Raw genomic sequence first — 115,343 nt, forward strand, 5'->3', positions numbered from 1 at the left:
CCCGGCGTCCGGCGGGAGCGATCACGGTTCCGACGCGACGCCGGCTCACGACGATCCGTCCGGCCTCCAGCTCGCGGTAGGCGCGCTGCACCGTGCCGACCGCGATCCCGAGGTCGCGCGCGAGGTCCCGCGAGGCCGGCAGCCGGTCCCCCGCGCCGAGTGCCCCGACGGCGACCAGGCCCACGACCTGGGAGCGAATCTGCTCGTAGACCGGGACCGGGGAGGACAGGTCGACCCGGAGCTCGGTCGGTCCCGGAACGGCGGCCCGCGGGCCGTGCCGTTCGGACCCGGCGGGCCGTGGCACGGCCGGGTCCGCCAGTTTCGGGGCCGGCCGCTGGGGAGCCGGCCGCTCCGGGTCCGGCGCCGTCACGCCCGGACGCCCCGATCGAGGCGGACGGCCGGAGCGCTCGCGCTCGCGTTCGCCGGGCGTGACGGCATCGCGGTGAGGAGCCCGCAGATCCCCGAGGCGACACCGATCACGACCCCGGCGACCATGAGGACGACTCCGACACCCGGCAACCACGCCCCCGCCGCCCCGGCGGGCAGCTCACCGCCGGGCCGGAGCGCGCTTCCGGCGGTCCACAGCGTCATGCCGAGCGTCCCGCCGACGAGGAGCTGCACGCCACCCAGCAGACGCGCTGCGCTGGTGGCCCGGACGGCCGCGTCGTGCTCGCCGGCGACGCCCGCCAGTGGTGACCGGCGCGCGATGAGCCGAAGCGTCGTGACGGTGGCGAGTACCGCGGCCACGAGTCCGGCGAGCAGCGGCACGCCGTAGGGCCAGCCGGGGAACGGTCCCCGGGACGACTCCGACACGCTGCCGTCGGGCCAGATGACCGGCGGATGGTCGAACTGGCGGCCGCCCTCCCCGGCGACGAGCCCGAACACGACGAGCGCGAACGCCAGCGCCAGCACCGTCACGAGGAGCCAGCGAAGCCGGGCCCCACCGAGGGACCGGACGGTGCGCCGCACGAGGGGCGCGGTCCGCACGATCCCGGAGGGGCGCGGCCACGTGAGCTCACCGGCCGCGCGCACGGCGCAGAACACGACGACGGCGGCGAACGGCCCGAGCGCCTGAGCGATCCCGGGAACCTCGGGAAGCACGGCGAGCGCGCCCGTCCCCGCCACCGGAAGGCTCAGCACGACCCCGGCACACACCACGGCCCCCATCGCCGACGCCGACGCGATGAGCAGTTCGTGCCGGCGCGCACGGACGGTCGGGCCCGGTGACTCCCATCCCGCCGTGTCGTCGCCTCCGAGCCGCTGCGCGAGCGCGACGGCGAGCATCGTGACGAGCACGGGCAGCACGACGAGCCCCAGAACGACGAACAGGCCGAGACCAAGAGCCACGAGAACCTCCAATGAATCAATGAGCTGACGCATTGAACCAGAACCCGACACCACCGCGCAACACCCCCGGATCGACGCCCCCCGACCCACCCGACCACCGGATGCGGCCGGCCCGCCCCAGGGCCGGCCGGCCGCCGAGCAGTCGGCCCATTGTCGAGCACCCCGCCAGCCGATGCGGTCGGCTGGTTGTCGAGCGGTCGGTCCGATGTCAATGCGGTCGGTCGCCCAAGGGACCGACCGCTCGACATCGGACCGACCCCGGCCGACAACCGGCCGACCGCATCGCCTCGCCGCGCGAGTTCCGGCTCGCCGCGTCAGGGACGAGAGCGCGCCGGCGGTTCCAGGGGGACATCACGACCGCCGCCTCCGCGCACGCCCTCACCCAGCTTTTCCAGGAGTTCGCCGAGCACCCGCCGCTCCCCCGGTGCGAGGTTCGCCACCAGCGTCTCCTCGTGGGCGAGCAGGCCCCGCACCGCCCGCCGGACCACCTCGTGCCCCCGGTCGGTCAGCATCACGGAGACCGCGCGCCGGGACGCCGTCGACGGCGACCGCGTCACCAGCCCCTCCCGCTCGGCCCGCGCCACGCGCTGCGAGATCGCACCCGCCGTGACGAGGCAGCGCTCGGCGAGCTCACGAGTGGTCAACGTCCACGGCTCGCCGGCGCGGCGCAGGGTGCTGAGCAGATCGAGCGTGGCGGGGTCGATCCCGAGACGCCGGAGGGTGCGGCGACGCTCGTCGGCGAGGGCCTTCGCCACCCGCCACAGCGGCGTGATGACGCCGATCGACGACGTCGGCACGCCCGGCAGCTCGCGATCCCACGCCGCGGCGATCTCGGCTGCGGGGACGGCTCCCGTGCCGTCCAGCGGGTATTCCGTCATGGCGGCCTCCTGTAAGGTCTATGTTTAGACCTAAACATACAGGAGGGATCATCCCATGCCCCGACTCGTGCTCGTCACCGGCGGCTCGGGTGGCATCGGCAGCGCCGTCGCCGCCAGGTTCGTCGCAGCAGGAGACGACGTCGTCATCACCGGCCGCGACGCCGGCCGGCTGGCACGCGCCGCCGAGGCCACCGGGGCCCGGCCGGTGCGCTGCGACATGGCCCTGCCCGACGACGTCGCCGGCCTCGTCGCCGGCCTCGACCGCCCGGTCGACGTCGTCGTCGGCATGGCGGGCGGCAACACGGACTTCGACCGCTCCGCCGGCCGCACCGCGGACAGCGCCTCCACCCGGACCACCACCGGCAGTACCGCGGACTCCGGTACGACCGCTGCCGGCGACACGGAGCCCGCCCACGTCGCGCGACGGCTCGCCGACACCGCCGACGCCTGGCGCGCCAATCTCGACGCCAACCTCATCGGCACCGTGCTCACGGTCGAGGCGGCGCTGCCGGCGATGCCCGACGGCGGCTCGATCATCACGGTCGGGTCGATCGGCGCGGAGTACGCGGGGTCCTCCTACGGCGTCGCGAAGGCCGCGGTGCAGGCATGGACGGCCGGGCTGTCCGCGCGCGTCGGGCCGCGCGGCATCACCGCCAACTGCATCGCGCCCGGCTTCGTCGACGAGACCGACTACTTCCGCGGCCGGCTCTCCGACGAGCGCCGCGAGCGCCTGATCGCGGCCACCCACGACAAGCGGGCCGGTGTGCCCGCCGACGTCGCGGGTCTGGCCTGGTTCCTCGCCTCGCCGGGCGCCCGCCACGTCACGGGCCAGACCCTGCACGTGAACGGCGGGGCCCACACGACGCGCTGATACGCCGGCCCGGAAAACCTGCCGCCCCACCCCGGCCGCGCCCACCCCGGCCGCGCCCACCCCGGCCGCGCCCGCCTGGGCGTCGACCACCGCGACGGCGCTCAGGGGCCGCGCTCCCACGAGCGAGGCGGCATGGTCGCGCGCGGACGATCCTTCAGGTGTCGTCCCCGGCGGCGCGGCCGGCGGCCGCACGGAGGCGGGCCGCCATGACCTCGCAGCGCTCGGCGAGGCCCGGGGGTTCCAGGACCTCGAACTCGTGCCCGAGCAGCGTGACGTGCAGGAGCAGCAGGTCCAGGTCGTGCCCGCCGGCGCGGATCTCGCACGTCGTCTCGTCCCGGGGGACGACGACGGCGGCCGAGGGCGGCACCTGCGCCCCGACGACGTCCGCCGGCGCGCGCACCAGGAATCGCGCGTGCCGCGGATACACCCGGTCGGCGACGGATGCCTGGACGTAGGCGGCTGCCCCCGCCGGTATGGGCCGCGGGGTGAACCGCCAGGTGCGCGCGCGGACCTGGGACATGCGGTCCACCCGGAAGGTACGCCAGTCGTCCCGGTCACGGTCGAAGGCGAGCAGGTACCAGCGCCGCTCGGAGGCGACGAGGCGGTAGGGCTCGACCCGGCGCCGCCTCGCGGCGCCCTCCCGGGTGCGGTAGTCGAAGCCGAGCTCGACGCCGTCGCGGCAGGACCGGGCGACCTCCATCAGCACGTCCGGGTCCGCCGGCAGCCGCCCCCGTCCGAACGACTCGACCGACGCCGCCAGCGCACGCACGTCGCCGCGCAGCCGCGCCGGCAGCACCTGGTCGAGCTTGGTGAGGGTCCGCAGCGCCGCCTCTCCCCCGGTACCCGCGTCGCCGGCGCCGGCCAGCAGCGCGGCGACGACGGCGATGACCTCCTCGTCGTCGAGCAGCAGCGGCGGGAGCGTCTGCCCGGCGCCGAGCTGGTACCCGCCGCCGGCGCCGTGGTTGGAGTGCACGGGATACCCGAGGGCGCGCAGCCGGTCGACGTCACGGCGGACCGTCCTGGTGGTCACCCGCATCCGCGCCGCGAGTTCCGGACCGGTCCAGACGCGCCGCTGCTGGAGCAGTCCGAGCAGCGCCAGGACGCGTTCCGTCGTGCCCCGGCCGTCGTCGTGCCCGGTCTCGCGTCCGGCGTCGTCCGTGACCGGGAAGGGCTCCTCGGGTGCGTCGTCCACGTCGGCAGTCTCGCAGACGCTGCGGACAGATCCTGTCCGCACGGGATGTCAGCCTGGCTCCATGAACGACGACGACCCCACCGCCCCGGGCCCCGGCCGCACCATGTCGCGGATGCTGTGCGACCAGCTGGACTGGCACTGGCGGCACCATCTGCGCCCACGGTTCCGTGGACTGCCCGGCCACCACGAGCCGCTCACCGACGCCGAGTACCTCTGGGAGCCGGTTCCCGACACCTGGAGCGTCCGTCCGCGCGGCACCTCCACCGCGCCGGTCCAGGCCGGGTCCGGGGACTTCACCATCGACTTCGCGTTCCCCGAGCCCACGCCGGCGCCGCTGACGACCATCGCGTGGCGGCTCGGGCACGTGATCGTCGGCTGCCTCGCCGTCCGGAACGCCGCCCACTTCGGCGCGCCCGCGGCGTCGTACGAGTCCTGGGAGTACGCCGGGGACGCCGCCAGTGCGCTCGACCAGCTCGACGAACAGATCGCCGTCTGGCTCGCCGGGGTCCGGGGGCTCGACGACGATGGGCTGGCACGCCCCGTCGGCCCGGCCGAGCCGTTCCCCGACGCGCCCATGACCGAACTCGTCCTGCACATCAACCGTGAGCTGATCCACCACCTGTCCGAGGTCTGCCTGCTGCGCGACCTCCACCGGCACACCCACTCGCCGTCGCACCCGGGCCCGCTCCTCGGCTCGGACGCCGGCCCCGCCGTCCCCGACCCGACCACCCCCGCGACCACGACCACGGAAGGAGTGCAGCGATGAGCCGCACCGTCCAGATCACCTTCGACGCCCACGACCCGAAAGCCCTGTCGACGTTCTGGCGGGACGTGCTCGGCTACGTCCACCCGTTCCCGCCCGGCGTCGAGCCGGAGCCCGGGGCGGACCCGCTCGCCGCGTGGGACGACTTCCTGGAACGCACCGGCGTCCCCGTGGAGCAGCGCAACAGCGCCTCCGCCCTCGAGGACCCCGACGGGAAGGGGCCGCGCCTGTACTTCCAGCAGGTCCCCGAGGACAAGGTCGCCAAGAACCGCGTCCACCTCGACGTGCGCACGGCGTCGGACCTCCGCGGCGACGAACGCATGGCCGCGCTGGAGAAGGAGTGCGACCGCCTGGTCGACCTGGGCGCGACCCGCCTGAAGCGCTTCGAGCCGGACGCACCGATGAGTATCGGGTTCATCGTGATGCAGGATCCGGAGGGCAACGAGTTCTGTCTCGACTGAGTCCTGCGGGACGGATGCGACCGGGCGCCCGGAGCCGGCCGCCGTCGGCCGGCCGCAGGTGCCGTCCCACACGGCAGGGAAGCTTCCGCCCTGTGTTCAAGGAGCCTCGCCGCGCGACGTCGTCGTCAGGAGTTCGCAGCCGTCCTCCGTGACGAGCACGGTGTCGCACACCACGTGGTCGCCGACCTGTTGCTTGATCACCCAGGACTGGATGTAGAAGGTCATGCCCGGCCGAAGGACCGTCGTGTTGCCAGGGCGGAGACCGAGCACGGCGTTCCCTCCCACCCAGGAGGGAGGGAAGCCGATGCCGATGAGGTAGCCGCAGTGGTGGCGGTCGTTGGGCGCGCCGAGGTCCGCGTCGACGGTGTCCCGCCATGCCCGGTAGATGTCCTCGGCAGTGCGTCCCGGCCGGATCGCCGCGCGGATGGCGGCGTGTCCGACGAGGGCGATCTCGGCGGCCGCCGGGCTGCGGGGAGGTCCTGCGACGGCGACGGTGCGGGTCAGCGGTGCGTGGTAGCGGGCGACGGCCGCGGACAGCTCGAGGAACACGGTGTCGGTGTCGCGCAGCCGGCGCGTGGACCAGGCGAGGTGTTCCTGGTCAACCCGGTCCATGGTGCGCACGAGCGGCACGAAGCCCGGATAGTCGCTGCCGGAGCGGATCATCGCGTGCAGACCGGCGGCTGCCACCTCGGCCTCCGGGACACCGGCTCCGACGGCGTCGAGCGCCGCCTGCATGCCCAGGTCGGAGAGCCGTGCCGCCGCCTCGATGCAGGCCAGCTCCCGGTCCGAGTGCACCGCGCGCAGGCCGACCAGCAGGTCCGTGCAGTCGATCCAAGCCTGTGCGGGCACGCTGTCGCGAACCCGGTTCCACACGGCGATCGGGAACGTCATCGAGTGCCCCTGGTACCCGACCGCTTCCTGAGGGCCGCCGGCCTGCTTGATCGTGGAGGAGAGGACCGCCGCCGGGTCGGCGTCGTCGCCGTAACCGTCGAACGCGCAGTCCGGCACCTGGGCTGCCGCCGTGGGCGCCTCCATGGCGCGGGCGACGAGCACCGGCTCACCGTCTGCGGCCACGACGAGCGCGGTGAAGGCGAAGTGGCCCTGGTTGTTGTAGCCGGTCAGGTAGTAGATGTCCTCCGGAGCGGTGACCACGAGCACGGGGAGCTCACGCTCGGCCATGGCGGCCAGGAGATTCCGCCTGCGCTGCCGAAACTCCTCCGGTGGGAATGCCGGTCCGGTGAGGGACACGTCGTCGGACATGTGGGGTGACACCTCCCCTTCGTCGCACCCACCCACCACGCTATGGGACGGACCGCCCACTGGCCCGTCCGCCCTCGCGGCCGGCCGTCGTGCCATCTCTACGGATCACGTCGCCGCGCCGTCGCGAAAAAGCCGTGGCGTTCCCGGGCTCCAGTGCGTACGGTCGGGACCGCCATGAGTATGAACGCGATGATCAGGCTCCGTTCCGCCCGCTAGCGGCGCGGAACGCAGACCACCACCCAGTGCGTGCTCCGCGCCGCCGGCTTCCGCCGGGCGGCGCGCTCTGTGCTGCCCGGATTCCAGGTCCGAACGACTCTTCCGGAGCACGCCATGCCGCGCAACCATCCCTCTCGTCACCCCGCACGCCCGACCGCCGCACGGGACCCACGTCATCCCGGCGGCGCCCACGAACTGGGCCAGAACCTTCTCGTCGACTCCCGCGTCATCGACCGCGTCGTCGGCCTCGTCCGTGACGCCGACCGGCCCCTGGTCGAGTGGGCCGCCGGGCGCGGGGCGTTGACCCTGCCGATGGCACGCCTGGGCCGCCCGGTCGAGGCCGTCGAGATCGACCCGCGCTCGGTCGACCACCTGGTCCGTATCGCGCCGGGAAACGTCACCGTGACGCGGGGCGACATCCTGCGCCACACCCCGCCGTCGGCCAGCCACGACCTCGTGTGCAACGTGCCGTTCCACCTGACGACCCCCGTCCTGCGGCGCGTCGTCACCCTCGGCGGCTGGCGGCGTGCCGTGCTGCTGACGCAGTGGGAGGTCGCGCGCAAACGCGCCGCCGTCGGCGGCACCACCCTGCTGACCGCCCAGTGGTGGCCCTGGTACACGTTCCGGCTGGACCGACGCGTGCCCGCGGCCGCCTTCCGGCCCCGGCCGAGCGTGGACGCGGGGATCCTGGTGATCGACCGCCGTCCGCAGCCCCTCCTCCCCGTGACCGACGCCGACCGCTACCAGCGATTCACCGCGGCCGTCTTCCACGGTCCCGGCCGCGGCGTGCGGGACGTCCTCGCACGGCAAGGTCTGCCCCGGGGCGAGGTCCGACGGTGGGCACGGCAGCATCACGTCGGACCCGGCACGCTACCCCGCGACCTGAGTGCCGGTGCGTGGGCGGAGGCGTTCGCCATCGGCCGCTGAGGACTCCGGATACGGCCGCGCGACATCGTGCGGCCGTACCCTCCGCGACACCACAAGGACGCCCCCACCACGGAAGGTGCAGTGTTCCGGCTTCTCCGACCGTCGGCTAGTTGACATATCTCCTATGCGACTTGTCTACTAGTCTCGTGATCCTCGCGCGCATCATCCTCGGGCTGCTCGACCTCGCCCCCATGTCCGGGTACGACCTCAAGCGCCATTTCGACACGACGATCAACCACTTCTGGTCGGCCGACCGGGCGCAGATCTACCGGACGCTCGCACGGCTCGTCGACGACGGGCTCGCGACCGTGGAGACCGTCGCGGGCGCGAAGGCTCCCGACCGCCACGAGCACCGCATCACGGAGCGGGGCCGCGCGGCGTTGCGGGAGTGGCTCACCTCCGAGCTCGACCGGCAGCCCGAGCGGGACGCGTTCCTCGCGCGGCTGTTCTTCGCGGGGAGCCTGGACGACGCCGAGCTCGCCGGTCTTCTGGCCAGGCACCGGGCGGCGGCGCGGGAACAACTCGACGCGCTCGAGGCGATCCGTGCCTCGACTCCCCCGCCGGCCGACCGGCGCGCCCGGCTCCGGATCACCACTCTCAACTGCGGGCTGGCCCGCGCCCGCGCCGAGCTCGACTGGCTCGACGAGATCACCGAGGAGCTCACGTGACCGACTATCCCGAACTGCATCACGAGCAGGCCGGGTCCGCGCACCCACCGCTGCTCTTCCTGCACGGCGGCACCGTCGCCGGCTGGTCGTGGCAGGAGCAGGTCGACGCCTTCACCGACCGGCAGGTGGTGACGCCCGACCTGCCGGGCTTCGGCCGGCGTGCCCGCGACGACTGGCCCGGACTCCACGGCACCGCCGACGCCGTCGCGGAGCAGCTCGCCGCGCTCGGCGTCGGGGGCCCGGTCGACGTGGTCGGGCTGTCGTTCGGCGGGATCGTCGGACTCCACGTCGCGGCACGGCATCCCGGCCTCGTGCGCACGCTCCTGGTCAGCGGGCCGATGCTGGTGCCCGCCGGGATCGCCCTGCGGACCGCGGGCAGGCTGCAGCTGAGCGCGTGGAACGCACCCTGGTTCTGGAAGGCGCAGGCGGCGGCCATGGGCCTACCGGCTGACGCCCGCGACGTGTTCGTCCGACACGGCCTGACGATCCGCCGCGACACCATGCAGCGGATCACCTCCGAGATCTACCCGCGTGGCGCTCTCCCGGCGGACATCTCGCGCTACACCGGCCCTCTGCTCGGTCTTGCCGGCGAGCGCGAGTCCGCCTACTTCCGCCGCTCGCTCGAGGCGCTGCGGCGGGCCGTCCCCCGGGCCGAGATCCGCCTCGCGCCCGGGATGCACCACATGTGGAGCATCGAGGACACGGGCCTCTTCAACGACGTCACAGCCTCGTGGCTGGCGGGCCGGGTCGACCCGCGCCTGCTGCCGGTCTGACGACGGCGCCCGGCCCAGAACATCACGCCGGACGGATCGAACGGGTCGGAGCCGTCATCGCCGGGCCCGGAAGGCCAGACCGGCCGCCACCGCGAAGGTCACGCCGAGCACCAGGCACCAGACGACGGCGAGCGCCGCCGCACCACCCGGGTCGGCAGCCGGCACGACGTCGCCGGCCAGAAGCCCGCGCACGGTCTCGATCACGGGCGTGACGGGCTGATGCTCGGCGAACCCGCGCATCCAGCTCGGCAGGGTGTCGACGGGCACGAACGCGCTCGACACGTAGGGCAGGAACATCACGACGAACGAGAATCCCCCGGCGGCGTCGGGCGACCGGACCAGGACGCCCACGAGGGCCGCGAGCCAGGTGATCCAGCCGACGAAGAGCAGGATCATGCCGACCACGGCGAGCCATTCCAGGGCCGTCGCGTCGGGCCGGAATCCCATGAGGATCGACACCCCGAACACGATGGCGGTCGTGACCAGGTTCTTCACCAGGCTCGCCGCCACATGTCCCGACAGCACGGTCCATGCGGTGACGGGCATCGAGCGAAGTCGCTCGACCATGCCGCTCGACATGTCGTGCTCCACGGCCAGCGCGGTGTTCGCCGCGCCGAACCCGGCCGCCAGGAGGATCACGCCCGGTGTCACGTAGTTGATGTAGTCGGTCCCCACGTCGAGGGCGCCGCCGAACACGAGCACGAACATCAGCAGGATGACCACGGGCAGCAGCACGGCGGTGATCACGGCGTCCACGTCTCGCGAGACGAGGCGCAGGCCGCGCACCGTCATGGTCGAGACGTCCCTGAACAGGGAGGTCATGCCGCCACCTCCGCCGTCCGGGCCGTACGGGTCTGACCGACGTGCCCGGTCAGGGTCAGGAAGACGTCGTCGAGGGTGGGCGTGCGCATCTCCCAGTGCTCGGGCGTGACCCCCACGGCCTCGACCGTGGAGAGCACGGACCGGACGTGCGCGACCGACCCGTCGGTCGGCACACGCACCCGGGCGCCGTCGACCGTCGCGGCGTCCAGCGCCGGAGCGAGCCGGGCGGCGTCGGACGGGGAGGGGAGCGTGAGCTCCACGCCTGCCTCTCCCACCTGGCTCTTGAGCTGCGCGGGTGTGCCCTCGGCGACCACACGGCCGCCGTCCACGAGCGCGACCCGCCGGGCCAGCCGGTCGGCCTCCTCCAGGTACTGGGTGGTGAGGAAGACGCTGGTACCTTGCTCGACCACGTCGCGGACGACATCCCACAGCGCTTGCCGGGAGCGGGGGTCGAGGCCGGTGGTGGGCTCGTCGAGGAACATGATCCGAGGCCGGGTCAGGAGGCCCGCCGCCAGGTCGAGGCGACGACGCATGCCGCCCGAGTACGTGTCGACGCGTCGGCTCGCGGCGTCGCCGAGGTCGAACGCCGTGAGCAGCTCGGCCACGCGGTCGGGCACCACCCGGCGCGGGAGGTGCGCGAGGTGGCCCATCATCGTGAGGTTCTCGGCACCCGTCTGCCTGGCGTCGACGGCGACCTGCTGCCCCGTGAGGCTGATGATCTCGCGGACCCGGCGCGCGTCGCGCACGACGTCGAGCCCTGCCACCGTCGCGCGTCCCGCGTCGGGCCGCAGCAGCGTGGCCAGGATGCGGACGGTGGTCGTCTTGCCCGCACCGTTGGGGCCGAGCAGCGCGAGGACCGATCCCTCCTCGAGCTCCAGGTCCAGCCCGTCCAGCACGGGCGGGCTGGTGGCCCCTCGTTTCGCGAAGGACTTGCGCAGCCCTTCGGCGGTGACTATCGCGCCCATGGTCTTCCTCTCTCGAACACTTACTGTGTACTCCCTACACGAAACAGTGTGTACCGTAAACAGTATGCGGTCAAGACAGTTTTCGGCCACGGTGCCCGGGCCGGCAAGGCAGGATGGGACCGATGAGCACCGACACGACGCCCGAGCCCACCGGACAGCCGCAGGACCCGGCCGAGCAGCCGTGGGACGGCGCGGTGGCCGGTGAACCGCCGGCCACCCTGCAACGGCTGTGGGGCACCACCGCACCGCGACGCCGCGGCCCCAAGCCGGCGCTGTCCGTCGGACGGATCGTGCGGGCCGCGATGGAGCTGGCCGACGCCGAGGGCCTCGCCGCCGTCTCGATGGCCCGCATCGCGGAGGCGGTCGGGTACACGCCGATGGCCCTGTACCGGTACGTGGCCGGCAAGGAGGAGCTACTGGTCCTGATGGCGGACGCCGTGGCCGCCGACCTGCCCGACCTTCCCGCCGACACCGGCTGGCGCGCGGGCCTGGAGGCCTGGACGCGAGCCCAGATCGACATGGGGCTGGCCCGCCCGTGGTTCCTGGACCTGCCGCTGTCCGCCGCGGTGCCGGGGCCCCACCGCGTACGCTGGCTCGACCAGGCTTTCGGGATCCTGCGCGAGGTCGACCTGCCGGCCGACGAGAAGCTGGCCCTCGTCGGTCTGCTCGCCCAGCACGTCCTGGGCGAGACCCGCGTGCAGGTCGAGTCCCGCCGCGCGGCGGTCGAGCGGGTGCGTCGCGAGGCCGGGCTGCCCGACGGGACGCCCGAGGCCGAGCTCGACCCCGCCGCGATCGACGCGGCCCACCCCTACGCCGGCTTCGAGGCCATGCTCGGCCGGTATGCCTCGCCGGCCACCTACCCGCATCTGTTCGAGGCGTTCGCGGCATGGGACGGGACGACGACGGACGCGCCGCCCGAGGACGACATCGGCTTCGGGATCACGATCGTGCTCGACGGCGTCGAGGCCTACCTCCGGCGCCGCGGCGCCCTGCCCGCCGGCGAGGGGTAGGTCCGCGTCGCCGAGGGCGACCGCGAGCCCGGTCGCCGACGCGGAACCGGTGAGGTTGCCGGTACGTTGGTACCGGCGGTACCCGTGGCGGGTGCCGCCTTTGGCCATCCGATCCCCGAGGTCGCTCGGGTTCGGCGACCTCCCGGAAGGACCATGGACGACAGTCGAAGTACGAGGACCCAGGCACGCGCGCGACTCTTCGGGAGGTGCGCCCGATGACCTGGGTGCTCTCCCTCCTTCTCGGAGTTGTCGTCATCCTCGCGATCACCGCGCTCACCGGCTACTTCGTGGCCCAGGAGTTCGCCTACATGGCGGTGGACCGTTCCCGCCTGGCGGCCCGCGCCGAGGCCGGTGACGCCGCCGCCCGTCGCGCCCTGTCCGTCACGCACCGCACCTCCTTCATGCTCTCGGGCGCCCAGCTCGGCATCACCGTGACCGGTCTCCTGGTCGGATACGTCGCCGAACCCCTGGTCGGCGCCGCGCTGGGTGATGGTCTGGACGACCTCGGGGTACCCACCGCGACGGGGATCGGGATCGGTACGGTCGCGGCACTCGCGCTGTCGACGGTGGTGCAGATGGTGTTCGGCGAGTTGTTCCCGAAGAACCTCGCCATCGCCCGCCCCGAGGGCGTGTCGTTGTGGCTGGCGCGGTCCACCACCGTGTACCTGGCCGCGTTCGGCTGGCTGGTGCGGGTCTTCGACGCCGCGTCCAACGGCCTGCTGCGGCTCCTGCGTATCGAACCGGTGCACGACGTCGAGCACTCGGCGACCGCACGAGACCTGGAGCACATCGTGGCCGACTCGCGCGAGAGCGGCGACCTGCCGCCCGACCTGTCGAACCTGCTGGACCGCATCCTGGACTTCCCGCGCCAGGACGTGGGACACGCCATGGTCCCCCGCTCCCGGGTGGACACCGTGCCACCGGATCTGACGGTCGGCGAGGTCAAGGCGCTGATGGCGCGCAGCCACTCCCGCTTCCCCGTCGTGACGCGGGACGAGGCGGTCGGCGTCGTCCACCTGACCGACCTGCTCTCGGGTGACGCACCGAACGACGCCCTCGTGACGGGCGTCGCACGCCCGCCGCTGGTGCTCCCGACCGCGATGGCGCTGCCCGACGCCCTGCGGGAGCTGTCCACGAGCCGCAACGAGATGGCGTGCGTGATCGACGAGTACGGCGGTTTCGCCGGCGTCCTGACACTGGAGGACCTGGCCGAGGAGCTCGTCGGCGAGATCACCGACGAGCACGACGAACCGGTGGACCAGCCGTTGGTGACCGATTCCGACGGCGTGTGGGTGATGGCCGGCGACGTGCATCTGGACGAGGTGGAGCGCGCCATCGGGTACGACCTGCCCGCCACGGAGCACGAGACCATCGCCGGTCTGGCGGTCGCCACCCACGGGTCGTTGCTGGACGCCGGGGAATCGGTGGACATCGATCTGCCCGACGACCCTGCCGACCTGGCCACCCTGGAACCACCACCGGACCGGGTGCTGCACGTGCGGGTCCTGGAGGTCTCGCGGCACGTGCCCGCCCAGGTCCGGGTCTCCGTGGAGGAACGTCCACGCCGTGCGCGCCGGGGCCACATCCACGAGGAACACCCGGCACCCGAGGAGGCGGCCCGATGAGCGACCCCGTGATGGTGGCCGTTGCCACCGTCCTGATCATCACCGCCAGCGCGTTCTTCGTCGCGATCGAGTTCGCCGTCCTGGCGGCGAAGCGGCATCGTCTCGAGGACGTCGCGGTGTCCAGCCGGTCGGCGCGCGCGGCGCTGCGCTCCTCGAACGAACTCACGGTACTGCTGGCCGGGTCCCAGCTCGGCATCACCATCGCCACCCTGGCCCTGGGCGCCATCACCAAGCCGGCCGTGCACCACTGGATCACACCGCTCCTGGAGACGTGGGGTTCGCCCCGCTGGGTCGCCGACGTCGCCGGGTTCGTCCTGGCACTGATCCTGGTCACGTTCCTGCACCTGGTGGTCGGCGAGATGGCGCCGAAGTCGTGGGCGATCGCCCACCCCGAGACGTCGGCGACCCTCCTGGCACTACCGATGCGCGCGTTCATGTGGCTGACACGTCCCGCGCTGACGGCGCTGAACGAGGCCGCGAACTGGTGCCTGCGCAAGGTCGGCGTGGAGCCCACCGGTCAGGTGGCCTCGGGCCGCAGCCCGGAAGACCTGCGACACCTGGTGGAGCACTCGGCCAACGTGGGCGCGCTGGATGCCGTCTACTCCGACCAGCTCGCCGGCGCCCTGGACCTGCGTCGCCTGACGGTGGCAGACCTCGTCGCCGGCCACGCCCCGCTCGTCGCGGTCCCCGACACCGCCACGGCCGGCGACGTGCGTGCCGCCGCCGACCGGTCCGGCCACCTGCGCATCCTGATCCAGGACGGCGACGGCAACCCGACGCGCGTCGTGCACGTGCGCGACGTGCTGCTCGAACCGGACGACCGGACGGTCACCGACGTGGCACGGCCCGCCTACACGCTGGACCCGGCCACGCCGCTGCACACCGCCCTCGCATCGATGCGTGAGACGCGCAACCACCTCGCCGTCGTGTCGACCGGGGACGGCCACGGCGTGGTCACCCTGGCGGACGTGCTCGCCCGGATCTTCCCGCGCACCGTCGCCGCCACCTGAGGCGTTCGCGCAAGTACGCCTACGGCCGGTGCGCCTGCCCGAGTGCCGCGAACACCGCGCGGTTCAGACGGAAGGCGCGCCGCGCCTCGGCCAGCGCCGCGGCGGCCTCCGCCTCGTCGAGCAGGAGCGCGTCGAGGCGCTCCCGGTAGGCGTCCTTGAAGACCTTGGCCCGGGGGATCTCGGGGAACGCGTAGAAGGCCAGTCCGGCACCGTCGAGACCGTAGTGGCGCTCCATCATGCGCCGGACGATCTGGCCGCCCGACAGATCCCCGAGGTATCTCGTGTACGCGTGCGCCGCGTAGTGCGGCACGCTCGGTGCGGTCTCACGGATCCGTGCGGCGTACTCGCGTGCGGCGGGCAGGATCCGTATCCGGTCGCGCCAGTCCTCGCCGTACAGGAACGCCAGGTCCCGTTCGATCGCCGGGACGCGGGTCAGCTCGTCGAACACGAGCGGTCCCCCGCGCGCGTCGTCGCGCATCGCCGCGCCGACCTCCTCGAGCGCCTGGTAGACCACGAGTTGCTGGGCCGCGAGGTCCGCGTAGGCGGACCGGTCCAGGGCGCCCGACATCAGGTGCTCGACGAACGGCTCGGTCTCGGCGGCCGTGTGGTCGGCCCGGGTGCCTTCACGAAGCAGGGCGGACAGAGCGGGCGCGGGGTCGGCGGGAAGGGCACTCATGAGGTCTCCGATGGTGCGGGGCGCCGCCGGGCGGCGGCACGGGGCCAGCATGATGACAACATGTCATCACGTTGCCGCATCCTAGCAACCATGGTTAGGTAAACCTACCCTTATCCCGGAACGGGTCGGCGAGCGCCCGTGAAACTCCGCGCTCGTGCCGCGGAGCATGTAGCCGGGATGTAGGTCCCGCGTAGCCGCCCCGGGCATCCTCGCTCGTGACAGTCCCCACGAACGAGGAGTCAGCCATGGAACTGACGAGAAGCCGTGCCGGCAAGGCCTTCGTGATGGTCCTGGCGCTGCTCGGCAGCCTGCTGGTCACCACCATCAGCGCACCGGCAGCCCAGGCCGCGACCGCCCGCAACGGCGTCTGCGAGAGCGGTGAGATCTGCTTCTACTACAACAGCAACAACGCCGGGTCCATCTCGGACCACGCCGCCACGGACCTCGGCAACTACGGCACGGATCCCGCCAGCTGCTACGTGTTCCGCACGGCCGGCCGCAACGGCTACAACCAGTGCATCAAGAACAACGTGGCCTCGGTCTGGAACCGCACCGGCAAGACCGTGCGGGTCCACTACAACTCCTACTACGGGGGCAGGTACGACGCCGTGGCCGCCGGCGCGAAGCGGAACCTGTCCGCCGCGCTGAAGAACGAGAACGCCTCGCACGACGTCAAGCCGTTCCGCTCGTCGGCCGGCTGCAAGAACAGCTTCGGCAACCCGCGCACGTGTGCCGGCGCGGTCTCCTGGGCGAAGGGCAAGATCGGCGCGACCGGCTGGGGCGGACTGTGCGACCGGTTCGTGGCGAACGCCTACGGATGGTCCAACAGCGGCTCGCACACGGCCTACATCCACTGGACCCAGATCCCCTCCACCCACAAGCACGGCGGCGACCGGTCCGTCCCGGCCGGCGGCCTGGCCTTCTTCAGCGGGGGCAGCAGCGGCGCCGGGCACGTGATGATCTCCATCGGCGGCGGCGAGTTCGTCTCGAACGACATCGACGGATACAACCGCATCTCCAAGGCGACCATCGCCGAGGTCGAGAGCGAGTGGGGCCAGCGCTACCTCGGCTGGGCACAGCCCTGGTTCAAGGTCAACCACTGAGGTCGACGAGGGCTGCCCGGCGGGCAGCCGCCCGCCGGGCAGCCCTCACGTGACCATGTGCGGGTGCGGCGACGGCGACCGGCCGGCCGGCAGGGTCGCGAGGAGGTCGCGGCATCGGGTCTCCCCGTCCCAGCGGCCGATCGCGTGGAAGATCGCCGCGGCTTCCGTGAGGGCGGCGCGGGCCCGGCCGATGTCGCCGGACTCGCGCAGGACCGGGCCCGACCGCAGCAACGCCATGGCCGTGCAGTGCTCGTCGCGCAGGCCGCGGAACAGGCCGAGCGCCCGTTCGAGGTGCTCCGTCGCCGGGCGCAGCCGCCCACGTGCGTGCTCCAGCAGCCCGAGGTCCCGCAGCGTGACCGCCTCGCGGTGCCGGTCACCGCTGCCCCGGGCCAGCCGAAGCGCGTCGTCGTACCACGGGCGCGCCTGGGCGGGGCGGCCGCGGGCGACCAGCACCCGTCCGACGGAACCGCGCAGCAACGCCTCGCGCGGCGCGTCGCCCGCCTCCACCACCGGGCCCAGCGCGCGCAACAGGCACTCCTCCGCCTCCGCGTACCGACCGCGGAAGCGGTGCACGGTGGCCAGCCCGGCCAGCGCCATCGCCGCGCCGAGGCGGTGCCCCCGCGACTCGTACACCGAGCGGGAGGCACGCAGTCGCGCGGTGGCCTCCTCGAACTCGTTGGCGTAGATCAGGACCTGGCCCAGACCGCGTAGGAGCGCGGCCCGGGCCAGCGGATCCGGGCCGGGCAGGGCCAGCATCAACTCCGCCCCGGTCCGCCAGTCGTCGTGGAGCGCCTTCTGGTCGTACAAGGGCGCGAGGGAGTCGACGAGCCGCGGCCCGCAGACCACGAGCTCCCACGTGCGAGCCAGCCGCACGGCACCGAGCAGTGCATGCCGCTCGGCGGCGAGCCACGCGGGGGCGTCGCGGACCACGGGCTCCGCCGATCGCACGACGGCACCGAGGGCGCCGTCGGCCGGATCGGCGGGCGGACCGCCGAGCGGGTCGAACAGGCTCGGCGGCCGTCCGCTCCGGGTGCGGTCCGCCAGGAGGCCCCAGGCACGCACCACCCGCTCGGCGGCCGCGCGGCAGACCGCCGCACCGCGCCGCAGCGCGCGTTCACGGGCGTGCACGCGGATCAGGTCGTGCATGCGGTAGCGGGCCTGGCCCACGGCGTCGTGGCGCACCAGCTGGACCAGTCCGGCGTCGAGAAGATGGTCCATGACGGGTTCGTGATCGTCCCGGTCCGTCAGGGCGCCGAGCACCCATCCCGGCTGGTCGTCCGGCCCCAGCAGACCGAGCAGGTCGAAGGCCAGGGCCGCCTCGCCCGGCAGCGACCGGGTCGAGAGGTCCACGCTGGCCCGCACGTCGAGGTCGCCGAGGCTCAGTTCGGCCAGGCGACGCGACTCGTCGGTGAGCCGGTCCAGCATCTCCCGCAGCGGCCAGGACGGCCGCCCCAGGAGCTTCCCTCCGGCGATGCGGACGGACAACGGCAGGTAGCCGCACAGCCGCACGATCCCACGGGCCTCGGCGGGCTCCCGCGCCACACGTTCCGGACCGACGATCCTCGCCAGGAGCGCCTCGGCGTCGTCCGGCCGCAGCGCACCGAGCTGGAGATGGCGGGCGCCCGGCAGGTCGGTGAGACCGTTCCGGCTCGTGACGACGACGGCCGAGTCCCCGTTCGGCGGCAGGAGGGCACGCACCTGGCCGGCATGGGCGGCGTCGTCCAGCACCAGCAGAGTCCGCCGATCGGCGACCATCGAGCGGAACAGCGCGGCACGGGCCTCGGCGGACTCGGGCAGGGGATGCCCGAACCTGCCCAGCCCGTGCAGCAGGGTGGCGAGCAGCTCTCCGGGCTCCCTCGGGGACGGCGACGTGCCCCCCAGATCGAGATGGAGCTGGGCGTCCGGGTAGCGGTCGCCGACCAGCCGGGCGAGGCGCAGCACCAGTGTCGACTTCCCGGTCCCCGGCGCCCCGCTCACGACCACGACGGCCGGGGCGTCGGCGCAGTCGTGCTCCCGGACGTAGGACTCGAGGACCGCGAGCTCGCCGGCCCGCCCCGCGAAGTCCGGGACGCCCGGGGGCAGCTGGCGCACCGGGCGCACGGGGACCCGCTGCGGCTCCTCGGCGACCCTCCGCACCCGGGGCAGGGTCCGGTGCAGGATCTGTTCGTAGACGGCACGTGTCTCCTGGCTCGGGTCCGTACCCAGCTCGTCGGCCAGCGTCTGGCGCAGCCGGTCGTACTCCAGCAGCGCCTCGGCCTCACGGCCGCTGCGGTACAGCGCGACCAGGAGCTGACGGCGCAACTGCTCACGGAAGGGGTGCCGGCGAGCCTGGTCCTGCAACTCGTCGACGACCGCTTCGTGCTCGCCGCGCTCGATCCGTGCCTGCAACAGGTGCTCGACGGCGGTCATCCGCAGGTTCTCGAGACGGACGGCCAACGTCTGGGCGGCGGGCCCCGGCGACGACCCGTCGAACGGGTCACCTCGCCACAGGGCCAGGGCGCCGCTCAGCACCTCGCGCGCCTCCGTCAGCCCGCCGGCACGGAACGTCTCCAGGCCCGACCGGACCCCGGCCTCGAACCGCAGGGCGTCCACACCGGCGTCCTGCGCCGACAACAGGTAGCCGGGGCCACGTCGCCGGATGACGTCCGCACCGGAACCGCCGAGCAGGCGGCGCAGCTTGCTGACGTAGCCGTAGACCTGGGTGGTCGCGGAGTCCGGTGCCTCGTGCGACCAGACGTCGTCGATGATCTCGCCCACGGTCGCCGGGTGCGGCGCGTGCGCCACGAGGCTGCCCAGCACCGACCGGGCCTTGCCCGTCACCGGATGCCAGGCCTGACCGTCGCTGATCTCCGGGGATCCGAGGATCCTGACCCGTATCGTGAGCATCGACGCGCCCCCTAGCCCGGGGCCGGCCCCCGGCACGACGTGATGGCGAAAGCACTCGACCCTGGTCCGGGCCGACACACACAGTGGCCACCGCGCAATCCGAAGTCAAGGGGAGTTCTCCCCCGCACCGCCCGTCGGAGCGGTGCGGCCCGGCGCCTGGTCTCAGCCGACCCCGCCGGTCGCGTCGATCGTGCCGGTGACGAGCAGCACGGCGACGACGGCCGCGAGCGCGAAGCGGTAGTAGACGAACGGCGCGAAGGAGTAGCGCTTGACGATCCGGAGGAACGCCACGATCACGAAGTAGCCGACGACGCCCGCCACGACCGTCGCGATGAGCGTCGCGCTCCAGCCCGGAGCACCGTCGGGAATCGGCTCGCCGACGGTCTTCAGCAGCTGGTAGAAGCCCGACCCGAACACGGCGGGAAGTGCCAGCAGGAACGAGTAGTCGGCGGCGGCGCCGCGCTTGAAGCCCATGAAGAGTCCTGCGGCGATGGTGCCACCGGAGCGCGACACCCCCGGGACGAGCGCGAGGGACTGCGCGATCCCGTAGGTGATCGCGCTGCGCGGGGTGAGCGTGTCGAGCTCCCGCTCCTGGCGCGCCGTCCGGTCGGCCCACAGGATGACGGCCCCGAACCCGGCGAGCATGGCCACGGTCAGCCACAGGTTGCGCAGGCTGGTCTCGATGTAGTCCTCGAACAGGAGGCCGAGCACGACGATCGGGATCGAGCCGAGGATGATGTACCAGCCCATCGCGGCGTCCGGGTCCGCGACGCTGATCCCGGGCCGGGCGTGGCGCACGTCGACCGACCCGGCGGCGGGGCCCAGGCCGAGGCGCGATCGCCAGTCCGGGCCGTTCGCCCCCGTCAGGGCGCGGAACCACGCGACGAGGATCTGGCCGATCTTCCTGCGGTAGTAGATGACGACGGCCGTCTCCGTGCCGAGCTGGGTGATCGCGGTGAACGCCGCCCCGGCGTCACCGGCACCGATCAGCTCGCTGGTGATACGCAGGTGCGCGCTCGAGGAGATCGGGAGGAACTCGGTCAGACCCTGGATCAGGCCCAGGAAGATGGCTTGCCACGACGTCACGGGCGGTAACCCTACCCGCTGCCGGGTAGCCTGCGAGCATGGAACACCGCAGGGTGGGGGCCTCCGGGCTGCGCGTCTCGGAGCTCGGGCTGGGGACGATGACCTGGGGCCGGGACACCGACGAGCTCGACGCCGCCGAGCAGGTGCGCGATTTCCTCGATGCCGGGGGCACCCTGATCGACACCGCGGCCGCCTACGGCGAGGGCGAGGCCGAGACCGTCATCGGCACGCTCCTGTCCGGCAAGGTGGCGCGGGACGACGTCGTGCTGGCGACCAAGGCCGGGACCCGCCGTGACGCGTCGCGCGGGGCGCTCCTGGACTCCCTGGACGCCTCGTTGCGCCGGATGGGTACCGACCATGTCGACCTGTTCCTCGTGGCGTGCCCGGACGGTGCCACGCCGCTGACGGAGACCTGCTCGGCGCTGCGGCTCGCCGTCACGTCCGGCCGCGCCCGCTACGCCGGGTTGTGCAACCACCCGGGCTGGGCGACCGCCAGGGCCGCCTCGCTCCTGAGCGACGACATCGGCCTGCCCGCCGTGTCCCTCGAGTACTCCCTGGTGCAGCGGGGCGCCGAGCGGGAGGCGCTGCCCGCCGCCGACGCGCTCGGCATGGGGCTGCTCGCCTGGTCGCCGCTGGGCCGCGGGGTGCTCACCGGCAAGTACCGTCACGGTGTCCCCGCCGACTCGCGAGCGGCGTCGAACCATCTGGCCGGCTTCGTCGCGCCCTACCTGGAGGGCGAGGCCACGTCGGTGGTCGACGCCGTCGGCATCGCCGCGGACGGCCTGGGCCGGGCACCCGCCGAGGTCGCGCTGTCGTGGCTGCTGGAGCGGCCGCGGCTCGCATCGGCGATCGTGGGAGCACGCACCCCCGCCCAGCTGCGCACGAGTCTCGGTGCCACGGACCTCCGGCTCCCGGCGGAGGTGCTGTCCGCGCTCGACGACGTGTCCGCGCCGCCGGTCGGCTACCCGGAACGCTGGTAGGCGGGCCTCAGCGCGCCGGTTCGCCGGCCGGCGCCGCCGCGTCGTCGACGTCCGCGAGTTCGTCCTCGAAGTCGTAGTCGAGGTCGTCATCGTCGTCGTCGCTGCCGTCGTCGTCCTCGTCGTCGTCGAGGTCCTCGGCCAGGTAGAACGGAGTGACCTCGCCGAAGCGCGTGGCCAGGGCGTCCTCGTACACCTCGTAGGCGTCGGCGAGGACGTCGTAGGCGTCGTCGACGGCGGGGTCGTCGTCGCTCCGTCTCGTGGCGACCGCGTTGTAGTGGGCCTCGAGTGCGGCCACGAGGCGGTCGAGTGCGGCGCGCGGGTCAACGGTCATGCATCGAACTCTACTGCCGCGCGCTGGCCTGCGGTATCGGTCAGCGCTATCCGTGTCCGCCGACACGGGCCCGAACCCTTGATCCCGGCAACGGATGAGCCACAATGGACGGACGAATTGTCGTCTGTGACGGGGACGGTGACACATGGCGGGTAACGGCTCCACGTGGCGCAAGCACGGCCAGTACGAGTACCGGGTCGTGACCATCGACAGATCCACGAGCGTGCCCGACGCTCGCAAACTGCTCACCGACGAGGCCGAGTACGGACGCTGGGAGCTGGCCCGCACGCGGCTCTACCTGGGCGGCGAGCGCCGGGTGTGGCTCCGGCGCAAGATCATCCGCGTCCAGCCGACGCTGTGAACCCGTCCGGTGCGCCTGCCTCCGGTGACGGGGGCGGGCGCACCGGGCGGTGTGACCTGCGCCCGGAACGGCGCCCGGGGCCCGGACGTGCCGGAGGGACCGTCTAGGCTGTGCGCGTGCATTCCTGGCCCGTTCCGCAGATCCCCGCGATCCCTGGCAGCTCCGACAAGATCCAGGTGCACGACACCTCGACCGGTGGCCTGGTGGAGGCCGCGCCCGGCGCCACGGCCGGCCTGTACGTCTGCGGCATCACGCCGTACGACGCCACGCACATCGGCCATGCGAACACGTATGTGACGTTCGATCTGCTGGTTCGCGCTCTGCGTGACGCCGGCAAGCAGGTCACGTACGTGTCCAACGTGACCGACGTCGACGACCCGCTGCTGGAGCGCGCGGCCGCGACGGGCGTGGACTGGGCCCAGCTCGCCCGGGACCAGGTCGCCTTGTTCGCCGAGGACATGACGGCCCTCGGCGTGGTCCCGCCGGACGTCTACTGCGGCGTCGTGGAGTCCGTGCCGGACGTGGCCGCGGCCGTGACCGCGATGCTGGAGGCCGGGACGGCCTACCGTGTGCCGTCGTCCGAGGACGGCGGGACCGGTGACGACGTCTACGCCGACCTGTCGGCGGACGCCGGGTTCGGCAGCGTGTCGCTCCTCGACCGGGCCGCGATGGGTGCCGTGTTCGCCGAGCGCGGCGGCGATCCCGGCCGGCCCGGCAAGCGCGACCCGCTCGACCCCCTGCTGTGGCGGGCCGAACGTCCCGGCGAGCCCGCGTGGGACGGCGGGACGCTGGGGCGCGGACGGCCGGGCTGGCACATCGAGTGCGCGGTGATCGCCCGCGCGGGACTCGGGCTGTCCCGAGGGGGTACGTTCGACGTCCAGGGCGGAGGCGCCGATCTGGTGTTCCCGCACCACGAGATGTCGATCTCCCATCTGCGCGCGCTCGGTGCCGAGCCGGCCGCCACGCACGTGCACGCCGCCCTCATCGCCTATCAGGGCGAGAAGATGAGCAAGTCTCGCGGGAACCTCGTGCTGGTCTCCCGGCTTCGCGCCGACGGCGCCGACCCGATGGCGATCCGCCTCGCGCTGCTCGCCCACCACTACCGCACCGCGTGGGAATGGTCGGACGCCGACCTGGCCGCCGGCACGGCACGTCTGGAGCACTGGCGGGCAGCGCTCTCGGGCAACGGCGGTCCGCCCGCCGACGACGCCCTCGCCGCTCTCCGCACGGCGCTGGCCCGGGATCTCGACGCGCCCGCTGCGCTCGCCGCGGTGGACGCCTGGGCGGACGAGGCGCTGGACCCGTCGCGCGACACGGCCACCGACGAGGAGGGCGCCCCGGGTGTCCTGTCGCGCGCGGTCAACGCCCTCCTGGGCGTCCGTCTCTGACGCGCGCGGTGCCCGGGAACCTCGGCGTGCACGCGGGCTCCGCCGTGCGCGGGAACGCCGCACCACCTGGTCCGACAGGGACACGTCCTGCGACCGCGGCGGGACGGATCGCGGAGATCGACGGTCTGCGCGGGGTGGCTCTGGCCCTGGTCGTGCTGTTCCACGTGTTCGGTGCCGGGCGCGTGTCGGGCGGGGTCGACGTGTTCCTGGTGATCTCCGGGTTCCTCACCACGCGTGCCGTGCTGCGCCGGGCGACCACGGGGCGTCTCACCGCACCCGAGGCCTGGTCCCGTGACCTCCTCCGGCTCGCGCCGACCGCGCTCGTCGTGCTGCTCGCCGTGGTCGGCGGCACGCTGGCGATCCTGCCCGCCGGGCGGTGGGAGGGGGTGCTACGCGAGGTCGCGGCGTCGACCACGAGCTGGGAGAACTGGCGTCTCATCGGTGCCGAGCTGGCCTACGGCGCGGCCGGTCCGGCCGCGAGTCCGCTGCAGCACTTCTGGTCGCTCGCGGTCCAGGTGCAGTACCTCGCGGCGCTGCCGGTGGTCGCGCTCGGCTGCGTGATGCTCGCGGCACGGGTCCGCCGGTTCCGGGGCCGCCGGATCACGGCGGAACGCCTGTTCGCCGCCCTGCTCGGCACGGTGACGGTGGCGTCCTTCGGGTACGCGATCTGGCTCACGACCACCGCCCAGCAGGTCGCCTACTTCCACACCTTCGCGCGGATCTGGGAGATCGGGGCGGGTGGTCTGCTGGCGCTCGCCGTGCGCCGGGTGTGCCTGTCCGCCGTGCTGCGTGGCGTGGCCGGATGGGCCGGGCTGCTCGCGGTCGTGAGCTGCGGGTTCCTGTTCGACGGCGGCCGGCTCTTCCCGGGGCCCGCGACGCTCTTCCCGGTGGTGGGTGCCCTGCTGGTCCTCCTGGCCGCCGATGCGGGGGCGCCGCGCGCCGCCGACCACGCCGAACCGGCCGGCGGCGCGCGGGCCCGCCTGTTCACGCGTGTCCTGGCGGGCCCCCTCCCGCGCCGGCTGGCGACGATCTCGTACGCGCTCTACCTGTGGCACTGGCCGCTCCTGATCGCGTGGCTCGCCGTCTCCGGGCGGTCCCGGACGGGCGTCCTTGACGGTGCCGCCGTCGTCGCCGTCTCCGTGGCACTGGCCTGGGCGACCGTGCGCTGGATCGCGGGCCCGGTGGAACGGTGGACCGCACGGCCCCGGTCCCGCCACCGGCTCCCCGTCCGGGCCGGCGCGCTCCTCGGTGCCGTCTGCGTGGTGGTCGCCGGCGGTGCGTGGGCCGCCGCGGACGGTCTCCAGCGCGGACGAGTCGCGCAGCTCGCGGCGCTCACGGAGCCGTCGGCCGCCCATCCGGGCGCCGCGGTGCTGCGTCCCGGCTGGCCGGGTGACGCCGGCCTCGCGGAGGAGGTCCCGTTCCGGCCGTCCACGACGATCGCCGGCAGCGACGGACGCCACCTGACCGACTGCGCCAACAGCGACAAGAAGTCCGGCGAGGTGGTCACCTGTGTGATCGCCGCACCCGAATCGGGTGAACCGACCCGGCGGGTCTACCTGGTCGGCGGATCCCACACCCAGCACTGGGAGGATGCCTGGGTGCAGGTCGCGGACGACGCCGGCTGGGAGGTGACGGCGGTCATCAAGCACGGTTGCCGTCTGACGGTCGGTCCGCAGGCCTCGCACCGGTACTGCGTGGAGTGGTCGGCCGGCGCGCTCGACCGGGTGCTGGCCGACCGGCCCGACGTCGTGGTGGTGGAGAGCACGAAGACCTCCACCGAGGGCAGGGACGTCGTCGTCCCCGAGCAGGCCGCGGCCTGGACGCAGATCGCGGACGCCGGCATCCAGGTGATCGGCGTGCGGGACACGCCGCGCTTCACCGAGCGCGTGCCCGCCTGCCTCGAGCGCCACGAGGCCCTGCCCCGCGAGGAGGCCTCGGCCGCCTGCTCGGCGCCCCGGGACGACCTGTTCGGCGGCACGTTCCCCGCCGCGGCGGCGGCCGGCGACCCGACCGGGGCCGGGATCGTGCACCTGGACCTCACCGACGCGGTCTGCGGGCCGGAGACGTGCGACGTGGTGGTGGGCAACGTGGTGGTCTACCGGGACGCCGACCATCTGACCGGTACGTACGCCGAGACGCTCGGCCCGGACCTGGACGCCGCCGTACGCGCCGCCGCACCGTGGCTGTTCGAGGACGCGCCCGCCCGGACCGGCGCCGGGGCGCCGCGGCCGTGACCGCTCACAAGGATCCGGTGCCGCCCGGGTCCTTGCCGTCCTTGCCGCCGCCGTCGCGGCGGCGCAGGTAGCGCTCGAACTCTCGCGCGATCGCGTCACCGGACGCCTCGGGCAGTTCGGCGGTGTCCTTCGCCTCCTCCAGCTGGGCCACGTACTCGGAGATCTCGGAGTCCTCGCTCGCGAGCTCGTCGACGCCCTGCTGCCAGGCCGCCGCGTCGTCGGGCAGGTCGCCCATGTCGATGGACTCGCCGAGCAGTTCCTCGATGCGCGTCAGGATCGCGAGCGCCGCCTTGGGCGAGGGCGGGTTCGCGACGTAGTGCGGCACCGCGGCCCACAGGGACACCGACTGCAGTCCGCGGGCGGCGGCCTCGTGCTGCATCACTCCGACGATCCCGGTCGGCCCGGTGTACGTGTTGGGCTCGATGTCCAGGACGGCCTGCACGCCGACGCTGTCGGACGTCGCCGTCATGGGGATGGGCCGGGTGTGCGGCACGTCGGCCAGGAGTGCGCCGAGGGTCACGAACGTCTCGACGCCGAGGTCGCCGGCCAGGCCGAGCAGTTCGGCGCAGTACTTGCGCCAGCGCATCGACGGCTCGATGCCGTGGACCAGCACGACCGTGCGCTCCGGCAGGTGGGCCACCCAGACCGACGTCGTCGGCCAGGTGATGTGCTGCTTGCCGTCGTCGTCGAACGCGACGGTGGGGCGGTTCACCTGGAAGTCGTGGTACTCGTCGGGGTCGAGCTCGGCCACCTTCTCCGCGCCCCACACCTCGCACAGGTGCGTGAGCGCGCTGGTCGCCGCGCCCCCGGCGTCGTTCCAGCCTTCGAAGGCAGCCAGGAGCACGGTCTTGCGGACCGTGCGGGGGGTCGGGGCCTGCTCGTTCGGCTCGGACTGGGCGTCGGTCATCCTCCCACCCTATGGGGTATGCCTGGCGGTCCGGGGTGCGTTCGCCCGTGGCGTGGCGCGGTGTGTCCGGGCTCGTCAGGGGCGTGTCAGGAATATCCGTGCAGCTGGGTGGTTGGCATCACCATGACAGAACTCGAGGGCGAATACGTGCCGAGCACCGCCGGATGGGTGCGCGACCAGGTGGAGGCGTTCGAGGCGTCGGGGGGCAGGGAGGCTAACACCCTCCGAGGCGGCGACGACCCGATCGTCGTGATCACCAACCGGGGCGCGAAGACCGGCAAGATCCGCAAGACCCCGTTGATGCGCGTCGAGAGGGACGGCCGGTACCTGGCGGTGGGATCGCGCGGCGGGGCACCGACGAACCCGGTCTGGGTCCACAACTTCCGCGCCAACCCTCGCGTCGAGCTCCAGGACGGCCCGGTGAAGAAGGCGTACGTGGCGCGGGAGCTGTCGGGCGACGAGCGGGCCGAGTGGTGGCAGTACGCGGTGGCCACGTGGTCGACGTACGGCGAGTACCAGAAGAAGACGGACCGGCAGATCCCGCTGTTCCTCCTGGAGCCGGTGGACTGAGACGCCCCCTGTCAGCAGGTGGCCAGGAGCCGGTCGAGGACGCGGGTGCCGAACTTGAGGGCATCGGTCGGCACGCGCTCGTCCACGCCGTGGAACATTCCGGCGAAGTCGAGGTCGGCGGGCAGCCGCAGCGGCGCGAAGCCGTAGCCGGTGATGCCGAGCCGGGACATCCACTTGTTGTCCGTACCGCCCGAGAGTGTGTACGGCAGCACGCTGGCGCCCGGGTCCTCGGCGGAGATCGCGTCGACCATCGCGTCCACGAGGGAGCCGGTGAACGGCACCTCGAGGGACACGTCCTGATGGATCGGCTCGACGCGCACGCCGGGCCCGGCCAGTTCCTTGAGCGTCTCGACGCCCTCGGCCTCGTGACCCGGTAGGAGCCGCACGTCGACGGCCGCCGAGGCCGAGCCCGGGATGACGTTCGCCTTGTAGCCGGCCTCCAGCTGGGTGGGGTTGGAGGTGTTGCGCACGGTGGCGCCGACGAACTTGGCCGCGGGCCCGAGCGCGGCGACCAGGTCGTCGACCATGCCCGGGTCCTCCGTGAAGCGGGCGGCGTCGTAGGGCAGGCCGGTCAGGTCGGCGACTCCGCGCAACAGCGCGTCCACCGTGGGCGTGGGCGTGTACGGCCACGCGTACCGCCCGATGCGGGCCACGGCCTCGGCGAGCGCCGTGACCGCGTTGTCGTGGTTGACCTGGGAGCCGTGGCCCGCCCGGCCGTCGGCGACCAGCCGCATCCAGGACAGGCTCTTCTCCGCGGTCTGCAGCAGGTAGGCACGGTGACCACCGACGTCCACGGAGAACCCACCGACCTCGCTGACGGCCTCGGTCGCACCCTCGAAGAGCTCCGCGTGCTCACCGGTCATGTGGCCCGCGCCGAGCCGTCCGCCGTTCTCCTCGTCGGCGAAGAACGCGACGACGACGTCGCGCGCGGGCTTGCGGCCCTCGCGCGCCATCTGCCGCACGACGGACAGGATCATGGCGTCCATGTCCTTCATGTCCACGGCGCCGCGGCCCCAGATGAGACCTTCCGTCTCCTCGGCGGCGAACGGGTCCACGCTCCAGTCGCCGGCCGCTGCCGGTACGACGTCGAGGTGGCCGTGCAGCACGAGGGCGGGCCGCGACGGGTCCCTTCCCTCCAGCCGTACGACGACGGACGCCCGGCCGGGTTCGGACTCGAAGATCTCGGGCGCGAGGCCGACCTCGGTCAGCAGTTCCATGACGTACTCGGCGGCGGCCCGCTCCCCCGGCCCGTCGCCGGTGCCGTAGTTCGAGGTGTCGAACCGGATGAGGTCGCGGCAGATGCCGACCACCTCGTCCTCGGCGGCGGGGACGGGTGAAGCGGGGGAAGCGGGTCGCGCAGTCTCGGTCACGTCGGACACGGTACCCGCTCCGTCCGCGCGGCCGCGTGGACGGAGCGGGTCTGCCGGTGGCCTTCTCAGAAGCCCGCCGTGATCCTAGTGAACTCCAGGTCACCCTGGGCGATACCGCTGCAGTTGCTGGTGACGCCGCCGCCCGGGCACGGGCGGTCCCGGTTGACGGACCAGAACGCGAACCGTCCCACGCCCTGGGCGCGCGCCCAGTCGCGGATCGCCGTCCACTGCGCGGGGGTGGTGGTCTCGCCCTGGTCGGAGAGCCCGTTCATGCCGGAGATCCCGACGTGGGCGTACGCCTCGGCCTCGGACCAGCCGTGCGCCGCCATGAGCTGGTCCTTCAGGCCCTGCGCGGCGCTGATCGTGTCGGCCCGCATGTCCCCGCCGCCGAAGTTGAAGGGCATGATCGTGTAGTTGTCGATCGGCGTGCCGAACTCGGCGGCCCGGTTGATCAGGCGCGTCCCCCACCAGGTGGGGCCGTTCACGCCGGTACCGAAGGTGACCACGATCTTCGTGTTCGGGTTGTTCTGCTTGACGATGGCCAGCCCGCGCAGGATGCGGTCCTGGACCACCTCGTTCTCGAACTCGTCGGAGTTCTCGATGTCGAAGTCGACGACGTGGGGGTGGTGCGCGTCGATCACCCGCTGCACCGCGCCGGCGAAGGCCTCCGGCGTCGCGCAGTTCGGGCCGAGCTTGTTCCCGGACCAGCCGCCGAACGAGATCTGCACCTGTCCGCCCGCCGCCTTGATCGCGTTGATGGTCTGCTCGTCGACGCCGCCCGTCAGCGGGCGCTGGCCGTCCCAGGCGGGATTGCAGCCGCCCGACGAGAGCATGAACGCCATGGTGAACCCGCGAACGCCGGTCTGGTTCATGACGTCGACGGCGTTCTGCGGGTTGCCCCAGCCGAGATACAGGTAGGGCGCTCCGGCCATGCGGCCGGGCAGCGGGTCGCCACCCCCGCCGCCCGTCGGCAGCGTCCACTGCTGGTTGGCGCCGCCGTGGCAGTCCCAGATGATCAGCGGTGTCCGGTCGGCGCTGTTCCAGCCGTCGACGTCGAGGCACTTGCCCAGCGCCCGCAGCGTGCCGTCCGCGTGGTGCGTCCACTGCTGTGCGGCGTTGCCGTTGCAGCCGACGATCTGCACCCTGGTGCCGTTCGTCGGGTCCGCCCAGGCGACGTCGAGGCACTTGCCGAGCGCGCGGATCGTTCCGTCGGAGCGGACGTCCCAGGTCTGCGCGGCCGTGCCGTTGCACGTGTACAGCTGCACCGGGGTGCCGTCCGCACTGTTCGCGCCGTCGACGTCGACGCATTTGTCGGCGAAGCCGACGATGGCACCGGTGGCGGCCTGGGCCGGCACGATCCCGCCGAGCCCGGCGACGGCGACGAGTGCGACGAACAACGAGGTGATGGCGGCGCTGGTGCGCCGCCGGAGCCGTGTGCGCATGGTCTTCTCCCACCATCCAACGAGTTAGTAAGGAGACCGTACGACCGGGGGCTCCGGCGACACATCAGTGCTTTCCCGTACCCGCGCCGCGCGGCTCCCGTCAGTCGCCGAGTCCGAGGCGGGCCAGCAGCGGGGCGATCTCCGGGTCGCGCCCGCGCAGGTCCCGGAAGGACTGCGACGGGTCCTGCGATCCGCCGCGCGCCAGGAGCCGCCGCCGGAACGCCTCACCGTTCTCCCGGGTCAGGCCTCCGCTCTCGCGGTACCACTCGACGGTGTCGGCGTCGAGGACCTGGGACCAGATGTACGAGTAGTACGCGGCCGAGTAGCCGCCGCCGAAGATGTGGTTGAAGTAGGTGGTGCGGTAGCGCGGCGGAACGGGCCCGAAGTCGGCGCCCGCCGCGGCGAGCGCCGCCCGCTCGAACCCGGCGACGTCGCCGGGCGTGGCCGGCACGTCCTCCGGGGCGAGCTGGTGCCACGCCTGGTCCAGCAGGGCGGCACCGAGGTACTCGGTGGTGGAGAAGCCCTCGCCGTACTGGCGGGAGGCGAGCATCGTGTCGATCCACTCGCGCGGCATCGGCTCGCCGGTCTCGTGGTGCACGGCGAAGTGGCCGAGGATCTCAGGCTCCCACGCCCACATCTCGTTGACCTGGGACGGGTACTCGACGAAGTCGCGCGGGACGCTGGTGCCGGACTGCGACGGGTAGCGCACGTCGGACAACAGGCCGTGCAGCGCGTGACCGAACTCGTGGAACATCGTGGTGACCTCGTCCCAGGAGAGCAGGGTGGGCTCACCGGCGGGCGCGCGGACGATGTTGAGGTTGTTCACGACGACGGCCCGCTGGCCCAGCAGGCGGTTCTGGTCCACGAGATTGCTCATCCAAGCACCTCCGCGCTTCGCTTCACGGGTGAACCAGTCGGCGACGAACAGGCCCAGACCCTGGTTCCGCTCCCCCGGCTCCGGCTGGTCGAACACCTCGAAGATCCGCACGTCGGGGTGGTAGCCGGTCAGGTCGTGGCGCTCGGTGAAGGACAGGCCGAACAGCAGGTTCGCGGCCCGGAACACGCCGTCGTGCGCGACGCGCTCCAGCTCCAGGTAGGGACGCAGCAGCGCGTCGTCGAGGGAGAACCGCTCCTTGCGTACGGCCTCCGCGTGGTAGGACCAGTCCGCCGCCGTGACGGGAGCGCCCGCGAGCGCCTCCAGGTCCGCGTGCTCGGCGCGGGCGTTGGCGACGGCGGGCGGGGTGAGACGGGCGAGCATCGCGTCGACGGCCTGGGTCGTGCCGGCGCACGCGTCCTCGGCGACGTAGGCCGCGTGGTGGTCGTAGCCGAGCAGGCGGGCGCGCTCGGCGCGCAGGCGGGCCATCTCGAGGAGGGTCGTGCGGGTGTCGTGCGCGGAACCGTCGCGGCCACGGTTCTCGGAGGCGGTCTGGACGCGCGCGCGGACGTCGGCGCGCGTGAGAGAGGCGAGGACGTGCTGGTGGCTGAAGAGCTGCATCTCGAGCAGCCAGCCCTCGCGGCCGCGGGACTCGGCGGCCGCCCGCGCACCGGCGCGGGCGGCGTCGGACAGGCCGTCGAGCTCTGCCTCGTCCGTGATCAGGACGCTCGCGGCGTTGGCGCCCGCCAGGAGTTTGCGGCCGAACTCGGCCTGCAGTGTGGTGAGCCGCGCGTTGAGGCCCCGGAGGGTGTCCTGGTCGGCGCCGGACAGCTCGATGCCGGAGCGGCGGATGCGGACCAGGAGCTTCTCGAGCAGGTAGGCGGTGTCGGGTTCCAGGGCGAGCGTGCCGGCGTCGGCCTGTTCCTGGAGGACCAGGGCCCGCTGATAGAGGCGGGCGTCCAGGTAGATGGCGTCCTCGTGCGCGGCCAGCTGCGGGGCGACGCGCGCCTCGATGTCCTCGAGCCCGGGCGTGGCGTCCGCGGCCAGCTGGTTCCAGAACACCCGCAGCGCCCGGCCGAGGAGTGCGCCGGACCGTTCGAGCGCCTCGAGGGTGTTCTCCACGGTGGGCGGCGCGGGGTTGGTGACGACGTCCTCGATCTCGGCGCGCTGGGCGGCCATCCCGGCCATGATCGCGGGCTCGTGGTGCTCCTCGCGGATCGCCGTGTGGTCGGGCAGCTCGTACGGGAGGGTGGACGGCGCGGCGTACGGGTTCGCGGGGTCGAGGGTGGCCGCGGTGGCGGCGTCGGGGATCGTCATGGCCTCATTCTCGCCCGGTCGTCGTCCGGCGGGGACGGCCTCTCCAGGTGGGCGAGGTGGGTGAGGAACCAGTCGAGCCGGCGCAGCCGAGACAACGCCATCCCGCCCGGCACCCGGGCACGACCTCTACGCTGGGCCCGTGGATCCGTCACGACTCCTCGGCACCTGGGACTTCCACCGCGAGGTCCGTGACCACCGCGACGGCACGGAATACGACGCCTCCGGCAAGGCCATGTTCACGCCGGAGGGGGACGGCCGGATCCGGTGGGCGGAGGAGGGCACACTGCGCTGGGCGGACCGGAGCACGCCCGTGAACCGCACGCTGTTCCTGGTGCGGGGCCCCTCCGCCGCCGCCGCACCCCCGAGCGGCTGGCGGGTGACCTTCGAGGACGGCCGGGACTTCCACCCCTGGACGGCCCGGCCCGTCGAGCACGCGTGCGGACGTGACCTCTACGAAGGCATGGTCGCGCCCGGCTCCGGGTCCATCTGGACGATCCGCTGGCAGGTCACCGGCCCCGCCAAGGACTACACGATGGTGACGCGGTACTCGCGCGCCGAGTAGTCACCGGCCGGCCTCCTCCCTGCGGCTACGCCTCCGTCAGCACGCCCCCGCGATCCAGGCGGAGCTCGCGGTCCGGGCCCAGGCGTTCCAGGAACGGCCGGTCGTGGCTCACCAGCAAGAGCGCTCCCCGGTACGACGCCAGCGCCTCCACGAGACGGTCGGTGCTCTCGATGTCGAGGCTGTTGGTCGGCTCGTCCAGGATCAGGAGCTGCGCCGGCGGATCCGCCAGCAGCAGCCGCGCGAGCGCCACCCGGAACCGCTCCCCGCCCGACAGCGTCCCCACCGGCTGATGCACCGCGGCACCGCGCACCAGGAACCGCGCCAGCCGGTTGCGCAGCTGCCCCGGTGGCACCTGCGGCGCCCCGGCCCGGACTGCGTCGAGCACCGTGGCCGCGTCGTCCAGGACGTCGATCCGCTGCGGCAGGTACCCCACGCGATCCGTCAACAGCCTGCCCGACGCCGCGACCGGCGTCGCGTCCGAGCCGTCGCACGCCCCGGCGCCACCGCTGCGGCCGCCCGTACCAGCGGCGTCCGCACCTGCCGCCCGCCCCGGCAACAGACGCTCCAGCAGCGTCGTCTTCCCCACCCCGTTCGGCCCGGTCAGCGCGACGCGCTCCGGGCCCTGGAGCACGTGCTCACGGCCGTCCGCGCCGGTCAGCACCGCGATCCGGCGACCGGCCGGAACATCCGGATCCGGCAGGTCCACGACGATCCGGTCGCCGTCGCGAACCGCCCGCTCCGCGGCGTCCACCGCCGCCCGCGCCTCGGCCACCCGATCATCCGCCAGGCCACGCCGTGTGCCCTGTGACCGCTCCGCCTTGTTCTTCCGCTCCCGGATCACCGCCGGGACGTACCGGCGGTTCGCCCGATCCTTCCGCGCCTGCCGCTCGCTGTGCGCGACCTTCTCCTCCAGCGCGATCCGCTGGCGCCGCTCCCGGCGCAACGTGTGCTCCGCCGTCCGCAACGCCTGCTCGGCAGCCTCCTGCTGCACGTCCAGCCAGGCGCGATACTCGCTGTACGGCCCGCCGAACGTCGTCAGCGACCCGGCCCGCAGCTCCGCCGTCTCGTCCATCAGCTCCAGCAGGGCCCGGTCGTGCGACACCACGACCAGCGCCCCGCGCCAGCCGCGCACCAGGTCGTAGAGGCGCTCGCGGGCGTCGCCGTCGAGGTTGTTCGTGGGCTCGTCGAGCAGCGCGACGTCTGCCCCGCGCAGCCGCAGCCCGACGACGGCCGTCAGCATCGCCTCACCGCCGGACAGCGTGCCGACGGTCCGGTCGAGATCGGCGGGAAGACCGGCTGCCGACAGCGCGGCGACCGACCGTTCGGCGACGTCCCAGTCGTCGCCGACGACGTCGAACAGTTCGGCGCGCACGTCGCCGCCGACGATGGCGCGGACGGCGTCCACGACGGGACGGACTCCGAGGAGGTCGGCCACGGTCGCACCGACGTCGAGCGTGAGCCGCTGCGGCAGGTGGTCCGCCGTGCCCGAGACGACAACGGATCCCGACGACGGGCGCAGACCGCCGGCGATCAGCCGGAGCAGGGTGGACTTCCCCGCTCCGTTGAGCCCGGTCAGCCCGGTGCGGCCACGACCGAACGCACCGGAGACGCCCTGGAGCGCGGCGCTTCCGTCGGGCCAGGCGAAGGACAGGTGATGGAGAACGACAGCAGGATCTGAGGCAAAAGAGGGCAAGGTGAGAACTCCCGGGTTGGCGTGACACGCCGGCACCGGTGCCCCCGTGCCCGCTCCGTCCGGCCGTCAGCGGCCGGTGGTTGCGGACAGGGAAAGAGACGGCGTCAGCGCAGGTGGGCAACTACCGGAAAAGTCCTCATTCTCGATCCTTCTGCTCGCCCCGCCTCACACGCGGACCTGCCCGCCGGGACGGCCGCACCTTCCCACAGCCACGGGAGCGCCACAAGCCTTTTTCCTCCCCGGCGGTCCGGCGGGTGAAATCGAGGGGAATCCGGCGGGCACGATGTGCCGGAAAGCCGGCCGTCGTCGACCAGGACGTTGCCCGGCCACAGGTCGAAGTGGACCAGCACCGGCGTCGTCACCTGGTCGAGCGCGGGGACGTGCGCCGCGAACAGGGAGCGCAGACGCGGCACCGGGCCCGCACCGTGGCCGTCCCGCGTCCGTCCGGAGTCACGCCGCCCAGGCGATGTACCCGTCGGGCCGGACAAGGACGGTGGTCGGCTCGCCGTCGGCACGCCGCACCTCGACGGCGCCCTCCGCCCACCTCGCGTACTGGCTTCGCGCCGGCGGGTCCACGGGGGCGGCACCCGCGCCGGCCCCGCCGTCGTCCGCGCCGCGGACGACGACGAAACCGCCCGACCGCAGCGCCTCGTAGAGGCGCGTCGTGCCGCCGGACTCCTCCGGGACGAGCGGGAGGTCCGGTGCCCGGCGGCCGACCAGCCGGTGCGCGCCGCGGGGACGCTCGTACGAGATCCCGACGCCGGAGATCATGCCCATCGCGCGCCGCCGGGCCGGTGGAAGATTCCCGATCACGCCCACGACGAGGACGCCCAGCGCGCGCGAGACGACACCCTTGCCGCGCGCGGCCCGGACGAGCGCACCGCTCGCACGCAGCACCATCGTGCCCACGGGATGGCGCTCGGACTCGTAGGAGTCGAGGAGCGCTTCGGCGGCCTCGCCGCTCACCTGCCCCGACACCGCCTGCGCGAGCTTCCACGACAGGTTCGCAGCGTCCTGCAGGCCCGTGTTCATGCCCTGACCCCCGGCGGGCGAGTGCACGTGGGCGGCATCACCGGCGACGAACACCCGGCCCACGCGGTAGTGCGGCGCCTGCCGCTCGTCCGAGTGGAAGCGCGACGTCCAGCGGGCGTCGATCATGCCGAAGTCGGTGCCGAAGGCCGCACGCATGGTCTCGCGCACCTCGTCCAGGTCGAGCGGCGTGTCCTCGGGGACGTCACGGCCGTACCGCCAGCCGATGACACGGTGGTAGCCGTCACCGAACGGTGCGATGAAGCAGAACGACTCGTCCCGGACGGCGACCGTGAGGACGTCCGACGGCGGCTCCGCCAGCCGGACGTCGGCCAGGAGCATCGACCTGATCACGGCTTTGCCGGGGAACGGCAGCCCGACGGCGTCACGGACGGCGGAACGATGCCCGTCACAGCCCACGACGTAGCCGGCGCGCAGCCTCCCGTCGCCGTCCGGTCCGGTGACGCGCACGGTGACGCCGTCGGCGTCCTGGGCGATGCCGACGAACTCGGTGTCGTGGACGAACCGGACGCCCGCGCCCTCGGCGCGCTCCAGGAGCACCCTCTCCACCTCGTACTGCGGCACGACCACGACCTGCGGGAAGCGGCTGGGCAGGACGCTCAGGTCGAGCGCGAACCGGTTCAGCAGCCGCAGGTCCTGGATCACCTGGCCCGCGGCGACGACCGGTTCGGCGATCGCGCGTGCGTCGAACTGCTCCAGGGCGCGCGCATGCACGGCGAAAGCCCTCGACAGGTTGCTGATCCGCCGGGGTCGCCGCTCGACGAGCACGGTACGCACCCCGGCGGCGGCGAGATCTCCCGCCAGCAGGAGCCCGGTCGGCCCCGCCCCGACGACGACGACGTCCGCATCAGTGGTCATGACGACATCGTGCCTGGTTACGGGCGGCAGCGAAAGGGCTCGAACTCACCGGCCGGCCGTACGGCGGTGCCGGACGCCCGGCCGGGGACGGAGCCGGACCACCCCGCCTCGACGTCGACATCGCGGCGCCGTCCTGGCCTCAGTACGAGTAGGACGAGGAGGAGTCGAACCCGCCGCTGACGCCGATCACGATGATGATCGTGTAGAAGACGACGACGAGGATGCTGATCGCCGTACCGATCCAGCCGGTGATGATGCCGGCGAGCGCCATGCCGTCGTTGTCCGCCTCGCCGTTGCGGACGGCCTGGCGCGCCTTGTTGCCGACGATGATCGCGGGGATGCCGGCGAAGAACCCGCACATCACGATGCTGACGATGCCGAGGACGAGCGACCACACGCCCAGATCGTTCTTGGGGAACGGCTGGCCCCCGTACTGTGCGGGGTAGCCGGGAGCGGCGGGGTACGGCGTCGCACCCGGCTGCTGCCCGTAGGGTGACTGCTGGTAGGGGGACGCCGGCTGCGGCGTCTGCCCCGGCTGCTGGTAGGGCGACGCCGGCTGCTGAGGTGCGCGGCCGGGCTCGTACGGCGACGGCTGCTGCCCGCTCCCCGACGGGTCGTACGGGGACGGCGGGCCGTCGGGGGTGTTCGTCGACATCGTTGCGGTGCTCTCTTTCAGAGTCAGAAGTATCCGTGTGAAGCAGTCTGAACCCTACCGAACTGGACCGGACGCGGTCGAAGTTTTCGGGGCACCGACGCGACCTCGGCGTCGGGCGCAGCCCGACGCGTCCGGGTGCTGCGGGTCAGTAGTCGGAGTTCATCGTGGACCAGCTGGACGGGTCGTTGAGGAAGTCCTGGAAGGCCGGGTCGTTCATCGCGGCACCGAACGCCACGACGAAGATGATGATGGCGGCGACCGAGAGGATCAGCGAGGCCCAGCCCAGGATGAGGCCTGCGAGTCCGAGGCCGCCGTTGTCCGCCTGCCCCTCGCGTGCCGCACGCCGTGACATGTGTCCCGTGACGATCGCGGCGATGCTCGCGATGATCGGGCAGAGGAAGAAGCTGAGGATGCCGAGGACGAGCGACCACACGCCCAGGCCGTTCTTCGGGTACGGCTGTCCCGGGTACTGCATCCCGGGCGCCGGCGGCGGATACGCCGACGACGGCACTCCGCCCGAGGCGTACGGCGACGGCTGCTCCGGCCCCGGGGACGGCGACGACCCCTGTCGGTGGGTGGCGCCTCCGGTATCTTCCGGCGGCGGCGACCCGCCCGGCCGCCCTCGCGACGGGTCCGGCTCGTTGCCGCCGGACGGCGGGTCGTACGGGTTCTGTGCTCCCGGTTCGTTGGTCGACATGCGCGACAGCCTCTCGCTCGCAGTGTTCCGGCACTGACGACACTAATCACGAGCAGGGCACTCTGCCCGGCGGGGCATCCGGCGTTTCGCCGGGCGCCCCTCAGGGGCGCGGCACCGACGACGACCGGCCTCGGGCCCGGTCCCGGGCCGGCGCCCGGGCGGAGTCAGGACCCGACGTGCCAGGTCAGGACCCCGCGCCGCGCCGCCAGGTCTCGACCCGGTGGATCACGCGGAACCCCAGCCGCTCGTACACGGTGCGGGCTGCTGCGTTGTCGGCATACATGCCGAGCGTGGTGAGACCGTGCTCGGCGATGCCGTCGGCCGTGAGCCGGGCGGTCACGGCCGTGGCGAGGCCCCGGCCGCGCCGTGCGGGCCGGGTCGCGATGCCGCCGAGGTGGGCGAAGGACCCGTCGGGCCCCGTGCGGAGCAGGGACGCACCGACCGCGGAGAGTGTGCCGTCGGCGTCGCGAACCCCGTACCACGTGTGCCCTGGTTGGTCGGCGCCGTGCTCCGTGGTGGGACTCGCGACGGCGAGCAGGTCCGCGATGTCGTCGCGGTCGCGGCTCGGGTCGAGACGTTCGACGAGCGCTCCGGGAGGGAGGTGCGGCGCCTGGGTGGTCGCCAGGCGATCCCACTCGCTGACCTTCACGAGCCCTCGGGCGTCGAGCGTCCGGCGGACGCAGTCACCGGTCCCCCGGGTGACCGTGACGGCGTGGGGAGCACCGGCCAGGTCGTCGAGCGCGAGCCGGAGGACCACCGCCAGCCGGGCGGGCTCACCCACCGCGGCCAGGACGGAGCCGCCGGAGGGCCCGCCCAGCTCGAGCACCGCGGGCGTCCCGGGGTCGCCCCGGTGGCCGTCCGTCCCGTCGCGGGAAGCGGTGGCCTCGGTCCGGGGGCCGACGGCGTGCTCCAGCCCGTCGCCCGGGAACGGCACCCGTCCCGCCTCGGTCCAGCACCCCACCACGGGCAGGCCACTGTCGAGCGACCGCAGGAAGGGGTGCGCGAGGCCGTCACCCAGGAGGCGGTCGTGGTGGAGTCGTTCGGCTCCGCCACGACCACCGCCGGACGGCGTCGTCACCTGACGGTGGCGACCGGCTGCGCCGTGGCTCCCTCACGGGGCTCGGGCACGGCGTCCACGCCGGCTTCCTTGCGCTGCTCGGGCGTGATCGGCGCGGGCGCGTCGGTCAGCGGGTCGTAGCCGCCGCCCGACTTCGGGAACGCGATGACGTCGCGGATCGACGGGACGCCCGCCAGCAGGCCGGCGATTCGGTCCCAGCCGAACGCGATGCCACCGTGCGGCGGGGCGCCGAACTTGAACGCCTCCAGCAGGAAGCCGAACTTCTCCTGGGCCTCCTCCGGGCCGATGCCCATGACGTCGAACACGCGCTCCTGCACGTCGCGACGGTGGATACGGATCGACCCGCCACCGATCTCGTTGCCGTTGCACACGATGTCGTACGCGTAGGCGAGCGCGCCGCCCGGGTCCTGCTCGAACCGGTCGAGCCACTCCGGCTTGGGCGACGTGAACGCGTGGTGCACGGCGGTCCAGGCGGAGTGGCCGACGTCGATGTCGTCGTCCTCGCCGGCCGGCTTGAACAGCGGCGCGTCGACCACCCACACGAACGACCACGCGTTCTCGTCCAGCTCGCCCGTCTTCTTCGCGATCTCCAGGCGGGCCGCGCCCAGCAGCCCGCGGGAGGCGGCGGTCTTGCCCGCCGCGAAGAACACGGCGTCGCCCGGCTCGGCGCCGGTGACCTTCGCGAGGTGCTCGCGCTCCGTGTCCGACAGGTTCTTCGCGACGGGCCCCCCAAGCTCCCCCTCGTCGCTGAACGTCACGTACGCCAGGCCCTTGGCGCCGCGCTGCTTGGCCCACTCCTGCCAGGCGTCGAACTGTCGGCGCGGCTGGCCCGCTCCGCCCTTCATGACGACGGCGCCCACGTACTCGGCCTGGAAGACCCGGAACGGCGTGGCCCGGAAGTAGTCGGTGAGCTCCACGATCGGGTTGGCGAACCGCAGGTCCGGCTTGTCCGTGCCGTACAGGCGCATGGCCTCGGCGTAGGTGATGCGCTCGATCGGGCGCGGCACCTCGACGTCGACGAGCTTCCAGATCTCCGCGAGGAGCTCCTCGGTCAGCGCGATGACGTCGTCCTGGTCCACGAAGCTCATCTCGACGTCGAGCTGCGTGAACTCCGGCTGCCGGTCGGCACGGAAGTCCTCGTCGCGGTAGCAGCGCGCGATCTGGTAGTACCGCTCCAGCCCGCCGACCATGAGGAGCTGCTTGAACAGCTGCGGCGACTGCGGCAGCGCGTACCAGGAGCCGGGCGCCAGGCGCGCGGGGACGAGGAAGTCGCGCGCGCCCTCCGGCGTGGACCGCGTCAGGGTCGGGGTCTCGACCTCGGTGAAGTCGTGGGCCTCCAGCACACGGCGCGCGGCGCGGCTGAGCTCGGAGCGCAGCTTCAGGGCGTGCGCCTGCGCCGGGCGGCGCATGTCGAGGTAGCGGTGCCTGAGACGCGCCTCCTCGCCGATCTGCTCCGAGTCCGCGATCGCCGTCGAGACCTGGAAGGGCAGCGGCGCCGACTCGTTGAGGGTGACGACCTCGCTCGCGATCACCTCGATCTCACCGGTGGCGAGGTTCGGGTTCGTGTTGCCCTCCGGGCGCTGCGCGACCTCGCCGGTCACCTGCAGCACGTACTCGGAGCGGAGCGGGTGCGCCACCTCCTCGTCGCGGATGACGACCTGGGCGATGCCGGACGCGTCCCGCAGGTCGATGAAGGCCACTCCCCCGTGATCACGACGGCGATCGACCCAGCCCGTGAGGGTGACGGTCGATGCGATGTGCTCGGCCCGCAGTGAGCCGGCCGTGTGAGTGCGGAGCACGGAGGAAGTCCTTTCGTCCAGGAGATGTATGGCGTCGACGCCCCGGTACTGCACGGCGTCCGACGGCGGCCCGGGCGTACTCGCGCCCACGCGAAGGCGAGTCTAGTCGCTGCGGACGACACGGAGCCTCTCGTTTTGCCCGGGCGCACCGGTGTCCCGGCGGTGACCGGCCGACACCCGGCGCCGGCGGGTCCCGCGACGGGCCGAGCGACGTTCGGTCGGACACACCCGCGACGTACGCTGCACCCATGCCTCGCACCATCGCCACGAACACCAGGGTCAGCCGTGAGGAGCTCCTCGAGGTGCTCCGCGCCCGGCACAACGGCGTCCTCGTCACCACTCGCGCCGACGGCCGGCCCCAGCTGTCGCCCGTCACGTTCGGAGTGGACGGTGAGGGACGCGTCGTCGTCTCCACCTACCCCGACCGGGCCAAGGTGGCGAACCTGCGGCGACGGCCCGAGGCATCCTTCCTCGCCCTCGGCGACGACTTCGGCGACGCCTGGGTACAGGTGGACGGCACCGCCGAGGTGCTGGACGTCCCCGAGTCCGTGGAGCCGCTCGTCGAGTACTTCCGCGTCGCGGCCGGCAAGGAGCACCCGGACTGGGACGAGTACCGCGACGCCATGGTGAAGCAGGGCAAGTCCCTCGTCCGCCTCACCATCGACCGCTGGGGCCCGGTCGCCACCGGGGGCTTCCCGGCCCGCCTCGCGGACGTCTGACACGGCAGCCGGCTGTCGCGACAGGAGGCCGGGAGGCGCGGGTGGACCGCAGCGACCTCGGCGGCGCGCCCTCGCCACGCGCTGAGGACCCGCGGCACGGCGTTAGGCTGCACGAACACCGCCATCGGCGCCCGAGCACCACGAGACAGCGACCATTCGCACCGGCCGAGCCGTAGGAGACCGCATTGGATCTGTACGCCGACGTCGCCGCCCAGTACACCGAGTTCGCCGAGTACGCCGCCGCCTCCGCGTCCCCCTGCTTCGAGCAGTGGGCGTACGCCGTGGCCGCGGACGAGGAGGTCCTCGCCTGGATCTCGGCCCTGCCCGGAATCAAGAAGCAGCCCAACCTGGTGTTCGCGGCCGCCCGCTTCCACGGCGTCACGGCGCCGGGCCCGTACGAGGCGCTGCGCTCGGCGCTGCTCGACGACGACGGCACGATCCGCGCCACGATCCTGGAGCGCTCGACCCAGACCAACGAGGCCGGCAGGCTCGCGACCCTCACCCCCGTCTTCGCCCGGCTGGCGATCGAGGCCGGGCGCCGGCCGCTCGCGCTCGTCGAGGCGGGAGCGAGTGCGGGACTGTGCCTCTACCCGGACCGCTGGGGGTACGACTGGACGGCCCCCGGCACGCGGACGGCACGGACCACCCGCGCCGCGGTCCTCGGCCCGGAACCCCGGCTCGCGTGCCCGGTCACCGGGGACCTCGCACTCCCGACCGCCCTGCCGGAGATCACCTGGCGCGGCGGGCTCGACCTGAACCCGCTGGACGTACGCGACAAGGACCAGATGGCCTGGCTGGAGATCCTCGTCTGGCCCGAGCACGACGACCGCCGCGACCGCCTGCGTCACGCGATCGAGATCGCCCGGGCCGAACCACCGCACCTGGAGCAGGGTGACATCCTCGCGGACCTGCCCCTCATGGTCGCCGACGCGTCCCGGCACGGCGAGGTCGTGGTGTTCCACAGCGCCGTCGTCGCGTATCTGCCGGCAGAGGACCGCGCGCGCTTCGACACGATGATGCGCCGCCTGGTCGCCGACGGCGCCTGCCGCTGGGTGAGCAACGAGGGCCTGAACGTCGTCCCCAGCGTGCTCGACGGCGCGCCCGAGCCGCCGGACACCAAGACCCTTGCCCTCGCGGTGGACGGGCGCGCCGTCGCCTGGTCGCATCCCCACGGCCGCTCGATGCGCTGGTTCGGCTGAACCCGGCGGGCGCCGCCTGGTACGAGCCGTTCATGCCGGCCGAGCACGTGGGCGGGAGCGACCCACCGCCGAGGACGGTCCCGGATCGCCCCCGGCGGCTCGGGGCAGCACGATCAGCCCACGACCGTGAACCTCGCCGAGAGCTGGTCCTCGCGCCTGGACGAGCGGCCGACGCGCAGCTCGAAGTCGCCCGGCTCGACGACGCGCGCTCCCGCCGCGTCGACGATCGTGCAGTCCGCCGCCGCCAACTCCAGGTCCACGACGGTCTCCTCGCCCGGAGCCACCGTCACCTGACGGAACGCCTTGAGCTCCTGGTCCGCCCAGCTCGCCGACGTGACGAGGTCGCTGACGTACACCTGGACGGTCTCGAGCGCCGGTCGCGGGCCGGTGTTCCGGACCGTCACCGTCGCCCGCACCACGCCGTCCGCCCTCACCCGGGGCTCGGCCACGCGCAGACCGTCGTACTCGGTCGTGGTGTAGCCGAGCCCCTCGCCGAACGCGTACGCGGGCCGCTGCGTGAGGTCCGCGTACCGGTCGCCGTGCTGGCCCCGTACCTGGTTGTAGTACGTGGGCTGCTGCCCGACGTGCCGGGCGAACGAGATGGGCAGCCGCCCGGACGGCTCGATCTCGCCGAGCAGCAGCTCCGCGAGCGCCTGCCCGCCCCGCATGCCGGGATTCGCCGCCCAGACCAGCGCGGCGGCCTCGTCGACCACGGGCGGCAGCACCTGCGGCTTGGACGCCAGGAGCACCACGATCAGCGGCGTGCCGGTCGCGGCGACCGCTTCGAGCAGGGCACGCTGACCCCCCAGCAGTTCGAGGGTGGCGGTGGACCGGCCCTCGCCGATGAGTTCGATGTGATCGCCCACGACGGCGACCACGTAGTCCGCGTCGCGCGCGGCGGCGACCGCCTCGGCGAGCTGCGCCTCGTCCACGGGCGCGGGCGTGACGACCGGCGGGCGCGGCTGACCGTCGGGGAACGTGTCGCCCTCGGGGTCGGGGGCGAGTTCGAGGATCTCCGCGCCCCGTGCGTACGTGACCTCCCAGTCGTCGGGCGTCTCCGACCGGAGCCCGTCCAGCACCGTGCTGATGAGGTGGCGCGGGTGCCCGTCGGGGATCCAGCCGGCCTGCCCGGAGTTGCCGGCCCAGTCGCCGAGCTGGCCCTGGGCGTCGTCCGCGAGGGGGCCGACGACGGCGATGCGGCGCGCGGGAGCGTTCCCACCGGCCGTCTCCCGGGTGGGAGTGTCCGCCGTCGTCGTGCCCGTCGGCAGCGGCAGGGTGCCGTCGTTGCGCAGCAGCACGAGTGACCGGCGGGCGACCTCCAGGTTCAGGGCGGTGTGCTCGGCGGCTCCCACGACGGCCTCGATGCGCTCGGGCGCGGGCCGGCGCCGGTCCTCGAACAGGCCCAGCTCGAACTTCAGGGTGAGGATGCGCCGGACGGCCTCGTCGAGGTCCGCCGGCATCAGGTGGCCCTCCTCGATGGCGGCGAGCGCGCCCTCGAAGAACCCGGGCGTGGTCATCACCATGTCGTTCCCGGCGCGGACGGCGGCCGTGGCCGCGGCGGTGAGGTCGGGCTGCACCTTCTGCTCCCAGACCATGCGGCCCACGTTGTCCCAGTCGGTGACGAGGGTGCCGGTGTAGCCCCACTCGCCGCGCAGGACGTCGGACAGCAACCAGTCGTTGACCGTGATGGGCACGCCGTCGATGGTCTGGTACCCGAGCATGAAGGTGCGGCAGCCCTCACGGGCGACGCGCTCGAACGGCGGCAGGTGCCAGGCGCGCAGCTTCCGCCGCGAGAGGTCGGCCTCCGACGCGTCCCGGCCGCCCTGCGTCTCGGAGTATCCGGCGAAGTGCTTGGCCGCGGCGAGGATCGCCGTCGGATCGGTCAGGCCGTCGCCCTGGTAGCCCCGTACCGCCGCCGAGGCCAGCTCGCCGATCAGGTGCGGGTCCTCGCCGAACGTCTCGTTCACGCGTCCCCAGCGCAGGTCACGGGCGATGCACAGCACCGGCGAGAAGGTCCAGTGGATGCCGGTGGCGCTCACCTCCACGGCGGTGACCCGTGCCACCCGCTCGACGAGCCCGGGGTCCCAGGTGGCGGCCATGCCGAGCTGGGTGGGGAAGATCGTGGCCCCCTCGAAGAAGGAGTGGCCGTGGATGCAGTCCTCGGCGACCAGGAGCGGGATCCGCAGCCGCGTACGGTCGGTCAGCTCGTGCGCCGCACGGACCCGTTCGGGCGAGGCGTGCAGGATGGAGCCGGCCTGCCGCCGCAGCACATGGTCGGCGAGGTCGTCCCGCGCGTCGAGCTGCAGCATCTGCCCGACCTTCTCCTCGGGCGTCATGCGGGCGATCAGGTCCTCGACCCGCTCGGCGACGGTCAGGGCGGTGTCGAGATAGGGCAGGTCGATGACGCTGGTCACGCAGGACTCCTCTTCGTTCGCTTCTTCTGCAGCCGCTTCCTGGAGCGGGCACGTTCGCCGGCCGAGCGCAGGCGAGGGTTGACGTACTCGTCGATGCCGAAGCTGATCAGGCTGAGCGCGGCTCCGAGCAGCGCGATCGCGAGGCCCGCGGGGACGTACCACCACCAGAAGTCGGGGAACGCGCCGTTCTGCTGGGCCCAGTAGAGGATCGTGCCCCAGTTCAGGTTGGTGATCGGGATGACGCCGATGAACGCGAGCGTGGTCAGGCCCAGCACCGCGGCGGTGACCGTACCGACGAAGCTGGAGGCGATCACCGCGGTCAGGTTGGGCAGCATCTCCACGGTGATGATCCGCCACAGCGGCTCACCGTTGGCGCGGGCCGCCTGCACGAAGTCCCTGCTCCGCAGGGACATCGTCTGCGCGCGGAGCACGCGCGCGCCCCACGCCCAGCCGGTGATCGCCAGAACGGCGGCCACGAGGAACAGGCTCGGGTCGTCGTACTGCGAGGCGACGATGATCATCAGCGGCAGCGCGGGCAGCACGAGGAACACGTTGGACAGGGCCGACAGGGACTCGCCGCGCCAGCCGCCGAGGAACCCGGCGCTCACGCCGACGACCACCGCGACCACGGTGGCGAGCACGCCGGCGGTCAGGCCGACGAGCAGCACGCCGCGGGTGCCGTAGGCGATCTGGCTGAAGATGTCCTCGCCCAGGTGGGTGGTCCCGAGCCAGTGGGTGGCCGACGGCGGCTGTTTGAGCGCCGTGTAGTCCTTCTCCAGGGGGCCGTACGGTGCGACGACGTCGGCCAGCGCGGCCAGCAGCGCGAACAGGCCCAGGACGACGAGGCCCGTGACGGACTTGCGGTTGGTCAGCATGTCAGGACTCCCCCTGCCGGGTGCGCGGGTCGAGCGCGGCGTAGGCGACGTCGGCGCACAGGTTGGCGACGAGCACCGTCAACGTGATGACCAGGAACAGCCCTTGCATCAGCGGGTAGTCCTTGGCCGTGGTGGCGTCGAGCAGCAGCTTGCCCACGCCGGGATAGGAGAACACGAGCTCCATGACGAGCGTGCCGCCCACGATGAAGCCGAGGGCGAGGGCGAAGCTCGACAGCTGCGGCAGCACCGCGTTCCGGGCCGCGTAGGCGAACACGACGCGGCGCCGGCTCAGCCCCTTGGCCTGGGCCACCGTCACGTAGTCCTCGTCGAGGACGGTGATCATCATGTTCCGCATGCCCAGCACCCAGCCGCCGAGCGAGGCGAGCACGACGGTGAGGGCCGGGAGGGTGCCGTGCGCGATCACCTCGCCGATGAACTGCGCGCTCAGCTCGGGGCTGGTGCCCTTCCCGTAGGCGTGCGACGCCGGGAACCACCCGAGACCGGTGGCGAACACCGCGATGGCGATGAGGCCCATCCAGAAGTACGGGACGGCGGAGAAGAACGTGGCGACGGGCACGATGACGTCGCCACGGCCCCCGCGGAACCAGCCGACCAGCGTGCCCAGCGTGGTACCGAGCAGAAAGCTGAGCACGGTCGCGATACCGACGAGCCCGACCGTCCAGGGCAGGGCGGCGCCGATGACCTCGGTGACCGGGGCGAGGCCGTGGGAGAACGAGCGGCCCAGGTCGCCGCTGAACAGCAGGGCCCAGTAGTCCACGTACTGCTCGGCGAGCGACTTGCCGGTGTCGAGGCCGAACAGGGTGCGCAGTGCGTCGGCCGCCTCGGGGCTGATGCGCCCCTGGTTCTTCTGCAGGTAGGCGCTCACGGGGTCGCCCTTGAGCATCCGGGGCAGGAAGAAGTTGATGGTGATCGCGGCCCAGGCGGTGAACAGGTAGAACGCCGCGCGGCGCAGGAGGAGTCTCATGAGCGGCTCCCGGTGGTCTCGGGTTCGCGGCCGCCGCCGAAGTGCCGCTCCGGGTCCGGCGAGGCGTCCCGGAGTGCGCGCGTGTACTCGTGCTGCGGGGTGAGGATGACGTCGTCGGCCGGGCCGCGTTCCACCACCCGTCCGTGGTGCAGCACGACGATCTCGTCGCTGAAGTGGCGGGCGGTGGCCAGGTCGTGGGTGATGTACAGGACGCCGAGCCCGTCGGCCTCCTGGAGCTCGGCCAGCAGGTTGAGCACACCGAGGCGGATCGACACGTCGAGCATCGAGACGGGCTCGTCGGCCACCAGCAGCGCGGGCCGGGAGGCGAGCGCCCGCGCGATGGCGATGCGCTGGCGCTGCCCGCCGGACAGCTCGTGCGGCCGGCGGGAGGCGAGTTCGGGATCCAGCCGGACGCGGTCCAGGAGTCGTGCGACCTCGGCGTCGACCTGGTCGCGGGGCACCACGCGGTCGAGCAGCAGGGGCCTGGCGATGTGGTGGTGCACCGTGTGGTACGGGTTCAGGGAGGCGAACGGGTCCTGGAAGACCATCCGCACCTGCTGGCGGTAGGAGCGCAGCGCCTTGCCGCGGCGCGGGATCGGGACGCCGTCCAGCAGCACCTGGCCCGAGGTCTCCCGTTCCAGCTGCGTGATGATCCTCGCGATGGTGGACTTTCCGCTGCCGCTCTGGCCGACGAGGGCGACGGTCCGGCCGGACGTGATCGACAGGTCGACGTCGTCGAGGGCGAGCATGTGGCCGGCTCCGCGCACGCGGTAGCGCTTGGTGAGTCCGGCCAGTTCGAGGGTGGTCATACCGTCACCCCTCCCTTCCGGACGAAGTCGCCGCGCTCACCCGTCAGGCTCGGGAACGAGCCCAGCAGACGCTTCGTGTACTCGTGCTGCGGGTGGCGGTAGAGGTCCGCCGCCGGGGCGGTCTCGACCACCCGGCCCGCGCGCATGACCGCGATGCGGTCGCTGATCTCGAGCAGGAGCGGCAGGTCGTGCGTGATGAACACGACGGAGAACCCGAGCTCCTCGCGCAGGCGCGAGATCTCCTGCAGGATCTCCCGCTGTACCAGCACGTCGAGCGCCGTCGTGGGCTCGTCCATGATGAGCAGGCGCGGACGCAGCGCGAGCGCCATCGCGATCATGACGCGCTGCCGCATGCCGCCGGAGAGCTCGTGGGGGTAGGACCGCAGCCGGTTCGCGCCGACCCCGACCATCTCGAGCAGCGCGCCGCACGTCTCGGTCCGTTCCGCGCGGCGCATGGCGGGCCGGTGCCTCGTGAACACGTCCGCGAGCTGGTCTCCCACGGAGAGCACGGGGTTGAGCGAGTTCATCGCGCCCTGGAACACCATGGCGATCTGGTCCCAGCGCAGCCGGTCCATCTCGGCCGCGGGGAGCACGGTGAGGTCGACGTCGGAGCCGCCGACGTCGTGCAGGACGACCTCGCCCCCGGTGATCTCGGCCGGGGGCCGCAGCAGCCGCTGCACGGCGTACGCGAGGGTGGACTTGCCGCAGCCCGACTCGCCCGCGAGACCGAGCACCTCGCCCTGGCCGACGGTCAGGGAGACGTCGCGCACGGCCTCGACCGGCGGGTCGACGTCGTAGGTCACGCTGAGCCCGGACACGCTCAGCACGGGATCACGGTTCACGCACTTTCTCCTGTCTGCGTCCGCGACGCCCTGGCGTCGTGGGCGGTACCGCTGTCTCGGCAGCGCCCACGACGCCGGGCGGGATCGGGATGAGGGTCAGCTCCTGGCCTCGAGCGAGGTCAGGATCAGCACTGCCGAGGGCTGCGTCGGGTCGGGGCTGGTGTAGGGGTCGTCCTCACCGGGCCAGCCGACGTAGCTGCGCGTGTTGTACTCCCCGATGAACGGGCGGTTGCCGACCGGCATGATCGGGACCTCCTCGACGAAGATCTCCTGGACCTGTGCCAGCGCCTCGGCACGGGCGGTGTCGTCCGTAGCGGTCAGGTAGGCGTCGAGCGCGTCGGTGGCCTCCGGGCTGTCGAAGCGGCCGAAGTTGTAGTCCGCGGCCTCACCGACCGGCTTCAGCCAGCGGCCGTCCATGGCGTCGCTGTACAGGTCGTAGGGCGTGGCGCCCGTGTCGGTCCAGTGCAGGATGGCCTGGAAGTCGCCCTCAGTCTTCGCCGCCCACCAGGAGTCGGCGTCGGGGGTGTCCAGGGTGGTGGTGACGCCGAGCTCCTTCGCGGCGTCGGAGATCAGGCTGATGCCGGTGACGTAGTCGCTCCAGCCCTGCGGGACGCTGAGCTCGAACTCGACGGGCTCGCCGTCGGGGTCGACCAGTGCGTCCCCCACGCCCGTGTAGCCGGCCTCCTCGAGGACCGCCTTCGCGGCCTCGACGTCGACCTCGTAGGTCTGGCCCGCGTACTGCGGGGCCACGAACTCGTCGCCGGCCGGGCTCGGGAGACCGGTCACGGACGTGAGGGCCGGCACGCCGCCCTCGCGCGCGATCTCGGCGTGCTTGTCGCGGTCGATCACCATGTTCATCGCCTGGCGGAAGGCGACGTCGTCGAACGGCTTCTCGGTGGTGTTGACGAACATCGCGTCGATGCCGAGGCCCGTGGCCGCCCAGTAGACGTTGTCCTCGTCCTTGTCGACGTAGGCCGACTGCACGTTGGGGATGAAGGCCTGTGCCCAGTCCGCCTCGCCGTTGGCCAGGGCTGTGGTCAGGGCGGTGTTGTCGTTGTACGACACGTAGTAGAGCGTCGGCACGGCCGGTGCGCCGCCCCAGTAGTCGTCCCGGGCCGACAGCTCGACCGACTGCGTGGTGAACTCGGTCAGCGTGTAGGGGCCGGTGCCGACCGGCTCGGGGTTCTCGTAGGTGGTCGGGTCCTCGACGTCGGCCCACACGTGCTCCGGGACGATGTGCCGGTGCAGGACCTTGTCCTGCTTGGCGTACATCGAACCGGCGAACGTGATCGTCACCTGGTCGCCGTCCGTGGTGACCTCCTCGATGCCGAGCGCGGCGGTGTCCAGCTCGGGCTTCTCCTTGAGCAGACCGAACGTGAAGGCGATGTCGTCCGCACCGAACTCCTCGCCGTCGTTCCACGTCACGCCGTCGCGCGCGGTGACGGTCAGGGCGGTGTAGTCCTCGTTCCACTCGAGCTCGGAGGCGAGCCAGGGACGGACCTCGTCGGACGGGTTCACCATGTTGACGAACGCGAGGGGCTCGAGGATCGCGTTGACGTACCCGAGCGTGAGCGCCGACGAGTCGCCCACCCAGGGATTGTTGGATTCTGTCGTGATCGCGCCGTCGGGCTTCGCGATCGTGAGCGAGCCGTCACCGGGGGCGACGGACTCGTCGTCCCCGCCGGTGCCGCCCGCGCAAGCGCTGAGCAGGAGTGTTGCGGCCAGTGTCGCGGCTGCTACCGCGACGGAGCGTGAGGCGCTGCGCCTCGCACGGGACGTCGGTGTCACCTTCGTACTCCTCGTCATCGAGTTGCTGTCGGCGCTTAACTTACTACGCTGTAAGTAACATTGTGAAATGCTGGGGTCACGGTGTCGTCACGATCGCCGGGACCGGTGCACCGCTTACACTCGACGCACCACGACGCCGCAGGACAGACAGCCCAGGACAAAGGTGTGAACGACCCGCGATGAACTCCACGACGCGACAGCCCCGACGCTCACGGCCGGAGACCCTCGCCCGGCGAGAGCGGATCCTCGAGGCGGCCATGACGACCTTCGGCGCACGCGGGTACAACAAGGGCCCGCTGACCGAGATCGCGGACCAGGTCGGAATGACCCACGCCGGCGTCCTGCACCACTTCGGGTCCAAGGACCAGCTCCTGCTCGAGGTGCTGCGCTACCGCGACGAGAGTGACGTCAAGGACCTGGAGGGCCAGCACATCCCCGGCGGCGTCGACCTGTTCCGGCACCTCGTCCGGACCGCCCTGCTCAACGCCCGCCGTGCCGGGCTCGTGCAGGCGTACGTCGTGCTCTCGGCGGAGTCGGTCACGGAGGGGCACCCGGCCAGGGACTGGTTCGTGGAGCGCTACCGCACGCTGCGCCGCGAGGTCGGTGAGGCGTTCCGCGCCGTCTGCGCCGAACGGGGCATCGACGAGCCCGCCACCGTCGACCGGGCGGCCGCCTCGATCCTCGCCGTGATGGACGGCCTCCAGGTCCAGTGGCTCCTGGATCCGGAACAGGTCGATCTCGCCGAGTCGAGCGCCTTCGCGATCGAGGCGATCGTGGCCCAGGTCCTGGACCCCCGCGAGGCCCTCTGAGCCGGGCACGACGCGCGCCGAGCACGTCCCGACGCCGACACGACCGTGAGGCCGGGCCGACCACCGTCCCGCCCCGCGGCGGCACGGACACGGCAGGTCCAGCCGCCGGAGGCCGGACCTGCCGTGTCACGCCCGCCGGTCCGTCACGGACGGACCGGACCGGGTCAGGTCACGGATCGATCAGTTCGTAGTCCTCGTCCATGACCGCGCCCCGGTGCGGCTTGTACAGGTCGTAGCCCCGCGGGTCGCACTGGAGTCCACCGTTGATGCAGTGCTCCACCAGGCGGCGCAGCACCTCCGGGTCCCAGGCGTTCACGAAGTCGTAGTGCCACGACTGGTCGGACCCGCTGACCAGCGCCACGTCGGTCAGATCACCGTCCACGGGCCACGCGATCTTGAACTCCAGCATCGGCACCGCCACCGGGTGGCTCATCGGGCACTGACCGGCCACCGGGTACGCCATGTGAGCCGAACCGTCCGCGTAGAGGCGCTCGCCGTCCCAGCAGCTCGGCGCCTGGTACCGGATGTTCAGCTCGGTGCCCGGGGCGCAGTGGTCGGGGATCGACCAGTTGTGGGCGCTGTCGCCGCACTCCCAGCCCTCGACCGCGCCGGGAGCGTCCCGGAACTCGTCCGGCGTCGCCATCATGTCGCCGGCCACGAACCGCAGCCCCTCGGGGAACGGCACCACCCGCGTGTAGTCGTCGATCCCCGACTTGTAGTACACCGTCATCGGGATGTCCGGTGCGACGGGCTCACCGCCCTCGGTGAGGGCCGGGTACCAGTACGCCGACCGGTCGTGCGGCACCGTGCACGACGTGGCCGGGTTCGCGTCCAGGCTGTCCGGCGTCGTGAACGCGTCCGTGGAGCGGTTGCCGATGAACGTGTGCAGGTGGGACGCGCCGGGCTGTCCGGGGAAGACGATCGGGTCGTCCGCGCCGAAGTGCGAGAAGGTGCAGTTCGCCTGGAACTCGTGGTGGGTGACCTCGTCGTCGGGGTACTCCGGCGGGTCGCCGGGGTCGGCCGGCTCGCCGTCGCCGAAGACCTGGAACTCCCACAGCGAGTAGCCGTAGTGCGTCGCGCGCTCGCTCGCGACGAGCTGGACGTAGCGGCCCGTGGCGGTGACGGGGAACGACTGGTCGCCGCCGGCACCGTCCGTGACGTCGGCGACCGTCGTCCAGGTGGTGCCGTCCTGGGAGACCTGCAGCGTGAAGTCCGTCGCGTACGCGGCCTCCCAGTCCAGGTCGATCCGGTCCAGCGCGTACGACGCGCCGAGGTCGACCCTCAGCCACTCGTCGTCGGACGGCTCACTGGCCCAGCGCGTGGCGGGGTCGCCGTCGACGGCGAAGCGCGGCCCCAGGTTGGCGGCCTCCGAGCTGGACGCGGCGGTGAGGCCGCCCTGCGAGAGCAGGGTGCCCGGCTCCGCGGACGCACCGGTGCCGGCCGCCGCGACGGCGGCGCCCGCGATCAGGGAGCCGACGGCGGCCCCGGCGAGGGTTCTTCTGACACGTGATCTCATGGTTTCTCCTCCGTGCGTCGTTGCGATGGAGTGGTGGATGGAGCAGTGCTTCGTACGGCCCCGGGTAGGGCCCGGTCGGTCCGGGCGGGTCCCGGTCCCGTTCCGGACCCAGCGGCGCTCAGTTCTGGTAGACGCCCAGCTCGTAGAGGGAGTAGCCCCACTCGGTGCCGCGCTCGGTGAGGTTCAGGCGCACGTACCGGCCCGTGCCGGAGACGTCGAGGTCGTCCACTCCCCCGTCGCCTCCGGTCACCGAACGGATCGTGGTCCAGGAGGCACCGTCGTCGGACACCTGCACGTCGTAGGCCGCGCCGTAGGCCGTCTCCCAGACGAGCTGGAGGTGCTGGAACGACCGCACCGATCCCAGGTCCACCTGGAACCAGGCCGACGGGCCCCACTCGCTCGCCCAGCGCGTCGTCGTGTCGCCGTCGACGGCCTGACCGGGCGTGAAGTTCCCGTTGTACGGGTCGAACGACGACGCCGACGCCTCCGCGCCCAGCGCGATGTTCTCGCCGTCGACGTGCGGCGCCACCACGCGGAACGACCGCGTCTCCACGCCGACGTTGCCCTGGCCATCCTCGGCGAACACGTAGACCTTCCAGACGCCGAGCGTGTCCGGTGCCGTCACCCGGTAGGTGCCCGGGGAGGTCTCGGTGAACTCCGCGGCCGCGATCCCGCCCGCGCCGTTGACGTACTTGCTGTTCAGCATGACCACCGGCGTGATGTCGTCCCCGTCGGGATCGGTCATGTCGACGGACACCGTGAACTGGTCGCCCGCCTCGACGGACCCGGCATCCGCCACGTCCATGGCGGTGATCTCGGGCGGGGTGTTCCGGGCCGAGACGTCCACGCCCCAGGTGCGCGCGATCGAGTAGTAGCCCAGCCGCCTGTTGTCCCCCGGGATGACGTTGAACCAGACGCCGCCGAAGTCGCCCTCGATACCGAAGTGGAAGAACGTGGCCCCGAGGGCGACACCGTCGTGCTCGCGCAGGCACTGCCAGGAGTTCACGTAGGCGTCCGCCTTCTCCAGGTCCGAGGGTTCGGCAGGCACGCCGTTGGCGTCGTCGGGCACCTCCCACTCACCGGCCGCGCCGCCCTCGGTCAGCAGGTAGGGGCGGTCGTAGCCGCCGGATTCCCAGGCGGCGCGGATGTTGCACACGTCGCCGTAGGAGTTCACCGAGAGCAGGTCCAGGTCGGGTGCGCTCTCGGCGATGTAGGCCCACGCCCCGGTCCAGGCGTCCGTGTTCGTCGTGGGGTGGTGCGGGTCCGCGGCGTGGACGGCGACGCTGACCTCGTTCACGAAGGCCGCGTACGCATGCCGGACCTCCTCCAGGTCGGCACCCGAGAAGCAGTCCTGCAGCCCGAGGATCGACTCGTTGCCGATGTTCCACATCAGCACGGCCGGGTGCTCCTTGTAGACGTCGACCCAGTGCAGGATGTCGGCCTTCGCCTCGGACTTGTAGGCGTCGTCGGACCGGTAGTCGATGCAGCCACCGGAGCCCGGGCCGCCGCCGGGCAGCAGCCAGAAGCCCATCACGACCCGCACGTCGTGCGCCGCCGCGGAGTCCAGCAGCGCGCGCGTGTCCTCGCCCGTGCCCCAGGTCCGCACGGTGTTGGCGTTCGTGGCCGTGAGCATCGGCAGGTAGTGGTCCGCCGTGTCGAACGACGGGCCCCAGGTGAAGCCGCGCACCGTGTACGGCCGGCCGTCCACGGTCAGGTCCCAGTCGCCGTTCCCGCCGGTCACCTCGACGTGGCTCGGACCGGAGCCCGGAACCGGGACGTTCGGATGTCCCGGGTCGACGAAGTCCGGGTCGCCCGGGTCTCCCGGATCACCCGGGTCGCCTGGGCCTCCCGGGTCGCTCCCGGCCACGCCGAAGACCCGCATCTCCCACAGCGAGACGCCGTAGCCGCTGTTCCGCGCGGTCGAGTGCAGCCGCACGTAGCGCCCGGTTCCCTCCACCTCGACCACGTCGTCGCCGCCGTCGCCCGCATCGGTCGACGCGAGGGTGCGCCAGTCCGCGCCGTCGTCGGAGACCTGGATGGAGTACGACGTCGAGTACGCCGACTCCCAGTCGAGCTCGACCCGGTCCAGGGTCGCGGTCCGCCCCAGATCGACCCTCAGCCACTGCGGGTCGCTGAACTCGCTCGACCAGCGGGTGGCCGCGTCGCCGTCGACGGCGGCGCCCGCAGGCGTGTAGTCCGGGTTCTCCTCCGAGGACGCGAGGGCCGGGCGCCCCTCGGAAAGCAGTTCGGGTGCGGCCTGGGCAGGACCGGCCGGCACGAGGAACGCCGCCGCGACGAGGGTCGCCAGCACCGCCGCCGGCCGGCCGGCTCGTGCCCGGGGTCCGCCGGCGCGAGTGCCGGCGCGTTGGATGGTCATGGTTGCTCCATCTCCTTCGGCCCGCGGCGTGCACGGGCTCTGGTTCGTCGTTGAGCCGTCGCCCGGCCGCATCGACACGGCCGGAACAGAGTGGGAGAGCGCTCTTACCGCCGTCGAGTCTGGCCGGGGACGGGGCCGGCGTCAAGGGCCCACGGGTCCGGACAGCATCTTGTCTTGTTGTCGGTTGCAGCCGTTGAATGCCTTTACATCGTCGGCGGTGACGCCGCTCGATCGTGTGGCAGGCTCGCGGAACCGTCCTCGCTCGCTCCTTGGGCAAACGCTCTCACCCTGTTATCGTCGGGCCGTGACCGAGGACCTACGGCAACCCGTACCCACGCTCGAGGACGTCGCCCGGGTGGCGGGCGTCTCCCGCGCCACGGTCTCACGCGTCATCAACGGCAAACGCAAGGTCGCCGCGGCCGTCCAGGAGACGGTGCTGGCAGCGGTCGCGGAGACGGGCTACGTCCCCAATCGCGCGGCGCGTTCGCTCGTGACCCGGCGTACCGGGATGGCGGCGGTCGTCGTGTCCGGCTCCGCCGCCGGGCCGGGCGAGGAGGCCGACCCGTCGCGCGCCCTGTCGGACCCGTTCTTCGGCCGGGTGGTGGGTGGTTTCGTCCGGGCGCTGCGGCGCCACGACGTGCATCCCGTCCTGCTGTTCGCCGACACCCCCGAGGCCGAGGACCAGGCCGTGAACTACCTGCGTCTCGGCAACGTCGACGGCACGCTGCTCGTGTCCACGCACGGCGACGACCCCCTGCCCGGCCGCCTGGTCGAGGCGGGCCGGCCCGTCGTGATGTTCTCGCGCCCGGCACGGCCAGTGCCCGTGAGCTATGTCGATCTCGCGAACTCCGACGGCGGTCGCCTGGCGGCCGAACACCTCGTCGCACGGGGCTGCACGTCGCTGGGGCTCGTGAGCGGGCCGCTCGACGTCCCCGCCGCACGTGACCGCGCCGACGGCTTCCGCGACCGCGCCGCGCGGCACGGCCACGCGTACGTGCCGGGTGCCGCCGACGACTTCACCTTCGCCGGCGGGGAGGCCGCGACCGAGCGGCTTCTGGCCGAGGTGCCCGGGATCGACGGCGTCTTCGCCGGGAACGACCTCATGGCGCAGGGAGCACTCCACGCGCTGCGCACGCACGGCCGACGAGTGCCCGACGACGTCGCCGTGGTCGGCTTCGACGACAGCCCGGTCGCCACGCAGACGAGACCACACCTGACCACGGTGCGCCAGCCTGCCGAGGAGATGGCCGCCACCATGGCGGACCTGCTCGTCGAGCGGATCGAGGACCCGGGGCTTCCGCCCCGCTCGGTCGTCTTCGATCCCGAACTGGTGCTCCGCGACTCGGCCTGAGACGCCACCGCGCCGCGGGCGGGCCCCCGCACCACCGGGCCGGGCCGCAGGACCCCGGGCCCGCTCCCACGGGGCGGGTCACGCCGAGTCGCGGACCACGAGCTCCGGGGCGAAGGTGACCACGCCGCCCGGGCCCACGGCGTCGTCCGACGGGTCGGCTCCGGGGTCCCTGTCGGGCGCCGGCGCCCCCATGCCCTCCAGGAGGAGCTCGGCCATCCGCCGTGCCATGTTCTCGACCGGCTGGCGCACGGTGGTCAGTGGTGGATGCGCCTGTGCCGCGGCGCTCGAGTCGTCGAAGCCGACCACGGCGACGTCGCCGGGCACCCGGCGGCCCGCCGACTGGAGCGCCGTGCTGACGCCGTCGGCCATGAGGTCGTTCCCCGCGAAGACGCCGTCGATGCCGGGTATCTCGGCCAGGAGCTGTCGTGCAGCGGCCTCGCCGCCGGGCCGGGTGAAGTCGGCGTCGGCCACGGCCGGCCGGTCGAGTCCGGCGGCGACGACGGTGTCGAGGAACGCGTCGAGCCGGGCCCGCATGAAGGGGGCGTCCGTCGGCCCGGTCACCACGGCGAGCCTCCGGCGGCCGGTCGCCAGCAGGTGTTCGGCCGCCAGCCGCCCGCCGGCCGCCTGGTCGAGGTCGACGGCGGGAACGCCGTCGGGCATCGCCCCGCCCGCGATCCGCGCCGACAGCACCACGGGCGTCCCGAGGCCCACCAGGCGCGCGGGTAGCGGGTCGTCCGCACTGGAGGTGATGAGCAGCACACCGTCCACGTGCCCCTGCCGGACGTACCGCACCACCTGGTCGTGCGCGGGCGGGTCGGCGGGCATGATCGCCAGGTGGACGTCGCGTGGCCGCAATGCCTCCTGGGCCCCCGCGGTGACACGCCCCAGGTACGGATCGGTGAAGATGCGCTCCAGGAACGGCAGCGGTGAGCGGTGTCCCGGCGGCTCGGACACGACGAGCGCGACCGAGCCGGTGCGTCGTGTCACGAGCGAGCGTGCCGCCAGGTTGGGGACGTATCCCGTCTGCTCGATGGCCCGGCGCACGACATGGGCGATCGCCGGGTCGACCGTCGGCACGCCGTTGATCACGCGGGACACCGTCGCCCGGGACACGCCGGCCACGGACGCGACGGCCTCGAGCGTGGGCCGGCCGGAACTCGCTGACGCCATGCGCCAGTTATACCGGCCGGCTCACACCGAGGTGCGACGACGTCGCCCCGCGGGACCGGTGGACGGTCGTCCGCCCGTCCCGCGGATGACGGCTACTGGTAGACGCGGACGTAGTCGATCACGTACCGCGACGGGAACGGCGTCGTACCGTCGGGCGGCCCGGGCCAGTCCCCGCCCACGGCGAGGTTGAGGATCATGTAGAACTCGTGATCGTAGATCCACGGGCCGCGGGTTGCCTCCACCGTCTCCTTGTCCGCGTAGAAGACCTCCTCGTCGTCGAGGAAGTACCGGATCCCCTGGCTGTCCCACTCGGCCGCGAACGTGTGGAACCCGTCGGAGATCTTCCCGCCGCCGGGCAGGCCGTAGCTGCCGCCGTACCCTCCGGCACCGTTGTAGGCGGGCGCGTGCAGGGTGGAGTGCGCCTCGTGCGGCTCCTGGCCGATGAACTCCATGATGTCCACCTCGCCGTTGTACGGCCAGGGACGGCCCTCCAGGAAGTCGGTGCCCATCATCCAGAACGCCGGCCACAGCCCGCGCCCCTCGGGGACCTGGACCCGCGCCTCGAACCGCCCGTACTGCGCGTGGAACCTGTTCGAGGTGTTCATGCGGTGGGACGTGTACTCGCGGCCTTCGTAGGCCTCGCGGCGCGCCTCGATGACGAAGTTGCCCTGACCGTCGTGGAAGCCGTTGCCCTCGGGGGTGTAGTACTGCTGCTCGTTGTTGTTGGGCAGGCCGGGATCGATCGTCCACCTCGACGGGTCGGCCGGTGTTCCGGCGGCGCCGTCGAACTCGTCGTTCCACACGAGCTCGAGGTCGTCGAAATCAGGGTCGGCGGGCTCGGCGGGCGGCGCCTGCGGCGCCCCGCCGGTGCCGTACACCTGGAACTCCCAGAGCGAGTAGCCGTACGGACCGCTGCGGTCGGTCATGTGGACGCGCACGTGCCGGCCGTCGGCGTCGAGCGGAATCGTCTCCTTGAAGCCGGAACCGCTCGTGGTGGAATGCACCGTGGTCCAGGTTGTTCCGTCCGCGGACACGTCGATGCTGTACGACGTCGCGAACGCCGGGTCCCATTGCAGGACGACGCTCGTGACGTGCGCCGGGGCTCCGAGGTCGACGGCGATCCAGCCCTCGTCCGTCCAGCCCGTGTCCGTCGCCGTGGCCCACCGGCTGGCGGGGTCCAGGTCGAAGGCCTTGTCCGGCGAGCACTCCCAGCAGTTGGCGTCGTGCTGCTGGGACGAGGCGGAGCCGGTCCTGCCGTACGACAACAGGGACTCGTCGGACGGGTCCGGCGTGGTTCCGTCATCCGGGCCGAAGACCTGGAACTCCCACAGTGACACGCCGTAGACGGTGGCGCGCTCGGTCACGAACAGCCGGACGAAGCGGCCGCTTCCGGTGACGGCGAGGGTCTCGTCGCCACCGGTCGAGTCGTCGGTCGAGTAGATCGAGGACCAGCCGGCACCGTCGTCGGACACCTCGATCCGGTAGCCGGAGGCGTAGGCGGCTTCCCAGTCGAGGGCGACGCCGTCGATCTCCTGGACGCTCCCGAGGTCGACGCTGATCCACTGGTCATCCGACCAGGCGCTGGACCAGCGTGTGCCGGGGTCGCCGTCGACGGCCTCGTCCCCGGTGCTCCAGTCGAACTCGGTGCTGGAGGTGGTCACCGGTTGCCCCTGGGAAAGGGGCTCGGGCGCTGCCAGGGCTGGGGTCACGGTGATCGCTCCCGTGACGAGGGTCGCGGCCGCTGCTACGGCTGCGAGCAGGCGTGATGTTCGCCGCATGACGTGCTCCTTCGAACGTCGGACTGGTGCGGTGACGAGAGAGCGCCATGAGAGAGCGCTCTCTCGGCATCCACCCTTGCGGACGGAAGTGGCGGGCGTCAAGGCTTGGCCGAAAACTCACTGACAGTTCAGTGAGTTTTCCGGCGGTCGCCGTCGGACGGCTCGTGCTCGGCTGAGCTGGGTGAACGGCATGGTCGGCGTCGAGCCCGGAGTTCTTGCCCGATCCGGTCCGTCCTGGCCTCCTCAGAAGAGGGCGTCCTGAGCGATGGCCTCGCTCGCGGCCCTTGCGCCCTGGGCGGGCTCGCTCGGTGCGGGTATCGCCCCCTCGGGGTAGGCGCCCTCCTCGTCGCGGCCGGAGCCGGAGCCGCCCGCCTCGGAGGACAGGGACGCCCCGGTGCCGCTGTCGACGTCGCCGGCGCCGTCCGCGCCGCCGTCGAACCGCAAGGCCGCGCGCCCCAGGCCGCGCTCCGCGAGCAGCGGTTCCGCCCGGGCCCACAGCCACTCCTGGTAACGGCGGTCGCTGTACGCGCGGTCCCCGAAGACGCGGTGGTATCCGGCCACGTGCTGGGGGAACTCACGGCGCAGCCACTCCAGGTACCACTCGCGGGCACCGGGGCGCAGATGCAGCGGAAGCACGGTCGCCCCGGTGGCTCCCGCCTCCGCCACGGCATCGAGCAGGCGGGCGAGGTGGTCGCGCGAGTCGGTGAGCCAGGGCAGCACGGGAGCGACCATGACGCCGCACGGCAGGCCGGCCTCGCGGATCGCGCGGATCAGCGCGAGCCGGGCGCGCGGCGTCGGCGTGCCGGGCTCGGCCCGCTGTTGCAGTTCCTCGTCGAGAAAGGCGAGGGAGACGCCCAGCCCGACCTCGACCCGCTCCGCCGCCTCCGTGAGCAGTGGCAGGTCGCGGCGCAGCAGGGTGCCCTTGGTGAGGATCGAGAACGGGGTGCCGGAACCAGCCAGCGCCGAGATGATGCCGGGCATCAGCCGGTACCGCCCTTCCACGCGCTGGTACGGGTCGGTGTTGGTGCCGAGCGCGACGGACTCACGGCCCCACGAGGGCCTCGCCAGTTCCGCACGGAGGACCTCGTCCACGTTGACCTTGGCCACCACCTGCGAGTCGAAGTCGGCTCCGGCGTCGAGGTCGAGGTAGGTGTGGCTGCCCCGCGCGTAGCAGTTGTGGCTGATCACACCGTCGGCGACGAAGTCTCCCGTGCCCGTGGTGATGTCCACCATGCCGGTCTCATGACCCAGGTCCTCGATCGACACCACCCTCCGACCGGGCGAGGTCCGCACGAGCCGGCCGACGACGTCGGCGCGGGACGCGACGCCGGCGGAAGACACGACGCCGGAGGACGGGCCATCGGTGCCCGGCGAGCCGGGCGCCGCGACGGGGCCGATCCCGGCGAGTCCGTCCCCGGGGCGCAGGACCGGCCGCGAGGCGCTTCCGATGCCCGGACCGGCCGGCGCGCGGCCGGAAGGGGCGGGGCCGGACGGGGCAGGGCCGCCGAACGGAGCGGGGCCGGACACCGTGCGTCCGCCGGACGCCTCACCCTCGGCCGAGGCACTCGCCACGTACCGCCAGCCGTCGCCGGTGAGGAAGCGATGGTCGCCGCTGGCGACGAGCGTGGTGCCGTCGGCCGTCGTCACCCGGTACGCACGCTTGACGGTGCGCCAGGAGTCCCGGACGTCGGTCTCCACCAGAATGCGCCGGCCGTCGTCGGGCAGCGTGCCGATGACGCGGTCCCCCGGCACGAGATCGCCGATGGCGCGCCACGTACCGTCGCCGAGGAGTACCGGCGTCTCCGGTGCCAGGCAGTAACGGCAGGCATGACTGCAGCCACGGTACGGATTGACGGTCCACCGGAACGGCATCCGGGACGCGGCAGGAACCTTCGACAGCGCACTCCTGGCCATGACCTCGTGAACGGTGACACCGTCGAACTCGGGACTCCGGACCGTACGGAGCAGCCCGGCCGTCCGCAGCGCGGGTAGTTCGAGTCCCGGCAGCGCACCGTCATCGCTCGTGAGTTCCTGGCTTGCCCATCGCACACAGAGATTCGAACACACGTTCCCATCGTTCGCAACTCTTCGGCCGTGATAGCGCGATCTACGCGAAGATGAGGGCAGGACGACGGCGCGGAACCTCGTGAGGCTCCGCGCCGTCGCGTGCAGAAGTGCGGATGCGGCGCAGCCGTCGGCTCTCGGGCACCGGATGAACCGGCCGGTGCCCGGGAGCCGCGGTGTGATCCGCGGGATCTTGCCCCGCAGGTCGCGGGCACCGGGTGAACCAGCCGGCACGCCGGCGGGCGCGTCGTCGGGCGTCGTCGGGCGTCGTCGGGCGTCGCTCTTGCCGCTCGGTCCGGACGAACGCCGGCGAACGTCGGCTACTGTCCCGTCCCGCTCCCGGGTACGACGCGCGGGTGCAGGTCCTCGGCGGGCGGCTCCCACGTCGTCGCGTCGGCATCGAGCTGCTCACCCGAGCGGATGTCCTTGACGGAGCCCACGAGGGCGGTCCCGCTCGTGGCGGGCGCGTCGGCGGGCCCGTGGCCGGGCTCGCCCGGGAACCAGACGAACGGGATGCCACGGCGGTCGGCGTACTTGATCTGCTTGCCGAATTTCGCGGGCGCCGGTGCCACCTCGCACGGGATACCACGTCCACGCAGCGCCTCGGCGACGGCATCGGACACGGGGCGGGTCTCCTCCGTGGCGACGGCGACGAGCACGGCGGTCGGCACGCCTCGTGTCGCGGTGACGAGACCACCGGACAGGAGCCGTGACACGAGCCGGCTGACGCCGACGGACAGGCCGACGCCCGGGTACGTGTTCTTGCCGTCCGACGCCAGCGTGTCGTAGCGGCCGCCGGAGCAGACCGATCCGAGCTGCTCGTGCCCCACGAGCACCGTCTCGTAGACGGAGCCGGTGTAGTAGTCCAGACCGCGAGCGATCTTCAGGTCCGCGACGACGACACCCGGCGCTCTGCGGCCCGCCGCCACCATGAGCGCCTCCAGCTCGGCGAGCCCGGTGGTGAGGAGCTCCGTCAGCGCACCGTAGGACTCGGCGAGCGCGCGCACCTCCGCGATCACGGACGTGTCGGATCCGCTGATGCCCGCGAGCGCCAGGCAGGCCTTGGCCTGGTCCTCGCTCGCCCCGCACTGGTCGACCAGGAGCGTGGCGACCTGCTCGTGGCCGATCTTGTCGAGTTTGTCGATCTGCCGCAGCACACCTTCGACGTCGGACAGGCCGATACCGCGGTAGAAACCCTCGGCCACCTTGCGGTTGTTGACCAGGATCCGGACCGGCGGCAGGCCGATCTCCCGCAGGGCGCCGAACGCCTCGGCCATGACGAGCGGGACCTCGACCTCGTAGTGGTACGGGAGGTCGCCGGAGCCGACGACGTCGATGTCGGCCTGCGTGAACTCGCGGAACCTGCCCTCCTGCGGACGCTCACCGCGCCATACCTTCTGGATCTGGTACCGCTTGAAGGGAAAGGCGAGCTTGCCGGCGTTCTCGAGGACGTATCGCGCGAAGGGCACGGTGAGGTCGAAGTGAAGGCCGAGCTGCTTCTCGCCGCGGTCGCGCTGCCCGGCCGGGTCGGCGTCCTGGAGCCGGGAGAGCACGTAGACCTCCTTGGAGGTCTCGCCCTTGCGCAGCAACTGGTCGAGCGGTTCGACGGCCCGGGTCTCGATGCCGGCGAACCCGTGCAGCTCGAAGGTGTGACGCAGCACGTCGAGCACGTGCTGCTCGACGACACGACCTTGCGGGAGCCATTCGGGGAAACCGGAGAGTGGTGCGATACGGGCCATGCGTCAGATCTTCCCACGGCGGCGGAAGATCCGGCCCGGGCTTTCCACAGGGCAACGGCCGGTCACGGCGCGGAGAAGGGCAGTTCACCCCTGTCCGGCGCGGCACAGGCAGAATGCCCTGGCCCGCGATGCCTACACTGTCCCCGCACGGACTGCAACGGCCCAGGGTCCCACGGGGCCTGCCCCACCGCGGGACCGTGCCCCTGGACGAGCAGTGAGCGGAGAGGAGCCCGGCGACGGTGTCGACCAGCAAGCAGCGTCAGCGTGCCCAGCAGGCCAGGAAGCAGCAGGCGAGGCAGCAGGAGCGCCAGGCCGCCCGGAGAGCGCGCCGGCGTCGCCTGACGGCGCTGGTCGCGGGTGTGGCGGCACTGGCCCTGGTAGCGACGTTCGTGGTCGCGGCGCTCGTGAACACCGGCCCGGCCGAGGCCGGGCAGTGCGAGCCGGGGACGACGGACGCCCGCGAGGGCCACGAGCTGCCCGGCCCCGAGGTCGCCGAGGGCCGCACCTGGACCGTCACGCTGCACGCCTGCGCCGGCGGTACGGACCAGGACATCACGCTCGAACTCGATGGCGAGGCCGCGCCTCAGGCCGTCGCCAGCTTCGTCACGCTCGCCCAAGCCGGCTACTTCGACGGCACCGGCTGCCACCGGCTCACCACGGCCGGGATCTACGTGCTGCAGTGCGGTGACCCGACGTTCACCGGCGCGGGCGGGCCGGGATACGAGTTCGGACCCGTCGAGAACGCCCCCGAGGACGACGTCTACCCCGCCGGCACCGTCGCGATGGCGCGGCAAGGCGGCAATGGCGAGTCCATGGGCTCCCAGTTCTTCCTCGTGTACGAGGACTCCCAGATCCCATCTGACGAAGCCGGCGGATACACCGTCTTCGGGGAGATCACATCCGGCCTGGACGTCGTCCGGGCAGTCGCGGACGAGGGCGTGGTCAACAGTGCCACGGACGGCGAACCTGCCGGCCCCGTCACCATCGAAGGAGTTGAGACCCAGTGAGCGAGAGCACCGAGCAGGGACGCGGACCCGTCGAGGACGTGGCCGCCACCGAGCCCGTGGCCGAAACTCCCGAGACGTCCGCGGCCGAGGAGACCTCGCCCTCGGAATCGGCACCTGAGGCCACGACGGCGGAGGAGACGACGGCGGAAGAGACGACGGCGGAGCAGGCCTCCGGGCACGCGGCGGTCACCGAGGACGCGGCGGACGACGGGTCCGCCACGGCAGACGGCGCTGTCGCATCCGGCGACGCTGCCGCGGAGCCCGCGCCTCAGGACACGACGGCCCAGGCCGTGGCGGAGCAGGGAGCCGACGCATCGGCGGGACCGGAGGCGCAGCCGGCCTCCGAAGCGGCGGACGAGGCGCAGCCCGCTGCCGACGCAGCGCCCGACGCGCAGCCGGCCACCGAAGCAGCCGACGACGAGCAGCCGGCCACCGAGGCAGCCGACGAGCCGGAGGGTACGAATCAGCAGCCGGAGGCGAAGCCGGCCGCTTCCTCTCCCGCGCCGTCGGCCAAGCCTGGCGTCCCGAAGCCCTCGGCGATCCCTTCGCCTGCCGCGCTGGCCAGGCCCCGTCCCCCGAGGCCCGGTGGCCCGAACCCGGCGGCTCCGGCCGGGCGGCCCGCGGCGGCCGCGCAGTCCGCGCCCTCCGCCCCGCCGGTGCCCGTGGTCCCCGTGGTGGATGACGTCGCCGCGACCGCCGAGGCCGAGAAGCACGGCCGCGTGGCCGAGGACGGCACCGTGTACGTCATCGAGCGGTCCGGCGAGCGAGCCGTCGGCCAGTTCCCCGGGGTCGGCACGTCCGAGGCGCTGAGCCTCTACGTGCGGCGCTATCTCGACCTCGTCGCGAAGGTGTCGCTCTTCGAGACCCGGCTCGACAGCGCCGACCTGTCGGTCAAGGAGATCGACCAGACCCTCGCCAAGCTCGCCGAGGAGACCGCCGAGCCGGCCGCCGTCGGCGACCTGGACGGCCTGCGGTCCCGGGTGGAGGGCCTGAAGGGCCGAGCCGCGGAACGCCGGGCCGCCCTGGAGAGCGAGCGCGCCGCCGCCAAGGCGGAGGCCGTCAAGGCGCGGGAGGCGATCGTCGAGGCCGCCGAGAAGATCGCCGGCACCGATCCGAACAAGATGCAGTGGCGACCCGCCGGGGAGGAACTGCGCGCGCTCCTGGACCGCTGGAAGGCCGCACAGCGCGGTGGTCCGCGTATCGACCGGGGCACGGAGGAGTCTCTCTGGAAGCGGTTCAGCCACGCCCGGACCGCGTTCGACCGCGAACGACGCCACTTCTTCGCCGACCTGGAGCAGCGGAACAAGGAGGCCAAGGCCACCAAGGAACTGCTCGTCTCGGAGGCCGAGGCACTGTCCGACAGCACCGACTGGGGCTACACCGCGGGTGCCTACCGCGACCTCATGTCCCGGTGGAAGGCGGCCGGCCGGGCTTCGCGCAAGGACGACGACGCGCTGTGGGCGCGGTTCCGCGCGGCGCAGGACAAGTTCTTCCAGGCGCGGGACGCCGCCAACGCGGCGATCGACGCCGAGTACGGGGAGAACCTCAAGGTGAAGGAGCAGCTTCTCCTCGAGGCCGAGAAGCTGGTCCCGGTCAAGGACCTCACGTCCGCCAAGCGGGCGCTCCGCGGAATCCAGGATCGCTGGGACGAGGCGGGCAAGGTGCCCCGTCGCGACATCCAGCGTGTGGAGAACCGGATGCGCGCCGTGGAGAACGCGATCCGCGACGCGGAGCAGGACCAGTGGCGTCGCAGCAATCCCGAGACGAAGGCCCGCGCGGAGGGCGCGGCCGCGCAGCTGGAGTCCGCGATCGCCGACCTCGAGTCCGACCTGGAGTCCGCGCGCGCCAAGGGGGACGACCGGAAGGTCTCGGAGCTGGAGTCCTCGCTCGCGGCGCGACGGTCCTGGCTCGAGCAGGTCGTGCGGGCCGCAGAGGACAGCACCGCCTGATCCGGCGACGCCGGCCGGCCTCGGACGGCCGGCGCACGGGTCACGGCCCCGGCACCCTGTGGACAGCGGGTGCCGGGGCCGTGCCGTCCTAGGCTGGAACGGTGCGACTGGCCAGACTTCTCGACCCACGCCCGGCACCCCTGCCGCTGGTGGTGACACCGGAACAGGTGGGTGGCCCGGTGGCGTGGCAGGACCTGATGCGGTGTGGAGCGCTCACCGCCGTCCGGGACGCGTCCCTCGACACCACCGGCGCCGTGGCGGTGCCCGCCTCCGCCCACGTCACACCCGCTCATCGTGCCCTGGCCCTGATCGCCTCGACGGGGGCCGGCGCGCTTCCCGCGCGCGCCGTCCTGGCCGGCGTGTCCGCGGCGTGGATCCACACAGGTCTGCGCGACGGCCGACCCGCACCACGGCTTCCCGTCGGGGACAGTCGCCTCGAGGTGGCCCACGACGCCACGGTCCGCCGCCCGGACGTCTCCACCGGGACGATCGTGCGCTGCTCCCCCGGCCTGGCGAGCGACACCATGGCACTCGCCGGCGTTCCTGTCACGACGCCCGTACGCACCGCCGCGGACGTCGCCTGCCGGCTCCCGTTCGACCACGCGGTGCCCGTCCTGACCGCGCTGGCGGCGGGAAGCGCCGACCTGGCCGCGGTGGACCTGCGCGTCGTGGAGCGCCTCCTGGAGGCACGTCGCCGTGTCGTCGGCCGGCCCGCCGCCCGCCGTGCCCTCGCCGCGGCGCGTGCTCACGCGAACGGGACCGGCGCGTCAGGGCGCTGACTCCTCACGACGGACGGCGCCTCGTCTCCGGTTTCGCCGTGTGCACCGGTTCGGCCGCGAGCTCAGCGCGCGCGATCCCTGTCGCGGCTCGGCTGAACCCGCTTCGGCTCCCCGGGCTGCTTGGGATACTCGGGCGGGTAGGGCAGGTCGCCGAGTCCGTCCGCCTCGTCCCGGTCGGCGAGGTCGAGCGCGGGACGCAGGTCGCAGTCGAGGCCGGGGTCCCGATCGGCACGCAGTGGCGCGAAGAGGTCGCCCACCTCGGCGAGCCGGCGCGGGGCCGTGCGCACGTCGAAGTCGTCAGGATGCACCTCACCTACCTCGTCCCAGTTCAGCGGCATGGAAACGGTGGCACGCGCGTTGGCGCGGATCGACCACGCGGACGCGATGGTTCGGTCCCGCGCCATCTGGTTGTAGTCCACGAAGACCTTCTGTCCGCGTTCCTCCTTCCACCACTTCGTGGTGACCCGGTCCGGGAGGCGCCGCTCCAGCTCCCGCCCCACGGCGATCGTGGCACGACGAGCCTGGGTGAACGTCCACTCCGGCGCGAGCGGCACGAACACGTGCAGCCCGCGTCCGCCGGAGGTCTTCGGGTATCCGGTCATCCCGAGCTCGTCCAGGAGTTCACGCAGGTGCGGCGCGACGGCCGCGGCGTCCTCGTAGTCGGTGCCGGGCTGCGGGTCGAGATCGATGCGGAGCTGGTCGACCCGCTCGGTCGCGTCGTCTCCGGGCCCTCGCCGGACGGGCCACGGATGGAACGTGAGGGTGCCGATCTGTGCCGCCCACACCGCGACGGCGGGCTCGGTCGGGCAGACCTCGTCGGCAGTGCGACCGGACGGGAAGGCGATCCGCGCGGTCTCGACCCAGTCCGGTGCGCCCTTGGGAATGCGCTTCTGGTAGAACGCGTCCCCGTGGCCGTCGGCCCGCGTCGCCATGACCGCGTCCGGTGACCAGCCCTTCGGCCAGCGTTCCAGCGTGGTGGGGCGGTGGAGCAGAGCGCCGGTGATGCCGTCCGCGACCTCGGCGAAGTACCGCACGACGTCGAGCTTGGTCAGCTCACCACCGGCGTCCGACGCGGGGAACACGACCCGGTCCGGCGACGAGACGCGCACGGTGCGCCCTGCGACCTCGACCTCGGCGGCCTGGGACTTCTTCGCTGGAGCCATGGGCCCAACGTACGCCGGGTGGCCGACATCGACGAGGCGGACGCCACCGCGCGCCTCCGGAACCCACCGCCGCCGACGGGGCAGGACCGAGCGGGACGCGGTACCGCCTCAGCGCACGGGTGCCCGCTCAGCGCAGGAGCGCGGCCGGCGTACGGTGCCCGCTCACCACTTAGGCCGCTCACCACAGGGGCCCGCTCAGCGCATGGTGCCCGGCGCGCCGGGCAGCAGCTCCGTGAGGTCGAAGCCGACCGGTTCGACCAGCTGGTCGTACGTGCACGAGGCGGGGTCCCGGTCCGGCCGCCAGCGCTTGAACTGGGTGGTGTGGCGGAAGCGGGTGCCCTCCATGTGGTCGTAACCCACCTCCAGCACCCGCTCGGGGCGCAACGGCGTGAACGAGAGGTCCTTGCCGCCCGTCCAGCGGGACACCGCGCCGGGCAGCCGGTCCCCCGCCTCGGCGGCCGGCAGCGCCTTCGCCGGGTCGGACCAGCCGCTCCACGGGTGCTCGTCCGCCTCCGGGGTGCCCGGCACGACCACGAGGTCGGCGAGCTCGCCGACGAGTTCGGCCCGCCGGGCCTCCGGGAACGAAGCGGCCACGCCGACGAACTGCAGAGAGGCGTCCGGCGCGCCGTCGTCGTCGTACAGTCCGAGGAGAAGCGAGCCGAGCAGCGGGCGCTCGGCGGTCGACGTCTTGTGGAGGCGATACCCGGCGAGCACGACGTCGGCGGTGCGGGCGTGCTTGATCTTCACCATCGCGCGTTTGTTCGGCTGGTAGGCGGCGTCCAGCGGTTTGGCCATCACTCCGTCGAGACCGGCGCCCTCGAAGACCTCGAACCACTCGGCGGCGACCGCGGCGTCCAGCGTCCGCGGCGTGGCGAAGACGAGCGGGCCCGTCAGACCCAGCCCGTCCAGGACCTCCAGCCGGTCGGCGAGCGGGCGGTCCAGCAGGCCGTCGTCACCCAGGGCGAGGACGTCGAAGACGACCAGTGCCGCCGGAGTCGTCTCCGCGAGCATGCTCACGCGGGACGCCGCCGGATGGATTCGCTGGGACAACAGGTCGAAGCTCAGGTGCGACCTGACCTCGCCGTCACCCTCCGGCACCTGGGCGATGACGATCTCGCCGTCGACCACGCAACGGTCCGGGAGCGCGTCACGTACTGCCGCGACCACGTCCGGGAAGTACCGCTCCATCGGCTTGCCCGTACGGGACCCGATGTGGACCAGGTCGCCGTCGCGGTAGACGATCGCGCGGAAACCGTCCCACTTCGGCTCGTAGACGTGCGACGGTGGTCGCGCCTGGGCGGGCACCGTCGCCACGCTCTTGGCCAGCATGGGCCGGATCGGGGGCTGGACCGGCAGGTTCAGGTTCTCGACGGACATGGCCCCAGCATCGCGCACGACGCGCCCGTGCGCCGAAGATCTCGCGTCACACCGGAAGCTGCGGGCGTTCCACCGGCTTCGTGCCCGTGATGCGGTGGACGTCGAACACGCCCTCGACCTTGCGTACCGCGGCCAGGACCTGGGTGAGGTGGCCCGGCTCGGCCATCTCGAAGATGAAGCGGGACACCGCCAGACGGTCGCTGGAGGTGGAGACGAACGCCGAGAGGATGTTCACGTGGTAGTCGGAGAGGACTCGCGTCACGTCCGACAGCAGCCGCGACCTGTCCAGGGCCTCCACCTGGATCTGGACCAGGAACATCGTGTTCGCGCCGGCGGTCCACTCGACGTCGACCAACCGCTCGGGCTGCTTGCGCAGCCCCTCCAGGTTGACGCAGTCCACACGGTGCACGCTCACACCCTGCCCGCGGGTCACGAAGCCGACGATCTCGTCGCCCGGCACCGGGGTGCAGCACTTGGCGAGCTTGACCCACACGTCGGCGCTGTCGGAGCCCTTCAGCACGACGCCCGGGTCGCCCGTACGGACCCGCCGCGGCGAACGGTTCCCCGCGCCCGGACGCGCCGCCTCGGCGACGTCCTCGGTGGCTCCCTCGTCCCCGCCGAGCGCCTTGACGAGCTTCTCCACGACGTGCGCCGCGGACACGTGCCCCTCCCCGACCGCCGCGTACAGGGCGGACACGTCGGGGTAGCGCATCTCGTCGGCGAGTCCCACGAGCGTCTCGTGGGTCATGAGCCGCTGTATCGGCAGGCCCTGCTTGCGCATCGCCTTCGCGATCGATTCCTTCCCGGTCTCGATCGCCTCCTCGCGCCGCTCCTTGGTGAACCACGCGCGGATCTTGTTCCGGGCACGGGGAGACTTCACGAACGCCAGCCAGTCGTGGCTGGGCCCGGCCGTCTCGGACTTCGAGGTCAGGACCGAGACGACGTCACCGTTCTCCAGCGTCGAGTCGAGCGGCACCAGGCGCCCGTTCACCCGCGCGCCCATGGTGCGGTGCCCCACCTCGGTGTGCACCGCGTACGCGAAGTCGACCGGGGTGGCACCCGCCGGGAGCGGCATCACGTCGCCCTTGGGGGTGAAGACGTAGACCTCGTCACCACCGATCTCGAACCGCAGCGAGTCCAGGAACTCCGAGGGGTCGGCCGTCTCCTTCTGCCAGTCCACGAGCTGGCGCAACCACGCCATGTCCTGGGCGTGGGTGTCCTCCTTGACCTGCTGGGCGCCGCCGCTGCGATCCTTGTACTTCCAGTGGGCCGCCACGCCGTACTCCGCGCGACGGTGCATGTCGTGCGTCCGGATCTGGATCTCCACGGGTTTACCGCCCGGGCCGATCACCGTCGTGTGCAGCGACTGGTACATGTTGAACTTCGGCATCGCGATGTAGTCCTTGAACCGGCCCGGGACCGGGTTCCATCGCGCGTGCATGGCGCCGAGCGCCGCGTAGCAGTCACGTACGGTGTCCACGAGGATACGCGTGCCGACCAGGTCGTAGATCTCCGCGAAGTCGTGACCGCGGACGATCATCTTCTGGTAGATCGAGTAGTAGTGCTTCGGCCGGCCCATCACGGACGCCTTGATCTTCGCCGAGCGCAGGTCGGACTCGATCTGTCCCTTGACGACGCCGAGGTACTCCTCACGCGCCGGGGCGCGCTCCGAGACGAGGTGCACGATCTCGTCGTACACCTTGGGGTACAGGTTCTGGAAGGAAAGGTCCTCCAGCTCCCACTTGATGGTGTTCATCCCGAGGCGGTGCGCCAGCGGGGCGTAGATCTCGAGGGTCTCGCGCGCCTTCTTCTCCGCCTTGTGCGGCGGGACGTACTTCCAGGTGCGGGCGTTGTGCAGCCGGTCCGACAGCTTGATGACCAGCACGCGGATGTCCTTGGCCATCGCCACGACCATCTTGCGCACGGTCTCCGCCTGCGCGGCGTCGCCGTACTTCACCTTGTCGAGCTTGGTGACGCCGTCCACGAGCAGCGCGACGTCGTCGCCGAAATCGGCGCGAAGCTGGTCGAGGGCATATTCCGTGTCCTCGACCGTGTCGTGCAGGAGCGCGGCGGCGATCGTCGTCCCCTCGAAGCCGAGCTCCGCCAGGATCGTGGAGACCGCCACCGGATGGGTGATGTACGGGTCGCCGCTCTTGCGCATCTGCCCGCGGTGCGCCTTCTCGGCGGTGACGTACGCGCGCTCGACGAGCGCCAGGTCGGAGCGGGGGTGGTTGCTGCGGATCACCTGCAGCAGGGGCTCGATGGCGGCGGGGGTGGAGGACCCGGCACGCGCGCCGAACCGAGCGAGCCGGTGCCGTAGGCCCGGTACGGAGGTCGGCGTGGAGACGGGCGCGGGCGAGGCTTCGTTCTCGGCCATGTGATGCCTCCTTTGCGCCGGTAAGATGGCTCAGTCTAACGGCCGTGCAGCCTGACCCGGGTCTTCGCCTCGTTCGTGGGCGGGTCCTACTCGCAGGAGAGTAGTCACCTCGTGACCATCGAGCCTCTCGCGGCCGTGAAGTGCGGCGAGTTCGAGCAGAAAGGCCAGTCCGGCGACCACCCCGCCGCTGCGCCGTACGAGATCCGCCGCAGCGGCGGCCGTGCCGCCGGTGGCCAGGACATCGTCTACGAGAAGAACACGGGAACCCTCCGGAAGTGTTCCCGTCCGCAGTTCGATCGACGCCGACCCGTACTCGAGGTCGTACTCGACCCGCTCGACCGGGGGCGGCAGCTTACCCGCCTTGCGCAGCGGTACGAACCCGACGCCGAGCTTGGTGGCCAGCGGAGCGCCGAACAGGAACCCCCGCGCCTCCATCCCCGCCACCATGTCGATCTCGCCGAGGCCGGCCACCGCGGCCGCGAACCCGTCGACGACGTCGGCGAGCCCGGCGGCGTCCGCCAGCAGCGGCGTGATGTCACGGAAGAGGATGCCCTCGGCCGGGTAGTCGGGAACGTCGCGGATCAGGGAGCGTACGCGCGCCGCGCGCTCCGGCGCGAGGCCGGAGAGAGCGGAGAGAGCGATGTCGTCGGTCACGGGACGTGAGCCTACCTGGCGCGTCGACGGCGCCGTCGGGGCGCAGCCGGCACGACGCGGCCCCCGCGGGAGGCTTCTCCCGCGGGGGCCGACAGACGTCAGCGTGACCGATCAGCGGCGACGCCGAGGCTGAGCCCGCTGGCCCTGGTGGCTGCCCGGGATCAGCTGCGACGTACCCGCTGCCGCCGCGGCGAGCGCAGCGTCCGACGCGCCCTCGCTCGCGAGCCCTTCGCGGGCGGCCAGCACCTTGGCCGTGTGCTCCCTGATCTTCGCGTCGCCCTGCCGGAACATCACGTCCAGCGGCGGGGCGAGGAAGATGGACGACGCCGCGCCGACGGCGATGCCGACGAACAGGGACAGCGACAGGTCCTTCAACGTGCCCGCCCCCAGGAGGAACGCACCCACGAAGAGGATGCCCGCCACGGGCAGGAGCGCCACGACCGAGGTGTTGATCGAGCGCACGAACGTCTGGTTCACCGCGAGGTTGGCCCGCTCGGCGTACGTGCTGCGCGACTGCTCGAGCACCGTCGCGGTGTTCTCGCGGACCTTGTCGAACACCACGACCTTGTCGTAGAGCGAGAAGCCGAGGATCGTCAGGAAGCCGATGATCGTCGACGGCGTGACCTCCCAGCCGACCGCGGCGTACACGCCCGCCGAGACGAGCAGGTCCAGGAGTACCGCGAGGATACCGGCCAGGGCCATCCGCCACGCCCGGAAGTAGAGCGCCATGAAGGCCGCCGCCGCGGCGACGAACACGAGTGTGCCGATCAGCGCCTTCTGGGAGACACTCTCACCCCAGGTGGGGCCGATGAACCCGGACGTCACCTCACTTGCCGGTACGGCGTAGGCCTCCGCCAGCGCGTCTCGAACCGCGTTGAGCTCCGTGTCGTCGGTGAGCTCCGCGGTCTGCACACGGACCGCTCCGTCGCCCACCTGCGAGACCAGCACCTCCTGGTTGGGCGCCACCGAGTGCACGGCGTCGACCGCCGGGTCCTCGTCGGTGGTGGTCGCACCGGAGACGGTGAACTCGGATCCGCCTCGGAAGTCGATGCCGAGGTTGAGGCCCTGCATCGCGATGATCGCGATCGACGCCGCCGAGAACAGCGCGACGATCGAGAACCAGATCCGCCGCTTCTGCATGATCGGGTACGACCGGTGGCCGGTGTACAGGTCGTTGCCCCACTGGGCGAAGTTGAACGCCATCAGAGCTGCTCCTCGTTCTTCGCGGCCTCCGAGGCGGCCTTGCGTTCCGCGGCACGCCGCTCCGCGATCGTCATCCTGCGGCCGTCAGGCGCACGAGTGGCGCTCGCCGGGGCAGCACCGCCGCCCGGCACAGCACCACCCGAGGCGGCACCACCGCTCGGGACGCTCTGCGCCTGCGCCCCGGCATAGGCCGGCGTCCGCTCGGCGGGCTCGTCCGCCACCTCGACGCTCTCGGACGGGACCTGCGTGGAACCGGGCTCCCACTCGACCCTGCCGGCGCCCTTGTACCGCGGGCCGCCGGACGACAGCCGCAGCCGGTCCGGCGAGAGGCCCGACCACTTGTGACCGTCGCGGAAGAACGGGACCTTCGCGAGCAGCTCCATCATCGGGTGCGTGAACCAGATGACGACCAGGATGTCGATCACCGTGGTCAGGCCGAGGGTGAACGCGAAGCCGCGCACACCGCCGACCGTCATGAAGTACAGGATGATCGCCGAGAGCAGGTTCACGGACTTGGCCGCGTAGATCGTGCGCCGGGCGCGGACCCAGCCGCGCTGCACCGCGAGACGCAGGGACCGCCCGTCGCGGAGCTCGTCCCTGATGCGTTCGAAGTACACGATGAACGAGTCCGCGGTGAAACCGATGGCGACGATCAGACCCGCGACACCGGGCAACGACAGGCGGTAGCCCATGCCCCACGACAACAGGGCGATCACGACGTAGGTCATGACGCCGGCGACGATCAGCGAGGCGATCGTCAGGCCGCCGAGGGTGCGGTACTGGAACAGCGAGTACACGACCACGAGGATCAGGCCGATGAGCCCGGCGAACAGACCGCGCTGCAGCTGCTCCGTGCCGAGCGTCGCCGAGATCTGGTTCTGCGACTGGACCTCGAAGGTCAGCGGCAGCGAGCCGAAGCTGAGCTGGTTCGCCAGGGTCGCCGCCGAGTCACGGGTGAACGTGCCGGAGATCTCCGCCTGGCCGTTCGTGATGATGACGCCCGGGCTCAGCGAGGGAGCCGAGACCACGAGGCCGTCGAGCGTGATCGCGAACTGGTTCCGGGGCGACTCGAGGCTCTGCAGGCGCTCGGTGGTCTCCCGGAAGGCCGCCGTGCCCTCGTCGTTGAACGTCAGGTTCACGACCCACTCGTTGGTCTGGACACCGTTCGCGCCGACCCCGAGACCGGAGGACGCCGATGTCAGCTCGGTACCGGCGACCTCGACGGGCCCGAGAATGTACTTGGCGACACCGGTCTGGTCGCACGTGACCAGCGGCAGGTTCGGGTTGTCGCCGCCGCCGCCCTCCAGGTTCGCCGGGTCGGTGCAGTCGGTCCGGTCGGCCAGCTCCTGCACGGCGGGCGTGATCTGGGCGAGATCGCTCGGGTCGGTCGGGTCGAGCTCCTCCTGCTCGTCCGCGATCTGCTGCAGCAGCTCCTCGTCCGAGGTGGCGGCATTGCCCTCCTCGGCGGAGCCCTCGCCGTTCGCGTTCTCACCGTCGGCGTTCGCGTTCTCACCGTCGGCGTTCGCGTTCTCACCGTCGGCGTTCGCGTTCTCGCCCTGGCCGTCGGCGTTCTCGGAGTCGGCCTCGTCGCCGGACTCACCCTCCGCCTCCGCGCTGGGATCGGCGGTCGCCAGCGGCGACCCCACCGTCAGCACCGGCCGGAACTTCATCTGCGCCGCCTTGGAGATCAGCGCGATCGTCTCGTCGTCCACCTCGCCGGGGATCTCGACGATGATCTGCCGGTCGCCCTGGACCGCGATGTCCGCCTCGGTGACGCCGTTCGCGTCGACGCGCTGGCGGATCACGCCGACGGCCTCGTCCATGGCCTCCGGCGTGATCTCCGAACCGTCGGACGTGACGGCCTGGAGCACGATCTGGGTACCGCCCTGCAGGTCGAGAGCGAGGGCCGGGGCGAGGCTCGCCCCGTCGGGATTCTCTTCGGAGCGCGCGTCGAGCTGTGATCCGGCCACGAGCACTGCGAGGGGCAGGAGCATCGTGAAGATCGTCATCAGGACGATCGTCCGGACCGGCCGTGAGCGCCGGTTGTCAGTCGCCAACTTTGTCGTCTCTTCTCGGTTGCGCGCCGCCGGGGCGGCACGGGTTCGACGTCGCCGCGGGCTCACACCCCGGCGACGCGGTCGTCACTTGCCGTCGGTGTCGTCGTCCTTACGCGCCTGCTGGTCCCGGTACTCGCGCTGGGCGGAGTCCAGACCCGAGATGTCGTCCGGTACGTCGATCACGTCGGGCCCGATGGTACTGCCCGAACCTTCTTGCTCGGTGACCTCCGCCGCGTCCGTGTCGTCCGAGTCCTCGGGGACGGGCGTCGCGAACTGCGCCGGGACCTCCTTGACGGCGGGCATGACCCAGTCGGTCACGTGGCCGTCCGACGACTCGATGCGCACGATCTGCCGGTCCGTGTCGACGGCCACGACGACGCCGACCATGCCGGACTGGGTCATGACCTCGACCCCGGGCTGCAGGCTCTCACGGAACTCGGCGGCGGCACGCTGCTGCTTGCGGCTGCGGCTCGTGGTGAAGAAGAGCATCGCCGCGAGCGCGATGATGAGAATGAGGAAGGTGATATCCACGTCAGTCCAGTCGAGTTCGGGTGTACGGGGTGCCGACCCAGTCTATGCGTCGAAGAGCGTGTCCGTCGTCGCCCCTGTGGAGATCGCCTCGCCCCCCGGCCGACCGAGGACGTCAGCGGTCTGAGGCGGCGTCAGACCGAGGTGCTCCCAGGCGGCGAGCGTGGCCACGCGACCCCGCGGTGTGCGGGCGATGAGGCCCTCCCGCACCAGGTACGGCTCGGCGACGGTCTCGACCGTGTCCGACTCCTCGCCCACGGTCGCCGCCAGCGTGGTGAGACCGACGGGGCCACCGCCGAATCGCGTGCACAGCGCGGTCAGCACCGACCGGTCGAGCCGGTCCAGCCCGATCGCGTCGACCTCGTACACGCGCAGCGCCGACTGCGCCGCGTGCAGGTCGAGCGTCCCGTCGCCACGCACCTGCGCCCAGTCCCGCACCCGGCGCAACAGGCGGTTCGCGACGCGCGGGGTGCCACGCGAACGCCCCGCGATCTCCGCGGCGGCGGCGGCACCCACCTCCGTCCCGAGCAGGCGGGAGGAGCGCAGGATGACCCGTTCGAGCTCGTCCGCCGAGTAGAAGTCCATGTGCCCCGTGAACCCGAACCGGTCGCGCAGCGGCGCGGGGAGCAGCCCGGACCGCGTGGTGGCGCCGACGACGGTGAACGGCGGCAGCGCGAGCGGGATGGCCGAGGCACCTGGCCCCTTGCCGACCACGATGTCGACGCGGAAATCCTCCATCGCGGAGTACAGCAGTTCCTCGGCCGGCCGTGCGAGACGGTGGATCTCGTCGATGAACAGCACCTCGCTCTCCTCGAGCGAGGAGAGCACCGCCGCGAGATCCCCGGCGTGCTGGATGGCCGGGCCCGAGGTGATGCGCAGGTTGGAGCCGATCTCGGCGGCGATGATCATCGCCAGCGTCGTCTTGCCCAGCCCGGGCGGCCCGGACAGCAGGACGTGGTCCGGCGCGCTTCCCCGCGCCACCGCGGCCCGGAGCATGAGCGAGAGCTGCTCGCGCACCACCGGCTGGCCCACGAACTCCTCCAGCCGCTTGGGGCGCAGCGCCGCCTCGGCCGCACGCTCGACGTCGTCGGACCCGGTGCCCACGAGGCGGGGGGAGTCACTCCCCGGGACGGACGGGCCGGCTGACCCGGTGGTCGTCTCCTCAGCCACGAGCGCCCCCGAGCGCGCGCAGCGCCGCGCGCAGCGTGGTGGCCACGTCCGCCGGCGCGACGGCGTCCGCCCCCGTCTCGGCGAGCACCTTCGCCACCGCGTCCTCGGCCGCCTTGGCCGGCCAGCCCAGTCCGGTGAGGGCCTCGACGACCTGCGCGGTCCCGGCGTCGGGCACGGACACGCCCGCGGCCCCCGGAGCGCCGTCGGGCATCGGCTCGGTGGCGGTGGAGGGCGGGCCGAGCCGGTCGCCGAGCTCCAGGAGGATGCGCTGGGCGCCCTTCTTGCCGATGCCGGGTACCCGGGTCAGCGCTGCGGCGTCCTCGGCGAAGACGGCGCGGCGCAGGCCCTCGGGCGGGTGGACGGCGAGCATCGCGAGTGCCAGGCGCGGCCCGACGCCGCTGACGGTCTGCACGATCTCGAAGACGTCCCGCTCGTCGGTGTCGGCGAAGCCGTAGAGGGTCATCGAGTCCTCACGGACCACCATGCTCGTCGCGACCTGCGCGCTCTCCCCGACGCGTAACCCGGCGAGCGTGCCGGGTGTGGCATGTACCAGGTACCCGACGCCGTTGACGTCCACGACGGCGCGGTCCAGGGTCACGTGCTGCACGACACCCGTCAGCGATGCGATCACGCCTCTTCCTCCCGTCGGCCTCGTTGGTCGAACGCGTCGAGGCCGTCACCTCGAACGTCCGTGCGATCCTAACGTGGCTGCCGGCCGGGTCGAGGGAGACGCGCAGGGCGGGCGCGAGGTACCGCCCGGCCGACGCGGCACTGCCCCGCCGACGCGGCACTGCCCGGCCGGAGCGGGACACGGCCCGGCCGACGCAGGGCACCGCACGCCGGACCCGAGCCCCGCGGCGTCTCCTCAGCCCTTGCGGCGCGCCGCGGCCTCCGCGGCCGCCCAGGCGCGCTGGGCCGGGGTCAGCTCGTGCCGTTCGCCGCCCTGCAGCGCGCCGGCCGGTCGCCACAGGTGGCAGACCGCGAGCGCGAGCGCGTCCGCGGCGTCGGCGGGCTTCGGCGGGTCGTCGAGCCGCAGGATGCGGCTGATCATCTTCGTGACCTGAGCCTTGTCGGCCCGGCCCGAGCCGGTCACGGCGGCCTTGACCTCGCTGGGGGTGTGCAGAGCGACGGGGATGCCGCGACGGGCGGCGGCGAGCATCGCGAGGCCCGCCACCTGCGCGGTCCCTGTCACCGACGCGACGTTGTGCTGTGCGAAGACGCGTTCCACGGCGACGACGTCGGGAACGTGGGCCTCGATCCACTCGTCGAGCCCTTCGGCGATCCGTAGGAGCCGGAGGTCCACCGACAGGTCGGCGTCGGACCGGATCACGCCCACACCGGCCATGCGGGCCCGGCGTCCGGGCAGGGAGTCGACGACGCCGACGCCGCACCTGGTCAGGCCGGGATCGACTCCGAGAACGCGCACGCCCTACGATCTCACACGCACCGGAACGTACGGCGTATGCGCGCCGCGAGATCGGGACGGCCACGGATCAGGACAGCAGCGACCTGGCGTCGATCTCGACCGGGAACGGTCGTACCGCCTTCAGGACGTCACGTACGGTGTCGGTCGCGACATAGGTCCGCGCGGCGGGACCAGCGACATCTCGCCGATCGCATGGAGGCCCGACGAGTCCCGCCGCCGGGCACTCCCGTAGGCGGCCCGGCAGCGGGGTGACGCCGTCAGTCCTCGGCGTCGAGAGCTTCCATGACCTCGTCGCTCGCGTCGAAGTTCGCGTAGACGTTCTGCACGTCGTCGCTGTCCTCGAGGGCGTCGATGAGGCGGGTGATCTTCTTCGCGCCCTCGACGTCGACCTCGACCTGCATCGACGGGTGCCAGACGACGTCGGCGGAGTCGTAGTCGATCCCGGCGTCCTGGATCGCCTTGCGGACGGGCACCAGGTCCGTGGCCTCGCTCATCACCTCGATGACCTCGCCGAGGTCCGTGACCTCCTCGGCCCCGGCGTCGAGCGCCGCCATCATGACCTCGTCCTCGCCCACGCCGTCGGACTTGGGCACGACGACGAGGCCCTTGCGCGAGAACAGGTACGACACCGAGCCCGGGTCGGCCAGAGAGCCGCCGTTGCGGTTGAACGCGGTGCGGACCTCGGCGGCGGCGCGGTTCTTGTTGTCCGTGAGGCACTCGACCAGGACGGCGATGCCGTTGTTGCCGTAGCCCTCGTACATGATCGTCTGGTAGTCGACGGCGTCGGCGCCCTCGCCGGAGCCGCGCTTGACCGCGCGATCGATGTTGTCGTTGGGGACCGACGACTTCTTGGCCTTCTGGATGGCGTCGAACAGCGTCGGGTTGCCGGCGGGGTCACCGCCACCGGTGCGGGCCGCGACCTCGATGTTCTTGATGAGCTTCGCGAAGAGCTTGCCACGCTTGGCGTCGATCGCCGCCTTCTTGTGCTTGGTCGTGGCCCACTTGGAGTGACCTGACATGTACCCGTTAACTCCTTCGCGAATCTTCGATGATGCGGGCGAACAGACCGTGCACGCGCGCGTCCCCCGTGATCTCCGGGTGGAAGGCGGTGGCGAGCAGCGGGCCCTGCCGTGCTGCGACGATCTTACCGGCGGCGGCCACCGCGCGACCCGACGTGTCGGTCGCGGGGATCCGGGCCAGCACCTCCACCTCGGCGCCGGCCTCCTCGATCCAGGGTGCGCGGATGAACGCCGTCCGCACGGGCTCCCCGGGGACGCCCGCCATTTCGAGGTCCGTCTCGAAGGAGTCGACCTGCCGCCCGAAGGCGTTGCGCTGCACGACGACGTCCATGCCGCCGAGCGTCCGCTGATCTGCGGTACCCGAGGTGATGCGGTCCGCGAGCAGGATCATTCCCGCGCACGAGCCGTACACGGGCAGCCCTTCCTTGATCCTCGCCCGCAGCGGTTCCGCCAGGCCGAACACGTGCAGCAGCTTGTCGATGGTGGTGGACTCCCCACCGGGGAGCACCAGCCCGTCGACCGTCTCCAGCTCCGTGGTGCGGCGCACGGGGATCCCGCGGGCGCCCACGGCCTCGAGCGCCGCGACGTGCTCCCGGACATCGCCCTGCAGGGCGAGGACTCCGACGGTAAGTGTGCGTGTCACGGGAGTCGATCCTATGACGACGTCGGAGCCCCTCCCTCCTCGATGTCCACGAGGACGTCCACGGAACCGGACGGCGAACCACGCCTCCCCCGCTCGCGGGCCACCAGCTCGACGCTCTCGTCGCGCAGCGCGAACGCCTCCTGCACCGCGGCGGTGGCGGCCTCGGCCCGGCCCAGGCTGCGCAGCACGGTGGCGAGGTTGGTCAGCGCGACCGCGAGACTGTCCTGGTGGTGCGGGCGCTTCGAACGCGCGAGGTCGCGCAGCATGCTGACCGCCTCCGTCGCCGGGGCGACGGCGTCGAGCGGCCGGTTCGCCTCGGTCAGCCGTACGCTCAGCCGGGACAGCGAGCGGGCGAGCTCCTCCTCGTACCGGCCGGGCACACGTGCCGCCAGCTCGCGCCGGATCCCGACCGCTTCCTCCTCCAGGGGCAGCGCCTCGTCGGACCGGCCCAGCCGCGCGTACGTGACCGCCAGGTTGGAGCACGAGGTCGCGAGCATGTCGCGGTACCGCTGCGGCGTCTCGGCGGCGAGCTGACGACGGATCCGGACGGATTCCTCCTCCAGGCCCGCGGCCTCGGCGGCGCGGCCCTGCTCCGACAGCAACGAGCCGAGCCCGGCCAGCGACCAGGCGACCAGCCACCGCATCCCGACCGGGTCCTGCTCCGCGAACCGGCGCCGGATCGCGAGCGCCTCGCGCGCGGCGGCGACCGCCTCGGCGGGCCGGTCGAGCTGCGCCGCGGCATCGCTGAGGTTGGACAGCGCGAAGGCGAGGTACTGCTCGTGCTCACCCGGACGGCGCAGCGTGAGGCGGCGCCGGATCTCGACGGACTCGCGCAGCCCGTCGATCACGTCCGCGGCCCTGCCGAGCTCGACCTGTCCCACGGTGTTCGCCAGCACCAGGGCGAGCATCGCCTCGTGCGCCGCAGGGTCGCGGGCCACGAGGCGCCGCAGCGTCGCGACGGACGCCGTGTGGCACACCTCCACCTGCTCCGGGCGGCCCAGGAAGTCGTACGTGATCGCCATCCCGTTGAGCGCGCTCGCCAGCATGGGGTCCAGCCACACCCGCTCCTCGGGGGCCGCGGCGCGGCACACGGCCGCGACCTCGTCGGAGATCTGGAGCGACTCGGTGTACCTGCCCTTGCCGAACAGGACGCCCGCCATCACCGTCCGGGCCGCCAGCAGAGGAACCCGGTACCGGTCAGGATCCTGGGCGGCGAGCTCGCGCCACGCGGTGACGGCACCCTGCGCCGACGGCGGCACGTCGTCGTACGTCTCGGGCGCGCCCAGGGCCCGGGCGAGCGTCGCGGTGGCGTCGGCCCGCTCGGGGGTCACGGCACGCCCGCCCGGCGCGAGCTCGCCGACGACGGCGATCAGTCGCTCCGCGAGTCCTACCGCCACGTCCCGGGGCAGCGGGCGGCGCCCGAACAGCCGCAGCACGCGGGCGATCGCCTCGGCGTCGTCGGGCAGCGCCTCCGCGACCCGTTCCAGCAGCACCGTCGCGAGCCGTGCCGCCTCGGGGACTCCCGGGTCGTCGACGTCGAGCCGGTGGGCGAAGAGTGCCACGCGGAACGCCTGCCGTGCGTCCAGGCCGGTGGTGCACGCACGCACCTTCGCGGGGTCGGCGGCGAGCGTGCGCGCGACGTGCAGTTCGGCCAGGCGGTTCGGCAGTCCTCCGGGCCCGCTCAACGGTGACGGCGCCCCCTGACCGCCATCCGCGCGGGACGGGGACGTGTCCGGAGCGCCGCGCTCGAACTCCTCCCCGCGCAGCAGCGCACCCGCGATGTCCTCGTCCGGGGCGGTCCACGCCTCACGTTCCAGGTCGAGCAGCGCCCCGACCCCGCGGGACACGTCGGCGACCCCGCCGTGGAGGAGCGCCGCCAAGGTCGCGGCGTGGACGTCCAGCACGGGCGCGGGCTCGGGTCCTTCCCGCACCTCGGGCACGCCCGGCCGGGGACCGGAGAGCCTTCGCTGGACGCCCGGCCGCCGGGCGAAGGCCCGCGCCGCGACCGAGACCATGGCCGCCGCGGGCAGGCGGGGCGGCGCGAGATGGACCTGCGACGTCGGGACGGTCTCCGGCCCGGCCCACAGGTCGCACGCCCAGCGCAGACGGGTCCACCACTCGCGCGCCGTACGGCCGAGCAGGATCACGCGCAGGCGGTTCTCGCCCGATCCGGTCAGTGCGCCGAGCTGCTCCGCGAGGCGGGGATGCGCCGCGGCGTCGTCGACCACGACCAGCACACGCCCGCCGCGGCAGGCCGCCGCGATCTCGGCCGGCGAGTCGTCCGGCTCCGGCCAGACGCAGGTCCACCCTCGGCGGCGCAGCCGTGCCGCGAGCTCGATCGCGAGGCGTGACTTGCCCACCCCGCCCGTCCCGGTGACGAAGCGGACCTGTACGCGGGGGCGTTCCCTGCACCACGCGTGCAGCTCGTCGAGCTCCGTGTCACGCCCCACGAACGGGACGGCCCGTAGCGCCGGATCCAGCAGTCCCGCGGCGGAGACCCTCGCGTGCCGGGCACGCAGGCGGCTGTCGGGATGAAGGGGACGCCACATGGACGTATTCAATCTCATGCGCGCTCCGATCGCGCAGTGATGAACTGACCTGTGCGCGATCCGTCCTTCGGCAAGACCGCCTCCATGTCCGCAAGCACGCGCACGGACCGCGCAAGATCGTCTCCGAAGCGCCGCTGGTCCATGGCGGCGAGCCCGTCGCGGATGCGCACCGCCTCCCGCGCGGACGCGGCCGCCGACACGTACCGGCGCTGTTCGCCGAGAGCCACGGCCAGGGCCGTCAGCGCGGACGCGAGTCCGGGCAGATGCTTCTCCGGATGCTCCCTACTCAGGTCGCGCAGTGCCCCGACCGCCTCGTGCAACGGACCGATGGCGTCGTGGGCCCGGGACAGGTCCGTGAACGTGGCCCCGAGGTTGGCCAGGGCGGTGGCCAGGTCCGGGAGGTGCTGCCACCGGTCGTCACGGGCCACCTGCCGCATCAGGGACACCGCCTCGCGCGTGGGTTCGACGGCATCCTCAGTGCGTCCCATGTCGGAGTACCGGACGCCCAGGTTCGACAACGACCGGGCGAGATGCTGCCGGTGCCGGCTGGAGGAGGAGCGCCGCACCAGTTCGCGGCGGATCTCCACGGCCTCCTGCTCCAACCGCAGCGCGTCACCGAACCGGCCGAGCCGCGAGTACGTCACGCCGAGGTTCGAGCACGACGTCGCGAGCTCCTCGCGATACCGGTCAGGGGCCTCGCGAGCGAGGTCGCGCCGTATCGACAGCGCCTCCTCCTCCAGCGACAGCGCCTCGTGCGGCCGGCCCTGCTCGGACAGCAGGACACCCACACCGGACAGGGACCACGCGAGTTCGAACCGCAGCCTCGGCACGCCGTTCCCGTCCGCCGACGCGGCCTTGCGCACCACCCGCCGCCGCAGTGCCAGTGCTTCCTGGCCCGCGGCGAGCGCCTCGGCGGCCTGCCCGATCCCGGCGAGGGCGTGGCTGAGATTCGACAGGCTGTACGCCAGGTGACGTTCGAACGCGTCCGGGCGGTCCCGTGTGAGCCTCCGTCTGATCGACACCGACTCGCGCAGGCCCTCCAGCGCCTCCCCGGGTCTGCCGCGGTTCACGAGGAGCAGCAGGTTGGCCTGGACGCGCGCGAGAACCTCCTCGTGGGCCACCGGGTCGCGGGCGACCAGGCCGCGCAGGAGCGACACGGCTCGCTCGTGGTACCACCGGGCGGCGTCCACGCTGCCCGGGGCGGTCGTGAGCTCGAGCGCGTGCATGCCCCATGCCAGTTCCGGCTCCGTCCACACGCTCTCGGTCTCGGGGGCGGAGCTCCATGCGGAGACCGTCTCCTCGACCAGCTGCGCGTGCTCCTTCTCGCGTCCGGTGCCGAAGCTCACGACGGCGAGGTCCCGCATCGCCCGCCAGAGCGCCACCCGGTAGCGCAACGGATCGGTGCGGGTGATCCTGCGCCACATCGCCTCGGCCCGCTCCGCGGGGTCGAGCGCCTCGTCCGAACGTCCGGCCTCCTCGAGCGCGCGCGCCCAGGCGCCGAGCGCCTCGGCCTGGTCGGGCGTGTCCCTGCCCGCCGCGGTGGCGGTGACCATCGCGACGAGCCGGGACGCGAGGACCACCGCCTGCGCTGCCGGTGCAGGCCGTGCCGGGAACAGCCGCAGGATCCGCTGCAGGTGCTCGGGGCGGTCGGACACCTGGCTCGCCACCCGCTCCAGCAGAGCGGCGGTCAACCGGCCCGCGCCGGTGACCGCCGGGGTGTCGACGTCGAGCCGGAACGCGAACATCGCGACCTCGCACGCCTCGTCCGGGGTGATCCTCGCGGTACAGACCTCGGTCATCCCGGGTGCCGCGGTCAGCGTCCGTGCCACGTGCAGCTCCGCGAGCCGGTCGGGCAGGTCTCGCCGGCCCCCGCAGAGCAGGGCACGCGCGACGACGGCGTCGGTCTCCGCCCACCGGTCGCGTTCCTGGTCGAGCAGTGCGGCAGGGCCGCGGCCGACGTCGACCACGGTCCCGGTGCCGCCGTTCTCCCGGTCGGCGAGCACCGCGAGGACCGCGGCGTGCACGTCGCCGAACCGTGGAGGGTCGGCGTCGGCCGGCTGGTCGCCGACCGTGAGCTCAGGGGCCTGGACCGCCAGGCGGGATGCGAAGGCCGACGCCGCCGTCCGCACCATCCGGTCCAGGCTCATGGCCGGCGGCCCGATGTGCGCCATCGAGGTAGGCACGCCTGCCGGCACCGACCAGAGCGTGCTCGCCCAGCGCAACCGCGTCCACCACTCCCGCCCCGTGCGGGCGAGGAGCAGTACCCGGATCCGCCCGGCCTCCGCCTCCCGGAGCGCGCCGAGCTGCTCGTCGAGGCGAGGGAACGACGCGGCGTCGTCCACGACGACGAGCACGCGCGGCCCACGACACGCCACCGCGACGTCCCGCGGTTCGTCGGCGGGATCGAGCCACACGGGCCGCCAGCGGCGCCGCACCAGCCGGACACCGAGTTCCACGGCGATCCGGGACTTCCCGCTGCCACCGAGCCCGGTCAGCAGCCGCACCCGGACTCGGTCGGACCCACCCGACCAGCTCGTCAGGTCGGCCATCTCGGAGTCGCGCCCGGAGAACGGCACGACCCGCAGTGCGGGATCGAGCAGGCGAACGGGCCCGCCGTCGGGCGGCGACGACGCCGATCCCCGACGGTTCCAGCCCTCTCGCCCACGCAACACGGGGCAAGTCAACCGCAACCGGGGCAGTCAGCACCAGGACACGCGCCGACCGACGCGACATGCCTGCCACGGTGCAGGCCACCCGCGTCAGTTGTCGTCCTGGACGCCCAGATGGCGGACCGTGCCGTCCCAGCCTGCGACCAGGACGTCGAGAACCTCCGGCAGCTCGTGCGGGAACACCTCCAGCGGCTGGGCCCGCAGCTCCTCGGCCGACAACCACGCCAGGTCGTCGAGCACCTCGCGTTCGACGTCGGTCCAGCCCGAGCGGTCCGGCGTGTGGCCACCGGGCAGGCGGGCGAGGAAGAACACTTCCCGCTGCCGGCACGTCTCCGCGAAGAAGTCGAAGATACCGGTACGGGTGAGCACCGGCCCCACCAGGTCGCCGGGGGACAACGCCAGACCGGCCTCCTCGCGAACCTCACGCAGGGCCGCTTCGAGGGCGGTCTCCCCCGGGTCGATCCCCCCGCCCAGCGTGAACCACCAGGACCGCTCCGGCTGGTCCACGTCGTGGCCGCGCACCAGCAGCGCACGGCCCTCGCCGTCCAGCAGCACGACACGGGCCGCGTCGCGCTCGCGGATCCCGTCGGGCGCGAGGCGCCAGTCGGGACCCAGTGAGCGGGTGACGCCCTCGGAGCTCACCGGTCCCGTCCTGCCGGGCGGACGAGCACCGGCTCCTGCCCGGCGTCGACCGGCCCCGGGGGCGTCCCGTGTCTCCGCGCGACGCGGTCGAAGCGCTCGGCTGCGAGGTCCGGGAGGCTCATGGCGGTCTGCACCAGGCAACGGTACAACTCCGCTACTCGATCAGACCGTGGCGGTAGGCGTGGACCACGGCCTGCACCCGGTCCCGCAACTGAAGCTTGGTGAGGATCCGGGAGACGTGGGACTTGACCGTCTCGGGGCTGACCACGAGGGCATGGGCGATCTCCCGGTTGGACAGGCCCTCGGCCACGAGACGCAGCACCTCGAGCTCGCGTGTGGACAGGACGTCGTCGGCCGGGTCCGGACCTGCCGGGCGGATGCGGTCGGCGTACCTGCCGACGAGCCGACGCGTGACCCCGGGGTCGAGGAGGGCTGCGCCCGAGGCCACGGTGCGGATGCCGTGCAGGAGGTGGTCGGCGGGCGCGTCCTTGAGGAGGAAGCCGCTGGCACCGGCACGGAGGGCCTGGTAGACGTACTCGTCGAGGTTGAACGTGGTGACGACGAGCACCTTGGTGGGGTGGGTCGCGTCCGGCCCGGCGAGCATTCTCGTCGCGGCGATCCCGTCGAGCACGGGCATGCGCACGTCCATGACCACGACGTCCGGGGACAGACGGCGTGCCAGGTCCACCGCGGCCTGACCGTCGCCGCACCGTCCCACGACCTCGAGGTCGGGTTGGGCGTCGATGATCGTCGTGAACCCGGTGCGGATGAGGTCCTGGTCGTCACAGACGAGGACGCGAACCGGCGCCCGTGTCATCGGCTCGTCGCCCGCTCGGCCACCGGGATCCGGGCGCGGACGGCGAACCCTCCGTCGGGCCTCCGGCCGGCGGTGAGCGTGCCGGAGAGCGCCTCGACGCGTTCGCGCAGCCCGGCCAGGCCGCGTCCGGAGCCTGGGGCCGTGGGGCCAGGACGCTCGGGCGCACCGGTGGTGACCTGCACGGTGATCTCCTGCTCTGTCTGGTGGACGGAGACGTCCGTCGGACTTCCGGACGCATGTTTGAGCGCGTTGGTCAGGGCCTCCTGCACGACCCGGTAGGCGGCGAGCCCGGCGTCCGCGTCCGCCGCGGGCAGGACACGGGGCTCCTGGGTGAGCTCGACCGGCTGTCCGGCGCGCCGGGCCTGTCGCACGAGGTCCCTGACGTCCTCGACGGACCCCACGACGCCTTGCGAGGCACCGACCTGGCTCGGCGGGCTCGTGGGGCCCGGCGGGCTGCTCGAGTTCGGCGGACCGCTCGAGTTCGGCTCGAGCACGTCGAGGAGCTGACGCAGGTCGGTGACGGCCAGGCGGCCGGTGTCCGCGACGGTCGCGAGGGCCTGGTCTACCCGGTCGGGTTCAGCGGCCAGGTAGCGGGCGGCCTGCGCCTGCACGACCATCGCGGTCACGTGATGGGTGACGACGTCGTGGAGTTCCCGCGCGAGCCGCGTGCGTTCCTCGGCGCGAGCGGCCTCCGCGGCACGGCGCCGGCGGTCGGCCTCCACGACGCGCGCCGAGCGCAGCCAGGCGCCGGCGCCCCAGGCGAGCACCATCAGCAGGTAGAAGGTGACGAACCCCGCGAGCCCCTCGGGCGAGCCCATGACTGCGAGCGCGGTGGCCAAGGCGGTGTAGGCACCGGTCAGAGCCACCGCTGTCGCCCGCCGACAGCGGTCCAGGTGCAGGCCGGTGCTCATCAGCGACAGGGCCAGCGCCGCACCGGCGACCAGATGGTAGGAGCGCAGCTGGTCGAGGACGAACCCGGCCGACACGAGCGCGACGCTCAGCAGGGGCCACCGACGGCGAAGCGCCAGTGGCAGGCACTCCAGCGCCAGCGCGACGGCCGCGAGCCCGTCGAGCGGCCGGGCCGGCAGGTCGCCCAGTTGCGTCCCGTACCGCTGCAGGACCGGGACGAGTGACGCGATCAGCAGCACCATCCCGGGCAGCAGGTCCCGGACGACCACGGGAGCTCGGTACCACCAGTGCCGGACCCGACCGTGCGCGCTCACCGGGCGAGGCTACCCGTCCGGCGCCGGGGCAGGCGCGACGGCACCAGGTTCCCGCGCCGTGCGGCCACCCGGAGGAACACCAGGGCCGCACCGAGGCAGAAGATGACCGCGAACGAGCTCGCCTCGGGCCCGAACTGGCCGCCGGCGAGGATCGTCGGGCCGGACGTCGTGGCTTCGAGCAGGCCCTGGCGCGTGTCGCCGCCCGACACCTCGGTACTGAAGATTGCCGACCCGGCGACGTTCCACCCGAAGTGGAGACCGATCGGCACCCACAGGCGCCGGGTCGCGACGTACGCGGCGCCGAGCATCCCGCCGGCCTCGATGGCGATCGCGATCGCGCCCCACAAGGTCGCGTTCGGGTTGAACAGGTGCGCCAGTCCGAACACGAGCCCGGTGCCCACCAGAGCGACCCAGGTGCCGAACCACTGCTCGACGTGCCGGAACAGGATCCCGCGGAACAGGAGCTCCTCGGCCACGGCGACCACCGTCATGAACCCGAGAAGCCACACGAAACCGGAGAACGAACCGGTACCGGAGACGTGGTAGCCACCCAGGGCGGCGATGCAAGCGATCACCAGCCCGAACAGGCTCAGCCCGAGCAGTGCGCCCCAGCCGAGCGCGCGACCGGCCCTCGCCCGGCCCAGTTCGTCGACCGCTCGCCGCTCGGTCCGGCCCACGACCCAGCGGTAGCCGAGCACCGCGCCCACGGCCACGAGGACACTCACGGCGAAGGTGAGCCACGGACTCGGCTCGACCGCACCGACGGCGAGGTTGCCGAGGAAGGAGATCGCCACGACGGCGAGAAGCTGCCAGATGAAGGTCATGCCGTGGACACTACGAACGCGCCACCGGGCGCCGCATCACCCCGCCGAGCGCACTTCACGATCCCCCGGACGGGGGATGGGCGGCAGGCGCGCGAGCTGGCATCCTTCCTGGCCATGACCTACACGAACGGTGAGGCCCCGCGGACACGACGTCCGCGGGGCCTCACCGACGGCGACCAGCTCGCCCACCGCCCCGCGCTCGCGGCAGAGGCACTCGCGCGAACCCCAGTTCGTCCAGCTCGCCCGACAACTCGGCCGCCGCTCGCCGGCTCCGCGCATCGTCGATGAGGAGCGCCTCGATGAGGTCGGCGGTCCGTGGTGCGTCCGCCCGGCGCAAAGCCGCGATCGTCGACTCGTCGGTCGCGCCCTTGAGCCGCTCGACACAGACCCGGTGCACGGCCAGCATCTCGATCGGACGGCGGCGGACCAGCCGCGTGAGCACCTCGTCCGGGTGCCGCACCTCCAGGCCGAGCTCGCTGAGCGCCGCGATGGGAAAGTCCTTCAGGTTCGCGGTACACACCACTTCTGCACCGCCCTCGACGGCGGCGGCCAGGACGTGACGGTCGTCCTCGTCCGGGAGGGTCAGTGCTGCGACCCGCACGGTGGACTCTTCGGTGAGTTCGACGAGGGCGCCCGGGTAGGCGCGGTTCATCCCGGCGACGAGCCGCTCACCCTGAGCGGTGGTGAAGCCGTCGACCTTGCCGACGAGGTGCCGAGTCATCTCCCCCAGGATCGTGTCACTCCACAGAATCGTGATGAGTTCCTGGTCGGCGGCGTAGAGCAGGTAGTCGCGCAGGACGCGGGAGAACAGAACGTTCGCGTCGGACAGGACCACCCGCGGCCGGTCGGCGGCAGTCACTCCGTGAGGCCCAGCTCGTTCTGGAGTTCGGACAGATCGGCCAGCGCCTCGGCCCGCCGGGCGCGCTCACGCTCCCGGAACGCCTCAACCGCGGCGAGTGGCAGGCGGTGGTGCGAACCGACCTTCCGGAACGGCAGCTCGCCCCGGTCCATGAGCCGCCGCACGTGCGGGCGGGACACCCCCAGCAGCTCCGCGGCCCGTGTCGGGGTCACTTCCTCCGGCACCCCGTGGGCCCGCGCGTCGAGAAGGGCGGCGACAAGCTCGGCCGTGGACCGGTGGATCGACAGTGACACGTCGTCACCGCCTCGTTCGAGGGCATGATGCACCGCGGCGGCATCTCGCGCGAGGAGATCACTCATCCCAGACTCCTATCTGTACTAACTGAAACACCCCACGATAGGCACCACCGATCGTTCGCCGCAAGGCGACATACCCGACGAAGATCAGGTGGCGCTACGCTCCGCCCGAGCCGCCGATCCCGTCGTCGGTTCCAGACCGACGGGAACTACCGCCGTTGGACGGTAGACCATCGCTCGTAGGATCACGGCGTGAACATGGATCAATCTGAGCACCCCGGGCCGCTTTCCCTGTTCGAGCACGCAGTTCACCTCCACGGCGAGAACCCGGACGCGCCGCTGCCACGAGACGGCTACCCGTTCCCGGACGACGCTGTTCACCGCAACCGCCGGATCGATGGTCCGGGTGACCCGCTCATGCGTGGTGCAGCCGCGGCGGACCTGCTCGCCGAATTCCTCGCGGACCCGCACAGCGATCTCGACCGAGTCGAGGCCGCATTTCACGCGGTGGACATCCCGATCCACTCCAACGAACACATCCGGTCGGTCGCTCTGCGCGCGAACACCGACATAGTGCGACGGACGGGTCGGTGGCTCGTCGAGCACGGGCGCGACCGCTGCGCGACGACCATCGGCCTGGCGCTCCGCTCGACGAGACGCTCACCCACCCGGCCTGGACCGCGGCAGCCGCTGCGGAAATGGATCGCATCACCTGGTGGGCCACGTGGGCCCAGGCGAACGGCGCACTGCCAGCAGCCCGACGAGGAGCCCACACGGAAACACTGAGGACGACGAACTGATCCCGTCAGGACGACCGCCGCCCTGGTCCTTGCGAAACTCAGTCGCTCGCCAGACCCGGATGACATGCCATGGTCCAAGATTGACCAGGAACGACGCCCAGCACACAAGCGGCGCCGGGGAGCTACCGCTCCCCGGCGCTCGCTCCGGTCAGACGGGAATTACCAGCCTCGCTCCGCCAGCCTGACCGGTTCGGGCGATTCCTCCACGTTGATACCGACCATCGCCTCGCCCAGGCCGCGGGAGACCTTGGCGATCACGTCTGCGTCGTCGTAGAATGTCGTGGCCTGCACGATCGCCTTGGCGCGCGTGGCCGGGTCGCCGGACTTGAAGATGCCCGAGCCGACGAACACGCCCTCGGCGCCCAGCTGCATCATCATCGCGGCGTCGGCCGGCGTGGCGATGCCGCCCGCGGTGAACAGCACGACCGGCAGCTTGCCCTCACGCGCCACCTCCGCGACCAGCTCGTACGGCGCCTGGAGTTCCTTGGCCGCGACGTACAGCTCGTCCTCCGGCAGCGAGGAGAGCTTGCGGATCTGCTGGCGGATCTGCCGCATGTGCGTGGTCGCGTTGGACACGTCGCCCGTGCCGGCCTCGCCCTTGGAGCGGATCATCGCCGCGCCCTCGGTGATACGACGCAGCGCCTCGCCCAGGTTCGTGGCACCGCACACGAAGGGCACCGTGAAGCCCCACTTGTCGATGTGGTTCGTGTAGTCGGCGGGCGTGAGCACCTCGGACTCGTCGATGTAGTCGACGCCGAGTGACTGCAGCACCTGGGCCTCCACGAAGTGCCCGATGCGCGCCTTCGCCATCACCGGGATGGAGACGGCCTCGATGATGCCGTCGATCATGTCGGGGTCGCTCATGCGGCTCACGCCACCCTGCGCCCGGATGTCCGCGGGCACCCGCTCGAGGGCCATCACGGCCACCGCGCCGGCGTCCTCGGCGATCTTCGCCTGCTCCGGCGTGACGACGTCCATGATCACGCCGCCCTTGAGCATCTCGGCCATGCCGCGCTTCACGCGCGCGGTGCCGACAGTTCCAGCACTGCCCACGCCAGCGCTCGTCGTCGTCTCGTCAGCCACCACTACCTCGCTCGTTCCGATCCGTACCGGACGCCGGTCCGGCGTCCTCCTATGCGATCCTACGCGCCGGGTCCGACACCTCGGTCCAGGCCTTCCGGCATCCGGTCGTCCAGTTCCACGGTGTGCGGCATCGGCGCACGCCCGGGCAGGTGGGCGGCACGCACGTACCACCGGCGGCGCACCCGCCGCACCTGCGCCACCGCCTCGTTGTGAAATCTGCGGGCGAGCGTCGCCCGGTACCAGGCCGCGGCCAGGGCCGCGGCCTGCTCTCCTGCCGGCCCGGCCCGCAGCGCCGCGATCTCGTCCGGCCCGCCCAGCGCCTCCCGGAGCGCCGCGCTCAGGTTGCTCTCGGCCTCCTCGCGCGCCGTCGGCAGGCCGTCGACCGCGAGCACGCGCTCCCCCGTCTCCGGGTCGGCGGCGTCCAGCACGACGTACGCGGCGTCGACCACGACCAGGGCCGACGCCGGATCCATCCCGCCCGACGACGCGAGGTCCACGGCCGCCCACGCCCGGCGCACGAGCTGCGCGTCGAGCGCCCCCCGTGATCCGGCCACCTTGCGGTGCAGGCCGTCCAGACGTGACGCGATCCGCCACGCCACCCACACCAGCACGACGACGCCCACCAAGGACCAGAACGCGATCTCCGACCAGCTCATCGCCATCCCCTGCGTGCCCGCCCGAGCACGTCGCGCACGCCGCCGCTCAGCCCCGAGAGCGGGCCACCGGGCCCGAGCGTGTCACCGGCCGACAGGACGGTCTCGTACACGGCCAGTACCTGCCCCGTCACCACCGACCAGTCGTACTGCCGCACGACGTCCCGCGCACGGACGCGGTACCGCTCGCGCCGTTCGGGGTCGCCCGCCAGCGCCAGCACCTCGGCCGCGAGCGCCTCGGGATCCCCGGTGCCGAAGAGGGCACCGGCCGCGCCGTCGTCCAGGACGCGCCGGAACGCCCCCAGTGCGCTGGCCACGACGACGGCCCCGGCGCTCATCGCCTCGACGAGCACGATGCCGAACGACTCGCCGCCGGTCTGCGGCGCGACGTACAGGTCGACGGAGGCGAGCAGGGACGCCTTTTCCTCGTCGGTCACGCGGCCGAGCAGTTCGACGGCGTCCGCCCGCTCGCCGAGGGCGGCGCGGACGCGTTCGCGGGCGGCGGTGCCGCTGCCGGCCACCAGGAACCGTGTGTGCGGCATCCGGTCGAGGATCGTCGCGGCGGCCGTGAGGAGGATGTCCAGGCCCTTTCGAGGTTCGTCGAGCCGTCCGAGGAAGGCGATGGTCGGCGCCTCGGGTGTGCCCTGCCACTCCGGGCGTGGCGGCACGGCGGCGAAGTCTCGCGTGTAGACCCCGTTGGGAATGACGACGGCGTCGCCGCCGAGGTGGTCGACGACGGTGCGGCGCGCGTCCTCGGAGACGGCGATGCGGGCGGCGAGCTTCTCGACGACCGGCCCGGCGAGCGGGAAGGCGGCACGCAGCGCGCGGGAGCGCGACATCGAGGTGTGGCAGGTCGCCACGACGGGCACCTCGGCGTACCGGAGCGCGAGCAGGGACACGGAGGGCGTCATCGGCTCGTGCAGGTGGACGACGTCGAACCTGCCCTCCGCGAGCCAGCGGCGGACGCGCCGGGCGGTGACGGGCCCGAAGGCGAGGCGGGCGACGGAGCCGTTGTAGCGGATGGGGACGGCCCGGCCGGCCGGCACGACGAACTCGGGTACGGGGGTGTGCTCGGCGGCTGGAGCGAGGACCGAGACCTCGTGTCCGGCCGCACGCAGGGCCCGGGCGAGGTCGCGCACGTGGAACTGGACGCCGCCGGGGGCGTCGAAGGAGTAGGGACACACGATGCCGACACGGAGCGCGGAGGATCGGCCGGCACGCCCGGGCGTGCGGAGACGCCGGCGGAGCGCGGCGCCCGGCCCGGATGCCCGCGAGCGCGGCCCGGGTGGCTGGTCAGGCACGCGCCCTCCGGACGTCGAGATCCTCGGTGAAGACGCGCTGCAGCATGTGCCAGTCGGCGGTGTGCTCGACGATCGAACGTCCGACGGCGTCGACCCAGCCCTGGGTGAGCCACCGCAACCGTTCCGCGCGCGGCAACGTGTGGTCGGGGACGGGGACGGGGGCGTGGAAGCTGATGACGATGCCCCAGGGGCCACCCGCGGTACGACGGCGGTCGCCGCGCAGGCGCTCGTAGTGGATGCCGACGGGGATCAGCGGTACGTCGGCGTCCAGCGCGAGGGCGGCCGGGCCGGCGGCGACCCGGGCACGGTGCCCGAGCAGGTCGACCTCGATGCCGCGGGAGGTCAGGTCGCGGTCCGCGAGCAGCGGCACGACGCGGTCGCCCTCCTTGGCGCCGGCGACGAGGGCCTCGTAGACGCCGGGGTCCCCGAGGCCGAGCGCGGTGATGCCGATCGACCGGCGGAACTCGACGAACCGGTCGAACAGCGCGGTCGGGCGCAGCCGCTCCGCCACCGTGAGGACAGGGGCGATGTGCAGGCTCCCCCACGCGCCCGCGAGGTCCCAGTTGCCCAGGTGGCCGAGCGCCAGAGCGGCGGCGCCCCGCCGCTCCGGCGCAGTTCCTGGCCCGTCGAGGTCGAGGTACGGGAGCAGATTCTCCTCGTAGCCCCGCGTGCGGACGCGGGCATCCACCTCCTTCTCGCTCAGCGCGTGCAGGGTGAAGGCCTCGCGGAAGTACCGCATGTAGGAGTGCATGCCGGCACGGGACAGGCGGCGGATGCCGGCCGCGTCGAGGTCGGGGCGGACACGGGCGTAGTTGGCTTCGAGACGTCGCACGCCCGTGGTCCGGCGCAGCCAGGTCACATCGCCGATCACGGAGAAGAGTGCGCGCAGCACGGGTTCGGGTACCCGGGGGGCGAGCTTCCAGGCGAGCAGGTAGGCGCGCGTGACGACGTCGGGACGGGTCGTCGTGCCGTCGGCCGGCGCCTCCTTCACCGCGTGGCCCTCGCGAGCTGCCGGCGCACGGTGCCCACGCGCTGCCCGACGGTCACGGCGCTTGCCACCGCGAGGACGGTGAGCGCCGTGGTGGCGGCGACCATCGGGAGCCCGACCTGGGTGAACGCGAGAGGCGCCAGTCCGATCACGAGACGGTCGGTGCGCTCCGCGATGCCGTTCCTCGCTGTCGCGCCCACGGCCTCGGCCCGGGCTCGCGCGTACGGCACGACGCCGCCGAGTGCGAGGCAGGCCAGTGCCGCCATCGCGCCCCAGGTCGCGTGGGGAGCGGTCGGGTGCAGCACGAAGTAGAGGGTGATGCCCGCGAACACGGCGCCGTCGGACACGCGGTCCAGGGTGGAGTCGAGGAAGGCTCCCCACTGGCCGGCCCGTCCCGAGAGGCGCGCGAGCACGCCGTCCAGGGAGTCCAGCAGGGCGAAGAGACCGATCAGGAGCCCCCCGAGCATCAGGTGGCCCAGCGGCAGCAGGGTGAGCGCGAGCACCGTCACCGCCACGGTGCCCGCGATCGTCACGGCGTCGGGCGTGACACCGAGACGCAGCAGCCGTCGAGCCACCGGGGTGAGCACGGTGGTCATCAGGCTGCGAAGCCGGCCGAACATCTCGCCTCCGATCCCTGTGGTGCCCCTCTGCCGGTCAAGTATGCCGGGACGCGGCCGTCGCACCAGTTCCCGGCCATGCGTCGGCGAGTCGGCGCCTGGTGTCGGAGAGCAGTTCGGGAAGGGACTTCGTCTGCGCGACGACGGGCAGGAAGTTCGAGTCCCCCGGCCAGCGCGGCACGACGTGCTGATGCAGATGCGCCGCGATCCCCGCACCGGCCACCTCGCCCTGGTTGATGCCAAGGTTGAACCCCGCCGGCGCGTACGCCGCGCGTGTCGTGCGCATCGCCGCCTGCGTCATGGCTGCCAGTTCGAGCGTCTCGGCCTCGTCGAGGTCGGTGTAGTCCGAGACGTGCCGGTAGGGCAGCACCATCAGGTGACCCGAGTTGTACGGGTACAGGTTCAGCACCACGTAGCACAGCTCCCCGCGGGCGACGACGAGCCCTTGCTCGTCGTCGCCACGCGGGATGCGGCAGAACGGGCAACGCCGCTCCGAACCGTCGGACGGCTTGCCCTCCCCACCGATGTAGACCAGGCGGTGCGGGTTCCACAGGCGCTGGTAGTGGTCCTCGGGCGGCGCGAAGGCGCCGGGCTCCTCGATGACCACGGCATCCTCCTGGCCCGCCGGCGAAGGCGCGCCGAAAGACCCGGTGGACGTCTCCGCGCCCCACACCTCGCCGTCGTCGGCCGTCACATCCATGCTTCCGGCCGTGTCAGACCTGCACCCGGTCCCGGACCGCCGCCACGATCTTCTCGATCGCGTCGGCGACAGGTACCCCGTTCTCCTGGGTGCCGTCCCGGAACCGGAACGACACCGCGCCCGCCTCGACGTCCTCACCGCCCGCGATGAGGGTGAAGGGCACCTTCTGCTTGGACGCGTTGCGGATCTTCTTGGCGAACCGGTCGTCGGACAGGTCGACCTCGGCCCGGATGCCCCGCGCCTTGAGCTGCGCGACGACGTCCTTGAGGTAGTCGTCGAACGCCTCGGCGACCGGTACGGCGAGCACCTGCACCGGCGCGAGCCAGACCGGGAACTGGCCGGCGTAGTGCTCGATCAGCACCCCCATGAACCGCTCGATGGAGCCGAACTTCGCCGAGTGGATCATCACCGGGCGCTGCTTGGTTCCGTCCGGCGCGGTGTACTCGAGGCCGAAGCCCTCGGGCTGGTTGAAGTCGTACTGCACCGTGCCGAGCTGCCAGGTGCGCCCGATCGCGTCCTTCGCCTGCACCGAGATCTTGGGGCCGTAGAACGCGGCACCGCCCGGGTCCGGAACCAGGTCGAGGCCGGTCTCCGCGGCGACGTCCTCCAGCACCTTGGTGGCCGCGGCCCAGTCCTCGTCCGAGCCGACGAACTTCCCCGGCTTCGACTCGTCCCGCGTCGAGATCTCCAGGTAGAAGTCGTTCAGGCCGAAGTCCTTGAGCAGGCTGAGCATGAAGTTCAGCAGGTGCTTGACCTCGGCGGGCGCCTGGTCGGGAGTGACGTACGAGTGCGAGTCGTCCTGCGTCAGCCCACGCACCCGGGTCAGGCCCTGCACCACGCCCGACTTCTCGTACCGGTAGACCGACCCGAACTCGAACAGGCGCAGCGGCAGCTCGCGGTAGGAGCGGCCCCTGGACCGGAAGATCAGGTTGTGCATCGGGCAGTTCATCGCCTTGAGGCGGTACTCGGACCCTTCGACGTCCATCGGCGGGAACATCGTGTCCGCGTAGTACGGCAGGTGCCCCGAGGTGTGGAACAGGCCGTCCTTGGTGATGTGGGGGGTGCCGACGTACTCGAAACCCTCCTCGATGTGCCGCTGGCGGACGTAGTCCTCCATCACCCGCTTGATCACACCGCCCTTGGGGTGGAACACCGGCAGGCCCGAGCCGATCTCCTCCGGGAAGCTGAAGAGGTCCATCTCGGTGCCCAGCCGGCGGTGGTCACGGCGTTCGGCCTCGGCGAGGCGCTCCTGGTACGCCTTGAGCTCCTCCTTGCCGGGCCAGGCCGTGCCGTAGACGCGCTGCAGCATCGGGTTCTTCTCGCTGCCGCGCCAGTAGGCCGCGGCCGAGCGCATCAGCTTCACGCCGTTGCCGAGGATCTTCGTGTTCGGCAGGTGCGGTCCCCGGCACAGGTCCTTCCAGACCACCGTCTCGCTCTCGCGACCCGCCCCGCGCACGTTCTCGTAGATGGTCAGCTCGCCGCCGCCCACCTCGACGCTCGCGCCCTCGGCGGCGTCCTCCGCGTCGTCGCCCGATCCCTTGATCCCGATGAGCTCGAGCTTGTACGGCTCGTCGGCGAGTTCCGCGCGGGCCTCCGCCTCGGTGACGACGCGCCGGCGGAAGACCTGACCTTCCTTGATGATGCGGGCCATGGCCTTGTCGAGCGCCTTGAGGTCGTCCGGCGTGAACGGCTCGGCGACGTCGAAGTCGTAGTAGAAGCCGTCCTTGACGGGCGGGCCGATGCCGAGCTTCGCGTCCGGGTTGATCTGCTGCACGGCCTGGGCGAGCACGTGCGCCGCCGAGTGCCGCAGCACGTCGAGCCCGTCGGGCTCGTGGACCGTGACCGGCTCCACGACCGCGCCGCCCGGGATCTCACGGTCGAGGTCCCACAGGGTGCCGTCGACCCGGACGACGACGACGTCCTTGCGGTCGCCGTACAGGTCGGCGCCGGTGGTCGGCACAGTGGTCGTCGTCGTCGCCTCCGTCGCGGTGACGTCACCGGGGGTGAGGTCCTGATGGGTGGGCGGCGATGCGACGTCGGACACGGACGGTCTCCTTCAACGGGCTGCTGGCCCTCGCACGTGCGAGGGGCATCGCCCCACGTGGACGACGCCCCTCGATCGTACCGATCCGAGTGCCCAGGACGAACTCGATACCGGAGCGCGGCCGGGCACGTCGGCCCGGCTACTTGCCCCCGCTCCCGGCGGCCGCCGCCGGCGCCTCGTCCTCAGGACCGCCCCACTCCTTGGCCTTCTCCGCGAGACCGTCGACGGCACCGCGCACCTGCTCCGGCGCCAGCTCCTTGAGCTTGCCGGCAGCCGCGTCGACGTTCTCGTCGGTCAGCAGTTCCTTCGCACGTGCGATGTTCTCCGGATCCGTGACGAAGTTCTTGGCCGCCTCGAAAAGTCCCATATCCAGTTCCTCCTGCGGTTCGCAGGCACGTCTTCTGCGTGAGTTTCCTGCCGCGACGGCACATCCGTCGCCGCCGAGAAGTTACCCAAGACGGACGAAAACCGCATCCTCGAGCGAGAGCCCGCTCGAGGACGCGGTCATCGCGAGTGCTGCCGGCCGTCCGCGCGGCCGCCCGGCCGCTCGCCGAGTCAGTTCCCGCCGAACTCCTTGGCCTTGTCGGCGAGACCGTCGATGGCGCCGTCCGCCTGGTCCGGTGCGACGTCCTTGAGCTTGTCGGCGGCCGCGTCGACGTTCTCGTCCGTCAGCAGCTCCTTCGCCTTCTCGACGTTCTCCGGGTTGGTGACCATGTCCTTGGCCTGGTCGAAGAGTCCCATGTCTGTCTCCTGGTGCCGATGGCACAGAAGCGTGTCCACGCCCCCTGTGAGCGCCGGACCGTCCCGGCGCCGGTCCCGAAGGTAGACCGCGGGGAGACACTCCGCCACCGCACCGAGGCGCCCCCTGACGCCCCTCGTCGAAACCCTGTGACGATCAGGCCTCCGCGCGAATCCGCTTCACCAGGAGCTCCCGCTGACCGTCCGTCATCCCACCGTGCGCCAGGTATCCCGCGACGGAACCGTACTCGGCACGCAGGCTCGCCAGCGTCTCGAGGATCACCTCGCGCGTCCCCGCCGAGCGCCGGGTCGCGTGCAGCCAGCCCGGAAGCTGGTCGCCCGCACCATCCGCCGCCTCACCCTCCGCCGCCAGGGCCGCCCTCCGCTCCTCGTGCGCGATCCGCGCCCGCTCCAGTGCCGCCACGTGCCGCTCCCAGCGAGGAGCGAGCCGGGAGTTCGTCAACTCGTAGTCGTCGGCGATCGACTCGTCGTCGGCGCCCGCCAGGGACAGCGCGAACGCCACGACCAGCCCCGTGCGGTCCTTGCCCGCGGCGCAGTGGACGAGCACCGGCCCCTCCGGCGCGTCCGCGACCGCACCCAGCGCCCGCGCGAACAGCCCCGGCCGGCGCCGCAACATCCCCGCGTACAGATGCGCCCACGGCCCCTCCTCCGGGTCGTCCGGCTCCTGCACAGGAAGGTTCACGTACTCCGGACCGGGCTCCCGCGCCTCCCCGCTCTCCGCCGGAGCGAACGGATGCGCGTACTCGACCGTCTCCGCCGGGCGCCGCAGGTCGATGACCCGGACGGTCCCGTAGGCGCGGGCCGCACGGACGCCGTCCGGCTGGAGCCAGCTCAGCGCCTCCGACCGGATCAGGGCTCGCTCGCGGACCCGTGCGCCACCGGCGAGCGGCATCCCGCCCAGGTCACGAGCGTTGAGCAGGCCGGGCCAGTCCAGGTGCACAGGGGTGTAGGAGGTCACGACGTCGAGGGTAGACGGGGTGGCCGACATCACGAGGACGCCCTCCGCGGTCCGTAGCACAGCACGCCGACCCTCCCTGTGGACGACGGTGATCGAAGCGTCCGACCCACCGCGTAAGGTCTTGTGCCATGGGCGAGCTCGGGCAGGTGATGCGCATCGTGCGCACCCTCCTGCTCGCGTCCACCTCGCTGAGCCTCGCCACGCTCGCGCACGGCCTCGGCGGTGGTGAACTTCCCGGCGCGGGCCCGATGGCGGCGCTCGCGGTCCTCACGCTCTCCGCCTCGTGCGTCGTCGCCGGGCTCCGCCCACGCGTCTGGGTTCTCGTGCCCTTCCTCGGCGCGCTGCAGCTCTTCCTGCACCAGGCCCTGTCCTGGTCGGCGTCCGCCGGTGCGGCGGCGACCGGTGCGGCGGCCGCCACGGACAGCGTGCGGCTCCTCGGACACGCAGGGCATCACGCCGGGCACCACGCCGGTCTGGCCGGTACCGCCGACGTCGCCCGGTCCACGGCCACGGTGGCGCACGACCACCTGACGAACCCGCGGATGGCAGCGCTCCACGTCGCCGCGATCCTGGCCACGGCCGTTCTCATGGCGGCGGGCGAGGCCATGGCGCGAGTCGCTCTGCACGTGTTCGGGCACGTGCTGGTCGTCCTGGTCGCGACACCCCGCGTGCCCGCGCCGCCGAGGCGCACGGCTCGTCCGCGACCGGCCGCCGCGCCGACGCCGCTGTCCGTGCTCGTGGCACGGAGCACGCCACGGCGCGGCCCGCCCGTGCCGGGCGCAGCCCTCGCCTGAGCACGGCCCACGCCCTGCGCCACTGCGCGCGGCGGTGCGCCTGCGTGCGCCCGGCCGTGCGCCACGCCGGACCCGTCGCCGGGCGGTGCGCCGCCCAGGCAGGCGCCTCCGCTCTCCATCCGTAGACCCGCACGCGACGCCCTGCCGTCGGCGCACCGCCGACGGCAGGCATGTCCGCGTGCCCTGCAGGAAGCAGACAGAACCATGAAACACCCCACCATCACCCGTACCCGCCTCCTGGCCGCGGCGACCGTCGCCGCTCTGACGCTGCTGCCGGCCGCATGCAGCGGCGGGTCGGAAGCCGCGCCGCACGACTCCGCGGCGGCCAGGACCGGCGCGGCGGCGCTGACCGTCGAGGACCCGTGGGCCAAGGCGGCCGACGAGGGCATGACGGCCGTGTTCGGCACCCTCACGAACGGCTCGGGACACGAGGTGCGTCTCGTCTCGGCCGAGTCCGACGCCGCGGAGTCGGTGGAGCTGCACGTGTTCGTCGACGACGGCGGGACGCCCGTCATGCGGGAGGCCGGCGAAGGGCTGGTGATCCCCGCGGACGAGCCCTTCACGCTCGAACCCGGCGGGCCGCACCTGATGCTCCTCGGCGTCACGGACCCGCTCGAGCCGGGCGAGGACGTCACCGTCGTCGTGACCGCGGAGGACGGGTCCACGCTGGAGATCACGGCCCCCGTACGGTCGTTCGACGGTGCGAACGAGAGCTACGAGCCGGACGGTGACGGGTCCGTGAACCGCTCCGGGCACTCCGGCGGGAACCACTCCGGGCACGAGGAGGACAGGTGACGGGCGCTTCCACCACCTCCGACGGTGCCGCGAAGGACGGCGGACCGGCCGGAACACCAGGACCGTCGCGACGCGGGTTCCTGCGCGGCGGGGCGACGTTCCTCGGCGGAGCCCTCGGTGGGACCGCGGTCACGCTGAGCGGGACCGCCGCCTTGGGTGCGCCCGAGCACACGCCCGAGCACACACCCGGTCGCGCCCCGGCGGCCGACCAGGCGGGACGGGCGACGGTCGCGTTCCGCGGGCCACGCCAGCCGGGCGTCGACACCACGCCGCAGGGATTCGCGACGTTCCTCGCACTCGATCTGGCCGGCGGGACGGACCGCGAGGCCCTGGTACGCCTCATGCGGATCTGGACCGACGACGCCGAACGGCTGATGAGCGGGCGGCCGGGGTTGACGGACACCGAACCGGAGCTCGCGGCCGTCCCGGCGCGGCTCACGGTGACCGTGGGCTACGGTTCCGCCGTGTTCACGGCGGCCGCCCTGGCGCATCGCGCGCCGTCGTGGTTGCGGCCGCTGCCGTCGTTCGGGGTCGACCGGCTCGAGGAGAACTGGTCCGGCGGCGACCTGCTGCTGCAGGTGTGTGCCGACGACCCCGTCACGGTCTCTCACGCCGTGCGTGTGCTGGTGCGGCAGGCACGGACCTTCGCCCGCCCGCGCTGGCTCCAGCGCGGATTCCGGCACAGTCCCGGTACCGTGCCGCCCGGCACGACCTGGCGCAATCCCATGGGCCAGGTGGACGGCACCGGGAACATCGACCCCACGGCCGAACCGCATCTGGTCTGGCACGAGGACGACGGTTCCGGCTGGCTGGCGGGAGGGACCTCCGTCGTGGTGCGGCGCATCGCCATGGACCTCGACGGCTGGGACGAGGTCGACCGGACGGGCAGGGAGAACACCATCGGCCGAAGGCTCTCGGACGGGGCTCCCCTGACCGGCAGCGATGAGCACGACGAGCCGGACCTCGAGGCCACGGGGCCGAACGGCTTCGGCGTGATCGACGCCGCGGCGCACGTCCGCCGGTCCCGCACCGACGATCCGGGGCAACGGTTCCTGCGCCGCCCGTACGGCTACGACGACGGACCCGGCGACTCCGGCCTCGTGTTCGTCACCTACCAGGCGGACGTCGACCGGCAGTTCCTTCCCGTCCAGCGCAGGCTGGACGAGTTGGACCTGCTCAACGAGTGGACGACGCCGATCGGCTCGGCGGTCTTCGCCGTGCCGCCGGGCGCGGGGCCGGACGAGTACCTGGGTCAGGCACTGCTGGAGGGCTGACGTCGCCCTTCGTGACCGGGACGGGCGCCACGCGCGCGACGACGCGGTGGCGTCCGTCCCACCGGCCTCGACCGCGACCAGTTCTCTGACTAAAGTCAGCTACATGCCGATCGACTCACAGACCGCCGTCGTGCGCCGCTTCAACCGCAGCTACACCCAGCGCATCGGAGCACTGGAGGACTCCTTCCTGGGGATGGGGGCGCCGCTCGGCACGATGCGGCTCCTCTTCGAGATCGGGAGCCACGCGGGGACGGTCGCCGAGCTGCGTGCCCGCACCGGCCTGGACTCGGGCTACGTCAGCAGGCAGCTCAAGCGCCTGACCGACGACGGCCTGGTCTCCCTCACCGCCGACCCGGCCGACCGGCGGCGCCGTCTCGTAGAGCTCACTCCGCTCGGCACGGCGCGGTGGAACGAGCTCGAGAGCCGCTCCGCCGAGCGTGCTCGGCGCCTCCTGGAGCCGTTGACCGAGCGGCAGCGAGACCGGCTCGCACGCGCGCTCGCCGAGGCGGACCTGCTGGTGCGTTCGGCCGCCGTGGTTTTCGAGACGGTGGATCCGCTGTCGTCCGGGGCCAGGGCCGCCGTCGAGCGGTACACCGCCGAGCTGGCGACGTTCTTCCCGTTCGACCCGGGAGAACCGTCGGACGACGACGCCGCGCGGTTCCGGCCGCCGTCGGGCCGGTTCGTGCTGGCGGTGGACGACGGCGCGCCCGTCGCGTGCGGCGGCCTGCGCGACCTCGGAGACGGCGTGGCCGAGATCAAACGCATGTGGGTACACCCCGGCTGGCGGGGCGCCGGTCTCGCGTCGCGCCTGTTGCGACACCTGGAGAAGACGGCGAGCGACACCGGCCACACCACCGTCCGTCTGGACACGAACGAGAACCTGACCGCGGCGATCGCCATGTACGGCCGCGCAGGCTACGACCGCATCGACCGCTACAACGACAACCCGGACGCCACCCACTTCTTCGAGAAGCACCTGACCTGAAGCCCCCGAAAAACCCCCAAGCCAACCACCAGGAAAACAAAGCCCCCAACCCAGCCCCAAGGGGGCAAGGGGCGAAGCCCCCAGGGGGCAAGGGGCGAAGCCCCAGGGGGGTTCCGGGGGCGTGCCCCCGGGCCGGGGTGTGGGGGCTGCGCCCCCACCAGAAATGACGAGGCGGAGTGTGCCCAACCCCGTTGGGCACACTCCGCCTATCCGTCTCGTGGGCGATACAGGACTCGAACCTGTGACCTCTTCGGTGTGAACGAAGCGCGCTAACCATCTGCGCCAATCGCCCCTGATGGGGTAGTGGTGAGCGATACTGGGATCGAACCAGTGACCTCTTCCGTGTCAGGGAAGCGCGCTACCGCTGCGCCAATCGCTCGAGTTCGTGCGAGGTGGGTACGGGATTCGAACCCGTGTATACGGCTTTGCAGGCCGCTGCCTCGCCTCTCGGCCAACCCACCGTGAGGATGCTCCTGCGAGTCGAGCACGGGAGCGGGCCTCCGAGCGGACGACGAGATTCGAACTCGCGACCCTCACCATGGCAAGGTGATGCTCTACCAACTGAGCTACGTCCGCACAGCCGGACCTGTCGGGTTTCCCCGTGCTCCGGCGTGGTCTGAACATTAATCGAACATCGGTGTGGCCGTCCAATCGATTGAGCGGCGCTAGCGTGGACGGTGTGTCCCTGCCTCCGCACCGAGCGCCGAGAACTCGCACCACCGCAACGGTCCCGCCCACCAGCGACGTGACCGGGAACACCGGCTGGGCCGCCTTCGACGGCCGGGTCGCCACCCACGTGATCCGCTGCGTCGACCTCCACGACGAGCCGGAGGCTCTGGCACGGGGCACCTGGTTCGTCGTCGCGGACTTCGAGGGCCGCACCCGCGCGTGGCAGTTCCGGGACGTGACCCCTGCTCCCCCACGCGCCGCGGACCTGGGCGGACGGCCCGGCACGGAGCCGTCGTCGGCCGCCGGTCGCGGAGCCCGACCGCGCCCGTCGCCCGACCCGGACGCCGGGCCTCGCACCGGCCCGGCGCCCGGCGCCTGGATCGGGCCCGACGCCCGCGCCTGGACCAGCTCCATGGACCGCGCCGCCTACGAGGCGGCGGTGCGCCGGATCCGCGAGCACGTGCGCGAGGGCGACGTGTACCAGGCGAACCTCTGCCGGATCCTGGCCGCACCGCTGCCCTCCCGGACCGGCACCGACGGCAACCCCGCCGAGCCCGACGCCCGCGCCCTCACCGCCCGGCTCGCCGCCGGCAACCCCGCCCCGCACGCCTCCGCGATCCACGTACCCGCGGCCACGCTCGGCCCGGACGGCCGCGACGTCCAGCCGGTGTGGGTGGTCAGCGCCTCCCCGGAGCTGTACCTGTCGCTGGAGCCGGGCCCGGACGGAACGGTCGTGACCTCCGGCCCCATCAAGGGCACCGCCCGCACGCCCGACGGCCTCACCGACAAGGACCGCGCCGAGAACGTCATGATCACGGATCTCGTCCGCAACGACCTGCAGCGCGTCTGCCGGCCGGGCACGGTGGAGGTCACCGGCCTCCTCACCGTCGAGCAGCACCCCGGGCTCGTGCACCTGGTCTCCCATGTGCGCGGCGTACTGTCCGACGACATCAGCCACGCACCCGGGCTCTGGCGGCACCTGCTGGCGGCGACCTTCCCGCCGGGTTCCGTGTCGGGCGCCCCGAAGTCGTCGGCGCTGCGCATCATCGGCGACCTCGAGCCGGTCCCGCGCGGGCCGTACTGCGGGGCGGTCGGCTGGGTCGACGGCGACACGGGCACGGCCTCGCTCGCCGTCGGCATCCGCACGTTCTGGTGGGAGCGCGGGGACGACGACGGTCCCGGCGCGGGCACGCTGCGCTTCGGCACCGGCGCCGGCATCACGTGGGGCAGCGACCCGACCGCGGAGTGGCGTGAGACCGAGCTGAAAGCGGCTCGCCTCGTCGGGCTCGCCTCGTCGGACGGCGGGCCCGGAACCCCGCGCGGCGGCGCGCCGGCCGTGGAGCAGCCGGTTTCGCGGTCCGCCGCGCCGGCGGGCAGGATGAGCCCATGACGCAGACGGTGATCTGGACGGACGGGCGCCTCGTGACGCCCGACGAGGGCGTGATCAGCGCGGTCGACCACGGCATCACCGTGGGCGACGGGGTGTTCGAGACATGTGCCGTGTTCGACGGTCAGGCGTTCGCCCTGACGCGCCACCTGAGGCGGCTCGCGCGGTCCGCCGCCGGGCTCGGCATCGCCGAACCCGACGAGCAGCTGGTGCGCGACGGCGTCGCCGCCGTCCTCGCCGCCGGACCCGGATCCGGGCGCCTGAGGATCACCGTGACCGACGGCGTCGGCCCGCTCGCGTCCGGGCGGAGCGACGGACCCCAGACCGTGGTCGTCGCCGCAGGCCCCGCGACCATCCGGGCCGAGGGGCGCGTCGTGCGCTCCCCCTGGACCCGGAACGAGCGGTCGGCCGTGGCAGGCCTGAAGACGACGTCGTACGCGGAGAACGTCGTCGCCCTGGCGGACGCCGTCGCCAAGGGCGGCGACGAGGCCGTGCTCGCGAACACGCGCGGCGAGCTCTGCGAGGGAACCGGGTCCAACGTGTTCGTGGAGCGCGACGGCGAACTGGTGACCCCGCCGCTGTCGGTGGGCTGTCTCGCGGGGATCACGCGAGAGCTGCTGCTCGAGTGGGGCGCCGAGACGGGGCTGCCCGTCCGCGAGGCGCGCGAGGGCGAGCTGACCTTCGACGTGCTCGACGACGTCACCGCCGGGCGCGTACACCTGCTCCTGACCGGGTCGGTCCGGAACGTCCAGCCGACGACGTGGCTCGACGGCGTGGACCTGCCGGCCGGAGAGCTGTCGATGGCCGCCCGCGACCTGTTCGAGAAGACACGGCGCGAGCGGATCGACCCCTGAGCCTGCGGTCGTCGCGGACGGCCGGGCGAATGCTAGGATCGCTCCGCACGACCAGGGCGATTGGCGCAGATGGTTAGCGCGCTTCGTTCACACCGAAGAGGTCACAGGTTCGAGTCCTGTATCGCCCACGAGACGGATAGGCGGAGTGTGCCCAACGGGGTTGGGCACACTCCGCCTCGTCATTTCTGGTGGGGGCGCAGCCCCCACACCCCGGCCCGGGGGCACGCCCCCGGAACCCCCTGGGGGCTTCGCCCCTTGCCCCCCGGGGCTGGGGTGGGTGCGGGAGGTGGGGCGTCGAGGTGGGAATGTCGAGGTGGGGTTTCGAGGGGTGTTGGAGTGCGGGTGTTGGGGTGTTGGGGTGTGGGGTGGAGGTGCGGGTGGGGTGTTGCGGCGGTGTGGTCGCGTGGGCTTCTTGACAGGCGGGGTTGTGATGTAGATCCGGTCGGCGATGCGCTCGTTCGATTGGACCTTTGGCCGGTGCGTCCCGTAATCTTCTGGAGCGCCGGTTCGCGAGGAGCGATCCGGAATCGTGCGGACGTAGCTCAGTTGGTAGAGCATCACCTTGCCATGGTGAGGGTCGCGAGTTCGAATCTCGTCGTCCGCTCTGACGTGGGTGAGAACCCTCGCGGTGGGTTGGCCGAGAGGCGAGGCAGCGGCCTGCAAAGCCGTATACACGGGTTCGAATCCCGTACCCACCTCGCGCGATTGGCGCAGCGGTAGCGCGCTTCCCTGACACGGAAGAGGTCACTGGTTCGATCCCAGTATCGCGCACGAGACGGATAGGCGGAGTGTGCCCAACGGGGTTGGGCACCTCCGCCTCGTCATTTCTGGTGGGGGCGCAGCCCCCACACCCCGGCCCGGGGGCACGCCCCCGGAACCCCCCTGGGGCTTCGCCCCTTGCCCCCCGGGGCTGGGGTGGGTGCTGGAGGTGGGGGGTTGAGGGGGGCTCGAGGTGGGGGTGTTGCGGTGGGGTGTTGTTGGGGGGTGCATTCAGGGGTGGTCGGGGCGGCGTACCGTCGGAGCATGTGCCGAAACATCACGACCCTGCGAGGGCTCGAGCCGCCCGCCACCGACGAGGAGATCACCGCTGCGGCGCTGCAGTTCGTCCGCAAGGTGACCGGGGTGACGAAGGTGTCCGACGCCACGAGAGAACCGGTCGAGCGTGCCACCGAGGAGATCGCCGCGATCGTCGACCGGCTGCTGGACGAGTTGCCCGCCCGGCGGCGGCCGCCCCAGTCCGTCCCTCCCCTGCGCCGCGCCGAGGTGCAGGCCCGCATCGCGGAACGGCAGCGTGCCCGCGAGGAGCACGAGCGCCTGCACGAGCTCGGCATCGCCCACCAGCACTGAATCCCCGAGACGCCGGGGCGCACCGCCGGCGCCCGCCCCCGGGGGTGCGCGATGGCGGCCGCAGCCCGGGTGCCACCTCGTACCAGCCGGACTGCCGGTGGACGACGTGGCCGGGTCGATCTCGACCCTGCCGCTCGTCAGCTGTTGGCGCGGATGATCTCCTGCTGGTACGGCGCGACCACGCTCCCGGAGACGCGGCAGTCCAGAACCAGGAAGTCGCGCGACTCCGCGGGCTGCGCCGCCCAGGAGGCAAGTCGATCGAGATCGGCGAGTTCTCGCACCACGACACCTTCCGCCCCGACCCCCGCCGCCAGCGCGGCGAAGTCGACCTCCGGGATCAGCATCGGCTCACGCGCGAGCCCCTTGAGCCCGTAGAGATTCACCTCCGCGCCGTAGGCGGCATCGTTCCAGACGACCGCCATGCCACGACCTCCCGCGACCCGCACCGCGGACTCGAGGTCGGCCAACGCCATCAGTCCCCCGCCGTCCCCCGTGGTCAGCACGACCGTGGCGCCGGGGCGGGCCAGCGCGGCACCCGGCACGGACGGCCACCCCAGCCCGATCGACTGGAACGCCGTTCCGACCATCATCATGCGGTCGGGTGACGCGACCGGCCAGTACATGTTCGCCCAGCCGATGAAGTGGCCGCCGTCCGACACCACGACCCGGTCCTCGGGAAGCAGTTCGCCGACACGGGCCGCCACCGACCGAGGATCGAGCCGGCCGTCCACGGCGACACCGTCGCCCTTGTCGTAGGCACACAGCGACGCGACGTCGACCGACTCCCGCCAGCCGCTCGGCGAGGCACCGAGTCGCACCAGCTCGTCGACGACTCCCCGCGCGACGACCTCGGCATCACCCCGGACGTAACCGCCGACGTGCGGATGGGTCGCGGTCGCCGCCACATCGACCTGGAAGACGCGCGTCCCCGGCGCGAAGAGATCGCCGAACCGCATCGTGAACTGGTTCAGCGACGCACCGACGACGACGGCGACATCGGCCTCCCGCACCAGTGCCATCGCGCCCTCCGCCCCGAAGCCCCCGGTCACGCCCAGATCGAACTCGGACCGGGGGAACAATCCACGGCCGAGTGTCGTCGTCGCCGTCACCGCGCCGGTCAGGTCCGCGAGCTCACCGAGCGTGGCCCCCGCCCCGGAGATCCACGCACCACGTCCGGCCAGGAGGAACGGACGCTCCGCGGCGGCGAGGGCCGTCGCGATCTCGCGGACCGCCCCGGCACCGAAGTCTCCGCGCGGCGCCTGCCGGGGCGGCAGCACGGGTTCCGGGATCTCCGGCAGCGGGCCGGCGGCGAGCGCCGCGACGTCGTACGGGAGGGCGAGCACCGTCGGTACGCGATAGGTGAGAGCGTGCTCGATCGCGATGACCGTGGTGGCGACCGCATCCGTCCGGCCGACCGTGTACGTGCGGGCGCCCACCGCGGAGGCGAGCGCGATCTGGTCGACGTCCCACGGGCGCGGGCCGGACGTGGGCTCGTCCCCGACGATCAGCACGAGCGGCACCTCGGCCTGCACCGCCTCGGCCAGCGCGGTGACGGTGTTGGTGAAGCCGGCGCCGTAGGTGGCCGTGGCGGCTGCCAGCCGGCCCGAGGCGCGGTGGTAGGCGTCGGCGGCGACGACGCCGCCCGCCTCGTGCCGGACGGCGGTGTACGCGACGGACGTCGACCGTTCGAGCGCGTCGAGGAAGTAGGCGTTGCCGTTGCCCATCACTCCGAAGACGTGGTCGACGTGCGGGGCGAGAGCGTGGGCGACGTGCGCGGAGACAGAGGGCATGACCGGGCCTTCCAGCCCTCATACGGTGAGGGCGACGACGTACGGAGACAGGTGCCGTATGTGTCTCGCACGTGCCTCGCGCACGGCTGCGTGCCCCTTTTTCGAGCACCGGCAGGGTCGTTCGTGCCGGACCCGGCGATGATATACGAAATAATATTCGTGGCACCAGCGGCTGTGCGGCCGCGGGAGCGGGCCGGCGCGTCAGTCGTGCCCGGTGGCCGACGGCCCCGGGACGAACCGCGCGGCCAGTGTCTCGCAGCCGCGGGCGAGCAGCCCGACGTCGGCGCCGACCAGTACGAACGACGCTCCTTCTCTCAGGTAGGCGTCCGCCACCGCCGGATCGAACGCGTTGACGCCGACGGGCTTGCCGGCGCCCCGGACGGCGTCGAAGGCCGCATGCACCGCGGTGAGCACGTCGGGATGGGTCTGCTCGCCGAGCAGGCCCATCGACGCCGCGAGGTCGCTCGGTCCGACGAACACCCCGTCGATGCCGTCGACCGAGGCGATCTCCCCGGCCGCTGCGACGGCGTCGGCGGTCTCGACCTGGACGAACAGCGAGACGTGTGCGTCGGCGTCGGCGAGGTACGCCGTGACGCGGTTCCACCGTGCGGAGCGGCCGAGCGCCGACCCGACGCCGCGGCGGCCGCGCGGCGGATAGCGGACCGCGGCGACCGCGGCCTCGGCGTCCGCCGCGGAGTTCACCATCGGGACGAGGACGTTCTGCGCTCCCAGGTCGAGCACCTGCTTGATCGTCACCGCGTCGTTGGCGGGTACGCGTACCACGGGGGTGACGGGGTACGCGGCGACCGCCTGCAGCTGCGCGAGCACCGATTCCAGGCCGTTCGGCGCGTGTTCCATGTCGACGAGCGTCCAGTCCAGGCCGGACCCCGCGCAGATCTCGGCCACGAGCGGCGAGCCGGAGCACAGCCAGACGCCTGCGAGGGCTCGGTCCGCGCCGGCGAGCCGGTCGCGAAACGTAGGGTTCAGACGAAGTGGCATGTGACGGTTCCCATCGGTCCGTAGTCGGCCAGCACCTCGTCGCCACGCGAGACCCACAGGGGCCGCGTGAACGAGCCGGCCAGGATGATCTCGCCGGCCTCCAGGCGTGCGCCGTGGTGGTGGAGCTTGTTCGCGAGCCAGGCGACCCCGCGCGCCGGATGATCGAGCACACCGGCGGCGACGCCGGTCTCCTCGATCACGCCGTTGCGGTACAGCAGCCCCGGGACCCAGCGCAGGTCGACCTCCTCCGGGTGGCGGCGGGTCCCGCCGAGCACCATGGCGCCGTAGGCGGCGTTGTCGCTGATCGTGTCCACGATCGTGCGCCCCTCCAGCTCGATGTGCGAGTTGAGGACCTCGAGCGCCGGCACGACCTGGCCGGTCGCCTCCAGGACGTCCGGGAGGGAGCAGTCCGGCCCCTCCAGCGGCGTGGCGAGGACGAAGGCGAGCTCGACCTCGATCCGCACGTTCGAGAACAGGTCCACCGGGATCTCGGCGCCGCTGGGGTGGACGGTGTCGTCGAACATGACGCCGTAGTCCGGTTCGGCGATACCCGTGGCGCGCTGCATCGCCTTGGAGGTGAGACCGATCTTGCGGCCCACGAGCCGTCGCCCGGTCGCGAGCATGCGGTCACGCCAGACGCCCTGGATCGCGTACGCGTCCTCGACGGTCGCGTCCGGATGGCGAGCGGTGATCCGCGGGATCACGGCGTGCGCCCGGTCTGCCTCGGCGAGTTCCGCGGCGATGGCGGCGACGACGTCTGGGCTGAGCATCCTGGTTCCTCTCGGTCCGGTCACGGCGAACGTCCGTGCTCAGAGCTGGTGGCCGAGCTTGTACTCGCCCTGCTCGTGCTCCGGCGGCGGTTCCGAGCCGGCCTCCGGCCGCGTGTACGAGAACCCGTCCGCGCCGATGGTGACCGCCATCTCGGACTCGTCGGTGCGGGCGACGACGGGTTGCGGGTTGCCGTCCAGATCCAGCACGAGCGAGGCCTCCGTGTACCAGGACGGGACCACCGGGTTGCCCCACCAGTCGCGGCGCTGGTTGTCGTGCACGTCCCACGTCACCACCGGGTTGTCGGGATCGCCGGTGTAGTAGTCCTGCGTGTAGATCTCGACCCGGTGCCCGTCCGGGTCACGCAGGTACAGGTAGAACGCGTTGGACACCCCGTGGCGGCCCGGCCCGCGCTCGATGCAGTCCGACCGCCGCAGCGCGCCCAGCTTGTCGCAGATCGCCAGGATGTTGTGCTTCTCGTGCGTGGCGAACGCGACGTGGTGCATGCGCGGGCCGTCGCCGCCGGTCATCGCGGTGTCGTGCACCGTCGGCTTGCGGCGCATCCACGCGGCGTAGACGACGCCGTCGTCGTCCTGGATGTCCTCCGTGACGCGGAAGCCGAGCGACTGCATGAAGTTCACGGCGCGCGGCACGTCCGGGGTCACCTGGTTGAAGTGGTCCAGCCGCACCAGTGCGCCCGGGGTGTGCAGGTCGTAGCGCCACGCGAGCCGCTCGACGTGCTCGACGTCGTGGAAGAACTCGTACGGGAAGCCCAGCGGGTCGATCACCCGCACCGAGTCCCCGACGCCCTTGGTCCACCCCTCGGCCCGCCGCTCGGTCCGGCAGCCGAGCTCGGTGTAGAACGCGACGGCCTTGTCGAGGTCCTCCGGCGTCCTGACCCGGTAGCTGAACGCGGCGACGGCGGCCACGGGCCCTTGGCGCAGCACCAGGTTGTGGTGGATGAACTCCTCCATGGAGCGCAGGTGGACGGTCTGCTCGTCCTCCTCGGTCACCACCAGATCCAGCACGTCGACGTAGAACCGGCGGGAGGCCGCCAGGTCGGTGACGACGAGTTCCATGGAGGCGCACCGCACGATGTCCGGCGGCGACGCCCGCGGCGTCGGAACCGGGTTGTCGGCATGGATGGGCGACTCCGGGGAGACGGAGAAGCCGGAGGAGGTGAGGATGCGGTCGTGGCGGTCGGTCATGTCGGCGTCCTTGCGTGAATGAGTCGTGGGCGGCGTCCGCGGCCCGCGGCGGCACGGACCACGGCATCCGGGTCAGCGGCCTCCGGCGTCGTCCTTGCCGAAGGTGGGGTTGTGGACCGTGCCGAGCGTGACGTGCACCGCCTGCTGGTCGGTGTAGAAGTCGATCGAGCGGTAGCCGCCCTCGTGACCGAGGCCGGACGCCTTGACGCCGCCGAACGGGGTGCGCAGGTCGCGCACGTTGTTCGAGTTGAGCCAGACCATCCCGGCCTCCACGGCCTGGGAGAAGTTGTGCGCCCGCCCGAGGTCGTTCGTCCACACGTAGGCGGCGAGGCCGTACCTGACGCCGTTGGCGAGTTCCAGGGCCTCGCTCTCCGTGTCGAACGGCGTGATCGCGACGACGGGACCGAAGATCTCCTCCTGGAAGATCCGCGCCTCGGGCCGCACGTCGGCGAAGACCGTGGGTGCCACGAAGTTGCCCGACTCGAAGCCCTCGGGACGGCCACCACCGGCGACCAGCCGGCCCTCGGTCCTGCCGATCTCGATGTAGCCCATCACCTTCGCGAAGTGCTCCGGATGCACCAGCGCGCCGACCTCGGTGGCGGGATCGTGCGGGAACCCGACGCGCACGCGCCGGGCCTGCGCGGCGTAGCGTTCCACGAACTCGTCGTAGACCGGTCGCTCGACGAGGATGCGCGACCCGGCGGTGCAGCGCTCACCGTTGAGCGAGAAGACACCGAAGATCGTCGCGTCGATCGCGGCGTCCAGGTCGGCGTCGGCGAAGACGACGGCGGGAGACTTCCCACCGAGCTCCATCGACAGGCCCTTGAGGTGCGGTGCGGCGTTCGCGAAGATGGTCTGCCCGGTGCTGCTCTCGCCGGTGAACGAGATCAGCGGCACGCCCGGGTGCCTGACGAGCGCGTCCCCGGCCTCCTCGCCGATTCCGTTGACGAGGTTGAACACGCCCCGCGGCAGGCCGGCCTCCTCGAAGATGCCGGCCCACAGGGACGCCGAGAGCGGCGTGAACTCGGCCGGCTTGAGGACGACGGTGTTGCCGGTGGCGATCGCGGGCGCGAGCTTCCACGACTCCAGCATGAACGGTGTGTTCCAGGGCGTGATCAGGCCGGCGACGCCGATGGGCTTGCGGTTGACGTAGTTGAGCTGCCGGCCCGGCACCTTGTAGGTGTCGTCCGCCTGGGCGACGACCAGGTCGGCGAAGAACCGGAAGTTCTCGGCCGCGCGGCGCGCCTGGCCCAGCGCCTGGGTGATCGGCAGCCCGGAGTCGAAGGACTCCAGCTGCGCGAGCCGGGCGTCGCGCGACTCCACGATGTCGGCGATCCGGTGCAGCACCCGTGATCGTTCACGAGCCAGCATCCGGGGCCATGGCCCCTCGGTGAACGCGTGCCGGGCAGCGGTGACGGCGGCGTCGACGTCGGCCTGCTTGCCCGCGGCGGCCCGCAAATACGTCTCGTTGGTCACGGGGTCCAGCACGTCGAAGGTGGCGCCGTCGGCCGACTCGACGAACGCGCCGTCGACGTAGTGCCGGAGGGTCTCCGGAAGATCGGCGGGCACGGGTCGTCGCGTCGCGAGCTCGGCGGCGTCGGTCATAGGGTTCTCCCTTGGTGCGGATCAGACTGCGGTGAGGCCGAGGGTCTCGTCGGGGTGCTCGTGGACCAGGTACGCGTCGAGGGTCGCGGAACGGTGGTGGCGGGAGGCCTTCTCGATCTCCGCGGGCGGTGCCCCGGCTTCGACGAGCTGGAGGAGGTGCTCGTGCTCTCGCACGGACTGGCGCGCCCGGCCGGGGACGAAGCTGAACGTCGACTCGCGCAGGTGCGCGAGCCGGGCCCACTCCGACTCGACGAGCTCGAGCAGGCGGGCGTTCGGGCACCGGCGATAGAGCGCGGCATGGAACTCCTGGTTGAGCCGGGTGAACGTGCTCGGATCGAAGTCGGACAGCGTCTCGATCATGCGCTCGTTGGTCTGCCGGGCATGGCGGAGGTCCTCGGCCGTGTGGTGGCCCGCCGCGAGGGCCGTCGCGGCGCTCTCGAGGACCGACAAGGCCTGCATGCTGGCGCGGTAACGGGTGTCGTCGACCATCGACACCTGCGCGCCCACGTTGCGCTGGAAGGTGACGAGGCCCTCGGCCTCGAGCCGGCGGATCGCCTCACGCACCGGGACGACGCTCATGCCGAGCTCCTCCGC

102 protein-coding genes and 8 tRNA genes (2 of these 110 running past the window's edge) are annotated in these 115,343 nt (G+C 72.4%); 34 read left to right on the forward strand and 76 right to left on the reverse strand.

Annotation, left to right across the window (positions count from 1 at the left end):
- The 3 genes from J0911_RS15955 to J0911_RS15965 all read right to left on the reverse strand — a co-directional run.
- Positions 1-370, reverse strand: partial view of a GntR family transcriptional regulator gene (locus tag J0911_RS15955; RefSeq protein WP_307865119.1) — the 5' portion only. It extends 152 nt beyond the left edge of the window; 370 of the gene's 522 nt are visible here — the first part of the coding sequence; its start codon is at positions 368-370; the stop codon falls past the left edge of the window.
- Positions 367-1,347, reverse strand: a complete 981-nt coding sequence (locus J0911_RS15960) for a hypothetical protein (RefSeq protein ID WP_207276454.1) — start codon at positions 1,345-1,347, stop codon at positions 367-369. The genes J0911_RS15955 and J0911_RS15960 overlap by 4 nt, the downstream gene beginning before the upstream one ends.
- 314 nt (positions 1,348-1,661) lie before the next feature.
- The gene (locus J0911_RS15965; protein WP_207276455.1) at positions 1,662-2,225 is read right to left on the reverse strand and encodes a MarR family winged helix-turn-helix transcriptional regulator; all 564 of its coding nucleotides are present in this window, start codon (positions 2,223-2,225) and stop codon (positions 1,662-1,664) included.
- Between the two features lie 55 nt (positions 2,226-2,280).
- Here J0911_RS15965 and J0911_RS15970 point away from each other — a divergent pair, with 55 nt between their 5' ends.
- Positions 2,281-3,096 (forward strand): SDR family NAD(P)-dependent oxidoreductase, encoded by an 816-nt coding sequence (locus J0911_RS15970; RefSeq protein ID WP_207276456.1) that lies wholly within the window; start codon positions 2,281-2,283, stop codon positions 3,094-3,096.
- 154 nt (positions 3,097-3,250) lie between these two features.
- Here the strand turns inward: J0911_RS15970 and J0911_RS15975 are convergent, their stop codons facing one another.
- A complete protein-coding gene (locus J0911_RS15975; RefSeq protein ID WP_307865120.1) occupies positions 3,251-4,288 on the reverse strand; it encodes a helix-turn-helix transcriptional regulator in 1,038 nt (345 codons plus the stop codon).
- A 61-nt stretch (positions 4,289-4,349) separates the two neighbouring features.
- Between J0911_RS15975 and J0911_RS15980 the strand changes: the two genes are divergently transcribed.
- On the forward strand, positions 4,350-5,054 hold the full coding sequence (locus J0911_RS15980) for a DinB family protein (protein ID WP_307865121.1): 705 nt from the start codon (positions 4,350-4,352) through the stop codon (positions 5,052-5,054).
- Positions 5,051-5,512 carry a VOC family protein gene (locus tag J0911_RS15985; RefSeq protein ID WP_207276457.1) on the forward strand — a complete coding sequence of 154 codons (462 nt, stop codon included), beginning with the start codon at positions 5,051-5,053 and terminating at the stop codon, positions 5,510-5,512. Before J0911_RS15980 ends, J0911_RS15985 begins: the two co-directional genes overlap by 4 nt.
- A 96-nt stretch (positions 5,513-5,608) precedes the next feature.
- Here the strand turns inward: J0911_RS15985 and J0911_RS15990 are convergent, their stop codons facing one another.
- Positions 5,609-6,772: a M24 family metallopeptidase gene (locus J0911_RS15990; protein ID WP_207276458.1), complete on the reverse strand. Its 1,164-nt coding sequence runs from the start codon at positions 6,770-6,772 to the stop codon at positions 5,609-5,611.
- 330 nt (positions 6,773-7,102) lie between these two features.
- Here J0911_RS15990 and erm point away from each other — a divergent pair, with 330 nt between their 5' ends.
- The 3 genes from erm (at position 7,103) to J0911_RS16005 (ending at position 9,356) form a co-directional block, all read left to right on the forward strand.
- Positions 7,103-7,915 (forward strand): 23S ribosomal RNA methyltransferase Erm, encoded by an 813-nt coding sequence (gene erm, locus J0911_RS15995; protein WP_207276459.1) that lies wholly within the window; start codon positions 7,103-7,105, stop codon positions 7,913-7,915.
- A gap of 131 nt (positions 7,916-8,046) precedes the next feature.
- On the forward strand, positions 8,047-8,583 hold the full coding sequence (locus J0911_RS16000; RefSeq protein WP_242636765.1) for a PadR family transcriptional regulator: 537 nt from the start codon (positions 8,047-8,049) through the stop codon (positions 8,581-8,583).
- Positions 8,580-9,356, forward strand: coding sequence for an alpha/beta fold hydrolase (locus J0911_RS16005; protein ID WP_207276460.1), 777 nt, complete (start codon positions 8,580-8,582; stop codon positions 9,354-9,356). Before J0911_RS16000 ends, J0911_RS16005 begins: the two co-directional genes overlap by 4 nt.
- A gap of 54 nt (positions 9,357-9,410) precedes the next feature.
- On the opposite strand, the gene J0911_RS16010 is transcribed toward J0911_RS16005, so the two are convergent.
- Complete coding sequence (locus tag J0911_RS16010; RefSeq protein ID WP_207276461.1) at positions 9,411-10,178, reverse strand: ABC transporter permease; 768 nt, start codon at positions 10,176-10,178, stop codon at positions 9,411-9,413.
- Complete coding sequence (locus J0911_RS16015) at positions 10,175-11,143, reverse strand: ATP-binding cassette domain-containing protein (protein ID WP_207276462.1); 969 nt, start codon at positions 11,141-11,143, stop codon at positions 10,175-10,177. The genes J0911_RS16010 and J0911_RS16015 overlap by 4 nt, the downstream gene beginning before the upstream one ends.
- Positions 11,144-11,265: 122 nt before the next feature.
- Between J0911_RS16015 and J0911_RS16020 the strand changes: the two genes are divergently transcribed.
- The 3 genes from J0911_RS16020 to J0911_RS16030 all read left to right on the forward strand — a co-directional run bounded on the left by J0911_RS16020 (position 11,266) and on the right by J0911_RS16030 (position 14,788).
- A complete protein-coding gene (locus J0911_RS16020; RefSeq protein ID WP_207276463.1) occupies positions 11,266-12,153 on the forward strand; it encodes a TetR/AcrR family transcriptional regulator in 888 nt (295 codons plus the stop codon).
- A 215-nt stretch (positions 12,154-12,368) separates the two neighbouring features.
- A complete protein-coding gene (locus J0911_RS16025) occupies positions 12,369-13,778 on the forward strand; it encodes a hemolysin family protein (RefSeq protein WP_207276464.1) in 1,410 nt (469 codons plus the stop codon).
- On the forward strand, positions 13,775-14,788 hold the full coding sequence (locus tag J0911_RS16030) for a hemolysin family protein (protein ID WP_207276465.1): 1,014 nt from the start codon (positions 13,775-13,777) through the stop codon (positions 14,786-14,788). The genes J0911_RS16025 and J0911_RS16030 overlap by 4 nt, the downstream gene beginning before the upstream one ends.
- 19 nt (positions 14,789-14,807) lie before the next feature.
- Here the strand turns inward: J0911_RS16030 and J0911_RS16035 are convergent, their stop codons facing one another.
- Positions 14,808-15,464 (reverse strand): biliverdin-producing heme oxygenase, encoded by a 657-nt coding sequence (locus J0911_RS16035; protein ID WP_207276466.1) that lies wholly within the window; start codon positions 15,462-15,464, stop codon positions 14,808-14,810.
- 245 nt (positions 15,465-15,709) lie between these two features.
- Here J0911_RS16035 and J0911_RS16040 point away from each other — a divergent pair, with 245 nt between their 5' ends.
- On the forward strand, positions 15,710-16,567 hold the full coding sequence (locus tag J0911_RS16040; RefSeq protein ID WP_207276467.1) for a peptidase inhibitor family I36 protein: 858 nt from the start codon (positions 15,710-15,712) through the stop codon (positions 16,565-16,567).
- Between the two features lie 45 nt (positions 16,568-16,612).
- Here the strand turns inward: J0911_RS16040 and J0911_RS16045 are convergent, their stop codons facing one another.
- On the reverse strand, positions 16,613-19,453 hold the full coding sequence (locus J0911_RS16045) for an AfsR/SARP family transcriptional regulator (RefSeq protein ID WP_207276468.1): 2,841 nt from the start codon (positions 19,451-19,453) through the stop codon (positions 16,613-16,615).
- A gap of 162 nt (positions 19,454-19,615) precedes the next feature.
- Complete coding sequence (locus J0911_RS16050) at positions 19,616-20,539, reverse strand: undecaprenyl-diphosphate phosphatase (protein WP_207276469.1); 924 nt, start codon at positions 20,537-20,539, stop codon at positions 19,616-19,618.
- A gap of 38 nt (positions 20,540-20,577) precedes the next feature.
- Here J0911_RS16050 and J0911_RS16055 point away from each other — a divergent pair, with 38 nt between their 5' ends.
- Positions 20,578-21,519, forward strand: a complete 942-nt coding sequence (locus tag J0911_RS16055; RefSeq protein ID WP_207276470.1) for an aldo/keto reductase — start codon at positions 20,578-20,580, stop codon at positions 21,517-21,519.
- Between the two features lie 7 nt (positions 21,520-21,526).
- Here the strand turns inward: J0911_RS16055 and J0911_RS16060 are convergent, their stop codons facing one another.
- The gene (locus J0911_RS16060) at positions 21,527-21,850 is read right to left on the reverse strand and encodes a primosomal protein (RefSeq protein ID WP_207276471.1); all 324 of its coding nucleotides are present in this window, start codon (positions 21,848-21,850) and stop codon (positions 21,527-21,529) included.
- A 145-nt stretch (positions 21,851-21,995) separates the two neighbouring features.
- Here J0911_RS16060 and J0911_RS16065 point away from each other — a divergent pair, with 145 nt between their 5' ends.
- From J0911_RS16065 to J0911_RS16075, 3 genes are all read left to right on the forward strand, one after another.
- The gene (locus J0911_RS16065) at positions 21,996-22,211 is read left to right on the forward strand and encodes a DUF5703 family protein (protein ID WP_207276472.1); all 216 of its coding nucleotides are present in this window, start codon (positions 21,996-21,998) and stop codon (positions 22,209-22,211) included.
- 116 nt (positions 22,212-22,327) lie between these two features.
- Positions 22,328-23,599 (forward strand): cysteine--1-D-myo-inosityl 2-amino-2-deoxy-alpha-D-glucopyranoside ligase, encoded by a 1,272-nt coding sequence (gene mshC, locus J0911_RS16070; RefSeq protein WP_207276473.1) that lies wholly within the window; start codon positions 22,328-22,330, stop codon positions 23,597-23,599.
- Between the two features lie 8 nt (positions 23,600-23,607).
- Positions 23,608-25,833: an acyltransferase family protein gene (locus J0911_RS16075; RefSeq protein ID WP_207276474.1), complete on the forward strand. Its 2,226-nt coding sequence runs from the start codon at positions 23,608-23,610 to the stop codon at positions 25,831-25,833.
- A 4-nt stretch (positions 25,834-25,837) separates the two neighbouring features.
- Here J0911_RS16075 and J0911_RS16080 read toward each other — a convergent pair whose 3' ends face one another.
- On the reverse strand, positions 25,838-26,740 hold the full coding sequence (locus J0911_RS16080) for a PAC2 family protein (RefSeq protein ID WP_207276475.1): 903 nt from the start codon (positions 26,738-26,740) through the stop codon (positions 25,838-25,840).
- Between the two features lie 123 nt (positions 26,741-26,863).
- Here J0911_RS16080 and J0911_RS16085 point away from each other — a divergent pair, with 123 nt between their 5' ends.
- The gene (locus J0911_RS16085; protein ID WP_207276476.1) at positions 26,864-27,310 is read left to right on the forward strand and encodes a nitroreductase family deazaflavin-dependent oxidoreductase; all 447 of its coding nucleotides are present in this window, start codon (positions 26,864-26,866) and stop codon (positions 27,308-27,310) included.
- Positions 27,311-27,321: 11 nt separating this feature from the next.
- On the opposite strand, the gene J0911_RS16090 is transcribed toward J0911_RS16085, so the two are convergent.
- From J0911_RS16090 to J0911_RS16100, 3 genes are all read right to left on the reverse strand, one after another.
- Positions 27,322-28,680: a M20/M25/M40 family metallo-hydrolase gene (locus J0911_RS16090; protein WP_207276477.1), complete on the reverse strand. Its 1,359-nt coding sequence runs from the start codon at positions 28,678-28,680 to the stop codon at positions 27,322-27,324.
- A gap of 65 nt (positions 28,681-28,745) precedes the next feature.
- On the reverse strand, positions 28,746-30,122 hold the full coding sequence (locus tag J0911_RS16095) for a chitinase (RefSeq protein ID WP_207276478.1): 1,377 nt from the start codon (positions 30,120-30,122) through the stop codon (positions 28,746-28,748).
- Between the two features lie 100 nt (positions 30,123-30,222).
- Positions 30,223-32,313, reverse strand: coding sequence for a M3 family metallopeptidase (locus J0911_RS16100; protein WP_207276479.1), 2,091 nt, complete (start codon positions 32,311-32,313; stop codon positions 30,223-30,225).
- Between the two features lie 139 nt (positions 32,314-32,452).
- Here J0911_RS16100 and J0911_RS16105 point away from each other — a divergent pair, with 139 nt between their 5' ends.
- The gene (locus J0911_RS16105) at positions 32,453-32,875 is read left to right on the forward strand and encodes a DUF6314 family protein (protein ID WP_207276480.1); all 423 of its coding nucleotides are present in this window, start codon (positions 32,453-32,455) and stop codon (positions 32,873-32,875) included.
- 25 nt (positions 32,876-32,900) lie between these two features.
- Here J0911_RS16105 and J0911_RS16110 read toward each other — a convergent pair whose 3' ends face one another.
- The 7 genes from J0911_RS16110 to aspS form a co-directional block, all read right to left on the reverse strand.
- Positions 32,901-34,568, reverse strand: a complete 1,668-nt coding sequence (locus J0911_RS16110) for an ABC-F family ATP-binding cassette domain-containing protein (RefSeq protein WP_207276481.1) — start codon at positions 34,566-34,568, stop codon at positions 32,901-32,903.
- 104 nt (positions 34,569-34,672) lie between these two features.
- On the reverse strand, positions 34,673-35,083 hold the full coding sequence (locus tag J0911_RS21325; protein WP_372434889.1) for a phosphotransferase: 411 nt from the start codon (positions 35,081-35,083) through the stop codon (positions 34,673-34,675).
- Positions 35,019-36,476, reverse strand: coding sequence for an FAD-dependent oxidoreductase (locus J0911_RS16115; RefSeq protein WP_207276482.1), 1,458 nt, complete (start codon positions 36,474-36,476; stop codon positions 35,019-35,021). Before J0911_RS16115 ends, J0911_RS21325 begins: the two co-directional genes overlap by 65 nt.
- A gap of 139 nt (positions 36,477-36,615) precedes the next feature.
- A complete protein-coding gene (locus tag J0911_RS16120) occupies positions 36,616-37,131 on the reverse strand; it encodes a DUF4190 domain-containing protein (RefSeq protein ID WP_207276483.1) in 516 nt (171 codons plus the stop codon).
- 145 nt (positions 37,132-37,276) lie between these two features.
- On the reverse strand, positions 37,277-37,828 hold the full coding sequence (locus J0911_RS16125) for a DUF4190 domain-containing protein (RefSeq protein ID WP_207276484.1): 552 nt from the start codon (positions 37,826-37,828) through the stop codon (positions 37,277-37,279).
- Between the two features lie 184 nt (positions 37,829-38,012).
- On the reverse strand, positions 38,013-38,906 hold the full coding sequence (locus J0911_RS21195; RefSeq protein ID WP_207276485.1) for a GNAT family N-acetyltransferase: 894 nt from the start codon (positions 38,904-38,906) through the stop codon (positions 38,013-38,015).
- Entirely contained in the window at positions 38,903-40,705 is a 1,803-nt protein-coding gene (gene aspS / locus J0911_RS16135) for an aspartate--tRNA ligase (RefSeq protein WP_207276486.1), read from the reverse strand. The genes J0911_RS21195 and aspS overlap by 4 nt, the downstream gene beginning before the upstream one ends.
- A gap of 248 nt (positions 40,706-40,953) precedes the next feature.
- On the opposite strand from aspS, the gene J0911_RS16140 reads away from it, so the two are divergent.
- Both J0911_RS16140 and J0911_RS16145 read left to right on the forward strand, forming a co-directional pair.
- Complete coding sequence (locus J0911_RS16140; protein WP_207276487.1) at positions 40,954-41,424, forward strand: PPOX class F420-dependent oxidoreductase; 471 nt, start codon at positions 40,954-40,956, stop codon at positions 41,422-41,424.
- A 185-nt stretch (positions 41,425-41,609) separates the two neighbouring features.
- The gene (locus J0911_RS16145; protein WP_207276488.1) at positions 41,610-42,623 is read left to right on the forward strand and encodes a DUF2332 domain-containing protein; all 1,014 of its coding nucleotides are present in this window, start codon (positions 41,610-41,612) and stop codon (positions 42,621-42,623) included.
- Between the two features lie 113 nt (positions 42,624-42,736).
- Here J0911_RS16145 and J0911_RS16150 read toward each other — a convergent pair whose 3' ends face one another.
- The 6 genes from J0911_RS16150 to J0911_RS16175 form a co-directional block, all read right to left on the reverse strand.
- The gene (locus J0911_RS16150) at positions 42,737-45,037 is read right to left on the reverse strand and encodes an exo-beta-d-1,3/1,6-glucosidase (protein WP_307865122.1); all 2,301 of its coding nucleotides are present in this window, start codon (positions 45,035-45,037) and stop codon (positions 42,737-42,739) included.
- Entirely contained in the window at positions 45,034-45,912 is an 879-nt protein-coding gene (locus J0911_RS16155; protein ID WP_207276489.1) for an ABC transporter permease, read from the reverse strand. The genes J0911_RS16150 and J0911_RS16155 overlap by 4 nt, the downstream gene beginning before the upstream one ends.
- 1 nt (position 45,913) lies before the next feature.
- Positions 45,914-46,897, reverse strand: coding sequence for an ABC transporter permease (locus J0911_RS16160; protein ID WP_207276490.1), 984 nt, complete (start codon positions 46,895-46,897; stop codon positions 45,914-45,916).
- The gene (locus J0911_RS16165; RefSeq protein ID WP_207276491.1) at positions 46,894-47,706 is read right to left on the reverse strand and encodes an ABC transporter ATP-binding protein; all 813 of its coding nucleotides are present in this window, start codon (positions 47,704-47,706) and stop codon (positions 46,894-46,896) included. Before J0911_RS16165 ends, J0911_RS16160 begins: the two co-directional genes overlap by 4 nt.
- Positions 47,703-48,548: an ABC transporter ATP-binding protein gene (locus J0911_RS16170; protein ID WP_207276492.1), complete on the reverse strand. Its 846-nt coding sequence runs from the start codon at positions 48,546-48,548 to the stop codon at positions 47,703-47,705. Before J0911_RS16170 ends, J0911_RS16165 begins: the two co-directional genes overlap by 4 nt.
- 96 nt (positions 48,549-48,644) lie before the next feature.
- Positions 48,645-50,336, reverse strand: a complete 1,692-nt coding sequence (locus tag J0911_RS16175) for an ABC transporter substrate-binding protein (protein ID WP_307865123.1) — start codon at positions 50,334-50,336, stop codon at positions 48,645-48,647.
- 179 nt (positions 50,337-50,515) lie between these two features.
- Here J0911_RS16175 and J0911_RS16180 point away from each other — a divergent pair, with 179 nt between their 5' ends.
- Positions 50,516-51,145: a TetR/AcrR family transcriptional regulator gene (locus tag J0911_RS16180; protein WP_207276494.1), complete on the forward strand. Its 630-nt coding sequence runs from the start codon at positions 50,516-50,518 to the stop codon at positions 51,143-51,145.
- A 169-nt stretch (positions 51,146-51,314) separates the two neighbouring features.
- On the opposite strand, the gene J0911_RS16185 is transcribed toward J0911_RS16180, so the two are convergent.
- The gene (locus J0911_RS16185) at positions 51,315-52,661 is read right to left on the reverse strand and encodes a DUF1996 domain-containing protein (RefSeq protein ID WP_207276495.1); all 1,347 of its coding nucleotides are present in this window, start codon (positions 52,659-52,661) and stop codon (positions 51,315-51,317) included.
- Positions 52,662-52,779: 118 nt separating this feature from the next.
- Positions 52,780-55,038, reverse strand: a complete 2,259-nt coding sequence (locus J0911_RS16190) for a discoidin domain-containing protein (RefSeq protein ID WP_207276496.1) — start codon at positions 55,036-55,038, stop codon at positions 52,780-52,782.
- A 304-nt stretch (positions 55,039-55,342) separates the two neighbouring features.
- Between J0911_RS16190 and J0911_RS16195 the strand changes: the two genes are divergently transcribed.
- Positions 55,343-56,389 (forward strand): LacI family DNA-binding transcriptional regulator, encoded by a 1,047-nt coding sequence (locus J0911_RS16195; RefSeq protein WP_207276497.1) that lies wholly within the window; start codon positions 55,343-55,345, stop codon positions 56,387-56,389.
- Between the two features lie 78 nt (positions 56,390-56,467).
- On the opposite strand, the gene J0911_RS16200 is transcribed toward J0911_RS16195, so the two are convergent.
- The 4 genes from J0911_RS16200 to hisS form a co-directional block, all read right to left on the reverse strand.
- Complete coding sequence (locus J0911_RS16200; protein ID WP_207276498.1) at positions 56,468-57,559, reverse strand: LacI family DNA-binding transcriptional regulator; 1,092 nt, start codon at positions 57,557-57,559, stop codon at positions 56,468-56,470.
- 92 nt (positions 57,560-57,651) lie between these two features.
- Positions 57,652-59,337, reverse strand: coding sequence for a discoidin domain-containing protein (locus J0911_RS16205; protein ID WP_207276499.1), 1,686 nt, complete (start codon positions 59,335-59,337; stop codon positions 57,652-57,654).
- 243 nt (positions 59,338-59,580) lie between these two features.
- The gene (locus J0911_RS16210) at positions 59,581-61,785 is read right to left on the reverse strand and encodes an Rv2578c family radical SAM protein (RefSeq protein WP_443677267.1); all 2,205 of its coding nucleotides are present in this window, start codon (positions 61,783-61,785) and stop codon (positions 59,581-59,583) included.
- The gene (hisS, locus tag J0911_RS16215; protein WP_207276501.1) at positions 61,722-63,140 is read right to left on the reverse strand and encodes a histidine--tRNA ligase; all 1,419 of its coding nucleotides are present in this window, start codon (positions 63,138-63,140) and stop codon (positions 61,722-61,724) included. Before hisS ends, J0911_RS16210 begins: the two co-directional genes overlap by 64 nt.
- A gap of 239 nt (positions 63,141-63,379) precedes the next feature.
- On the opposite strand from hisS, the gene J0911_RS16220 reads away from it, so the two are divergent.
- The 3 genes from J0911_RS16220 (at position 63,380) to J0911_RS16230 (ending at position 66,875) form a co-directional block, all read left to right on the forward strand.
- Positions 63,380-64,147, forward strand: a complete 768-nt coding sequence (locus J0911_RS16220; protein ID WP_207276502.1) for a peptidylprolyl isomerase — start codon at positions 63,380-63,382, stop codon at positions 64,145-64,147.
- Positions 64,144-66,096 (forward strand): DUF349 domain-containing protein, encoded by a 1,953-nt coding sequence (locus tag J0911_RS16225; RefSeq protein ID WP_207276503.1) that lies wholly within the window; start codon positions 64,144-64,146, stop codon positions 66,094-66,096. Before J0911_RS16220 ends, J0911_RS16225 begins: the two co-directional genes overlap by 4 nt.
- A gap of 101 nt (positions 66,097-66,197) precedes the next feature.
- Positions 66,198-66,875: a hypothetical protein gene (locus tag J0911_RS16230; RefSeq protein WP_207276504.1), complete on the forward strand. Its 678-nt coding sequence runs from the start codon at positions 66,198-66,200 to the stop codon at positions 66,873-66,875.
- Positions 66,876-66,937: 62 nt separating this feature from the next.
- Here the strand turns inward: J0911_RS16230 and J0911_RS16235 are convergent, their stop codons facing one another.
- The 32 genes from J0911_RS16235 to J0911_RS16390 all read right to left on the reverse strand — a co-directional run bounded on the left by J0911_RS16235 (position 66,938) and on the right by J0911_RS16390 (position 100,274).
- Complete coding sequence (locus J0911_RS16235; protein ID WP_207276505.1) at positions 66,938-68,038, reverse strand: DNA polymerase domain-containing protein; 1,101 nt, start codon at positions 68,036-68,038, stop codon at positions 66,938-66,940.
- 195 nt (positions 68,039-68,233) lie between these two features.
- Positions 68,234-69,400 (reverse strand): ATP-dependent DNA ligase, encoded by a 1,167-nt coding sequence (locus J0911_RS16240; RefSeq protein ID WP_207276857.1) that lies wholly within the window; start codon positions 69,398-69,400, stop codon positions 68,234-68,236.
- 61 nt (positions 69,401-69,461) lie between these two features.
- Complete coding sequence (locus J0911_RS16245) at positions 69,462-71,792, reverse strand: RelA/SpoT family protein (RefSeq protein WP_207276506.1); 2,331 nt, start codon at positions 71,790-71,792, stop codon at positions 69,462-69,464.
- Between the two features lie 30 nt (positions 71,793-71,822).
- Positions 71,823-72,446: an adenine phosphoribosyltransferase gene (locus J0911_RS16250; RefSeq protein WP_207276507.1), complete on the reverse strand. Its 624-nt coding sequence runs from the start codon at positions 72,444-72,446 to the stop codon at positions 71,823-71,825.
- A 111-nt stretch (positions 72,447-72,557) separates the two neighbouring features.
- Positions 72,558-73,649: a protein translocase subunit SecF gene (secF, locus tag J0911_RS16255; protein ID WP_207276508.1), complete on the reverse strand. Its 1,092-nt coding sequence runs from the start codon at positions 73,647-73,649 to the stop codon at positions 72,558-72,560.
- Entirely contained in the window at positions 73,649-75,658 is a 2,010-nt protein-coding gene (gene secD, locus J0911_RS16260; protein WP_207276509.1) for a protein translocase subunit SecD, read from the reverse strand. Before secD ends, secF begins: the two co-directional genes overlap by 1 nt.
- A 132-nt stretch (positions 75,659-75,790) precedes the next feature.
- Entirely contained in the window at positions 75,791-76,237 is a 447-nt protein-coding gene (gene yajC / locus J0911_RS16265) for a preprotein translocase subunit YajC (RefSeq protein ID WP_307865124.1), read from the reverse strand.
- Between the two features lie 42 nt (positions 76,238-76,279).
- Positions 76,280-77,338 (reverse strand): Holliday junction branch migration DNA helicase RuvB, encoded by a 1,059-nt coding sequence (gene ruvB, locus J0911_RS16270; protein WP_307865160.1) that lies wholly within the window; start codon positions 77,336-77,338, stop codon positions 76,280-76,282.
- Positions 77,339-77,396: 58 nt separating this feature from the next.
- On the reverse strand, positions 77,397-78,035 hold the full coding sequence (gene ruvA / locus J0911_RS16275) for a Holliday junction branch migration protein RuvA (RefSeq protein WP_207276511.1): 639 nt from the start codon (positions 78,033-78,035) through the stop codon (positions 77,397-77,399).
- A gap of 234 nt (positions 78,036-78,269) precedes the next feature.
- The gene (gene ruvC, locus J0911_RS16280; protein WP_207276512.1) at positions 78,270-78,830 is read right to left on the reverse strand and encodes a crossover junction endodeoxyribonuclease RuvC; all 561 of its coding nucleotides are present in this window, start codon (positions 78,828-78,830) and stop codon (positions 78,270-78,272) included.
- 257 nt (positions 78,831-79,087) lie between these two features.
- The gene (locus J0911_RS16285; RefSeq protein ID WP_207276513.1) at positions 79,088-79,849 is read right to left on the reverse strand and encodes a YebC/PmpR family DNA-binding transcriptional regulator; all 762 of its coding nucleotides are present in this window, start codon (positions 79,847-79,849) and stop codon (positions 79,088-79,090) included.
- 7 nt (positions 79,850-79,856) lie between these two features.
- Positions 79,857-80,492: a pyridoxal 5'-phosphate synthase glutaminase subunit PdxT gene (pdxT, locus tag J0911_RS16290; protein ID WP_207276514.1), complete on the reverse strand. Its 636-nt coding sequence runs from the start codon at positions 80,490-80,492 to the stop codon at positions 79,857-79,859.
- Between the two features lie 11 nt (positions 80,493-80,503).
- Positions 80,504-83,041, reverse strand: a complete 2,538-nt coding sequence (locus J0911_RS16295) for a tetratricopeptide repeat protein (RefSeq protein WP_207276515.1) — start codon at positions 83,039-83,041, stop codon at positions 80,504-80,506.
- A 14-nt stretch (positions 83,042-83,055) separates the two neighbouring features.
- The gene (locus J0911_RS16300; protein ID WP_207276516.1) at positions 83,056-85,713 is read right to left on the reverse strand and encodes a tetratricopeptide repeat protein; all 2,658 of its coding nucleotides are present in this window, start codon (positions 85,711-85,713) and stop codon (positions 83,056-83,058) included.
- An 87-nt stretch (positions 85,714-85,800) separates the two neighbouring features.
- On the reverse strand, positions 85,801-86,352 hold the full coding sequence (locus J0911_RS16305; RefSeq protein WP_207276517.1) for an NUDIX hydrolase: 552 nt from the start codon (positions 86,350-86,352) through the stop codon (positions 85,801-85,803).
- Entirely contained in the window at positions 86,349-86,486 is a 138-nt protein-coding gene (locus tag J0911_RS16310) for a hypothetical protein (RefSeq protein ID WP_207276518.1), read from the reverse strand. Before J0911_RS16310 ends, J0911_RS16305 begins: the two co-directional genes overlap by 4 nt.
- A gap of 20 nt (positions 86,487-86,506) precedes the next feature.
- The gene (locus tag J0911_RS16315) at positions 86,507-87,169 is read right to left on the reverse strand and encodes a response regulator (protein ID WP_207276519.1); all 663 of its coding nucleotides are present in this window, start codon (positions 87,167-87,169) and stop codon (positions 86,507-86,509) included.
- On the reverse strand, positions 87,166-88,392 hold the full coding sequence (locus J0911_RS16320; RefSeq protein WP_307865125.1) for a sensor histidine kinase: 1,227 nt from the start codon (positions 88,390-88,392) through the stop codon (positions 87,166-87,168). The genes J0911_RS16315 and J0911_RS16320 overlap by 4 nt, the downstream gene beginning before the upstream one ends.
- A complete protein-coding gene (locus J0911_RS16325) occupies positions 88,389-89,216 on the reverse strand; it encodes a CPBP family intramembrane glutamic endopeptidase (protein WP_207276520.1) in 828 nt (275 codons plus the stop codon). The genes J0911_RS16320 and J0911_RS16325 overlap by 4 nt, the downstream gene beginning before the upstream one ends.
- A 163-nt stretch (positions 89,217-89,379) precedes the next feature.
- Positions 89,380-90,075 (reverse strand): PIN domain-containing protein, encoded by a 696-nt coding sequence (locus J0911_RS16330; protein WP_207276521.1) that lies wholly within the window; start codon positions 90,073-90,075, stop codon positions 89,380-89,382.
- A complete protein-coding gene (locus tag J0911_RS16335; protein ID WP_207276522.1) occupies positions 90,072-90,434 on the reverse strand; it encodes an excisionase family DNA-binding protein in 363 nt (120 codons plus the stop codon). Before J0911_RS16335 ends, J0911_RS16330 begins: the two co-directional genes overlap by 4 nt.
- An 84-nt stretch (positions 90,435-90,518) precedes the next feature.
- Positions 90,519-90,977: a hypothetical protein gene (locus J0911_RS16340; protein ID WP_207276523.1), complete on the reverse strand. Its 459-nt coding sequence runs from the start codon at positions 90,975-90,977 to the stop codon at positions 90,519-90,521.
- A 353-nt stretch (positions 90,978-91,330) separates the two neighbouring features.
- On the reverse strand, positions 91,331-92,254 hold the full coding sequence (pdxS, locus tag J0911_RS16345; RefSeq protein ID WP_207276524.1) for a pyridoxal 5'-phosphate synthase lyase subunit PdxS: 924 nt from the start codon (positions 92,252-92,254) through the stop codon (positions 91,331-91,333).
- A gap of 59 nt (positions 92,255-92,313) precedes the next feature.
- Positions 92,314-92,910 (reverse strand): hypothetical protein, encoded by a 597-nt coding sequence (locus tag J0911_RS16350; RefSeq protein ID WP_207276525.1) that lies wholly within the window; start codon positions 92,908-92,910, stop codon positions 92,314-92,316.
- Positions 92,907-94,094, reverse strand: coding sequence for a glycosyltransferase family 4 protein (locus J0911_RS16355; RefSeq protein WP_307865161.1), 1,188 nt, complete (start codon positions 94,092-94,094; stop codon positions 92,907-92,909). Before J0911_RS16355 ends, J0911_RS16350 begins: the two co-directional genes overlap by 4 nt.
- Before the next feature lie 106 nt (positions 94,095-94,200).
- Positions 94,201-95,199 carry a phosphatidylinositol mannoside acyltransferase gene (locus tag J0911_RS16360; protein ID WP_207276527.1) on the reverse strand — a complete coding sequence of 333 codons (999 nt, stop codon included), beginning with the start codon at positions 95,197-95,199 and terminating at the stop codon, positions 94,201-94,203.
- Positions 95,196-95,816: a phosphatidylinositol phosphate synthase gene (gene pgsA, locus J0911_RS16365; protein ID WP_207276528.1), complete on the reverse strand. Its 621-nt coding sequence runs from the start codon at positions 95,814-95,816 to the stop codon at positions 95,196-95,198. The genes J0911_RS16360 and pgsA overlap by 4 nt, the downstream gene beginning before the upstream one ends.
- A 34-nt stretch (positions 95,817-95,850) precedes the next feature.
- Complete coding sequence (locus tag J0911_RS16370) at positions 95,851-96,513, reverse strand: HIT family protein (RefSeq protein WP_207276529.1); 663 nt, start codon at positions 96,511-96,513, stop codon at positions 95,851-95,853.
- Between the two features lie 13 nt (positions 96,514-96,526).
- Positions 96,527-98,557, reverse strand: a complete 2,031-nt coding sequence (gene thrS / locus J0911_RS16375) for a threonine--tRNA ligase (protein ID WP_207276530.1) — start codon at positions 98,555-98,557, stop codon at positions 96,527-96,529.
- Positions 98,558-98,696: 139 nt separating this feature from the next.
- Positions 98,697-98,924, reverse strand: a complete 228-nt coding sequence (locus tag J0911_RS16380; RefSeq protein ID WP_207276531.1) for a hypothetical protein — start codon at positions 98,922-98,924, stop codon at positions 98,697-98,699.
- Between the two features lie 188 nt (positions 98,925-99,112).
- Entirely contained in the window at positions 99,113-99,298 is a 186-nt protein-coding gene (locus tag J0911_RS16385; protein WP_207276532.1) for a hypothetical protein, read from the reverse strand.
- A 154-nt stretch (positions 99,299-99,452) separates the two neighbouring features.
- Positions 99,453-100,274 carry a tyrosine-protein phosphatase gene (locus J0911_RS16390; RefSeq protein ID WP_207276533.1) on the reverse strand — a complete coding sequence of 274 codons (822 nt, stop codon included), beginning with the start codon at positions 100,272-100,274 and terminating at the stop codon, positions 99,453-99,455.
- 128 nt (positions 100,275-100,402) lie between these two features.
- On the opposite strand from J0911_RS16390, the gene J0911_RS16395 reads away from it, so the two are divergent.
- The 4 genes from J0911_RS16395 (at position 100,403) to J0911_RS16410 (ending at position 104,122) form a co-directional block, all read left to right on the forward strand.
- Entirely contained in the window at positions 100,403-101,068 is a 666-nt protein-coding gene (locus J0911_RS16395) for a hypothetical protein (protein ID WP_207276534.1), read from the forward strand.
- A 204-nt stretch (positions 101,069-101,272) separates the two neighbouring features.
- A complete protein-coding gene (locus J0911_RS16400; RefSeq protein WP_207276535.1) occupies positions 101,273-101,863 on the forward strand; it encodes a copper chaperone PCu(A)C in 591 nt (196 codons plus the stop codon).
- Positions 101,860-103,137, forward strand: coding sequence for a Dyp-type peroxidase (locus J0911_RS16405; protein ID WP_307865126.1), 1,278 nt, complete (start codon positions 101,860-101,862; stop codon positions 103,135-103,137). The genes J0911_RS16400 and J0911_RS16405 overlap by 4 nt, the downstream gene beginning before the upstream one ends.
- A gap of 103 nt (positions 103,138-103,240) precedes the next feature.
- Positions 103,241-104,122, forward strand: a complete 882-nt coding sequence (locus J0911_RS16410; RefSeq protein ID WP_207276536.1) for a bifunctional helix-turn-helix transcriptional regulator/GNAT family N-acetyltransferase — start codon at positions 103,241-103,243, stop codon at positions 104,120-104,122.
- A gap of 218 nt (positions 104,123-104,340) precedes the next feature.
- On the opposite strand, the gene J0911_RS16415 is transcribed toward J0911_RS16410, so the two are convergent.
- The 4 genes from J0911_RS16415 to J0911_RS16430 all read right to left on the reverse strand — a co-directional run bounded on the left by J0911_RS16415 (position 104,341) and on the right by J0911_RS16430 (position 104,698).
- Positions 104,341-104,414: transfer RNA gene (locus tag J0911_RS16415), tRNA-Val, on the reverse strand.
- Between the two features lie 12 nt (positions 104,415-104,426).
- A tRNA-Val gene (locus J0911_RS16420) sits at positions 104,427-104,501 on the reverse strand.
- A gap of 11 nt (positions 104,502-104,512) precedes the next feature.
- A tRNA-Cys gene (locus J0911_RS16425) sits at positions 104,513-104,583 on the reverse strand.
- A gap of 42 nt (positions 104,584-104,625) precedes the next feature.
- Positions 104,626-104,698: transfer RNA gene (locus J0911_RS16430), tRNA-Gly, on the reverse strand.
- Positions 104,699-104,867: 169 nt separating this feature from the next.
- On the opposite strand from J0911_RS16430, the gene J0911_RS16435 reads away from it, so the two are divergent.
- From J0911_RS16435 to J0911_RS16465, 7 genes are all read left to right on the forward strand, one after another.
- Complete coding sequence (locus J0911_RS16435; protein WP_207276537.1) at positions 104,868-106,181, forward strand: chorismate-binding protein; 1,314 nt, start codon at positions 104,868-104,870, stop codon at positions 106,179-106,181.
- Entirely contained in the window at positions 106,178-107,032 is an 855-nt protein-coding gene (locus J0911_RS16440; protein WP_207276538.1) for an aminotransferase class IV, read from the forward strand. Before J0911_RS16435 ends, J0911_RS16440 begins: the two co-directional genes overlap by 4 nt.
- A gap of 54 nt (positions 107,033-107,086) precedes the next feature.
- Positions 107,087-107,160: transfer RNA gene (locus J0911_RS16445), tRNA-Val, on the forward strand.
- A gap of 403 nt (positions 107,161-107,563) precedes the next feature.
- Positions 107,564-107,636: transfer RNA gene (locus tag J0911_RS16450), tRNA-Gly, on the forward strand.
- Positions 107,637-107,659: 23 nt separating this feature from the next.
- Positions 107,660-107,730 (forward strand) — tRNA-Cys (locus tag J0911_RS16455).
- 1 nt (position 107,731) lies between these two features.
- Positions 107,732-107,803, forward strand: a tRNA-Val gene (locus tag J0911_RS16460).
- A gap of 252 nt (positions 107,804-108,055) precedes the next feature.
- Positions 108,056-108,379, forward strand: coding sequence for a DUF2277 domain-containing protein (locus tag J0911_RS16465; RefSeq protein WP_207276539.1), 324 nt, complete (start codon positions 108,056-108,058; stop codon positions 108,377-108,379).
- 137 nt (positions 108,380-108,516) lie between these two features.
- On the opposite strand, the gene J0911_RS16470 is transcribed toward J0911_RS16465, so the two are convergent.
- From J0911_RS16470 to J0911_RS16495, 6 genes are all read right to left on the reverse strand, one after another.
- Complete coding sequence (locus tag J0911_RS16470) at positions 108,517-110,169, reverse strand: thiamine pyrophosphate-binding protein (RefSeq protein WP_207276540.1); 1,653 nt, start codon at positions 110,167-110,169, stop codon at positions 108,517-108,519.
- Positions 110,170-110,370: 201 nt separating this feature from the next.
- Positions 110,371-111,168 (reverse strand): HpcH/HpaI aldolase family protein, encoded by a 798-nt coding sequence (locus J0911_RS16475; RefSeq protein WP_207276541.1) that lies wholly within the window; start codon positions 111,166-111,168, stop codon positions 110,371-110,373.
- Positions 111,153-111,938, reverse strand: coding sequence for a fumarylacetoacetate hydrolase family protein (locus J0911_RS16480; protein ID WP_207276542.1), 786 nt, complete (start codon positions 111,936-111,938; stop codon positions 111,153-111,155). Before J0911_RS16480 ends, J0911_RS16475 begins: the two co-directional genes overlap by 16 nt.
- Before the next feature lie 39 nt (positions 111,939-111,977).
- Positions 111,978-113,144 carry a 3,4-dihydroxyphenylacetate 2,3-dioxygenase gene (gene hpaD, locus J0911_RS16485; RefSeq protein WP_207276543.1) on the reverse strand — a complete coding sequence of 389 codons (1,167 nt, stop codon included), beginning with the start codon at positions 113,142-113,144 and terminating at the stop codon, positions 111,978-111,980.
- 72 nt (positions 113,145-113,216) lie between these two features.
- Positions 113,217-114,749 carry a 5-carboxymethyl-2-hydroxymuconate semialdehyde dehydrogenase gene (hpaE, locus tag J0911_RS16490; protein WP_207276544.1) on the reverse strand — a complete coding sequence of 511 codons (1,533 nt, stop codon included), beginning with the start codon at positions 114,747-114,749 and terminating at the stop codon, positions 113,217-113,219.
- Between the two features lie 21 nt (positions 114,750-114,770).
- Positions 114,771-115,343, reverse strand: the 3' portion of a protein-coding gene (locus J0911_RS16495) for a GntR family transcriptional regulator (protein ID WP_207276545.1). It continues 129 nt past the right edge of the window; only the last 573 of its 702 coding nucleotides appear in the window; the start codon falls outside the window, past its right edge; the stop codon is at positions 114,771-114,773.

It is taken from the genome of Myceligenerans salitolerans (assembly GCF_017349295.1).
Classification (GTDB): Bacteria; Actinomycetota; Actinomycetes; order Actinomycetales; family Cellulomonadaceae; genus Myceligenerans; species Myceligenerans salitolerans.

Coding starts and splice junctions, on each gene's coding strand:
- J0911_RS15965 (WP_207276455.1), bottom strand. CDS start 2,225: ATGACGGAATACCCGCTGGACGGCACGGGAGCCGTCCCCGCAGCCGAG.
- J0911_RS15970 (WP_207276456.1), top strand. CDS start 2,281: ATGCCCCGACTCGTGCTCGTCACCGGCGGCTCGGGTGGCATCGGCAGC.
- J0911_RS15980 (WP_307865121.1), top strand. CDS start 4,350: ATGAACGACGACGACCCCACCGCCCCGGGCCCCGGCCGCACCATGTCG.
- J0911_RS15985 (WP_207276457.1), top strand. CDS start 5,051: ATGAGCCGCACCGTCCAGATCACCTTCGACGCCCACGACCCGAAAGCC.
- J0911_RS15990 (WP_207276458.1), bottom strand. CDS start 6,772: ATGTCCGACGACGTGTCCCTCACCGGACCGGCATTCCCACCGGAGGAG.
- erm (WP_207276459.1), top strand. CDS start 7,103: ATGCCGCGCAACCATCCCTCTCGTCACCCCGCACGCCCGACCGCCGCA.
- J0911_RS16010 (WP_207276461.1), bottom strand. CDS start 10,178: ATGACCTCCCTGTTCAGGGACGTCTCGACCATGACGGTGCGCGGCCTG.
- J0911_RS16015 (WP_207276462.1), bottom strand. CDS start 11,143: ATGGGCGCGATAGTCACCGCCGAAGGGCTGCGCAAGTCCTTCGCGAAA.
- J0911_RS16020 (WP_207276463.1), top strand. CDS start 11,266: ATGAGCACCGACACGACGCCCGAGCCCACCGGACAGCCGCAGGACCCG.
- J0911_RS16025 (WP_207276464.1), top strand. CDS start 12,369: ATGACCTGGGTGCTCTCCCTCCTTCTCGGAGTTGTCGTCATCCTCGCG.
- J0911_RS16030 (WP_207276465.1), top strand. CDS start 13,775: ATGAGCGACCCCGTGATGGTGGCCGTTGCCACCGTCCTGATCATCACC.
- J0911_RS16035 (WP_207276466.1), bottom strand. CDS start 15,464: ATGAGTGCCCTTCCCGCCGACCCCGCGCCCGCTCTGTCCGCCCTGCTT.
- J0911_RS16040 (WP_207276467.1), top strand. CDS start 15,710: ATGGAACTGACGAGAAGCCGTGCCGGCAAGGCCTTCGTGATGGTCCTG.
- J0911_RS16045 (WP_207276468.1), bottom strand. CDS start 19,453: ATGCTCACGATACGGGTCAGGATCCTCGGATCCCCGGAGATCAGCGAC.
- J0911_RS16055 (WP_207276470.1), top strand. CDS start 20,578: ATGGAACACCGCAGGGTGGGGGCCTCCGGGCTGCGCGTCTCGGAGCTC.
- J0911_RS16060 (WP_207276471.1), bottom strand. CDS start 21,850: ATGACCGTTGACCCGCGCGCCGCACTCGACCGCCTCGTGGCCGCACTC.
- J0911_RS16065 (WP_207276472.1), top strand. CDS start 21,996: ATGGCGGGTAACGGCTCCACGTGGCGCAAGCACGGCCAGTACGAGTAC.
- J0911_RS16080 (WP_207276475.1), bottom strand. CDS start 26,740: ATGACCGACGCCCAGTCCGAGCCGAACGAGCAGGCCCCGACCCCCCGC.
- J0911_RS16085 (WP_207276476.1), top strand. CDS start 26,864: ATGACAGAACTCGAGGGCGAATACGTGCCGAGCACCGCCGGATGGGTG.
- J0911_RS16095 (WP_207276478.1), bottom strand. CDS start 30,122: ATGCGCACACGGCTCCGGCGGCGCACCAGCGCCGCCATCACCTCGTTG.
- J0911_RS16100 (WP_207276479.1), bottom strand. CDS start 32,313: ATGACGATCCCCGACGCCGCCACCGCGGCCACCCTCGACCCCGCGAAC.
- J0911_RS16115 (WP_207276482.1), bottom strand. CDS start 36,476: ATGACCACTGATGCGGACGTCGTCGTCGTCGGGGCGGGGCCGACCGGG.
- J0911_RS16120 (WP_207276483.1), bottom strand. CDS start 37,131: ATGTCGACGAACACCCCCGACGGCCCGCCGTCCCCGTACGACCCGTCG.
- J0911_RS16125 (WP_207276484.1), bottom strand. CDS start 37,828: ATGTCGACCAACGAACCGGGAGCACAGAACCCGTACGACCCGCCGTCC.
- J0911_RS16140 (WP_207276487.1), top strand. CDS start 40,954: ATGCCTCGCACCATCGCCACGAACACCAGGGTCAGCCGTGAGGAGCTC.
- J0911_RS16155 (WP_207276489.1), bottom strand. CDS start 45,912: ATGCTGACCAACCGCAAGTCCGTCACGGGCCTCGTCGTCCTGGGCCTG.
- J0911_RS16160 (WP_207276490.1), bottom strand. CDS start 46,897: ATGAGACTCCTCCTGCGCCGCGCGGCGTTCTACCTGTTCACCGCCTGG.
- J0911_RS16165 (WP_207276491.1), bottom strand. CDS start 47,706: ATGACCACCCTCGAACTGGCCGGACTCACCAAGCGCTACCGCGTGCGC.
- J0911_RS16180 (WP_207276494.1), top strand. CDS start 50,516: ATGAACTCCACGACGCGACAGCCCCGACGCTCACGGCCGGAGACCCTC.
- J0911_RS16185 (WP_207276495.1), bottom strand. CDS start 52,661: ATGAGATCACGTGTCAGAAGAACCCTCGCCGGGGCCGCCGTCGGCTCC.
- J0911_RS16190 (WP_207276496.1), bottom strand. CDS start 55,038: ATGACCATCCAACGCGCCGGCACTCGCGCCGGCGGACCCCGGGCACGA.
- J0911_RS16200 (WP_207276498.1), bottom strand. CDS start 57,559: ATGGCGTCAGCGAGTTCCGGCCGGCCCACGCTCGAGGCCGTCGCGTCC.
- J0911_RS16205 (WP_207276499.1), bottom strand. CDS start 59,337: ATGCGGCGAACATCACGCCTGCTCGCAGCCGTAGCAGCGGCCGCGACC.
- hisS (WP_207276501.1), bottom strand. CDS start 63,140: ATGGCCCGTATCGCACCACTCTCCGGTTTCCCCGAATGGCTCCCGCAA.
- J0911_RS16235 (WP_207276505.1), bottom strand. CDS start 68,038: ATGGCTCCAGCGAAGAAGTCCCAGGCCGCCGAGGTCGAGGTCGCAGGG.
- J0911_RS16245 (WP_207276506.1), bottom strand. CDS start 71,792: ATGGCCGAGAACGAAGCCTCGCCCGCGCCCGTCTCCACGCCGACCTCC.
- secF (WP_207276508.1), bottom strand. CDS start 73,649: ATGGCGTTCAACTTCGCCCAGTGGGGCAACGACCTGTACACCGGCCAC.
- secD (WP_207276509.1), bottom strand. CDS start 75,658: ATGACGATCTTCACGATGCTCCTGCCCCTCGCAGTGCTCGTGGCCGGA.
- J0911_RS16285 (WP_207276513.1), bottom strand. CDS start 79,849: ATGTCAGGTCACTCCAAGTGGGCCACGACCAAGCACAAGAAGGCGGCG.
- J0911_RS16295 (WP_207276515.1), bottom strand. CDS start 83,041: ATGTGGCGTCCCCTTCATCCCGACAGCCGCCTGCGTGCCCGGCACGCG.
- J0911_RS16315 (WP_207276519.1), bottom strand. CDS start 87,169: ATGACACGGGCGCCGGTTCGCGTCCTCGTCTGTGACGACCAGGACCTC.
- J0911_RS16325 (WP_207276520.1), bottom strand. CDS start 89,216: ATGACCTTCATCTGGCAGCTTCTCGCCGTCGTGGCGATCTCCTTCCTC.
- J0911_RS16335 (WP_207276522.1), bottom strand. CDS start 90,434: ATGAGTGATCTCCTCGCGCGAGATGCCGCCGCGGTGCATCATGCCCTC.
- J0911_RS16350 (WP_207276525.1), bottom strand. CDS start 92,910: ATGAGCTGGTCGGAGATCGCGTTCTGGTCCTTGGTGGGCGTCGTCGTG.
- pgsA (WP_207276528.1), bottom strand. CDS start 95,816: ATGTTCGGCCGGCTTCGCAGCCTGATGACCACCGTGCTCACCCCGGTG.
- J0911_RS16370 (WP_207276529.1), bottom strand. CDS start 96,513: ATGGATGTGACGGCCGACGACGGCGAGGTGTGGGGCGCGGAGACGTCC.
- J0911_RS16380 (WP_207276531.1), bottom strand. CDS start 98,924: ATGGGACTTTTCGAGGCGGCCAAGAACTTCGTCACGGATCCGGAGAAC.
- J0911_RS16385 (WP_207276532.1), bottom strand. CDS start 99,298: ATGGGACTCTTCGACCAGGCCAAGGACATGGTCACCAACCCGGAGAAC.
- J0911_RS16395 (WP_207276534.1), top strand. CDS start 100,403: ATGGGCGAGCTCGGGCAGGTGATGCGCATCGTGCGCACCCTCCTGCTC.
- J0911_RS16400 (WP_207276535.1), top strand. CDS start 101,273: ATGAAACACCCCACCATCACCCGTACCCGCCTCCTGGCCGCGGCGACC.
- J0911_RS16410 (WP_207276536.1), top strand. CDS start 103,241: ATGCCGATCGACTCACAGACCGCCGTCGTGCGCCGCTTCAACCGCAGC.
- J0911_RS16440 (WP_207276538.1), top strand. CDS start 106,178: ATGACGCAGACGGTGATCTGGACGGACGGGCGCCTCGTGACGCCCGAC.
- J0911_RS16465 (WP_207276539.1), top strand. CDS start 108,056: ATGTGCCGAAACATCACGACCCTGCGAGGGCTCGAGCCGCCCGCCACC.
- J0911_RS16470 (WP_207276540.1), bottom strand. CDS start 110,169: ATGCCCTCTGTCTCCGCGCACGTCGCCCACGCTCTCGCCCCGCACGTC.
- J0911_RS16475 (WP_207276541.1), bottom strand. CDS start 111,168: ATGCCACTTCGTCTGAACCCTACGTTTCGCGACCGGCTCGCCGGCGCG.
- J0911_RS16480 (WP_207276542.1), bottom strand. CDS start 111,938: ATGCTCAGCCCAGACGTCGTCGCCGCCATCGCCGCGGAACTCGCCGAG.
- hpaD (WP_207276543.1), bottom strand. CDS start 113,144: ATGACCGACCGCCACGACCGCATCCTCACCTCCTCCGGCTTCTCCGTC.
- hpaE (WP_207276544.1), bottom strand. CDS start 114,749: ATGACCGACGCCGCCGAGCTCGCGACGCGACGACCCGTGCCCGCCGAT.